Here is a 111,737-nt window from a genome sequence, read left to right as displayed (position 1 = left end):
GGCGCCAGGGGCGTGAAGGCGTCGAGCTTCGCCAGGATGTCGTCGTCCACCAGGACCGGCTCCGCCAGGTCGGGGCCGCCATGCACCACCCGGTGCCCGACCGCCAGCGGCGCTCCGCCCAGGTGGCCGCTCAGCCAGGTGCCGACCACTTCCTGGGCGTTGGGCACGTCGGGCGCATGGCTGGGCGAGATCTCGCGCTCCACCAGGGTCTGGCCTGCCGCGTCGCGCACCCGCAGCCTGGGGTGGGACGTGCCGATGCCTTCAAGCTGGCCCCCCAGGCGGGGGGCCAGTTCCTGCTCGCCGTCGATGTCGTACAGGTAGAACTTGATGCTGGAACTGCCGGCGTTGATGACGAGAATGGTGTCGGCCATGGCGCTGTGATTCCGGTTTGGGACAAATCGCGTAAGCGGGTAGGGGGACCCATGCATCAGGCGAGCGGACGGGCCTGCTCCTGGTTCAGGTGGTGCGCGTAGATGGCCGCCACCGCGCAGGAGGCCAGGCGCGATCGCGGGCTGTCGGCGCGGCTGGTCAGGATGATGGGCACGCGCGCGCCCAGCACGATGCCGGCGGCTTCCGCATTGGCCAGAAAAGTCAGGTTCTTGGCCAGCATATTGCCGGCTTCCAGGTCCGGCACCACCAGCACCTGCGCGATTCCGGCGACCGGGGAGCGGATGCCCTTGATGCGGGCGGCATCGGGGCTGATGGCGTTGTCGAGCGCCAGCGGGCCGTCCAGCAGGCCGCCGGTGATCTGGCCGCGATCGGCCATCTTGCACAGCGCGGCGGCCTCGATGGTGCCGGGAATGCTGGGCGTGACCTGCTCCACCGCCGACAGGATGGCCACGCGGGGCTCGCCCAGGCCCAGGCCGCGATGCAGGTCGATCACGTTGCGGATGATGTCGGCCTTGGTTTCCAGGTCGGGGAAGATGTTGATGGCGGCATCCGTGATGAACAGCGGCTCCGCGTAGGTCGGAACCTCCATGATGAACACGTGGCTGATGCGCCGGCCGCTGCGCAGCCCCGTGTCGCGCGCCACCACTTCGTGCATGAGTTCGTCGGTATGCAGGCTGCCTTTCATCAGCAGCGTGGCCTCTCCGCTGCGCACCAGGGCGACCGCGCTCTCGGCGGCCGCGTGGCTGTGCGGCGCGTCGACGATGCGGGCGTTGCCCAGATCCAGCCCGTGCTGGGCTGCGGTCGCGCGGATCTTGAGCTCGGGGCCCACCAGGATCGGCTGCAGCAGCCCCAGGTCCCTGGCTTGCAAGGCGGCGGAGAGCGAAGGCTCGTCGCAGGGATGGGCGATGGCGCACGAGGCGGGCGCCAGCGTCTGCGCGCGCGCAATGAGCTTGTCGTAATGCGTGGACGCGGGCAGGGTCATCAGGAGGCCGCCTTGGTGGATTTGCGCGCCGCGCGCGCGGGAGCCTTGGCGGCGCCGCCCTTGGCGCCGGAGGGCGAGGCCGCCTTCACGGGCTTGGCCGTGGCGGCGGGTGGTTTGCTCTTGGCGGCGGCTGCCCGCGCGGGCCTGCGAGCCGTTGTCGCGGCAGGCGCCGGCGCCAGCGCCTGCTCGCGCTTCTGCGCGCGGCGTTCGGCGGATTCGAAGATCCGTTCCATTTCGCCCAGGCTTTCGCGCGCCGCCTCGCTCAGCGGTTCGGCGGCTTCCAGCACGCGCTTCATGGTGTCCAGCGTTTCGCGGATGGCAGCGGACGGCGAGTCGTCGAGCAGGCGCGGCATGGCCTGGATGGCGGCGGCCGAATCCAGCGTCATCATCAGGGCCTGGTCGCGGGTGACGTCCTTGAATTCCTGCAGGGTCAAGGCATTGTCGGACTCCGCCCGCATCTTGCGGATCAGCGCGAAGCTGCGCTCGTCCAGGCCGCCTTCAGCGCCGGATACATACAGCAGCATGCGGATCGCGGCGACACGCAGGCCGCCTTCCTGCAGCAGCGAACGCAGTTCGGCCGCGCGCTCTTCCATGAAGCGATGGTGTTCGGGCGATACGCCTGGATGCTTGCGCGGCGGGCCGGAACGCGCGCCCAGGCCAGCCATGTCCTGCACCACGGGCGAACCATACACGCCCATGAAGGTGCGCTCGTCGGCCGAATCGCGCAGTTCCTGCCAGATGTTCAGGCTGGTCTCGATCAGGTTCGAGAACATTTCCTGCGCCAGCAGGAACGGGTTGGAGGGCGAGACGGGCTGGCGGTGCTCGCGCACCTGTTCGGCCACCTGGGCGATCGGCGCGATCACGGGGTTGCGGTCCGAGATCAGCTCATAGGGCAGGCGCAGCGGATGCAGGCGCTGCGCCCATTCCGCGGATTGCGGCGTCACCATGGCGCGGACCCAGGGCTGCACGAAGCTGCGGTACATGCCCAGGTTGATATCGGAGATCCGGGCCACGGCGGCGAAGCGGCGGTCGTCTTCTTCCCTGCGGTCCACGATGGCGCGCACGTCGTCGAGCCTGCGCTGTTCGAACGACAGCACGTAGTTGCCATAGGCCAGGTCGGCGTTCTGCGTGTCGGGCGTCTTGTCGGCGATCTCGGCCTGGTAGATGCCCGGCGGCAGCACGTCGATCATGTCGATGTTCGACGTGAATTCCTGGTGCTCCTTGCGGGCCACGCTGCCGGACACGAAGATGCCCAGGTGGCCGATGCTCTCGTGCACGGCATAGACGATGGTCTGGCCGTGGGCCAGCACTTCGGCTTCGTCCTGGTAGAGGTCGGGAATCCAGCCCAGCGCCTGCGGCGGAGGCGTGATGTTGTCGCCCTTGGAGCAGAACACCACGATGGGCGAACGGATGTTGCGCAGGTCGATGCGGATGCCGTCGGACGTCACCAGGCCGGCCGTCGCCAGACGGTTGCCGACGAACAGATTGTCGACGATGTACTGGATCTCGGGGCCGTTCAGGAAGACGTGGCCACCCCACCATTTCTCGAAGCTCAGGTAGCGGGCGGACTCCGTGTCCACCTTGGAGTACAGGTTGTACTGCTTGGACCACAGCGTATTCGCCGGATTCAGGTTTTCGAAGTTCTGCACCAGCCAGGCGCCGTCGAATTTACCGTCGCCCAGGTCGCTGGTCATCGCCGTGAGCCAGCTGCCGCCCAGCAGGCCGCCGGCATAGCGCATGGGATTCATGCCGCGCCAGCCGGCCCAGTACGAGAGGGGCGCGCCGGCGACGATGATCGGGCCGAAGAGCTCGGGGCGGACCGCGGCCGTCATCATGATCTGCCAGCCCGCCTGGCAATTGGCGACCACCACCGGCTTGCCTTCGGCGTTGGGGTGCAGCGCGATGATTTCTTCCAGGAACCGGGCCTCGGCCATCATCACGTCTTCGACGGTCTGCGTGGGCATGGGTTGCGGCAGGAAGGTCGCGAAGTAGCAGGGATGGCCGGCGCGCACCGCCACGCCGATTTCGCTTTCGGGCTTGAAACCGCCAATGCCCGGGCCGTGCCCGGCGCGCGGGTCCACGACGAGGAAGGGGCGCTTGATCGGATCCGTTTCCACGCCCGCGGGCGGCTTGATGCGCAGCAGGCCATAGTTGACGGGGCGAGGCAGGCAGCGGCCGTCCAGCACCAGCTCGAATTCCATGCTCAGCACGTTGGGCGCGCGCTTGGCCATGTGCTCGTGATATTGGTTGCCGCGCTGGCGCATTACATCGGCGTAAAGCACGCCGCGCTGCCAGGCGTCCACTGCATATTCGTAGGCGGCCGTCCAGGGGTTGAAGGACGGGGCGGGGACGCGATCGTTGCCGGATCCGGCCATGGCGATCTCCTTGTAGTAGCTTCCGGCGGCGGTAGCCGCCAAGCCGATCCCGAGTGGAACCGGCCAGGTTGACCCCACCATTACACCGCAACTGATGTTGCGCTGCAACATCGGAGGGGCTGATCTCCGTCAAGCTTGTCGGATTCGCCCGTCCCTTTTTTTGTTTCCGGCTTTGCCCGCGGCTTCAGGCCGGACCGTGGAAGACGGCTTCGATCCGGTTGCCGGCAGGGTCCAGCAGGAACGCGGCGTAGTACTGCGGATGGTAGTGCTCGCGCAGGCCAGGCGCGCCCTCGTCGCGCCCGCCGTGCGCCAGGCCGGCGGCATGGAAGGCGTCCACCGCGGCGCGGTTGGGCGCCTTGAAGCACCAGTGGCGGCGCGCGCCGGCGGCGTCGACGGCGCCGCCGCTGGCGAACACGGAAAGATAGCTGTGCTGGCCGCTGCCGGGGCCGCAGCGTTCGCCGTAGCCGAGCGCATCGGGGCGGTCATAGACCTTGCCGGCGCCCAGCGCTCGCATGACGGCATCGTAGAAGGGCCGGGCCGGGCCCAGATCGGGCACGGTGATGGAAACGTGATCCAGCAGTTGCATCGGGCCCTCCGCGGAATCGAGCCGGTCAGGGCCGCGCGGCGGCGTTGTGCTCCAGCCATTTCTGGACCGAGGACCGCTGCCACTGGCCTTCGGCGTAGGCGCGCAAGGTCTCGGGCAGGTCGTCCTGGGACAGGCGCTTGAGCATGACCGCCAGGTCCGTGTCCGCGATGCACCATTCGTCGAACAGACAGGCGCGGCCCGCGCCCACCAGGCTCTCCGCGACCCGGACGAGCTTGGCGGCGGCGGCATGGGCGGCGTCGGACAGCGGTTGCCCGGCGGCGCCGTAGAACACGGTTTCGGTGGGGCGCTCCTGGCGCAGGGCGGCCAGGTCGCTGCGAAGCCAGGCCTGCAGTTGGCGGGCCCGGGCGCGCGCGCGGAGATCGCGCGGGTACAGGGCCGCGTGCTCGGGCGCGGGAAAGGCCTCGTCCAGGTATTCGGCGATGGCGCTGGATTCGGTCAGGTGGAAATCCTGGTGCGTCAAGGCGGGCACCCTGGAAGTCAGCGCGCGCGCCTGGTAAGGCTGCATGCGTTGTTCGCCGACTTCGAGGTCGATCGGGCGCACCTCGAACGGCAGCTGCTTTTCGGTCAGAGCCACGTAGGCCGACATGGCGTAGGGGCTGAGGAACAGGGAATCGACGAATAGCGTAAGCGGGGCGCCCAAGTGTGGTCTCCGGTCAGGCGGGTGATAGGCGGCGGGGCGTCGCGGCGCGAGGCCCCGCATGGGCCAAGCGTAACGCAACTGCCGCCCGCCTGTCGCGTGGGGGCGTCAATCCACGATGAAGAGCTTGGCGCCCGTGGCGGTGGAGGATCGGTGGGGCTCGGCCTGGTCCGCGACCTGGTAGCTCATTCCGGGTGTCAGGACGAACTGGCGCCCGTCCTCGAGTTCGGTGTGGAGCTCGCCTTCCAGGCAGAAAAGAATGTGCCCCTTGCTGCACCAGTGATCCGCCAGGTAGCCGGGGGTGTATTCCACCATCCGCACCCGCAGGTCGCCGAACTTCCGGGTCCGCCAGTAGGCCATGCCGGTCTCTCCGGCGTGCTCGGTGCGTTCCACTTCAGCCCAGTCGGTGGTGCCGAAAGGGATATTGCTCATCTTCATGGTCGATCCTGCATCGTGGTCCGGGCGGAGGCGCCCGGCAAAGAATGGATACTACGCTACTCAGGCAGGCAGCTTCTTCTGCCAGAACATGGCGCGGCCGGTGGCGTCGTCCAGCGCATAGCCCTCGAAGCCGAGCTTGCGGTACAGGCCTTGGGCGACGGCATTGCCTTCCAGCACTTCCAGCGTGATCTTGCAGCAGCCGAGCTGGCGCGCCCGGTCTTCCAGCGCGGACAGCAGCGCCTTGCCCACGCCCGATCCCTGGAAGCGGGGCGACACGCCCAGGTCATGCAGGTTGAGCAGCGGGCGGCACGCGAAGGTGGAGAAGCCTTCGAGGTAGATCGCCACGCCCGCGGGTTCGCCGTCGACCCGGGCCAGCAAGGCGTGAGCCGTGGGGCGGCGGGCCAGCTCTGCGATGAGGTGCTGCCGCGCGTAGCCGGACAGCGGGGCGCCGCCGCCCATGGGGCCGCTGGCGTATTCGTCCAGCATGGCCAGCACCTGGCGGCCATGCTCGGCGTTGTTGAAGTCGGCGTCGATGATTTCCAGCACGAGATCGTTCCTGTTTGTTCGTATTCGTTCCGCGCGGCGCGCCAGGACAGGCCGCCGCCGCGGCTGCAACCGGACATTATGCGCGATGCGTCCGGCTTGGCAATGCGCATTGAAAAAACGGTCCGCAACCCCTATCTTCTTGATATTCAAGGCCGAATCCCGGCGCGATCCCGGGCGGCCGCAACCCTTGCAAAGGGCGGAACATGGAGTTCAAGGACTATTACGGCATTCTAGGGGTGGAGCGGGGCGCTTCCGAAGACGAGATCCGGCGCGCCTACCGTAAGCTCGCCCGCAAATATCACCCCGACGTCAGCAAGGAAAAAGACGCCGAAACACGCATGCGCGACGTCAACGAAGCCTATGACGTGCTGCGCGACCAGGAAAAGCGCCTGGCCTACGACAATCTGGCCGAGGGCGTGTCGCCCGGGGGCGGCTTCCAGCCGCCGCCAGGCTGGGACGAAGGCTTCGAATTCCATCGCGGCGCGGCTCCGGGCGAGGAGGCGCAGTTCAGCGAGTTCTTCTCGTCGCTGTTCGGCGGCCGCGGCCGCCACGGCCGGGCGCAGCAGCAGGAATTCCGCGCGCGCGGCGAAGACCATCACGCCGCGATCGAGGTGGACCTGGAAGACGCGCTCAAGGGCGCCACGCGCGACATCAGCCTGCGTTCGATGAAGATCGACGACCAGGGCCGTCCGCAGATGCAGACCCGCACGCTCAGCGTGAAGATTCCCGCCGGCGTGCGGGAAGGCCAATTCATCCGCTTGGCGGGCCAGGGCATGCCCGGGTACGGCGGGGGCGAGAACGGCGACCTCTATCTGGAAATCCGTTTCAAGCCGCACCCGCAGTACAAGGTGGACGGCCGCGACCTCTACATGACGCTGCCCGTGGCGCCCTGGGAGGCCGCGCTGGGCGCCAGCGTCAAGTCGCCCACCCCGGGCGGCATCGTCGAGGTCGCCATCCCCCCTGGGTCCGGCAATGGCCGCAAGCTGCGGCTGCGCGGGCGCGGAATTCCGGGCGACCCGGCGGGCGACCTGTACCTGGTGCTGGATCTTGTGCTGCCGCCGGCCGACAGTGAGGCCGCCAAGGCCGCCTACCGGCAGCTGCAACAGGACCTGCCCTTCAATCCGCGGCGCCACATGGGGGTCTGATCATGAAGAAGCTTGTCATTACCAGCGCCACCGTCGTGGGCAAGACGCAGCCCCTGAGCGCCGACGACCTCGCCCGCGCCTGCGGCCAGGAAGTGGAGTGGATCGTGCGGCTGGTCGAAGTGGGCATCGTCAACGCCAGCGGGCGCCGGCCCGCGGATTGGCGTTTCTACAGCGTGGACCTGCAGCGCGCGCTGGACGCGCGGCGCCTGGAGCGGGATTTCGGCGCCAGCCTGGACGCGGCGGCGCTGATCCTGGACCTGAGCCAGGAAGTTCGGCGCCTGAAGGCGCAACTGCGCGTGCTGGGGGCCGACGAGACCTAGCCGCGCGCGGCGGATGAGTAAACTAGGCGCTTGCCGCAACACCGAACAAGCGAAAGAACCTTGGAGTCCTCATCCGCCCCGGCGCCCGCTCTTGCTGGCGCCCGCATCGACGGCCTGAAGTCCTGCCTGCCCGTCATGATCGGCTACTTCCCGGTGGCCGTGACCTTCGGCATCGCCGGCATGGCGGCCGGCCTGGCTCCCCTGCAGGTCATCCTGATCTCCGTGCTGGTCTACGCCGGCGCCAGCCAGTTCCTGTTGCTGGCCTCCATCAAGGCGGGCACGCCATGGCTGTGGGTGGTGGCGCTCTGCTCGCTGCTCAACGCCCGCCACCTGCTGTATGGTCCGCTGCTGTCCCGTTTCCTGCCCGCCGGGCTGCGCGGCCGCCTGAAGATCGCATTCCTCCTGACCGACGAAGTATTCGCCACGGCGTTCAACCGCCTGCAGGCGGTGGACCCCGCGCGCCGGCAGGGCTGGATGACCGCGCTGGGGCTTGGCGCCTGGCTGACCTGGATCGCCGGCACCGCGGTCGGCGTCTATGCCGGAGACGGGCTGGAACGCCACTATCCGATGCTGTCGCAGGTGATGCGCTTTGCGCTGCCGGCGCTGTTCATGGCCCTGGTCTGCCAGAGCGCCAAGCGCGGCATGGGCCTGCCCATCGTGGCCGCGGTGGCGGGGGCGGGCGCCGTGGCCGCCATGGGACACACCAGCGCGGCCATCCTGGCCGGCGCCGTCATCGGCTGCGCCGCTTACCGCTTGAGGAGGTCCGCATGAATACCGACGGACTGGGTTTCTGGGGCGCGGTGGTCGCCATGGCCGTGATCACCTATCTGACGCGCGCGCTGCCTTTCATGCTGTCCGAGCGCAGCCGCCTGCTGCGCCATCTGTCGCGCGAAGGGTCGGCGCTGGCCGCGCTCGGGCCCTCCCTGCTGGCGGGGATCGCCGCTGCGGTCATCGTGCCCGACCTGTTGGAGGCCAGTGAGCAGGCGGCCCGGATCGGGCCGTATGCGGGCGGCCTCGTCGTGACCGCCGTGGCGGCGCGGCTGGTCAGCAACACGGGTGTCGCCGTGCTGCTGGGCATGGCCGGTTATGGGGTGCTGCTGGCCCTGGCTGCCTAGGCGCCGATGCGGGCCCGCAGGTCCGCTTGCCATTGTTCGGGGCGGCCCAGGTAGCGGGACGGCTCCAGCAGTTCATAGGCGCCGCCGCGTTCCAGCGCCAGGGTCGGGAAGCCGGTGCCGCCCAGCCGGGCCAGCAGTTGCCGGCTGCCCGCGATGTGCGACGCGGTTTCGGCGCCGCGGGCCGCCGCGTAGGCGGCGTCGAAGGCCGCGCCGTCCAACCCGATATCGGCCGCCAGCGCCGACAGCACGGCCGGGTCCGCAATGCGCAGGCCTTGCACGTAGTGCGCGCGCTGGATGCGCTGGAGCAGTTCCGGCCCGCGGCCGTCCAGCGCCTGCGCGGCGAGGATGGCCGTAATGGGCGGTTCGGAATCGAACACTGCGCCGGTATCGCGCAGCAGCCCGTCGAAATAGTCCTCGCCGAAAGGCTGGCCCGTCAGGCTGGCGATGCGTTCGTCGTGCGGCATGACGTAGCGGCGCAGCGCTTCGGTCACGGGCTGGCGATTGCCGCCCGCCATCATGCCGCCGCCGTGGAGCGCAATGTCCAGGCAGGCAATGGCGCGCGCGGACTGCAGCAGCGGCGCGGCGCCGTAGCACCAGCCGCAGAGCGGATCGAAAATGTAATGCAGGGTGGGATTGGGAGTAGCCATGGCGCCATGGTAGACGCAGGCCGCTTCCGGTGTAAGGCTGGCGCGGTAGCCAGAGTGTTGCGCCGGCCGTGCGGATCGCCCGCACGGCCAGGGGGCGGACGTCAGCCCGCGATCTGCACGCCGATCCAGAACAGGCCGGCGGCCAGCAGCATCGAAGCGGGCAGGGTCAGCACCCAGGCCATCAGGATGTTGCGCACCGTGCCGCCATGCAGGCCGGTCTTGTTGGCCACCATCGTTCCGGCCACGCCCGAGGACAGGACGTGGGTGGTAGACACCGGCAGGCTGAATACGTTGGCCAGCCCGATGGCGCCCATGGCGGTCACCTGGGCGGACATGCCTTGGGCGTACGTCATGCCCTGCTTGCCGATTTTTTCGCCCACCGTCAGCACCACGCGGCGCCAGCCGACCATGGTGCCCGCGCCCAGGGCCAGGGCGACCGCCACGATCACCCAGAAGGGCGCGTATTCGGTGGTGGCGGTCAGGTCGGCGCGCAGGCGCTGGAGGTCCGCGCGTTCGCGGGCCGGCAGCCCTTCGACGCGGGCCACCTTCTTGGCCGTGTCGTCCAGGCAGAGCAGGTAGCGGCGCACCGAGATGCGCTTCTCGGCCGGCAGGTCGGCGTAGTTGGACACGCCGTGCAGATCGACCTGCAGCGCCGCGATGGTCGGCATGGTCAGCTCGGGGTCGCAGCGGAAGTTGCGGGGCAGCTCGGTGGTCGAGTCGTGGCGCTTGAGCGCCAGGTAGTCGCCCAGCATCGCCTCGTTGCGCTGGTAGAACACGTTCAGGTGATTGGCGGCGTCGCGGGTGCGCTCGATCTGGTACGTGGTGCTGTTGGTGTCGAGCACGAAGTTGGCGGGCACGATGCCGATCAGCACGAGCATGATCAGGCCGATGCCTTTCTGGCCGTCGTTGGAGCCGTGGACGAAGCTCACGCCCATCGCGGACAGGACTAGGATCAGCCGGTTCCAGAACGGCGGATGCTTCTTGTTGTCGAGGGCGCGGCGCTGTTCGGGCGTCTTGTGCATTTTCGACAGCGGCAGCCAGCGCCGCAGCACCAGGAGCAGGCCGCCCGCCACCAGGAAGCCGGCCACGGGCGACACCACCAGGGACAGGCCGATGTCGATGGCCTTGCCCCAGTTGACGCCGTCCGCCAGAGGCAGGTCGGTGATCAGGGCATTGGCCAGGCCCACGCCAAGGATCGAGCCGATCAGCGTGTGCGAACTGGAAGCGGGGATGCCGAAGTACCAGGTGCCCAGGTTCCAGGCGATGGCCGCCGCCAGCATGGCGAACACCATGGCCAGCCCTCGGCCCGTGTCCACGTTGATCAGCAGTTCCACCGGCAGGAGGTGGACGATGGCGTAGGCCACGCCGACGCCGCCGAGCAGCACGCCCAGGAAATTGAATATGCCGGACAGCACGACCGCCAGGTGCGGCGGCATGGCCTTGGTGTAAATGACCGTTGCCACGGCGTTGGCCGTGTCATGGAATCCGTTGATGAATTCAAAGGCCAGGACGAACGTCAAGGCCAAGACAAGACTGAGGCCTACCCAAAGGTCTAGGCCGTGGAAGAGGTCGAACATGGAGGCGGGGAGAGGTTCCGGCGAGACGCTGATTATTGCAGATTTGTGACCTGTCACTGGTTGCGTGCGGCTACCAAATGAGGGCCCCTCAGGTCTCAGAACTTCGAATACTGGAACTCGATCTCCATCGGTTTGCCCAGGTTGGCCGACGTGTCGGCCTGGATCAGCATGACCGCCAGCAGGCCGAGATACAGCAGGCAAAGCCACAAGGTTTTTTTCATTGGATCCGTCCCTTTATGGCCGAAACACTTCGGCGATCCGCTGGTTGACGCGCAGCCAGCCCAGTTCGCCCAGGTGCTGGACGTCGCGCAGCATGCCCACTTCGAAGGGCGCGCCGTACATGTCCATGCAGCGCATGGCGTAGCGCCTGCACAGCGCCGCGACTTCGCGCTGCACCGGCGTGAAACGGTCCAGGTCCTTGAACACCAGGGGATGCAGCGGCTGCATGACGAACAGCGCCTCCACGCCGTGCCGGCGCAGCAGCGCCATCAGGGCGGTCAGTTCGCGCAATTCGTCGCGGCCGGTCAGCGGCTGGGGCAGATAGGCCGTCTTGCCGCCTTCGGGAACGGTCCGCAGGTATTTCTGGAAGAAATCGTCCCGCACCGCGTAGGGGTTGCCCGCCATCAGCGCCTGTTCCGCGCCTTGGGCCTGGTTGGCCAGGGCGTCCCAGTCCACTACACGGGCGGCGGCTGCCGGTCCCTCGCGCTCCCGTTCCGGGGCGGGCGCCGCGTGGGCTGGCGCCCACAGGTCGACCAGGCGCTGGCGGAAGACGTAGGCCTGTTCGGCCGCCATCGACCAGGCGACACCCGCGTCGCCCTTGGCTTGCAGCCAGCGCAGCACCTCGGCCCGGCCTTCGGGCTGCCTGAGCAGCCGGGGCAGCAGCGGATTGGCGTGCTCCTTGAATTCGTCCGGGCCCAGCCCGCCATCGCCATCGAACCAGCCCGGCGACAGCATGACGACCACGCGGGAGGCCGGCGAGAGATCGTCTGCCAGCGCCGCCAATACGAGCTGCATGCCCAGGGACTGGAAACCGGAATGGCCATAGGCCAGCACCGGCATCTGCAGTTCGTCGGCCAGGTAGCGGTAGGGCACGAAGCGCAGGTCGTTGCTGGTCAGCTCCGACGAGCCCAGGATGACCAGGCGGTCTCCCGTGCGCAGGGCCTGGCTCAGGCGGGACAGGTTGCGGGTCTGCTCATGCAGCGTGTTGCCCAGGTTGGGGATGTAGATGCCGGGCGCGGCGACGGGCACAGGTTCGGTCTTCAGGGCCAGCGAATGCAGGGCGCCCCATCCGGCGGCCGCGGCGGCGGCCAGGGCCAGCGCCGCCGCCAGCGCGTGCTGCCGGAGAGTGCGTTTGTTCATTCGGGAGAACCAAAAAAGCGCGGACGCCTTGCGCGTGGATGGGATTGTTAGCGGATGTTAGCGAGCGGCCATGGCCCGAACAAGCGCGGAAATGCGGGGCCATGGCCGATTCGCTTTTTCGCCACAGGGCGGGATCGTGCCGACGGCGGAGGCGGCCGCCATTTCCCCGGGGAAAGAATGCGATAGCATCGTCCCTGCGGGCTTCTTCTGGATTTCCATGATTGACCGCGCCACACGCCGTGCTCGCGGCGCCCCACAGTCCCATTCAATGATTGCGCAACCATGACCTCCACACGTATCGTCCGCAGCCATCCCGATAAACTGATCGTAGGCCTGGTGTCCGTTTCCGATCGCGCTTCCAGCGGCGCCTACCAGGACCAGGGGCTGCCCGCGCTGCGGGAATGGCTGGGCGGCGCGCTGGCTTCGCCCTGGCAGGGGGTCGACCGGCTGATCCCCGACGAATCCGCCCGCATTTCCGAGGCGCTGATCGAGCTGGTGGACGGTTGCGGATGCGACCTGGTGCTGACCACCGGCGGCACGGGCCCCGCGCGGCGCGACGTCACGCCCGAGGCGACCCTTGCCGTCGCCACCAAGGAAATGCCGGGCTTCGGCGAGCAGATGCGCCAGATCAGCCTGCGCTTCGTGCCCACCGCCATTCTGTCGCGGCAGGTCGCCGTCATCCGGGAAACCGCGGACCATGCCGCGCTCATCGTGAACCTGCCCGGCCAGCCGAAATCCATCCGGGAAACGCTGGAAGGGCTGAAGACGGAAGACGGCGCCGTTTTGGTGCCGGGCCTGTTCGCCGCCATTCCCTATTGCATCGACCTGATCGGCGGGCCCTACGCCGAAACCCGCCCGGAGGTCATCGAGGCGTTCCGGCCCAAATCGGCCCGCCGCGCTCCCCGGGCCTAACGGCCGCGGGTCCAGCCTCATGCGCTGCGCTATAGTTGGCCGCGCGTTTTCAATTTCCACCCGATCGAGAGTTCCATCGCCATGAAGGTCCGTACCGTCCTGTCCCTCACCGTCCTGGCCGCGTTGACGGCTTGCGCCAACGTCAAAGACGTGCGCGACCGCGACCCCGTCTTCTACGGTTCCAGCCAGCGTTCGGCCGAGGATTACACGAACTGCGTGGCGGAATCCTGGAAGAACCTGGGCGTGGATTTCCAGCGGAAGGAGGTGCGCAACGGTTTCGAGCTTATCGTGCAGGGCAGCATGGGCGTGGAAGCCGTGCTGACCACCACCCACTGGAAGGGCAAGACGGAAACGCGCCTGTCGACGCGCATCGCGCGCCGCGACCAGACCATTATCGAGCCGGCGAACCTGTGCCTGTAAGCGCCATGTTCCGCCGCCGCGACGTGTTGCGGCTCGGCCTGGCTGCCGCGGCCGCCAGCCTGGGCCTGCCTGCCCTTGCGCAGCAGGAAGGCTATATCACGCGCAAGCTCAGCTTTCCCGTTCCGGGCGGCGTCGCTGTCCTGGGGCTCGGCGACGCCGAGCGCGCCCCGGAAGTCACCTTCCTGGGGCGGCGTGTCCTGGTCGTGCGCGAAGAGGGCAGGCAGTGGATCGCCGTGGTCGGCATTCCGCTGAGCGTGAAGCCGGGCGAGCAGCAGGTGTCGGTCACCGATGCGCAAGGCCAGCGCAAGCTGTCCTTCAAGGTCGGCGCCAAGGAATACGCGGCCCAGCGCATTACGCTGAAGAACCAGCGCCAGGTCGAGCCGAATCCGGACGACCTGAAGCGCATCGAGCGCGAAATGGCCGAGCAAAGCGCGGCCAACCGCGGCTACCGAGCCGGGGTCACGCCCAGCAACCTGCTGCTGGACCGGCCGGTGAGCGGCGGGCGGCTGTCGAGCCCGTTCGGATTGCGGCGCTTCTTCAACGGCCAGGAGCGCAATCCGCACTCGGGGCTGGACTTCGCCGTGCCCGCGGGCACGCCGATCAAGGCGCCGGCCGCCGGAGTGGTCGTGCTGGTGGGGGATTACTTCTTCAATGGCAAGACGGTGTTCCTGGACCACGGCCAGGGCTTCGTCAGCATGTTCTGCCACATGTCGGCCATCGACGTGAAAGTCGGCGACGAACTGCCGCGCGGCGGCCTGGTGGGCAAGGTGGGGGCTACGGGGCGGGCAACCGGCCCGCATCTGCACTGGAACGTCAGCCTGAACGACGCCCGCGTGGATCCCGCCATTTTTATCGGGGCCTTCAAGCCCTGAGTCCCCGGCGGCCGCGCCTCAGGCGGGCGCGGCCTGCAGCGCGATCCGCTGCAGCACGTGCTGGTGCACGCGTTCGGCGTACTCCATCTGCTGCCGCACGTGCAGCTGCTGGGCTTCCTGTTCGTCCAGGCAGTTGTCGTATTTGGTCTTGGCCTCGGCGTACGTCAGGCCGGTATTGCGCAGGCTGTTGATGAACGCCTCGCGCGATTGGTGGAGCAGGCGCAGCCCTTCCTCGCCCTTCGCGAATCGCCTCCGCGCCAGGGCAAGCTCGTCAGCGGCCGCTTGCAACTCTTGTGTCAGGTCCATCTTGCATCGTGCGCGTCCCGCGGGATCTCGCGCGTGGCGGGGGCGCCATTCGTCCAGGTGCGGGCGCTTCACGCATAACGGCATATTGCCGTGCGGCTTAAGGCCCGCGAGCGGGGCAGGGAGCCGGCAAGGCGCCGGCCCTGGAGCCCTGGCTCAGCGGCGGTACTGCTGGGGACGCGGCGTGGAGGGCGCGCGCTCGTCCTTGTGGCGGAAGTTGATGCGGCCCTTGGTCAGGTCGTACGGCGACATTTCCAGGGTGACGCGATCGCCGGCCAGGATGCGGATGCGGTGCTTGCGGATGCGGCCGGAGGCGTAGGCGCCGACTTCGATGCCGTTGTCCAGCTTCACGCGGTAGCGGCTATCGGGCAGCACTTCGTCAACGATGCCATCCAATTCGATGAGTTCTTCTTTAGCCATTTTCTACTCCTATCAATACGCGCAGCCATGCCGGCGGCATGGCTCGCCGCGGAGCGGCAAGCGCGTTGGACTCAAATAACCAGGTCCAGCGGTTTGAACGTAAAACGTCCGGGCAGGCGCGGGTAATGGGCCACGGCATCCCAAGCGGATGTCTGAAATGACGGATACTCGCGCCGCGAGGGCAATGTGCGCGCGATGCGCGGCTTGGTCGCGGCGGCGCGCTATGCGCGAGTCGCCGGAAGAAGCGGGTTGGAGCGTTATTGCAGTGCCGGATGGCGCTGCGCTTGGTGCGGCGACGCCTCTTGCGGCGGCAGGCTTCGTCCTGGAATGCCGGACACGTCCTGAAGGGGCCTCACAGTATTGCCCTGAGGCGTTACAGGTTGGCGACGCAGAATGACCGAAGCCCGGTTTTCGCGGAGAAATCACGGACTTATGTTACTGCAAAGCGCAGTGATTAGCCAGTATTTATGCGCCGCCACGCCATGATAGTTGCTGCTGGACGACTCTAGCGCCTGGGAATCCGCGACTGGTATTCGCCTTCCACCCGGCCCAGGACGGACCAGAACGGCCCGGGCGCGCGCCCGGCCAGGCGGGCCTCCAGCACGCCCAGGTGCACATGCCAGCCGCCGGCCACGTCCACCATGCCATCGCGCGAGGCGAGCTTGCGGTGCGTCAGCACCAGGCGGGTCTCCTGGCCTTGCGGAGAGAGCTCGAACGTGACTTCGGAAGGATGGCCGGGCGAGCCGCCCCACGTGAATGCGAGCAGGCGCGGGGGCTCGCAGCGGGTGATCACGCCTTGCGTGGTGACGCCGCCTTCATAGGGCTTGTAGGCGTCGGGGACGGGCTCATCCACCGAGGAAAGCTCGGCATGCACGAAACGCAGCGTGACGCCGCCGCCTTCGCGCAGGTCCATGTCGCCGGAAGCCAGCCAGCGGCCTCGCTTCTCCGATTCGGTCAGGAAGGCCCAGACCTCCTCGACGCTGGCGGGCAGTATGCGGGTGAAGCGGATGGAGGTGGGGTCGAGGACGACGCCATGATCAGTCATGCTGTTCTCCTGGGGACGCGGCCGGGGACCGGCTGGCGGCGAGCGCGGCTTCCAGCGCGCCCAGCCTGCCCGACCAGAATTGCTCATAGAAACGCAGCCATTGCATGGCCTCGGCCATGGGTTCGGGATTGAGGCTGCATACATGCGTGCGGCCACGGATGGAGCGCCGGACGAGGCCGGCGCGTTCCAGGGCCTGCACATGCTTGGAGGCGCCCGCGAAGCTCATGCTGTGGGGCGCGGCCAGTTCGCCGATGGTCTGATCGCCCTGCGCCAGGCTGCGCAGCATGTCGCGCCGCGTGGGATCGGCCAGCGCGCGAAAAACGGCATCGAGGACGGGGGAGGGCATTGATTCAACCATGGGGTTGAATATAGGCCTGCCCTCGTTGAAATTCAACCGAGCGGTTGAGTTTTTATGTAACGGCCTGCGAATGGTGCTCTTCCACGGCCCCGTATGCGTCCGGGTATTGCGGCAGATCGTCGGTGATGTCGAACCACGGAGCCTTGCTGGCCACGTGGCAATGGGCGGCCGGCTTCACGCCCGGGTCGTCGTCCAGGGCGCCCAGCGGCAGGCCGTAGACGTCGGGGGTCTGGTCGAAACGGCTCAGCAGCGGCGTGCCGCAAGCCTCGCAGAAGCCGCGATAGCTGCCCGGGGACGAGCAATACCAGGTGACGTGGTTTTCCCCCCGAGTCCAGGCGAAGTCCTTGGATTGGACCGTGGCGCGGCTGCGGAAGGCAGCGCCGTGCGATTTGCGGCACATCGTGCAGTGGCAGTTGAGGGCGTTGGTGAGCGGGCCGGTGATCTCGTACGCAATGCGGCCGCACAGGCAGGAACCTTTGATCATGATGAACGCCTGGCTGTTGGGGAATAGCTTCAATATACCCGCGGCGCGCGCGGCGGGGTGCCCGTCTTTATGACGAATGTCTTTCAGTGCATTGCGGCGTCCCTGATTTCCGCCGGATCATTCGGCCACCCGGGTCATCGTGCTGTCATGCCGTGAAAACAGAATGCGGCAATGATCAAACCCTCGGGGATTCGACTATGACTTACGCCATCGAAGTGCAAGGGCTGAGCAAAAGCTTCCATGCGGGCGCCAAGGCGCTGGACGGCGTGGACCTGCAAGTGGCCGACGGCGAGATGGTCGCCTTGCTGGGCGCCTCGGGCTCGGGCAAGTCCACCCTGCTGCGCCATCTGGCGGGCTTCGTCGCCGGCGACGTGGGCAGCGTGGCCGTCAATGGCCGCCTGATCCAGCGCAATGGCCGCCTGAGCCGCGACGTGCGCAGCGCGCGCGCCGGCATCGGCTTCGTTTTCCAGCAGTTCAACCTGGTGGGGCGCCTGCCCGTCATCACCAACGTTCTGACCGGCCTGCTTCCGCGCGTGCCGCTGTGGCGCAGCCTGACGCGCTGGTTCCTGCGCGCCGAGGTGCGCCAGGGCCTGGACGCGCTTGCCCAGGTTGGTATAGACGACTACGCATTTCAGCGGGCTTCCACGCTGTCCGGCGGGCAGCAGCAGCGCGCGGCCATCGCCCGCACGCTGGTGCAGAACGCCCGCGTCATCCTGGCCGACGAGCCCATCGCATCGCTGGATCCGGAGTCGTCGCGCCGCGTGATGGACACGCTGGCCCATATCAACCGCAGCCGCAAGGTGGCGGTGGTGGTGTCGCTGCACCAGGTCGACGTCGCGCTGCGCTACTGCCCGCGCGTGGTGGCGCTGCGCCATGGCAAGGTGGTTTACGACGGTCCGTCGGCGGCCCTGACCCCGCCAATGCTGCGCGAACTGTATGGCGCCGACCTGGGCGAACTGCTCCCCGAATACGAGACGCAGGCGCCAGCAGCGCCGGGCGTCGCGTCCCTGTCCCAACTGGCGCATGCCGCCTGATTTTCCGCCCCTTTCCTCCCCGGAGCCCTTCCATGCTACGCAGAACCTTTTTCACCCTGATCGCCGCCGCGGCCCTGTCCACTCAGGCCTACGCCCAGGAAGCCAAGACGCTGAACTTCGGCATCATCTCGACGGAATCGTCGACCAACCTGAAGTCGGTGTGGCAGCCCGTCATCGATGACCTGAGCCGCGCCATCGGCGCGCCGGTCAAGCCGTTCTTCGCGTCCGACTACGCCGGCATCATCGAGGGCATGCGCTTCAACAAGGTGCAGCTGGGCTGGTTCGGCAACAAGTCCGCGATCGAGGCGGTGGACCGCGCGCAGGGCGAAGTGTTCGCGTCCGTCATCGACAAGGACGGCAATCCGGGCTATTGGTCGCTGCTGATCGTCAACAAGGACAGCGACCTGAAGACCCTGGACGACGTGCTCAAGCGCGGCGGCAAGCTGAGCTATGGCGCCGGCGACCCCAACTCCACTTCGGGCACCGCCGTTCCCGGCTACTACCTGTGGGCCGCCAACAAGATCGAGCCCAAGACCTTCTTCAAGACGGTGCGCGCCAGCAACCACGAAACCAATCTGCTGTCGGTCATCAACAAGCAGGTGGATGTCGCCGTCAACAACACCGAGGCGCTGGAGCGCTATCGCCTGAACACGGGCAAGGACGCCAACGACAGCGTGCGCGTGCTGTGGAAGTCGCCCCTGATCCCGGCGGATCCGCTCGTCATGCGCACCGACCTGCCCGCCGACCTGAAGGTCCGAATCCGCGACTTCTTCGTGAACTACGGCAAGGGCAAGGACGCCGAGCGCGAACTGGCCAACCTGAAGGCGCTGACCTACCAGGGCTTCCGCGCCTCGGACAACCAGCAACTGGTTCCCATCCGCCAGATCGAGCTGGCGCGCGAGAAGGCCAAGGTTGAAGCCGACTCCACCCTGGGCCAGGCCGAAAAGCAGAAGCAGCTGGCCGATCTCGACAGCAAGCTGGCCAGCCTGGGCAAGCCGTCCGCCAAGCAGTAGGCACGGCTTGCGCCGGCGCGTCGCCCGACGCGCCGGCGTCCGCGCAATCGCAACCTTCCACCCCTATCGTCCGTCTCTATGAACCCAGCCATGCAGACCTCCCGCCTTCCCTCCGCGCCGCGCTCGTCGCTGCCGGTCCTCCTCGTCTGGGCCGTCGTGCTGGCGTTGCTCGTCATGTCGTGGAAGGGCGCGGACATGCGGCCTTTGGACCTGCTGCGCGACTCGGGCAACATGGCCCAGTTCGCGGCGGACTTCTTCCCGCCGAACTTCCGCGATTGGCGCATGTACCTCGACGAGATGGTCGTGACCGTGCAGATCGCCGTTTGGGGCACGTTTCTTGCCATCGTGGTCGCGGTGCCCTTGGGCTTGCTGTGCTCGTCGAACATGGTGCCGGCCTGGGTCTACCAGCCCATGCGCCGGCTGATGGACGCCTGCCGCGCCATCAACGAGATGGTGTTCGCCATGTTGTTCATCGTGGCGGTGGGCCTGGGGCCCTTCGCCGGCGTGCTGGCGCTGTGGGTGCATACGACCGGCGTGCTCGCCAAGCTGTTCTCGGAAGCGGTCGAGGCGATCGACCCGCGCCCGGTCGAAGGGGTGCGCGCAACCGGCGCGAACGCGCTGGAGGAAATCGTCTACGGCGTGATCCCGCAGGTGCTGCCGTTGTGGATTTCGTACTCGCTGTACCGCTTCGAGTCGAATGTGCGCTCGGCCTCCGTCGTCGGCATCGTGGGCGCAGGCGGGATCGGAACCGTGCTGTGGGAGATCATCCGCAGCTTCCGCTACGCGGAGACCTGCGCCGTCATGATCATCATCGTCGCCTTCGTCGTGGTGATCGACATGATGTCCTCGCGGATCCGCAGCGCGCTTATCTGAGCGCGAAGGCGCCGGGGCTTGGGGCCCCGGCGGCATCATTGTTGCCGCAGCAGTTCCTGGAAGGCCGGCAGCGCCAGCAGCCCCGCCAGGCGCGCGGCATGGACGTCGGCGTCCGAAACCTCGGCGCGCGGCATCAGGAAATTGACGGTGCCCAGGCAGGCCTCGCCATAGACCACCGGCACGTTGATGACGGACCGCAGCCCCAGTTCGCGGATCGCGCCGTGGTCGTCGAAGAATTCACGGATCGCGTCCTCGCCTTCGCCCACGAACACGCGCCGTTCCTGCAGGACGTGGCGGCCCCAGGCCGTGCCGGCCTTGTCCTTGCTGCCGCCGGGCGGGTAGGCCTCGGGATTGGAGCTGTACAGCCGCACGACCCGCATGGCGCCGGCGTCATAGCGGTTGATCGTGCACAAGGCATGCGCCAGCGAGGCGTGCGCGTAGCCGTCTATGGCGCGGAAGGCGGCGGCCGGGTCGGCGGCGGCGTAGGCCAGGGCGATGGCCTGCACCGCGCCCAGCGCCGCGGCCGGGGAGGAAGCTGCATTCATTCGGCCGTGATTCCCAGTTCTTTGATCAGCTTGCCGTATTTGTCGGCGTCGCGCGCCAGGATCTGGTCGAACTGCTCGGGCGTGGTCTCGGTCAGCAGCACGCCCATGTCGGCCATTTTCTTGATGACCTCGGGACGCTTGAGGATAAGGTTGATCTCGCGATTCAGCCGGGCGGTCAGTTCCGGCGGCATGCCGGCCGGGCCGAACGCGCCATACCAGACCGACAATTCATAGCCGGGCAGGGTTTCCGCCACGGTGGGCACGTCGGGCAGCAGGGGCGAGCGCGCCTCTTCGGTGACGGCCAGCAGCTTGAGCTTGCCCGTCTGCACGTGCGGCAGCGTTTGCGTGCCGGCGCTGAACAGCACCTGCGTGCGGCCGGCCACCGTGTCCATGACCGCCGGCGCGCCGCCGCGGTAGGGGATGTGGGTCATCTTCACGCCGGCGGCTTTTTCGAAGAGCACGGCGCTGAGATGGTTGGTCGAGCCCTGGCCCGCCGACGCATAGGTCACGGTGTCCGGATGCTCCTTCAGGTAGGCGATGAATTCCTTGACGTTGGCGGCGGGCACGGACGGGTGCACCACCATGGTGTTGGTGACCAGCGCGAGTTCGGCGATGGGCGTGAAGTCCTTCACGCCGTCGAACGGCATGTTGGAATAGAGCGCCTGGTTCATCGTGTGCGTGCTCATGGAGCCCACGAGCAGCGTATAGCCGTCGGGCTTGGCGCGGGCGACGAAGGTGGTGCCGATGTTGCCGGACGCGCCTGAACGGTTCTCGACGATGACGGACTGGCCGAGAGACTGGGTAAGTCCTTCGGACAGCACGCGCGCCAGGATGTCCGTGGAACCTCCCGCGGCCCAGGGCACGATCAGCGTGATGGGCTTCTCGGGCCAGGCGGCGTGGGAGGCGGCGGGCGCGGCCAGCGCCAGGCCCAGGGCGCATGCGCGCAGCAGTCGTTTGAATCGCAGTGTCATGGTTGGTACCCCTTGTGCAAATGCCGGTCTGTACGCCGGCTGGAACGAAACAGGTTTATCTGCCGACGGCATACCCTTGCATACCGCGCGGATTGGCTCCGGCGCGCAGCAGCAGGCCGCCGCCGGCGGCGGGTTCCCGCGTGCAGGCGCTGATGCGGCCTTCCGACCAGTCGGGCCCCACCTTGACCTCGTGGCCGGCGGCGCGCAGCGCGTCCAGCGTGGCCGCGGGCATGCGCGACTCCACCGTCAGCCGGTTCAGGGTTTGCGCGCGGGGCCAGAACGATCCTGGGAAGTGATCGATGTGCCAGGAGGGCGCGTCGATGGCTTCCTGCAGGTTCATCCCCATGGCGTGGCGCAGGAAGAACGCCACCGTCCACTGGTCCTGCTGGTCGCCGCCGGGCGTGCCGAAGGCCATGTAAGGCTGGCCGTCGCGCAAGGCCAGACCTGGAGACAGCGTCGTGCACGGCCGCTTCCCGGGCTGCAGCTGCCCTGGCACGCCGTCGTCCAGCCAGGTCATCTGCAGGCGGGTGGTGAGCGGGAAGCCGAGCCCCGGCACGACGGGGCTGGACGACAGCCAGCCGCCCGATGGCGTCGCGGCCACCATGTTGCCGTCGCGGTCGATGACGTCGATCTGGCAGGTGTCTCCCACGAATAGTTCGCGCGCGGCCCATTCCGAGACCGGCGGCAGCGCCGCGAAGGTCGGTTCGCCGACGCCGAAGCGGGTGTCGGAAGCCGCCAGGGTGCGGACCGCGGCGTCCAGGTCCGGCAGCAGGGGAGCGCGGCCGCCCGGGCTGCCGGGCTGCAGCACGCGCGAGGCGAGTTCGCCGATGCCGGCCGCGCGCGAGCGGGCGTAGGCGTCGCTCAGCAATTCCGCCAGCGGCACCTGCACGAAGTCGGGGTCGCCGTACCAGGCGCAGCGATCGGCGAACGCCAGCTTGGCGGCTTCGGCGACGCGATGCACGAAGGCCGGGGACAACGGGTCCAGCCCGTCCAGGCCCAGGTGGCGCAGCATGGCCAGCTGTTGCAGATGGACCGGGCCTTGCGACCAGACGCCGCATTTGGCCACCGTGTAGCGGCCGTAATCCACGGTCAGGGGATCGTCGTAGGTGGCGCGCCAGTCCGCCAGGTCCGATTTGCGCAGCAGGCCGCGGTTGCGTTGGCCGGTAGTGTCGCGCACCGCCTCGCCGCTGTAGTAGGCGTCGATCCGGTCGGCGACGAAGCCGCGGTACCAGGCGTCCAGCGCGGCGTCGATGCGGCCGCGGCGGTCGGTGCTGGCGGCATGGGCTTCGTCCAGCAGGCGGGTATAGGTGGCTGCGATCGCGGGTGTGCGGAACAGGGTGTCGGGGGCCGGCACTCGGCCGCCGGGCAGCCAGACATCGCGCGAACTGGTCCATTCGTCGCGGAACAGCGCCTGCACGGCAAGAATGGCCTGGGAGACGCGCGGCACCAGCGGAAAGCCATTGCGCGCATAGTCGATGGCCGGGCGCAGCACGTCGGACAGCTCCCAGGTGCCATAGTCGCGCAGCAGGGTCAGCCAGGCGCCGAAGGCGCCGGGCACGGTGGCGGGCAACAAGCCGATGCCGGGCACCAGGTCCACGCCCAGGCTGCGGAAATAGGCTGGCGTGGCCAGGGCGGGCGCGGGGCCCTGGCCACACAGGGCGCGCATGCGCTGCTCGCGTTCGCTCCAGAACAGGATGGGCACTTCGCCGCCGGGGCCGTTCAGGTGGGGTTCCACGATCTGCAGCGTGAATCCGCCGGCCACGGCCGCGTCATAGGCATTGCCGCCGCGCTCCAGCACGCTCATGGCGACTTGCGAGGCGAGCCAGTGGGTGGAGGAAACCACGCCGAACGTGCCGCGTATTTCGGGGCGGGTGGTGAAGGAGGCGCTCATGGTGCGATACCGGGCAGGGGGATGCCTGCAGTATAGGATCGTGAAATAACTGGTTTTATGTTTGTTGGCATAATTCAATAACCAACTGGTTATGGAGAAGTTCGTGAACTGGGATGCGGCCCGCCTTGCCAATCGCTTGAAGCATCGCCACCTGGCGCTGCTGCTCAATATCGCCAGGCACGGATCGCTGACGCGCGTGGCCGCCGCCACCGGCATCAGCCAGCCGGCGGTCACGAAGGCCCTGGCGGAGCTCGAGGACATCTTCGGAGCCCCGCTGTTCATGCGCACGGGGCGGGGCCTGCAGCCCACTTCCCTGGGCAGCCTGGCGCTGGTGCGCGCGCGCCATATGCTGAGCGACCTGGACCTGTGGGCCCGTGAGGTCGAGGCCCTGCATGCGGGCCGTTCGGCGCACCTGCACGTGGGCGTGGTGCCGTACGTATCCAGCGCCTTGCTGACGGCGGCGATCAGCCGGCTGCACCAGCGCCACGGCGTGACGCTGAGCCTGCACCGCGCCACGACCGACCACCTCGTTCCGATGCTGCGCCAGCATGAGCTGGACTGCATCATCAGCCGCGCCACGCCGATGGCGGCGCAAGAGGACCTCATCCACCGCGCGCTGTACCGCCAGCGGCCGCGATTGATCGCGCACGGCAGGCTGGCCCAGCGGCTGGCGAGGCGCCGGCCGGACTGGGCGGCGGTGGCGGCGATGGACTGGGTGCTGCCGGCGGCCAATACCCCCACGCGGCAGCTGATCGTGGAGCATTTCATCCGCGAAGAGCTCAGCCCTCCGTCTCCCGTGCTGGAGGCCTACTCCACGGACGTGATCGAAGGAATGCTGACCATGAACGAGACCTTCGTGTCCGTGGTGCCCGAGGAAATCGCGCGCGAACTGTGCCAGCGGGGCAAGCTGGGAATGGTGCCGTGGGACTTCGGCTGGGAGCTGCCGCCGATCAACCTGATCCGCCGCAAGCGCGAGCAGCCGCTGGCGGCCGAGGCATATTTTTCCGACATCCTGCTGGACCTTTGCGGCGACGCGGCCGCGCCGTGGGGCGATGGCGCGGCCGGACCGGATTGAATCGCGTTAGGCGGCGAGTTTCGCGCGCGCGATGTCCAGCAGCGCGGCGGCGGCCGTTTCGGGCGCGGCGTCGTTGCTGACCCGCATCAGCCGGCACCGTTGCGGCACCGGGAAGGCCTGCGTCGCGCGCGAGAGCCGTTGCGCGATCTGCTCCGCGTTTTCGCGGCCGCGTCCCGCAAGCCTGCGGGCGAGCAGGGCGGGGTCGACGGTGATCTCCACCGCGGTCAGGTCCGGATAGCGGGCATGGGCCTGTTCCAGGTGCGCGCGCGATCCATTGATGATGACCGCCGCGCCGCAGGATAGCCAGGCGTCTATCTCGATGCCGATGCCATAGTGCAGGCCATGGCTGCTCCAGCGCAGCGCGAAGCAGCCCAGCGCTGCGCGGCGGCCGAATTCGTCATCGGTCAGGCGCAGCGCGTCTTCGCTGGCGCCGCTGTCGCGGGTGATGTAGCGATGCGCCACCAGCACGGGCTCGTCGCCGCGCAGGTGGGTGCGCAGCAGGCGCAGCAGCGTGTCCTTGCCGCTGCCAGAGGCGCCCATCAGATAGATCAGGCGCGCGCCGCCGGCGGGAGCGTAGGCGTTCATGCGGCGTCAGGCCCTTGCAGGTAGGCTGCGCCGGCGGCGTCCGCCACCGTGCCGTCGAAACGGTAGTGCCGCGCCGCCACGAAGTCGGCGCCAGGCGTGGCCTGCACGTAGACGCTGACGCCCGGAACTTCCATCGCCTGTCCGCGCAGCGGATCGGCGAAGGCCGCGATGCCGGCCCGCGCCTGCGCCAATGCCTCGCCTTCGAGCCTGCCCGTCAGCGTGATGTGGAACGTGTACGTATCGAACACATAGGGATAGCCCCAGCGCGCCAGCATGGCCTGCTGCGCGGGCGTGAGGGATTGCGGCTGGCGGCGCGCGGTTTCCTCGGGCGTGGGAGGGGCGCGCAGGGGATCCAGTCCGCGCACGGCCGCGTCGGCCAGGGCCTGGATGCGGGCCTGGCCGGCCGTGTCGGCGTCCGCGATGCGCCAGGCCAGGAAACCCCGCAGCGTCTCGCATTCCAGCTCCACCTTGAACGGGCTGCCGCCTGCGGCCAGCCGGCGCGCGGCAGCGTCCACCTCCAGAGGGCTCGCGCCGGGACGCAGGCGGAAGGGCGGCTTCAGGGTCGCATGCAGGCCATAGTGGCGGGGCGCCTGCGTCCATTCGCGGGGGAATTCAGCCCGGCCGGGCAACGGGGCCAGCGCCTGGCCGGTATCGGCGCAGCGGCCCAGCCAGCGGCTGCCGTGTTCGCGCCATGGGCCGGTGGGCGCCAGGTACAGGGCGTAGCGATGGGCAAGAGCCATGGTCAGGCCGCCATGAGCTGGTCGAGGCTGTCGCCGAACGCGCGGCTGGCGTAGCGCAACTCGCCGCCGACGATGGCCGCGCACACCCGGGGCAGCCCGGGCACCTGGTCGTCCACCACGATCGCGTCGGCGATCAGGCCTGGCGCCAGGGCGCCGCGATCCTTGAGGCCGGCGGCTCGCGCGGGATTCAGCGACACCAGGTTCCAGGCCTGCGCCAGAGGCAGCACGCCGTCGGCGGCGAGTTTCAGGGCGGCGGCGAGCGGGGCGGGATAGTAGTAGTCGGAGGTCAGGACGTCGCACAGGCCGGCGCGGACCATCTCCGTGGCGCTGGGGGCGCCGGTGTGGCTGCCGCCGCGCACGACGTTGGGCGCGCCGAATACCACGGAATTGCCCAGGTCGCGCGCAACGCCGGCGGCGTCGCGGGTCAAGGGGAACTCCGCCACGCCGCAGCCCAGCTGGTGGTAGTACCGGCGCGTGGCCGCATCCGGATCGTCGTGCGACGCCACCCGCAGGCCGGCATCCCGCGCGCAGGCGGTCAGCTCGCGCATGGCATCGGCCACCGAATCCGCCGCGGCCATGGCGGCGCGGATGCGGTCCTGGAACACGTCCAGATCGCATTCCGCGCGGTTGGCGTACTGCATGAGCTTGCGGTCGTCGCCCAGGCGGCGGGCCATGCTGGGCAGGTGGTCGTTGAGCGCCAGGAAGCGGACGCGCCCGTTGCGTATCCATTGCTGGGCGATGTCCAGGCCGCCCACGTGGTGCGTCTCGAAGCGCAGGTGCACGTAATGCCGCGCGCCCATGATGGGATGCATTTTCTCCAGGGCGTCGAACATGCGCTCGGCGTAGCCTTCACCGCGCAATCCGCCCTCCCAGGAGAGCGTGACGCCATGGAACTCCGTGGTGATGCCGTTGGCCAGCAACTGGCGGTCCACGTCGAACAGGGCGCCCTCGTAGGGGAAGGTCACGCTGGGCCGGGGCATGATGGCGCGTTCGAAGGCATCGCCGTGCAGGTCCACGATGCCGGGCAGCACCAGCAGGTCTCCGGCGTCGAACCACGATGCGCCCCGCGGCGTGGCGGCGGCGGAGTCATCTATCAGCCCTCCGTGGAAGCGCAGGCTGGCGTGTTGGACGCCGCGCGGCGTCAGGATGCGCTGGCCTGTGACACCGGCCAGGGGCGAGGGGGCTTGTGTGCGTGTGTTCATGGTGCGACGTTAGCGGGATTGCATTACAACCAGATGTCTAGATGAGTTGGCGCAGCCTGGGACGGTCTTGCAACGCCGCCGAGCCGGAACGCGGGTGGCGACGCGTTTTCCGCTCAGCTTTCGTCCGTCACCATCAACTGCACCAGATCGCCCACGAAGCGGGCGATGCTGTACTGCAGGGGGGCGCCGTCCTGGTCCACGTTCAGCGCCTCGACCTGGAGGATGGGCCGGGTCTTGGGCTGGCCCAGCATGCGGGCGATCTCGGGCGAGGGCAGGACGGCGGTGATGCGCGACCACTTGCGCGTGTAGTCGCCGATGCCATAGTGCGCGTAGACCTTGGATATGGAACGCATGGCCGTCAGCCGCTCGGCGAAATCGGGGAAACGCTTTTCGTCGAAGTAGTGCTCCGACGTGCTGATGGGGCGGTTCTCGGCTTTGCCGACGATCTGCACGCGCAGCAGGGCGGCGCTGCGGGCCAGCCCCAGATGCTTGGCGATTTCGGCCGCGCGCAGAGACTGGCTGCCCAGCACCTCCTGGTGGCCCAGCATGCCCTGGCTGCGCAGGTTTTCGGAAAAACGCGTGCGCTTGCCGATGGCATAGTCGATGGCGTGTTCCTGGACGAAGGTGCCGCGCCCCTGTTCGATCCTGACCAGGCCGCTTTGCTCGAGCTCGCCCATGGCGCGCCGTATCGTGTGGCGGTTGACCGAGAACTTGGCGGCAAGCTCGGGTTCGGACGGCAGTTGTTCTCCCGCCGCGTAGAGCTTGTTGCGGATGTCGTCCGCAAGCGATTCGCCGATCTGCCGCCAGACGGCGATTCCTGAACCTCTTTCAACCATGGGGTGCGCTCGTGCTGTCATATCCGCTCATCAAGAATGGCCCCGATTGTGCCCGATGCCGCGCCTGCCGGAAAGACGCCCGTGGCTGTCATCAAAAATTCACGCCAGGCTGTTGAACTTGCATTTCGAAGCGATCATACTCCATCCGGTCGTCTAGACGTTTAGAGGAAAAAATGGATCACCCACAGGCAGGACAGGCAGCAGCCGGCGCCCGGCGCGCGGCCTGGATGCGCGTGCTGGCGCTGGCGGAGCCGGGCGAGCTGGATGGCGCGTTCTGCGCATTGGCCGGCGTCCCCGCGCATCAGACAGTGCGGCCGGCCCAGACCGGCATGGCCATGGTGCGGGCCCGCAGCGGCGGCACCGGCGCCCGGTTCAACCTGGGCGAAATGACCGTGACACGTTGCGCGGTGACGATGGGCGAAGGCGTGGTCGGCGTGGCCTATGTGCAGGGCCGCTCGCTGCGCCACGCGGAGCAGGCGGCCGTGGCCGACGCCTTGCTGCAGCTGCCGGAATGGCATGAGACGGTGCAGACGCGGCTCATCGAGCCGCTGGCGCGTCTGCATGCCGAAAAGGTCGAGCGCCAGGCCCGGGTGGCGGCGCAGACCAAGGTGGAGTTTTTCACGATGGTGCGAGGCGAGGACTGATATGGAACCGCAAATCATCGCCGCCGCGGCCTCGGGCCGGGCGCTGCTTCCCGGCTTCGCGGACCCCGTCGACGACGCGCAGGCCACGTTCAGGGCCGCGCTGAATGCGCTGGCCCATCCGGGCCGGGTATACGAGATATTGGCCGGCAGCGGCGTGCCGGCAGGCCTGTCGCCGGCCATGACCGCCCTGTTGCTGACGTTGGTGGACGTGGACACCCCGCTTTGGCTGCCGGACTCGGTAGGCGCGGACACGCTCGCCTTCCTGCGCTTTCACTGCGGCTGCCCCATCGTGCCTTCGCCTTCGCTGGCCCGCTTCGCAGCGACGCCCGCCGGCTTCGCCGCGCCCGCGCTGTCGTCCTGCCACCAGGGCGATCCCGCCTATCCAGACCAATCGACCACGTTGCTGATCGAGGTCGAATCCCTGGACTCCGGCCCCCAGGCCGTCCTGAGCGGCCCGGGCATCCAGACGCGGCAGACGCTGGCCGCGGCCGGGCTGCCGGAGGGGTTCTGGCGCGAATGGCGCATCAATCACCAACGGTTCCCGCTTGGAGTCGACGTCTTCCTGACGCACGGCCGGCGGATTTGCGGGCTGCCGCGCAGCACGCGACTGGAGAGCTGATATGTACGTAGCCGTAAAAGGAGGCGAGCGCGCCATCCTCAATTCCTACCGCATGCTGGACGACTACCGGCGCGGCGACCGCGAGATTCCCGAACTGAGCCTGGACCAGATCCGCGAACAGATGCCGCTGGCCGTGTCCCGCGTCATGGCCGAAGGCTCGCTCTACGATCCGCAGCTGGCGGCGCTTGCCCTCAAGCAGGCGGCCGGCGATGTGATCGAGGCCGTGTTTCTGCTGCGCGCCTACCGCACGACCTTGTCGCGCTATGGCTACACGCAGCCGATCGACACGGGCCGCATGCGCCTGCAGCGCCGGATCTCCTCGACGTTCAAGGACGTGCCCGGTGGCCAGATCCTGGGTCCGACCTACGATTACACCCAGCGCCTGCTGGACTTTTCGTTGCTGGCGCAGCGCGAGGCCGACGCGCTGCCCGCGGGCGAGGAGGCGCTGGACAGCGCCATGCCGCGCGTCACGGACCTGCTGGCGCAAGACGAGCTGATCGACGCCGAGCCGGTTCCCGAAGGCGATCCCGAACCTTTCGACCTGACTCGCCAGCCGTTGGATTTTCCTGCGTCGCGCGCCGCTCGCCTGCAGAACCTCGCGCGCGCCGACGAGGGCTTCCTGCTGTCGATGGGCTATTCCACGCAACGCGGTTACGGCAACACGCACCCGTTCGCGGCCGAGATCCGTTACGGCTCGCTGGAAGTGGAGATGCATATCGAGGAGCTGGGCTTCGCCGTTACGGTGGGCGAGATCGAGGTCACCGAATGCCAGATGGTGAGCCAGTTCGCGGGCAACGCCAAGGAAGGCCCGAAGTTCACCCGCGGCTACGGGCTGACGTTCGGCTATGGCGAACGCAAGTCCATGTCGATGGCATTGGTAGACCGCGCCCTGAAGGCCGATGAACTGGGCGAACGCGCCGACTCCCCGGCCAACGACCACGAGTTCGTGCTGTACCACAGCGACAACGTCGAGGCATCGGGCTTCGTGCAGCACTTGAAGCTGCCGCATTACGTGGACTTCCAGGCCAACCTGGAACTGCTGCGCCGCATGCGCGCCGAGCGGCGCGCGCCCGAGGCGGCCCGCAACGAACTGATGGACGAGGCGGTTTCCCCATGACGACGCAACACGCAACGGTCGAACGCGACAACCACTACAACTTCGCCTACCTGGACGAATCCACCAAGCGCATGCTGCGCCGCGCTCTGCTCAAGGCGGTGGCCATTCCCGGCTACCAGGTGCCGTTCGGCAGCCGCGAAATGCCGCTGCCCTATGGCTGGGGCACGGGCGGGATCCAGGTCACCGCCTCCATCATCGGGCGCGACGACGTGCTCAAGGTAATCGACCAGGGCTCCGACGACACGACCAACGCCATCAACATCCGCCGCTTCTTCGGTCGCGTCACGGGCGTGGCGACGACGGAATCCACGCGCGCCGCCACGATCGTGCAGACGCGCCACCGCGTGCCCGAGACGCCGCTCTCGGAAGGGCAGGTCATGGTGTTCCAGGTGCCGATACCGGAACCGCTGCGCTGGCTTGAGCCCAGCGAAACCGAAACGCGCACCATGCACGCGCTGGCCGAGTACGGCGGCATGCACGTCAAGCTGTACGAAGACATCGCGCAGCACGGCCATATCGCCACCACGTACGACTATCCCGTCATCGTGAACGACCGCTACATGATGCGGCCCTCGCCGATCCCGAAGTTCGACAACCCCAAACTGGACGGCAGCCCCGCGCTGATGCTGTTCGGCGCGGGCCGCGAGAAGCGCGTCTATGCGGTGCCGCCCTACACCCGCGTGAAGAGCCTGGATTTCGAAGACCATCCTTTCCGGGTAGAGACCTGGACCGAGTGCTGCGATCTGTGCGGATCGCGCGACAGCTACCTGGACGAAATCATCCTGGACGACGCGGGCTCGCGCCGCTACGTCTGCTCGGACACCGAATACTGCAACGATCGCCAGGCGCGGCAGCGCCCCGGCCAATCCCCGAACGAGGCCGCAGCATGAACGCCCAACCCTTGCTTTCCGTGCGGAACATGACGCGCACCTGGGACGGCGTGCATGGCTGCCGCAACGTCAGCTTCGATCTCTATCCCGGCGAAGTGCTATGCGTGGTCGGCGAGTCCGGCTCCGGCAAGAGCACGCTGCTGTCGGCGGTGTCCTACCAGACCCGGCCGGACGCGGGCAGCGTGTGGTACGACACGCGTGACCAGGGCTTCACGGACCTGGCGGCGCTGCAGGGCGCGCGCCTGCGCCTGCTGTCTCGCACCGATTGGGGCTTCGTGCGGCAGAACGCCCGGGATGGCCTGCGCATGCAGGTCAGCGCCGGCGCCAACATCGCGGAGCGCCTCATGGCGGTGGGGGACCGCCACTACGGCGACCTGCGCCGGGTGGCGGGGAACTGGCTGCAGAAGATGGAGATCGACGCCGGTCGCCTGGACGACACGCCCGTATCGTTCTCAGGCGGCATGCAGCAGCGCCTGCAGATCGCCCGCAACCTCGTGACGCATCCTCGCCTGGTATTCATGGACGAACCCACCGCGTCGCTCGACGTATCGGTGCAGGCGCGCCTGCTGGACCTGCTGCGCCAGCTGGTGACAGACCTGGGCCTGGCCGCCATCGTCGTGACCCACGACCTGGCCGTGGCGCGCCTGCTGGCGCACCGGACCCTGGTCATGCGCGGCGGCGAGGTCGTGGAAAGCGGGCTGACCGACCAGATCCTCGACGATCCGCAACACCCCTACACCCAATTGCTGGTGTCCTCCATTTTGCAGAGCTGACCATGCGCGCAACGATTCCCATGATCGAGGTGCGGGGCCTCGGAAAAATGTTCACCCTGCATAACCAGGGCGGCATGCGGCTGCCGGTGCTGGAGGCGGTCGACTTCGACGCCTCGGCCGGAGACTGCCTGGTGCTGGCGGGGCCGTCCGGCACCGGCAAGAGCACGCTGCTGCGCTGCCTCTACGGCAATTACCTCGCGACCGAAGGCAGCATCCGCGTGCGCGCCGGGGACGAATGGATCGAGCTGGTGGGCGCGCCGGAGCAGCGCGTCCTGGCCTTGCGGCGCGACGTGATCGGCTATGTCAGCCAGTTCCTGCGGGTGATTCCGCGCGTGGCGGCGTTGGACGTGGTGGCGGAGCCGCTGCGGGCGTCCGGCCTGGATGCGGAGGAGGCCCGCGCCCGGGCCGCCGCGCTGCTGCAGCGTCTGAACGTGCCGGCCCGTCTCTGGGGCCTGGCCCCGGCCACCTTCTCCGGCGGCGAACAGCAGCGCGTGAACATCGCGCGCGGCTTCATCGCCCGCCATCCCATCCTGCTGCTGGATGAGCCCACGGCTTCGCTGGATGCCGACAACCGCAAGGTGGTGATCGAGCTGATCCACGAGGCCCGCGCCCAGGGCCGCTGCCTGCTGGGAATCTTCCACGATGAGGAAGTGCGCGACGCCGTCGCCACCCAGACCCTCACGCTGCGCCCCGCGCTGGCGGCCACGGCCGATATGGAGACCTGATCATGCAAAGCACCTACCTCACCCATGCCCGCGTGGTGATGCCCGATCGCGTCCTGGAGGACAGCGCCGTGCTGATCGACGACGGCCGCATCGTCGCGATCGAGCCGGCCGGCGCGAGCGCCGACCGCGAAATCGACCTTGGCGGCCAGACCCTGCTGCCAGGCCTGATCGACCTGCATAGCGATGCAATCGAGAAAGAAGCCGAGCCGCGCTCCCGCGTGCTGTTTCCGCTGGACTTCGCCGTGGCGCAGGTGGACCGCCGCAACGCCGCGGCGGGTATCACCACTCCTTATCACGCGCTGTCGTTCGCCAATAGCGAGTGGGGCGTGCGCAACAACCAGACGGCGGCGGAAGTGGTGCGCACGGTGCGCGCGTTCCGCCGGCACAGCCTGGTCGACAACCGCGTGCACTGCCGGTATGAAGTCACCGACGCGACGTCCGTGGACGTGCTGCGCGCCTTGATGGACGAGGGCGCGGTGGACTTGCTGTCCGTGATGGATCATTCGCCGGGCCAGGGGCAGTTCAAGACCCTGGAGTCCTATCTGCAATACATGATGGGCAACCACGCGATGAGCCGCGAACAGGCGGAGGAGGCCGCGGAGGCCAAGACCCGCGCGAAGGACGGCGCTGTGGAGCGGGTGGAGGCGCTGCTGTCGCACGCGCGGGCGCTGGGCATCCCGACGGCCAGCCATGACGACGATTCGATCCACCGCATCGCCACCATGCGCAACCTGGGCGTGGCGATGAGCGAATTCCCCATCACGCTGGATACCGCGCGCGCCGCCGTGTCCTGCGGCCTGCCCACCATCCTGGGCGCGCCCAATGTGCTGCGCGGCCAGAGCCAGAGCGGCTCCATGCGCGCGATCGATGCCGTCCGCGCGGGCGTGGCGAGCTGCCTTTGCTCCGATTACCAGCCATCCACGCTGATCGCCGCCGCCTTCGCGGTGGCGGCGCAGACCGACCTGACGCTGTCGCAGGCCGCCGCGCTGGTCACGCTGAACCCGGCGCAGGCCTGCGGCCTGGCGGACCGCGGCCGCATCGCGCCGGGCATGCGCGCGGACCTGGTGGCGGTGGCGCAAGTGGGCGGCCAGCCCTTGATCAGCCACACCTGGTCGGCGGGCCGCCTGGTATTCTCGGCGCACTACCCGCCCCTGCGCGTGGCCGAAGCCCGGATGGCCGAGCCGCAGGGCCTGGCGGCCTGAGGCGATTCCAGGAGAACCGTGATGCATCCCATCGTGACCGCCGTGGCGCGCAGCGCGGCCCACTCGTTCAGTAAACCGGTCGTGCCGGCGATCTGGCTGCTGGAGGGGCTGGGCGTCGAGGGCGACGCCCACCTCGGCGTGACCGTCAAGCACCGCTCCCGCGTCAAGGCGGATCCGACGCAGCCCAATCTGCGGCAGGTGCACCTGATCCAGGGCGAGCTGCACGACGAGCTTCAGCTCGCCGGCTTCAACGTGGCGGAAGGCACGATGGGCGAAAACATCACTACCCGAGGCATCGACCTGCTGGGCCTGCCCCGGGGCGCGCGGCTGCACATCGGCGCGGCCGCGGTCGTGGAGATCACCGGCCTGCGCAATCCCTGCGCGCAGCTGGACAACTATCAGAAGGGCCTGACCGCCGCCGTGCTCGGCCGCCACCCCGACGGCAGCCTGATGCGCCGGGCGGGCGTCATGGGCATCGTGATCGAAGGCGGCGAGGTGCGGGCGGGCGATTCCATCCGCATCGCGCTGCCCGCGCTTCCGCACCTGCCGCTGGAGCGTGTCTGAAATATCCCGGCCACGCGCGGACGCCGCGCCGCGCATCTGGTTAAATGGCGGCAAGAGCGCTGCCGCGATTTCCCGCGGGCGGCGCCCCTTTTTCCGGAGCGCGTAATGGCACGAATCAACTTCACCCAGGATCTCGAAGAACCCGATCTGTGGGCGGCCGAAAATGTCGCCGCCGGCGAGGGGCGTCCCCCCATCCACGTCATGGTCCAGACCGACGGCGAGGAACCGGGCGGCGGCGCCTCCAAGGTGGTCAAGGCCATTATCGACAACCTTGACGAGCAGATCCTCGCCGCCGCGGATTTCCTGCTCGACAACTATTCCTACGAACACTACAAAAAGCTCGGTCTGGACGACAACCAGCTGCTGCAAGAGGAAACCGCCGAAGCCATGGCGGAAAAGGCCGTGCTGCGCGCCTTGTGGCTGTTCGACGAGGACGGCGACGGCTACGAACTCTGGTTCACGCTGCCCTGGGATCCGGTGCACACCTACGACGTCGAGTTCGAGGACGGCGCGCCGGTGTCCTGCTCAGTGAACGACTGACGCCGGCCAGGCTGCCCGGAGCGCGGGCAGGCCCTAGCGGGCCAGCTCGAAGCGGGTGGCCCGGGCCTGGCCCAATGAATCGTCATAGCGGTACCGCAGCTTCAGGGCCTGGCCCTTGTGCACGGCCCCGGCGCCGGCATTGGCCAGCGTCACGTCGATCTCGCGGTCGATGAATTCGGTGCAATCGGTATCGGCGCGGGCGCCGTCGGGGATGTCCGCGTTGCGGACCCTGAGCCTGAACATGAGCTGGGTGATTTCCGTGCCGTCGATGCGGTATTGCCGCAACTGTATCGGCAGGTTGGCCACTGTGCCGCCGAGGTCGCAGGAAATGCGAGTCCAGGCGTGCGAGGCGGGCGCGGCGGCGGTCAATGCGATGGCCGCCAGGGTGCAGCGCAGGCGTTTGGAGATCATGGCTTGCGGGCGGCGCGCGGAGCGCTGGCAGGGCGCGCCGGTAAGTCGGGCAAAGGGCTTATATGTTGCTCCCGGCGATTTCACCGGTCAAGGCGGAGCACCCCCAATGAAAACGGGCCTTGCGGCCCGTTTTTTTTACGCGCGCTGGTTGGCGGGCTGGCCCGCCGGGCCCTCGTCCGGCGCATCGCCAACCGGCTCGCCGGCGGGAATTTCCTGTTCGCCTTCCAGCTTCGAGATGACGGCGGTGGCCAGGCTGTTGCCCACGACGTTGGTGGCCGTGCGGCCCATGTCGAAGAACTGGTCGATGCCCATGATCAGCAGCAGGCCGCCTTCTGGCAGATGGAACATCGGCAGCGTCGCCGCCACGACGACCAGCGAGGCGCGAGCCACGCCGGCCATGCCCTTGCTGGTCACCATCAGCACCAGCAGCAGCGTCAGCTGCTGCGTGAGGCTCATCTGGATGTTGTAGGCCTGGGCGATGAACAGCACCGCGAAGGACTGGTACATCATCGAGCCGTCCAGGTTGAAGGAATAGCCCAGGGGCAGGACGAAGCCCGAGATGCGCTTGGGCACGCCGAAGCGCGTAAGCGCCTCGATCGTCTTGGGATAGGCTGATTCGCTGCTGGCCGTCGAGAAGGCGAGCAGCGTGGGTTCCTTGATCAGGCCGCCCAGGCGGAAAGTGGACTTGCCCAGGAACAGGTACCCGACCATGAACAGGACCGCCCACAGCAGCGCCAGCCCCAGGTAGAACTCGCCGATCAGCTTGCCATAGCTGACCAGCACGCCCAGCCCTTCGGTCGTGATCGCGGCGGCCATGGCGGCGAAAACGCCGACCGGCGCGAAGCGCATGACGTAATCGGTCACCCGGAACATGATCTTTGCCAGTTCGTCGATCAGGTTGTAGAGGGTGTGGTGGCCCTTGCCGCGGATGAACGACAGCGCGGCGCCGAAGAACAGCGAGAACACCAGGATCTGTAGTATCTCGTTGTTGGACATGGCCTCCGCGATGCTCTGGGGGAACACGTGCGTGATAAAGGCCTTCAGCGTGAAATCGCCCGTCTTCAGTCCGGAAGAGGCGTTGATGTCCGGCAGCGCCATGTTCATGTGCGCGCCCGGCTGGAAGAGGTTGACCAGCGCCAGGCCCAGCAGGAGCGAGATGGCCGAGGCGGCGATGAACCAGATCATCGCCCGCATGCCGATGCGGCCCACGGCGCTGGCGTCGCTCATGCTGGCCAGGCCGGTCACCAGGGTGGCGAAGACCAGCGGCGCGATGATCATCTTGATCATGCGCAGGAAGATGTGGGTGAGGAGGCTGAAGTACGAGGCGATATGCGCCGCCTCCTGTTCATTCTGCGCGTACTTGTTGCAGAAATAGCCCACCACGATGCCCAGCACCATGGCGATGCCGATATAACGCGTCAGCTTCTTAGTGTTCATGATCAAAACGGAAAAACGGCGACCCTTTGCCTGGCCCCGCGGGGGCCGGGTCCGCCGGCACGGGGCGGGCAAGCGGGTCCAATGACAGACATGCCAGGGCGGTCCCGAAAATTGCGGGTTTACCCTTGGGGCGCGATGTTAACGCCGCGAACCTGACAGGCAGTTGTCAGCAAGGCGCGCATGGGGGGCGCGTCGGGGCCGATGCCCGGCGGACAGGCCGCTGGCGCGTTTGTATCAATTTGGAACTGCGGCGCAGCCGCGCTCCGCATGCCAGAATTGGCCGCCGGAGACAAAAAAAGGAGACCAGGCAATGCTGAAACGCGAATTGTCCGTGCTGGCGTCCGGATACACCTATCTGGAGGGGCTGCGCTGGCACGAGGACCGCCTGTGGGCGTCGGACTTCTATACCGAACAGGTCATCGCCGTGGACCTGGACGGCAAGGTCGAGCAAATCTGCCAGGTGCCGCAGCAGCCCTCCGGGCTGGGTTGGCTGCCGGACGGCCGCTTGCTCATTGCCTCAATGAAAGACCGCAGGCTGCTGCGCCGGGAGCCGGACGGCACGCTGGCCACGCACGCGGACCTGTCCGCCCTGGCGGGCGGCCACGTCAACGACATGGTGGTCGATGCACAGGGCCGGGCCTACGTGGGCAACTTCGGCTTCGACATCATGGCCGGCGCGCCGGTACGCAATACGGGGATCGTGCGGGTGGACCCCGACGGCTCTGCCCGGGTCGTGGCCGACGGGCTGTGTTTTCCCAACGGTTCCTTCATTACGCCGGACGGCAAGACCATGATCGTCAACGAAACCTTCGCCAACCGCATTTCCCAATTCGACATCCTGGCCGACGGCGGCCTGGGTCCGCGCCGGGACTGGGCCAATTTCGGCGCACTGCCGGACAGCGACGACCTGGGCGTCCTGATCGCGGCGTCCGCCATCGGGCCCGACGGCGGCGCGCTGGACGCGGAAGGGGCGCTGTGGGTGGCCGACGCCATCGGCAAGCGCATCGTCCGCGTGGCGCGCGGCGGCAAGATACTTGAGCAGATCGACACTGGCGAATTCGGGATTTTCGCGGCCGCCCTGGGCGGGCCGGACGGCCGCAGCCTGTTCATGGCGGCGGCGCCGGACTTCATCGAAGCGAACCGCCGGGCCAGGCCCGAGGGCCGGATCCTGATGACGCGGGTGGACGTGCCCCACGCGGGCAGGCCTTAGGTCTACGGAGCGCCGCGCGCGGCGCCCACGGCCGGGTCGCGCTACTTGGATTCCATCCAGGCGTCGGCGTATGTGTCCACGGCGCCCAGGCCCGTGGTGATGGCGCCGTGCACACGCTTGTCCAGGAAAGTGGAATAGTTGGTATCGTCGATCCACGCCAGCGGCACCTCTTCCGCCAGGATCTGCTGCACTTCCGTGTACAGGCGCTGGCGCTCCTCGTCGGTGGGAGCGGTGGCTGCCTGGTCGAACAGCTCGTCCACCTTGGGGTTGCGGTACTGCGAGGTATTGGTGAACGCCAGGCCCTTCTTTATGTTGCTGCTGACGTAGGTGCGCGACACGCCTATAGCCGGGTCGCCGTACTGGAACACGCCGTTGTAGGCCATGTCGAAATCCCAGTTGCCCATGCGCGTCGTCCAGCCTCCGACGTCGGTGTTTTCGATGTCGATGGCGATGCCGACCTTGCCCAGGCTTTGCTTGGTGTATTCCGCGATGCGGCGCTGCATTTCGCCATAGGGGTTGGGGATAAGGCCCAGCTTCACGCGCACGCCTTTCGCATCGGGCTTCAGGCCCATCTCGTCCAGCAGGGCGATGGCCTTCTTGGGGTCATACGGATACTGCTTGATGTTGGCGTCGTAGAAACGCGTATTGCGGTGGAACGGTCCGGTGGAGACCGTGCCCATGCCGAACATGATGCGCTTGGCGATGAACTCGCGGTCGATGGCGTACATCACGGCCTGGCGGAACCGCTTGTCGTCCATCGGCTTGCGCGCTTCGTTCATTTCGATCCAGTGCAGCGTGGACCAGTATTCGTAGCCTTTCTGCGTGACGTTGATGTGAGCCAGCTTGGAGACGCGCGGGATATCGAAGGGTTCGATGTCCTGCAGCCAGGCTTGCTGTACCGTGCGTTGCTCCAGCGCCAGCCGGCGCGAAGCGGCGTCCGGGATCACCCGGTAGGTGATGCCATCCAGGTAGGGGCGGCCTTCCTTCCAGTAGTGCTCGTTCTTGACCAGCTCGATGTACGAGCCGCGTTCCCAGCGCTTGAACTTGAACGGGCCCGTGCCGATCGGCGCGTTGTTGTGCGGATTCTGCGCCAGGGGCGTGTCCACGTCGTACAGGTGCTTGGGCAGGATGACGCCGCCGCCGATATCGAAGGCATACAGAAAGGCCGAATAGCGCTCCTTCAGGCGGAAGACAACCGTGTGTTCGTCGGGCGCGGTGATGTTCTGGATATAGCGCATGAGCGAACGCGTGCGCGGCGTGTTGGCCAGGATCTTGGTGTAGGAGAACACGACGTCCGCCGACGTGAAGGGCTTGCCGTCATGCCATTGCGCATTGGGTTGCAGGTGGAACGTGTAGGTGAGCTGGTCGGGGGACACGTCCCAGGACTTCGCCAGGCTGGGCTGTGGCTTCAGGTCGAAGGAATAGGTCAGCAGGCTTTCATAGATTTTGCCGGCCACCATTTGCGTGGTGCCTACTTGCTGCATCGCCACGTTCAAGTTGGGTGGCTCGGGATTCAGGATGGCGGTCAGGACGCCGCCGTACTGAGGCTGGGCGCCGGACGGGGATGCGGGGGCGGCAGCGCCGGCGGGAAATGCGGTGATCGCGGCGGCGGCCAGCAACCCTTGCACGAGGGCGCGGCGGACGATATTGCACTTCAAGGCAAACCTCCTTGGACGGCGGCGCTCTGGCCTGCCAGGGGCCGCCATTTGTTAAATCTTAAGTATCAAATATTGATACTTAAGAATCCAAGTGGATTATGGTGCAGCAGCGAACGCGGCTGCGCAAGGCGACCGGCGCTAGGGATTACCCCTGGGAAGAGACGGTTCAGTTGCGGTTCGGACGGCCGCTCAAGGCGCGTGCGGCTGAGATGGCCAGCGAGCTGAATCGTTGCGAAAAAGAGTCCAGCGTCCATTCGGCCAGCAGGCCGGAGATGTGGATGGCGGCCTGGGGGCGGCCGCTGTGATCGACGACCGCGCTGGCCAGCACGATCTCCCCCACCATGCTTTCTTCCAGGCAGATGGCGTAGCCCTGTATGCGGGCTTCCCGCACGCGCTCGCGTATCCGTTCCGGATCGGTGATGGTTTTGGGCGTCAGGGGCCGCAGATCGCTGCGCGCCAGGATGTCGTCGACCTCCGCGTCCGGCAGGTGCGACATGATGGCGCGGCCGCCCGAGGAGGAGAACGTGGGCATGCGCCGGCCGACCAGCGTGGCGTAGAAGGTCTGGCGCTTGGTCTGTCGCCGCAGCGCATAGACGATGCTCAGATCGTCGAACAGGCTCAGGTCGACGCGTTCCCCGCATTCCTGCTGCAGCTGTTCCAGGATCGGCGTCGCGCGCTCCAGCAAGGGATGGCCGCGCAGGAAGTCGAAGGTCCGGTCCAGGATCTTCTTGCCCAGCACGTAGCCGCGCTGGTTGCTGCCCCGTTCCAGGTAACCCAGCGCCACGAGGGTATGCAGCATCCGCTGGGTCGAGCTGCGATCCAGCCCCGACAGTTCCGTTAGTTCGTTCAGGCTGAGCGGCCCGGGGTGGTTGGAGAAAGCCTCCAGGATGCCGAAGCCTTTCGCCAGGGATTGGTTGAACCGGGTCTCGGTCGTGGCCATCTTGATTACTCCAATTTTTCTTGGTCTTTGCGGCGCGCGGCGGTTTGCGCCGGCCAGGCGGATACGCAATGTAGCGGCAAGCGATTTTCCGCAGGCCTAGGGAAATCACTCATGGCGGTTGCCTTGTCCCGCGTATTCGCGAACTCTATCATGGCAAATATAGATATCTAAGTATCAAATATTGATACTTATGATTTTCATAATTTCAACCTCGATAAGGAAAGCGCAATGAGTGCCGTCGCAGCAGCCAGCCTGGGCCAGGACCGTATCGCCGAAGCCGTGGGGAATCTTCGCCAGTACATGACCGACACGCTGACCGGATTCGTGCAGTGCCGCAGCCTGCCGGGCCAGGAAACTTCCGCCGCCGAGTTCCTGGAAGGCGCGCTGTCCGACCTGGGGCTGGAATCCGAGCGCATCGCGCTTCGCACCGAGGAACTCAAGAATCTGCCGCTCTACTCGCCGGCCTGCTGCCCCGACGGCGGCCGCTACAACGTCCTGGCGCGCCACGAACCGCGCGGCCAGGGCGGACGGGCCGTGCTGTTCAACGGCCACCTGGACGTCGTGCCCACCGGTCCGCACGAACTCTGGGATCCGGCGCCGTTCGACGGCGAACTGCGCGACGGCTGGCTGTATGGGAGGGGCGCGGGCGACATGAAGGCAGGCATCGTGTGCGCGCTGGCGGCATTCAAGGCGTTGCGCGACCTGGGCGTGCAGCCCGCCGGGGCGGTAGGCTTCAACGGCGTCCTGGAAGAGGAAAACACCGGCAACGGCACGCTCGCCACCGTGTCGGCGCTGCAAAGCGCCATCGCGGCGGCCAAGCTCAGCGCGTTCGACGCAGTCGTGATCCCCGAGCCCACCCATGAACGCATGATGAGCGCGCAGCTGGGCGTGTTCTGGATGTACGTGGACATCGTGGGCCGGCCCGCGCATGCGGCCTACATGACCACCGGCGTCAACCCGGTCGAAACCGGCCTGCGCATCGTAGATGCGATGAAGCAGCTGGAGCACGAATGGAACCTGCCCGAGAACCGGCACCCCGCCTATCGCGAGCACCAGCATCCGATCAATTTCAATCTGGGCCAGATCCACGCCGGCGACTGGAACTCGTCGGTGCCCAGCGTCTGCACGCTGGGCATGCGCATCGCGTGCTATCCGGATATGACCATCGACGCCGCCAAGCAACTGGTGGAAGCGCGCATCCGTGCCGTCGAAGCGGGACTGACCGACAGCGACGTGCGCATCGATATCCGCTACGAAGGATTCCATGCGCCGGGTTGCGAGTACGACCTTGACGTGCCCGCCATGCAATTGCTGGCCGACGCCCACTGCCGCGTCGCCGGCGAACCTCCCCTGCCGACCGCGCTGACGGCCACCACCGACGGACGCCATTTCCGGCTGATGATGGACGTGCCGGTGACCTGCTACGGCCCCAAGGTGCAGAACGTGCATGGCTTCAACGAATGCGTATCGGTGGACAGCATGGTGCGCGTCGCGACTTCGCTGGCGCTGTTCATCCACGACTGGTGCGGCGTCGAGCCGCTGCAGGCCTGACCCCGTCCACCGCCCAATTTTCCATACGGAAGTCCTCGCCATGAAATCCTTCAATGCCCGGCGCGCCCTGGCGCGCTGCACCTTGGCCGCCGCCAGCCTGTTCGCCCTGGCGGCGCCCGCCGCGCACGCGGAAGAAACGCCGCAGTATGGCGGCGTTCTGACCGCCATCCTGAGCCCCGAACCGCCCACGCTGAACGTCGCGGTGACGCAGGTGGCCGTCACGCAGTTGGTGGCGGGCAAGATCTTCGAAAGCCTGCTGACCTATTCCTTCGATCTGAAGCCGCAGCCCAGCCTGGCGAAGTCCTGGGAGGTGTCTCCCGATCAGCTGACCTACACGTTCCATCTGCAGCCCAAGGTGCAGTGGCACGACGGCAAGCCGTTTTCCGCTGACGACGTGGTGTTCACCTACACGAAGATCCTGGCCAACACGCCGCGCACGCGGACCTTGATGACCAACGTGCAGGAAGTCTCGGCGCCGGATCCGCAGACGGTCGTCTTCAAGCTGAAGCAGCCGTATTCCGCGTTCCTGTACGCCCTGGACATCGGCGGCGGCGCGATTCTGCCCAAGCACCTGTACGACGTGGATACGCCCCTGGCGCAGAACCCGCACAACAATGCGCCGATCGGCACGGGCCCGTTCAAGTTCAAGCACTGGGAACGCGGCTCCTATGTGGAACTGGTCAAGAACGAGCATTACTGGAAGGAAGGTCGCCCTTACCTGGATGGCATCACCTACCGGGTGATTCCCGATTCCGCCTCGCGCCGTGTGGCGCTGGAGCAGGGCACGGTATTGCAGGCCTGGCTGCAAGATATCGAGCCGGTGGACGTTCCGCGCGTGGCCAAGTTGCCCACGATCACCCAGACCCACAAGGGGTACGAGTACTGGTCGACCATGCAGTGGATAGAACTGAATGGCGGGCGCCAGCCTTTCTCGGACAAGCGTTTCCGCCAGGCCCTGATGTACGGCATCAACCGCCAGTTCATCGTTGACAAGATCATGTTCGGTTCGGGCACGGTGGCCACCGGGCCGATCCATCACAACACGCGTTTCTACGACGCCAACGTAAAACCCTATCCGTACGATCCGAAGAAGGCTGTCGCGCTGCTGGACGAAATGGGCCTGAAGCCCGACGCCAAGGGCGTGCGCGCCACCGTCGGCCTGATTCCCTTGCCCTACGGCGAAATGCCGCGCCGCGTCGCCGAGTACATCAAGCAGAACCTGGCCAAGATCGGCGTGGCGGTCACGCTGGAGAACACGGACGTGGGCGGCTGGACCAGCCGCGTGGGCAACTGGGATTTCGATATGGGTGCCAACGGCGTGTTCCAGTACGGCGACCCCGCGATCGGCGTATCGCGCACCTATCTGGGCAGCAACATCAAGAAGGGGCTGATGTTCAGCAACACCTCGCAGTACAACAATCCGAAGGTGGACGAGTTGTTCAATGCCGCCGCCGTGGCTCCCACCGATGAAGCGCGCCAGAAGCTGTACAGCGAAGCGCAGCAGATCCTGGTGGAGGACGTGCCGGTGCTGTGGCTGGCCGACACCAATTATTCGACCCTGCTGAACAAGCGCGTGCATAACGCGGTGACGACGGCGCTGGGTGTGGTGGATACGCAAAGCGAAACCTGGCTGTCCAAAGAATGAAGAAGATCGCCAAGTTCCTGGCGAACCGGGTGGTCAAGAGCGTCCTGGTTCTGCTGATGATCGCGCTCTTCAATTTCTTCCTGGTGCGGGCGGCGCCTGGCGACCCGGCGGAAATCCTGGCTGGGCAGTCCGGCGCGGTGGATGCCGAATTCATCGCCAAGCTGCGGCAGGAATTCGGCCTGGACAAGCCGATTTCCACGCAGCTCGGGCAGTACCTCAAGAACGTGGCGACGTTCGACCTCGGGTATTCCTACCGCCAGCAGGCGCCGGTGTCCACTCTGATCCTCCAGCACCTGCCGGCGACCCTGCTCCTGACTCTGTCCGCCTTTGCCTTCGCGCTGCTGGCCGGCGTCAGCCTGGGCACGCAGGCCGCGCTGCGGGTGGGGAAATGGGGGGATACCGTTATCACCACGCTGTCCATGCTGGCCTACGCCACGCCGTTGTTCTGGGTGGGGCTGATGCTGGTGCTGCTGTTCTCAGTGAACCTGGAGTGGCTGCCCGCCTTCGGCTATGAGAGCGTGGGCGCCAACTTGACCGGGCTGGCGCGCGTGGCCGACGTGGCCAAGCACCTGCTGTTGCCGGCGCTGACCCTGGGCATGTTCTATATGGCGGTCTATGCGCGGCTGACGCGCGCCTCGATCCTGGAAATCAGCCAGCTGGACTTCGTGAAGACAGCCCGCGCCAAGGGGTTGTCCGAGCGCACGGTGATCGTCCGTCACGTGTTGCGCAATGCGCTGCTGCCCGTCATCACCTATGCCGGCATCCAGGCGGGAGGACTGATCGGCGGATCGCTGCTGGTGGAAACGGTGTTCGCCTGGCCGGGCATCGGGCGGCTGGCCTTCGACGCGCTCATCCAGCGCGACTACAGCGTCCTGCTCGGCGTGTTCTTCATGGCCTCCCTGATCGTGGTCGTGGTCAACCTCATCACCGACATTCTGTACACGGTGGCGGATCCCAGGATCGAACTCAAATGAAAGCGTTCATGCAATCGTTCAGCCGTAACAAGGGCGGCATCATGGGCCTGATCGTGCTGGGCCTGGTGACGCTGATGGCCGTCACCGCCAGCTGGGTCTTCCCGGACAGCCCCTGGGACATCATCAACGGTCCGTTCATGCCGCCGCTGTCGGAAGGGGCCTTGCTGGGCACCGATACGCTGGGCCGCGATATCGCGACCGGCATCGCGTATGGCTCGCGCATCACGCTGGTGCTGGCGGCGGTGTCGACCGCGGTGTCGATCCTGCTTGGCATTACGGTCGGCGCGCTGGCCGGCTTCTACGGCGGGCGCGTGGACCAGGCCATCGTGGGTTTCATCGAACTGTTCCAGACCATTCCCAGCTTCTTCCTGGCGGTGGTGCTGGTGGCCATTCTGACGCCCAACATGGGCACGGTGATCTTCGCGATCGCCGTCGTCTCGTGGCCGCCGCTGGCGCGTTTGGTGCGCGCCGAATTCATGAGCCTGAAGAACCGGGAGTTCGTGCAGGCCGCGATGCTGGCGGGGCAGTCCAACCTGCGCATCATCCTTACGCAGATCCTGCCCAACAGCCTGTCGCCCGTCATCGTGTCGGGTTCGCTGATGATCGCGAGCTCGATCCTGCTGGAATCGGCGCTGAGCTTCCTGGGCCTGGGCGATCCCAACGCCATGACCTGGGGCTACATCATCGGCGCGTCGCGCAGTGTGCTGCGCGATGCCTGGTGGATGAGCGTGTTCCCCGGCGTGGCGATCCTGCTGACGGTGCTGTCGCTGAACCTCATCGGCGAGGCCCTGAACGACGCGCTCAATCCCAAACTGGCCCGCAGGAGGACGACGTAATGAGCGCACTGCTTGAAATCCGTGACCTGAGCGTGACTGCGGCGCACGGCGGGCCGACCGTGGTGCAGGGCGTTTCCTATACCGTGAACCGCAACGAAATCCTTTGCGTGGTGGGGGAGTCGGGGTCCGGGAAGTCGGTGACGGCGCATTCCATCATGGGCCTGCTGCCCGTCGACCAGTTGAGCGTCACGCAGGGACAGATCCTGTACGGCGGGCGCGACCTGGTCGGCCTGGCGGCGGCGGACTGGTGCGAGCTGCGGGGCAAGAGTTTCGGCATGGTGTTCCAGGAGCCCATGACGGCCTTGAACCCCATCATGCGCGTAGGCCGGCAGGTGGACGAGGTCCTGGAACGCCATACGGACCTGGGCGCCGCCGCCCGCAGGCAGCGGGTGCTGGACTTGTTCGGCCAGGTGCTGCTGCCGGATCCGCAGGCCATGTACGACGCCTATCCGTTCCAGCTGTCAGGCGGCCAGCGCCAGCGGGTGGTGATTGCCATGGCGCTGGCGCTGGAGCCGGACGTGCTGATCGCCGACGAGCCCACGACCGCGCTGGACGTCACGACGCAGGCGCAGATACTGAGCCTGATCAAGGACATACAGCAGCGCATGGGCATCGGCGTCATTTTCATCACGCACGATTTCGGCGTGGTGGCTGACATCGCCGACCGCATCGTGGTGATGCGCAAGGGCGAGGTGGTGGAAGCGGGCCCGGCGGACGACATCCTGAACCGCCCGCAGCATCCCTATACGCGCCAGTTGATCGCGGCCGTCCCGCACAAACCCGAGGGCAAGGACGAGGCCGCGCCGGCGGCGGCGCTGATGGTGGTGCAAAGGCTGTGCAAGACGTTCGCCACCGGCGGCCGCCGCGTGGATGCCCTGCGCGACATTTCGCTCGAGATACACCAGGGCGAGACCCTGGGCCTCGTCGGCGAATCCGGCTCGGGCAAATCGACGCTGGGCCGCGCCCTGATTGGACTGGTCCCGCCCGACAGCGGCAGCGTGCGCATGGAAGGCCGCGAGCTCCTGGGCATGAAGCCGCGCGAGTTTCGCCCCTACCGGCGCCAGATCCAGATGGTGTTCCAGGATCCGTACGCCTCGTTGAACCCGCGCCATCGCGTCATCGAGGCCGTGGCCCAGGGGCCCATCGCCTTTGGCGAAAGCCGCAAGACCGCCTTGCGCGAAGCGCGCGAACTGCTGGAGCTGGTCGGCCTGGGCGGAGACTCCGGCGACCGCTATCCCCACCAGTTCTCGGGCGGGCAGCGCCAGCGGATCGGCATCGCGCGCGCGCTGGCGCTCAAGCCTCGGCTATTGGTGGCCGACGAGGCCGTCTCGGCGCTGGACGTTTCCATCCAGGCTCAGGTGCTGGATCTGCTCAAGACGGTCAGCGGGCAGTTCGACCTGTCGGTGCTGTTCATCACCCACGACCTGCGGGTCGCCGCCCAGATTTGCGACCGCATCGCGGTGATGCGGCAAGGGCAATTGGTGGAGCTGGACCGTGCGGCCACGATTTTCTACCACCCACAACATGAATACACGCGTCGTCTGATCGATTCGGTGCCGGGAAAGTCCTGGACCAAGCCCGACCTGGACGCGCAGGACGACCCCTCTAGGAGCAAGCAGTATGCATGACACCGAGTATCAGGCGCTGGACGGACTGGCGCTGGCCGATCTGCTGGCGCGGCGCGAAGTCAGTCCCGAAAGCCTGATGGCCTGCGCGATCCGGCTGGCGCAGCAGCGCGCGCCGGCGCTCAACGCCCTGTGCTATGAGCGTTTCGAAGAATCGCTGGACGTGGCGCGCGGGTGGCGGCCCAGGGGAGCGTTCGGCGGCATTCCGTTCCTGCTCAAGGATTCCGGGCTGGCGCACACGCGGTTCCCATCCAGCGTGGGATCGCGCTTGCTCGAGGGCACGGGTTACGCGCGCAACGCCACGCTGGCGGACCGATTCGAGGATGCCGGCCTGATTTCCTTCGCGCGCACGACCGTGCCCGAATTCTGCATGGCCCCCACCACGGAAGCCGCCCGCAACGGCGGGCCGACGCGCAACCCTTGGGACCTGACTCGCTCCTCCGGGGGATCGAGCGGCGGCGCGGCGGCGGCGGTGGCCGCGGGCATCGTCCCTCTGGCCCATGGCAGCGACGGGGGCGGGTCAATCCGGATCCCGGCGGCCTGTTGCGGCGTGTACGGCCTGAAGGTGTCGCGCGGACGCGTGCCGATGGGACCATTCCGGGGCGAAGGGTGGGGCGGTCTGGCGACCGACGGCGTGCTCTCGCGGTCCGTGCGCGACACGGCGGCCGCGCTGGACGCCATCGCCGGCTATGAGCCTGGCGCGCCCTACGCGGCGCCGCCGGCGCCAGCCTCCTACCTCAAGAGCCTGGATGAGCCGCGGCGGCGGTTGCGCATCGCCCTGTGGCGCGAGGCCTGGAACGGCGTTTCGGTGGCCCCCGAGTGCGTGGCGGCCGTCGAGCGCGCCGCCGCCCTGTGCCGGGACCTCGGACACGAAGTGGTCGACAGCGCGCCGCCCGACATCGAGTACGAGGCGTTCGTGCTGGCCCACGCCAACGTGCTCGCGGGCAATATCGTGGTGACGGTCGATACCCGCCTTGGTATGACGGGGCAGTCGGCCCTGCGTGACGACGACCTGGAGCCCGCTTTGCGCCAGGGCTATGAATACGGAAAGACGCTGCCCGCGGCCCAATATATCGGCAGCGTGAACCGCTTCCATGCCATCGGACGCATTCTGGAAGGTTATATGGAGGGCTACGACGCAATCCTGTCCCCCTCGTTGACCCAGCTGCCCTTGAAGCTGGGCGAACTTTCCACTGCAAAGGGATCCTTCCTGGACTTCCGCCGCCAGGTGGGAGCCTATGGCACCTTCTCCGCCGCGTTCAATGCTTCCGGCCAGCCCGCCGCCAGCCTGCCGCTGGCCTGGACGGACGCCGGCTTGCCCGTTGGCGTGCAGGTGGTCGGCCGCTACGGCCGCGAAGACCTGGTGCTGGCCCTGTCGGCCCAGCTGGAGGCAGCCCAGCCCTGGGCTGGCCGGATCGCCGTTCCCGGCCAGCGCTGAGGGCGCTGGCCGCTGGCCGCGCCACCCTGCCGCCCCGCCGCCATCCCCCGTCCAGGGGAGGCGCCGGGGCGGTTTAGCGCTTTCGGTGCAACCCGAATGGCCTGGATACCGCCGGTTGCAAGACCTTTCGGCGAATCCCCCGTAAAATCACCCCATTCAGCAAGACTTCAACCATCTTTCAATAGACAGTACCTAAGGAGGACCACTCATGGCCCTAGTCTCCATGCGCCAGTTGCTCGACCACGCCGCCGAGCACGGCTACGGCATTCCCGCTTTCAACGTCAACAACCTGGAACAGGTCCAGGCCATCATGGAAGCCGCTGCGGAGACCGACAGCCCGGTGATCATGCAAGCCTCGGCCGGCGCGCGCAAGTACGCGGGCGAAGGCTTCCTGAAGTACCTGATCCAGGCCGCCGTGGAATCCTATCCGCACATCCCCGTGGTCATGCACCAGGATCACGGCCAGTCGCCCAAGATCTGCCAAGGCGCCATCGACCTGGGCTTCTCCAGCGTCATGATGGACGGCTCGCTCAAGGAAGACGGCAAGACCATCGCCGACTACGACTACAACGTGGACGTGACCAAGAAGGTCGTGGACATCGCCCACAAGCTGGGCGTGACGGTCGAAGGCGAACTGGGCTGCCTGGGCTCGCTGGAAACCATGCAGGGCGACAAGGAAGACGGCCACGGCGCCGACGGCAAGCTCACCATGGACCAGTTGCTGACCGATCCTGAGCAGGCCGCCGACTTCGTGCGCAAGACCCAGCTCGACGCGCTGGCCATCGCCATCGGCACCAGCCACGGCGCCTACAAGTTCACGCGCAAGCCCACCGGCGACATCCTGTCGATCTCCCGCATCAAGGAAATCCACGCCCGCCTGCCCAACACCCACCTGGTGATGCACGGCAGCTCCAGCGTGCCGCAGGAACTGCTGGCCGAGATCCGCGAATTCGGCGGCAACATGAAGGAAACCTACGGCGTGCCCGTCGAGGAAATCCAGGAAGCCATCAAGTACGGCGTGCGCAAGATAAATATCGACACCGATATCCGCCTTGCCATGACGGGCGCGATCCGCCGCTTCTTCGCCGAAAACCCGGAGAAGTTCGACCCGCGCGAATACCTGAAGCCGGCCCGCGCCGCCGCCAAGGCCATCTGTGTCGCCCGCTACACGCAGTTCGGCACCGCCGGCAACGCCAGCAAGATCAAGGCGCTGCCGCTGACCGAAATCGCCGCCCAGTACGCCTCGGGCAAGCTGGCCCAGGTGGTCCAGTAAGCATCGTCCAGGCCCCGGCTGCCGGGGCCACGGATTGAAAAGGGCGGGTCCTCGCGGACCCGCTCTTTTTTTGCGATTTTTCTCGCTAGGGGGCCGGGGCGTTGCGGGGGAAGTGCGGCACGCTGCGGTCCACGTGATGCCAGGACGGGGCCGAGCCGGTCCAGAGGCTGACTCGGGCGTGGAAGGCTTCGGGATCGTCCAGCGAGCCTGCCCGCAGCACCTCATAGCCCATGCCCGCCGAGCTTCCGAACAGCGGCGTGCCGCAGTCCGCGCAGAAGCTGCGCATGACGGTGTGGCCCGAATCCCCGCGGTAGCGGTGTTCCTTGGGCTGGCCGCGCAATAGGGTGATGGAGCCGGCGGAGAAGATCAATGCGTGGGCCGGGGCGCCGCCGCTGGAATACTGGCAGTCCCGGCAATGACAGGTGGCGGCCGAGATAGGCTCGTCGGTGACGGCATAGCGGATGGCGCCGCACTGGCAGCCGCCGGTCAAGTGCACCTGCGCGTCGGCGTGGGCGCTGCGTTTGAGGGAAGCATCCTGCATACGGCTTTGTCTCCGGCTTGCGGCCTGCGCACAGGCACTGGATCAGCGCCGTAACGCCAGCGGCGGTCGGCGCGCATTGTGGGAGACCACAGCCTAACCCGGGCGCCGGGCGGCGTCGAGGGGAGGGCGGGCCGGCTCCGGCTTGTCCGGGGGGCCGGCAAAACCGGCCCATTTGCAGTAACCTATGCGCTTTGCAGGACCGCGCCCCGCGCCGGCCCTGCCCGCGGTTCCCGGATTCCGTTCTATTTCCCGCCCTGGCGCCTGCCCGAGGCGGGAATCTTCATTATTGCCATAGGCCATTTCCCGTGACTTCTGCTTTGCATCAATCCAGCATCAAGTCCTTGCCGCTGCTGGGCCGCGGTAAGGTGCGCGATATGTACGCGGTGGGCGACGACAAGTTGCTGATCGTCGCGTCGGATCGCATCTCCGCCTTCGACGTGATCCTCGACGACCCCATCCCCGGCAAAGGGCAGGTCCTGACCGAGTTGACCGAGTTCTGGCTGCAGAAGCTGGCCCACATCCTGCCGAACCACTCCACGGGCGTGAAGCCCGAAGACGTGGTGGCGCCGGATGAAGTCGACCAGGTGCGCGGCCGCGCCGTCGTGGTCAAGCGGCTCAAGCCCATCCTGGTGGAAGCGGTCGCCCGCGGCTACCTGATCGGTTCGGGTTGGAAGGACTACCAGGCCACGGGCTCGGTCTGCGGCATCGAACTGCCCGCCGGCCTGCAGCAGGCCAGCCAGCTGCCGGAACCCATTTTCACGCCGGCGGCCAAGGCCGAATTCGGCATGCACGACGAAAACGTGGACTTCGCGCACGTGGTCAAGGAAGTCGGCCAGGAAATGGCCGAGCGCATCCGCGAAGTGACGCTCAAGCTCTACACCGAGGCGTCGAAGTTCGCGGCCACCAAGGGCATCATCATTGCCGACACCAAGTTCGAGTTCGGCCTGGATGACGACGGCACGCTGTACCTGATGGACGAAGTTCTGACGCCCGATTCCTCGCGCTTCTGGCCCGCCGACGGCTACCGCGTGGGCATCAGCCCCCCGTCGTTCGACAAGCAGTTCGTGCGCGACTGGCTGGAAACCCAGACCTGGGACAAGACGCCGCCCGCGCCGCGCCTGCCCAAGGACGTCCTGGAAAAAACGGCCGCCAAGTACCGCGAAGCCCTGGACCGCCTGATCGCCTGACCGGGGCGCTTCCCCAAGGCAAAAAGGAAACCGCTCGGCGCCGAGCGGTTTTTTTTCGCCCGTGAGACGCGGATACGGGCTTGTTTCGGGTATTCGATAACATTTATTGCGTATTGTTACGTTATACTTTTCGGCTGCTTGTATCGGGACGACCCAGAAAGGAGCGCTACGCATGGTAATGATGTTGCCTTTCCTGACCGGCCTGGTCGCCGTGTGGTTCGGGATGCTTGGAAAGCGCCGCCCCTGCGTGACCTTCTGGCTGCTCACCCTGGCGATCTTCGCCGCCTGGTGCCAATACCACATGACCAGCCCGCTGGCGCTGTCGTTCTAAGGGCCGGGCGATGATCTTCTCCCGCAATCCCGCGCGCGGCTCGCGCATCCTGAATGGCCTGGCGCTGCTGGGCGTCACCACGGCGCTGGCCATGGCGTTCTTCTGGCAGTTCGCCTATGGCGAGCTGCCATGCCCCCTGTGCCTGCTGCAACGCGTGGCCCTGATCCTGGCGGGCGTGGGTTTTCTGCTGAACCTGCGATTGGGTCCGTCGCCCATGCACTACGCCATGAGCATCGCGGCCGCGCTGGGCGGCATGCTGGCCTCGGGCCGGCAGGTGCTTCTGCACATCGCGCCGGGGGACCCCGGCTACGGCGCCCCGTTTCTCGGCCTGCACTTCTATACCTGGGCGTTCGTCGCCTTCGTGGCCATCATCGCGTTCTGCGCGATCATGCTGTCGGCCGACCGGAAGTGGGGCGACAGCATGCTGAAAAAGCCGGTGTCGGTGCTGGGCGTCCTGGTCATGGCCCTGTTTTTCATCGCCACGCTGGCCAACGTCGGCAGCACCACGCTGGAATGCGGCTTCGGGCCCTGCCCGGACGATCCCACCAGCTATCTGTGGCTGGATTCCAGCGCCGCGCGGTAGCCGCGCGTCCTCCCGGTTAAAATACCCGGTTTCGCGGCCTGGTTCCGCGGTTCTCCGACTCTCCGCGGCCTTGCGCCGCGGTCTCAACTTCAGACACCGGTTATGACAGCCAAGACTTCCGCAGCGGCCGAGGCCACCCCAGTGGTGGGCGTGATTATGGGTTCTTCCAGCGACTGGGAGGTCATGAAGAACGCCGTCACCATGCTGGAGGACTTCGGCGTGCCTTACGAGGCGCGCGTGATCTCCGCGCATCGCATGCCGCAGGACATGGCGGAGTACGGCGCCGCCGCGCATGGGCGCGGGCTGCGCGGCATCATCGCCGGCGCCGGCGGCGCGGCGCATCTGCCGGGCATGATGGCGGCGCTGACCGAAGTGCCGGTGTTCGGCGTGCCGGTGCCGTCCAAGTACCTGCGCGGCGAAGACTCGCTGCTGTCCATCGTGCAGATGCCCAAGGGCGTGCCGGTGGCCACCTTCGCAATCGGCGAAGCCGGGGCCGCCAACGCGGCGCTGCACGTGATCGCCACCCTGGCGGGCACGGACGCCGGCCTGCACAAGAAGCTGGTGGCCTTCCGCGCCCGTCAGACGCAGGCCGCGCGCGACATGAAGGTTCCGCCCGAGGCCTGATAAGAATGACTCAATCCACTGCTTTCATGATTGCGCCCGGCGGCTGGCTGGGCATGCTGGGGGGCGGCCAACTGGGCCGCATGTTCTGCCACGCGGCGCAAAGCCTGGGCTATAAGGTCGCGGTGCTGGATCCGGCGGCCGAGTGCCCGGCGGGCATGGTGGCCGACCTGCATATCCAGGCCGCCTACGACGACGAGGACGGGCTGGCCCGCCTCGCGCAGACCTGCCAGGCCGTGACCACCGAATTCGAGAACGTGCCCGCGGACAGCCTGCGCACGCTCGCCACGCGCTGCCGCGTGAGCCCCGCGGGCGACGCCGTGGCCATCGTGCAGGACCGCATCGCCGAAAAGACCTTCATCGCCTCGCAGGGCATTCCGGTGGCGCCGCATGCGGCCATCCGCAGCGAGGCCGACCTGCGCGCCGCGCCGGACAGCCTGTTTCCCGGCATCCTGAAAGTGGCCCGCCTGGGCTACGACGGCAAGGGCCAGGCCCGCATCTCCACGCGCGACGAGGCGCTGGCCGCTTTCGCTGAATTCGGCGGCGTGGCCTGCGTGCTGGAAGCGCTGATGCCGCTGGACTACGAGATCTCGGTCGTTCTCGCGCGCGGCTTCGACGGCGCCAGCGTGGTGTTCCCCGTGGCGCGCAACGTGCATCGCGACGGTATTCTGGCGGTTTCCACGGCCGCGCCGGTCCAGCAGGACGCGGCCCATGCCGAACGCCAGGCCCGCGCCACGCAGGCGGCTCAGTCCATCGCGCAGGGCCTGGGTTACCACGGCGTGCTGTGCGTGGAGTTCTTCGTGCTGAAGGACGGCAGCCTGATCGTCAACGAAATCGCGCCGCGCCCGCACAACAGCGGCCACTACACGATGGACGCCTGCCTTTCCAGCCAGTTCGAGCAGCAGGCGCGCGCCATGGCAGGCCTGCCGCTGGGCGGCACGGACCTGCTGGCGCCCGCGGTCATGCTGAACATCCTGGGCGACATCTGGTACCCGTCGGCCACCGCTACGGCGCAGCGCGAACCCGATTGGGCCGCGGCGCTGGCGGTGCCCACGGCCAAGCTCCACCTGTACGGCAAGCGCGAGGCGCGCCGCGGCCGCAAGATGGGCCACATCACCATCGTGGCTCCCACCTTGCAGCAGGCCCGTGACGACGCCGCCCGCGTGGCGGCGGCGCTGGGCATGCTGGCTCCCGAGTAAGCGCGGCTCCGATGAACTCCCAGCCCCCATCGGATTCCGCCAGCGCGGCCGAGATCGCCCAAGCCGTCCAGCGCCTGCTGGACGGCGAACTGGCCGCTTTTCCCACCGAGACCGTCTACGGCCTGGGCGCGGACGCGGAAAACCCGCAAGCGGTGGCGCGGATCTACTCGGCCAAGGGCCGCCCTTCCAACCATCCCGTCATCGTGCACATCGCCCCGCAAGGCGACCTGTCGTACTGGGCGGCGGAAGTGCCGCCGGAGGCGCGCCTGCTGATCGACGCCTTCTGGCCCGGCCCCCTCACCCTGATTCTCAAGCGCGCGCCGCACATCGCCGACACGGTAAGCGGCGGCCAGGACAGCATCGGCATCCGCTGTCCTTCGCATCCGGTGGCGCAGGCTCTGCTGGCGGCCTTCGCGGCCGGCAAGCCGAACGGGCAGGGCGGCGTGGCCGCGCCGTCCGCCAACAAATTCGGCCAGGTGTCGCCCACGCGGGCCGAGCACGTGCGCAGTGAATTCCCCGAGGAAGTCGCGGCCGGCATGCCGGTGCTGGAAGGGGGCGCCTCGGAGGTCGGCATCGAATCCACCATCCTGGACCTGTCGCGCCTGGACCGCGGCGCGGGCCCGGTGCTGCTGCGTCCCGGCCACATCAGCGCCGCGCAGATCGAAGCCGTGCTGGGCGTGCAGGTGTTCGCCCCGGACGCGGCGGCGCCGCGCGCCTCGGGCACGCTGAAGGCGCACTACGCGCCGCGCACCGCGTTGGAGCTGGCCACGGATGAGCGGCTGCACGCCGTGGAGCAGGGCCGCGACCTGCCGCTAGGCCGGGTGGTCGTGGTGGCCTACGGAGACGCGCCGGCCGTGCTGGACCCGCGCGTGCAATGGCAGCCCGTGCCCGCAGACCCGGCGCGCTACGCGCAGGCGCTGTACGGACTGCTGCGCGACCTGGACAAACAGGGCTACGCGCGCATCATCGTGCAGGCGCCGCCCGCCACCGACGACTGGCACGCCGTCAACGACCGCATCGGCCGCGCCGCCGCCGCCTTCACTCTGGATACGACAGACCTGTAGGATGGGTAAAGCGCGAGAGTTCTTAAGCTAGAACTCTGCTCTTCAGCGCGCGAAACCCATGCGGCCGTGGAAGACTGTTTTCAAGCCGCTGCCAGGCGCCGTCCGCTCACGGCAGCATGGGTTTCGCGCGCTGGAGGGCGGTATTCTTGTGCAGAGTATCTCGCGCTTCACCCATCCTACCGGTCACGCCGCCAGGAATTCCCCTATCCGTTCCACGGCCTGCCGCAGGGGCGGCAGGAATTCCTCGGTCAGCCGGCTCAACGGCACCCTGGCGGCCTTCACGCTGACGTTCACCGCTCCGCAGGCCTTGCCGCTGGCCGAGCGCACGGCCACCGAGATGGCGCGCACATTCAATTCCAGCTCCTGGTCGACGACCGCGTAGCCCTGCTCCCGGATGCGAGCGAGCTCGGCGCGCAGCTTGTCTTCGGCGATCACGGTGAATTCGGTGTAGGGCTGCAGTTCCGTTGCGGCGAAGTAGCGGGCGAGGGCGGGTTCGGGCAATTCCGCCAGCAGCACGCGCCCGATGGAGGTGCAGTAGGCCGGCAGCCTGCTACCCAGGCCCATCGAGGTGGCGAGCAGGCGGTTGACCTCGGAGCGCGCCAGGTACAGCATTTCGTGGCCTTCCATGATGGCCAGCGCGCAGGTCTCGTTCACCGTGGCGCTGAGCTCTTCCAGCACGGGCTGCGCCAGCGACACGAATGGCGTCGACGAAAAGTACGCATAGCCCAGGCTCAGGATGCGGGGCGTCAGCACATACAGCCGGCCGTGCTGCTCGGCCATGCCCAGCAGGATGAGCGTGTGCAGGCAGCGCTGCACGACGGCGCGGGGCAGGCCCGCGCGGCGGCTCAGCTCGGCGGCGGTCTGCGGCTGGCGGCGCGTGCCGAACGCGCGGATCACGTGCAGGCCGCGGGCCAGCGTGAGCATGTAGTCCGGATCGCCGCGCAACTGGTCGGGATGGTCTTCCGCCGCCGGCGGCGCGGCGTAGCCGGGAGGGGGAAGATTGGGCCGCATCAGTCCGCGCGCAGGGGCGCGCCGGTGCGCGCCTGCAGTTCTTTCAGGGTCATGCCGTCGATCATATCCCGGACCCGCAATCCGTCGGGCGTCACGTCGATGACGGCCAGGTCGGTATAGATGCGGTCGACCACGCCCGCGCCCGTCAGCGGGTAGGCGCAGCGCCCGACGATCTTCGGATCGCCGTTCTTGGCGTTGTGCTCCATCATGATGTAGACGCTGCGCGCGCCCACGGCCAGGTCCATCGCGCCGCCCACGGCCGGCGCCTCGCCGGCACGGCCGAGCGACCAGTTGGCCAGGTCGCCGTTGGCGGCCACCTGCATGCCGCCCATGACGCAGATGTCCAGATGGCCGCCGCGCATCATCGCGAACGAATCCGCATGGTGGAAGTACGAACCGCCCTCCAGCAGGGTCACTGGCTGCTTGCCGGCGTTGATCAGGTCCAGGTCGAGGCCGGCCTCCGGCGGCGGAGGACCCATGCCCAAGATGCCGTTTTCGCTGTGCAGCACGATCTCGCGGCCCGGCGGCAGGTGCGCGGCTACCAGCACGGGCATGCCGATGCCCAGGTTGACGTAGCTGCCGTCGGGGATGTCCAGCGCCAGGCGGCGCGCCATGGCCTCGCGGGTCAAGGGTTGGAACATATGGGCTTCCTCAGCTGGAGAAGGCGGCGTCGGCCACCTGGGTGACGCGCTTGACGAAGATGCCGGGCGTGACGATGGCCTCGGGCGGCAATGCGCCGAGTTCGACCTTGGCCCGCACCTGCGCGATCGCGACCTTGGCCGCCATGCACATGATGGGTCCGAAGTTGCGCGCGCTCTTGTTGTAGGTGAGGTTGCCCCAGCGGTCTGCCTGATCCGCCTTCACCAGCGCGAAGTCGCCGTGCAGGGGCCGCTCGAAGACATGGCCGCGGCCGTCGATGATGCGGGTCTCCTTGCCCTGCGCCAGCTCCGTGCCGTAGGCGGTGGGCGTGAAGAAGCCGCCCAGCCCGGCGCCGGCCGCCCGCAGGCGTTCGGCGATCGTGCCCTGGGGCACGCATTCGAGTTCGATGCGGCCCTCGCGGTACAGGCCGTCGAACACCCAGGAGTGCGACGCCTTGGGAAACGAGCAGATCACCTTGCGCACGCGTCCGGCCTTGATCAGCGCGGCCAGGCCGGTTTCGTGGTTGCCCGCGTTGTTGCTGACGACGGTGAGCTCGCGCGCGCCCTGTTCGATCAGGGCGTGGATCAGCTCCGTGGGCATGCCCGCGCCGCCGAAACCGCCGACCAGCACGGTGGCGCCGTCGTGGATGTCCGAGACGGCCGCCTCGGGGGTATCGAAAAACTTGTCGATCATGGTGGGTCCCGTCCGGGACGGGCGCGGCGGGCGCGCCCGCCGCATTCAGTTCACGGTGATGTGCGCCTGTTTGATGATCTCGGCGTACCGCTCCGAGTCCTTTTTCATCAGCGCCGCGAATTGCTCGGTGGTGCCGCCCGCGGGCAGGAAGCCGGCGTCCAGGAATTTCTGCCTGACGTCGGGCTCCTTGACGATCTCGCTGATCTCGCGCGCCATGCGTTCGATGATGGGCTTGGGCGTGTTCGCGGGCGCCATCAGCCCTGCCCAGGAGCCGGTGACGAAGCCGGGCAGGCCGGCTTCCTCCATGGTGGGAATATCGGGCTCGGTAGGCCACCGTTCCTTGCCGGTGAACGCCAGCGCCTTCAGGCGGTTCTGCTTCACGTATTGCATCGGCACCAGGATGGGGTCGAACACCATGGATACGCGCCCGCCCAGCAGGTCGGTCAGGATGGGGGCGCTGCCCTTGTAGGCCACGTGCGTCATCGTGATCTTGCTTTGCAGGGCGAAGTCGGCGCCGGTCAGGTGCGCGCTGGATCCGTTGCCGCTGGAGGCGTAGGTCAGTTTGTCCGGATTCTTGCGGGCATAGGCGACCAGGTCCGCCACGGTTTTCACAGGCAGGTCATCGGCAACGAACAGGAACAGCGGCAGGTCGGCCATCTGCACCACCGGCGTCAGGTCGGCCGGGCTGTAGGTCAGCTTGTACAGGTGGAAGTTGATGATGTAGGCCGGCAGCATGGAGAGGAAGGTGTAGCCGTCGGGTTCCGCCTTGGCGGCCATGGCCGAACCCACGCTGCTGTTGGCGCCGGGCCGGTTCTCCACGACGATGGTCTGTTTCAGGCGCGGGCCCAGTTTCTCCATCACGATGCGGGTGACGATGTCGGTCGATCCGCCGGGCGTGTAGGGCACGATGATCTTGATGGGTTTGCTCGGCCAGTCGTCCGCCGCGTGGGCGGAGCCGGCGGCCAGTCCCGAGGCGGTCAGGACAACGCACAACAGGGTCTTCAGGGTGCGGCGGCGAAGCCGCGGTTTGCTTGCATATGCCATGGAATCTGTCTCCTCCATGAATCGGCCGACTATGGATGCGCGTCCGGGTCCAGGCTGGCGCGCCCTGTTTTTAGCGGTGGCGGCAGTGACGGCTAACCGCCAAAGCGCAAAAAAAGTATGGCACGCAGGCCAAGACGCGCGAGCCGCTCGGCCGGGCAATAAAGTTCGATCACCGGACAGTTGGAAAACCCGCCCGCAAGCCGGCATTTCCCTCGGGTTTCCACTAGGCCGCGTCGCGTTGTTCACGCCGTGGACATGGCTTAATCTGGCGGCCGGCCCTGTAAAGCTGGGCCTGGTTTCAACCGCGGCCGGCTTACAAGCCGGCGCGGCATCCATCTCAGGAGAGACAATAATGAAGCGGTCCATCTTGTTTGCAGCCAGCGCCCTTGCCCTGGCTTGCGCATCCCAGGCGGCGGTGGCGGGTCCCACCCTGGATGCGGTGAAGAAAAAGGGATTCGTCCAATGCGGCCTGACCGACGGGGTCTCGGGCTTCTCGGCGACGAACAGCAAGGGCGAATGGGAAGGCATGGACGTGGACATCTGCCGCGCGGTCGCCGCGGCCGTGTTCGGTGATCCGAGCAAATTCAAGGGGACTGCCCTGTCCACCCAGCAGCGCTTCACCGCGCTGCAATCGGGCGAAGTGGACGTGCTGCTGCGCACCGTCACGCTGACGCAGACGCGCGACACCTCGCTGGGCCTGTCGGCCGTCGCCGCCAGCTTCTATGACGGCCAAGGCATCCTGGTGAGCAAGAAGCTGGGCGTAAAGAGCGCGAAGGAGCTCAACGGCGCCACGGTCTGCGTCCAGCCGGGCACCACCACCGAACTCAATCTGGCGGACTGGTTCCGCGCGAACAACATCGAGTTCAAGCCGGTCGTGATCGACAAGGTGACGGAGGTCGTGCGGGCCTTCGAATCCGGGCGCTGCGATGCATTCACCGACGACTCTTCCCAGCTCGCCGCCGTGCGCGCCACGCAGGTCGCCAATCCTGACGACTACGAAATCCTGCCCGAACGCTTCTCCAAGGAGCCGCTCGGACCGATGGTCCGGCAGGGCGACGAAAACTGGCTGGGCATCGTGCGCTGGACGTTGTTCGCGCTGATGGAGGCCGAAGAATACGGCATCACGCAAAAGAACGTCGACGAGATGCTCAAGAGCAAAAACCCGAACGTTTCGCGCATTCTGGGCGTGACGCCGGGCGCCGGCAAGAACATGGGCCTGGATGAAAAGTGGGCCTATAACGCGATCAAGGCCGTGGGCAACTACGGTGAAGTCTTCGAGCGCAACGTCGGCAAGGACAGCAAGCTGGGCCTGCAACGCGGCACGAACGCGCTGTGGAGCAAGGGCGGCGCCATGTATCCGTGGCCGATCCGTTGACGCGCCTGCTGGCGTGACGCGCGGCCCAGGCATGCGCCTGGGCTTTTTTTTGCATGGAACCCGGGCAAGCGGACGCTGCCGCGTTTTACGGTGCCCATGATTCGCAGTGCGATATGCACACACCGTAATACGGTACGCTATGCGCTTTCCCACCGGACGCGCTGCGCCATGATACCGACCCGAAACGCCGAGGACTCCCCCCTGTTCATCACCGCACTTGCACGCGGCGTTTCCGTCCTGCGCGCGTTCAGCGAGGGGCAGCCGGCCATGACCTTGCCAGAGCTGGCCGACGCGACCGGCCTGAGCAAGAGTTCGGTCCAGCGGTTCGCCCATACGCTCTGGACGCTGGGCTATTTGCGCAAGGATCCGGTCAGCAAGAAGTTCTCGCTGGCGCCGTGGTCCCTGGAGCTGGGCATGAAGTATGTGCAGACCAGCCCGCTGGTGCTGGGAGGCAATCCCTTTCTGCACATGCTGAACCGCAATAGCCAGGAGACCTGCAGCCTGGCCGAGCCCGATGGGCTGGACATGGTGTACGTGGCGCGTTTCGCGACTCACAAGGAAATGTTCGTGAACATGCCGGTCGGCATGCGGCTGCCCTTGTATTGCACGGCGGCGGGCCGCGCGGTGCTGGCCAGGCTGGACGAGCCCGTGGCGCGCGGGCTGCTGGAACGCTGCGATCGCAAGGCATACACGGTGGGCACGATCACGGACATGGATGCGTTGCTGGCCGAACTGGAATTCGCGCGACGCCACGGCTATGCGCGCTCCAACGGCGAGTTTTATCCGGGCGACATTACGGTCAGCGCCGCCGTGCTGGACGCCGGGGGCACGCCGGTGGGAGCGGTGAACGTTTCGGTGCCGTCCAGCCGCTGGTCGTTCGAACAGGCGCAAGCCGTATTCGGTCCGCAGGTCATGGAAACCGCACACGCCATCAGCGCATCGCGCACCCTGGGCCGCACGCGTCCGTTCTACGAAATGGAGCCTCCGGGAGGCGCCTCGCGCGGCGCGCCGCTGGAAGCCGACGGACTCTAATCCCGATATTTTCAGTCAACTAATTTTCCGACCATTAGGGGAAACTCCCTAATTGGCGGCTCCCGTTCGGACTTGATACTCTTATTTCGACATAATCGTATCGCATAGCGATTCAGTTGAATCTAAATAGTCCGGTCTTCACCGCCCGGACGCCGCACGGGAGCCGCGTTGTGCAGCAGTCAGCCGAAGTCTGTTTCCATCCCGTCTCGGGATTCATGGGCCTGCCGTCCGCCCGCGCCGCCGGAACGGGCGAGGCGCGAGCCTGCGTGGTGGGCATCCCCTTCGATTGCGGCACGCATCCGTTCCGCGTGGGGTCGCGCCAGGGGCCCGACGCCATCCGCGAGCAATCGAGGCTATTGCGCCCCGTCGACATCTTTCGACGCAACGGCATCGACAATCCGCCCGAATTCCTGCGCGCCATCGACGTGGGCAACGTGGCCTGCCATCCGGGCGACCCCGACGCCTCCTATCCGCTGATCGAGGCCGGCATCGGCGCCATCCTCGACCGGGGCGCGATTCCCATTTCGATGGGCGGCGACGGCGCGGTGACGTTGCCGCAACTGCGCGCGGTGGGACGGCGCCATCCGGATCTCGTGGTGCTGCATTTCGATTCGCACACCGACACCTATCCCATCCCCGGCTACAACACCGCCACCACGTTCACGCGGGCGGCGGAAGAGGGCCTGCTGGACGTGGCCTCCAGTTTCCACGTGGGCACGCGGGGCAGTTCGTTCATGCCGGGCGTGCTGGAGTTCGGCCGCGAGGTCGGCTACACGATCCTGCCCTACGAGGATTTCGACCGGGACCAGCAGGCCGCGCTTGCCGACATCAAGCGGCGCATCGGCCAGCGGCCGGTCTACCTGTGTTTCGACATGGATATTTTCGATCCCTCCTGCGCGCCGGGCGTCTGCACGCCGGAGTGGGGAGGGCTGTCGCCCAAGGAAGGGCTGGCGCTGCTGCGCCAGCTCGCGGGCCTGAACTTCGTGGCGTTCGACGTCAACACCGTATCGCCTCCACAGGACGTGCAGGGCGCCACGGCCTTCCTGGCGGCCACCGTCATGCAGGAATTCTGCGCGTTGGCGGCGGCAGCAGTGCAGCAGTACCCGCAGGGGCGTCCGGCCTGAGCCGGCAAGGCCTTGCCATCCAATTTCATCCAAGGGGAAAAACGATGAAGCTCAAATCCATCCTGCTGGGCCTGGCGGCTGCCGGCCTGCTCATCCAGTCCGGCGCGCAGGCGCGCACGCTGGACGAAGTCCGCGCGGACAAGACCCTCAATGTCGTTACGACCGCATCGGCGCCGCCGCATGGCTTCAAGAACCCGAAGTCCAACCAGCTCGAAGGCATCATGGTGGACGTGTCGGCGGCCGTGGCCAAGCACCTGAAGGTTGCGGACGAACTCTCCGATGTGCCGTTCTCCGGACTGATCCCCACACTGACCTCCGGCCGCGCCGATGTCATGTCCGCGCCGCTTTTCATTACGGAGGAGCGCGCCAAGGCCATCGACTTTTCCGCGCCGGTCTATGAATGGGGCGAGGGCGTCGTGGTCAGCGACAAGGCCGACAGGAAGTACGGCAAGTTCGAGGACATGAAGGGCAGGCGCGTCGGCGTACTGGTGGATTCGGTGCAGTTCAACATGATCAAGGACATGCCCGGCACCAAGGTCTCCACCTACCAGGATTACTCCACGCTGCTGGCCGACGTGCGCGCCGGCCGCATCGACCTGGGCATCGTGGATCCGCCCAGCATCATCTATCAGATCAAGACCAAGAACATTCCTGGCGTGAAGCTCGACACGGGCTATCAGCCCCAGCGCAAATGGCAGGTGGGCATGGCCGTGCAGAAGGGCAATGCGGCGCTGCTGGAAGCCGTGAACTCGGCGCTGGCCGAGATGAAGAAGAACGGCGAACTGGCCGCGATCGGACAGAAGTGGGGCGTGTCGGACCTGATCAGCAAGTAAGCCCGCAACCGCACGGACAAGGAGCACGTCTTGGATCTCGCTACCCTGCGCATGTACCTGACTCCCCTGGCCGAGGGCACGGTCTGGACCCTGGCGCTGTTTTTCACTTCGGCTTTCCTGGCGGTGGCGCTGGGCCTGGTCGTCTGTCTTTGCCGTCTTTCGCCCTCTCCGGTGCTGAGCCGGGTCGCGCGGTTCTACATCGACGTGATACGGGGCACGCCGCTGCTGTTGCAGCTGTTCTACATCTACTACGGCCTGCCGGAAATGGGCGTGGTGATCAACGGCTTCGTCGCCGGCGTGCTGGGCCTGACCCTCAATTTCGGCGCCTATCTGGCGGAACTCTTCAGAAGCGGCATCCAGTCGGTGGACACCGGCCAGTACGAAGCGGCCCGCGCGCTGGGGCTGCGCAAGGTGCAGCGTTTGCGCCGCATCGTCCTGCCGCAGGCGCTGCGCACGGTGTTCCCGGCCCTGGGCAACTATGCGCTGGTGCTGATCAAGGAAACCTCGCTGGTCGCCGTCATCAGCGTCTATGAACTGATGCGGGCGGGCGAAATGCTGGCCGGCGCCACGTTCCAGGCGCTGACGGTCTACACGATGGTGGGCGTCATCTACTTCGCGATGTGCAGCGTCCTGTCGTATCTGTTCCGCCGTTCCGAAAAGCGCCTGACCGTGCCGGGCTACTGGAGCGGCGCCGGCGAAAACCACGACATTTCGAAGGCCTGACGCGATGGATGGATTGAACGTTCCCGCCCCTATCATCACGATGCAGGGCGTATGCAAATGGTATGGCGACTTCCAGGTGCTGGACGAACTGGAGCTGGATGTGCTGCCTGGGGAAAAACTGATCCTCTGCGGCCCGTCCGGCTCCGGAAAATCCACCACCATACGGCTCCTGAACCGGCTGGAGGAACATCAGAAGGGCCGCATCGTCGTCGACGGCATCGAGCTGAACGAAGACGTGAAGAACATCGAGCGCATCCGCGCCGAGGTCGGAATGGTGTTCCAGCATTTCAACCTGTTCCCGCACCTGACCGTGCTCGAGAACTGCACGCTGGCGCCGATGCTGGTCAAGGGCGTGCCGCAGGCGCAGGCCGAATCCTGCGCGATGGACTATCTGGAACGCGTCAAGATCCCGCAGCACGCGGCCAAGTACCCGGGCCAGTTGTCGGGCGGCCAGAAGCAGCGCGTGGCGATCGCGCGCGCCCTCTGCATGCAGCCCAAGATCATGCTGTTCGACGAACCGACTTCCGCGCTGGATCCGGAGATGGTCAAGGAAGTGCTGGACACCATGGTCGCCTTGGCGCGGGACGGCATGACCATGGTGTGCGTGACGCACGAAATGGGTTTCGCGCGCGAAGTGGGCGACCGAGTCGTGTTCATGGACCAGGGCGCGATCGTGGAGGCGGATACGCCGGACAATTTCTTCCGCGCGCCGCGTTCCGAGCGGGCGCAGGCGTTCCTGGGCCAGATACTGGCTTGAGGGCGGCGGCCGTCCCCTGCGGGCGGCTTTCGCGCGGGCATTCCGCCGGTTTGTTCCGGCTGGCGGAATGTGGCGGGAATGGTTCCATGCGGGCGGGCTGAAATGGTTCCATCCCGCCCCGTCCGGGCTACCTATGATGTCCATCACGCGGCCGCGACGGCGCGCCCGCAAGCCATTGATAACGAATAGGGAAACACGATGAACGGCGCAGACAGCCTTTGCGACACCTTGCTTGCCAACGATGTGGACGTTTGCTTTGCGAATCCCGGCACCTCGGAAATGCACTTTGTGGCGGCCCTGGATCGCAAGCCCAAAATGCGTTGCGTGCTGGGCCTGTTCGAAGGCGTGGTGACGGGCGCCGCCGACGGCTACGCGCGCATGGCAGACAAGCCGGCCGCCACGTTGCTGCACCTGGGGCCGGGGCTGGGCAACGGCCTGGCCAACCTGCACAACGCCAAGCGCGCGCGCACGCCTATGGTGAACATCGTGGGCGACCACGCCACCTATCACGTCCAGTACGACGCGCCGCTGACCAGCGATGTCGAAGGCGTGGCGCGCCCGATGTCGCACTGGGTCAAGCGCACGATGACGGCCGCCGCGCTGTCCGCCGACGCGGCCGAGGCCGTCGGCGTGGCGCGGCAATCGCCGGGCAATGTCGCCACGCTGATCCTGCCGGCCGATACCGCCTGGACCGAGCTGCCCGATAGCGCGGCCCAGCCGGTGCTGGCCCTGACCGCGCCGTTGATCCAGACCACCGCGGAAGCGGTGCGAGCCGCGGCGGCCGCGATCCGTTCCGGCGAAGTCGTGACGCTGATGCTGGGCGGCGCCGCGCTGCGCGAGCGCGCGCTCAATGCCGCAGGCCGCATCGCGCGCGCCACTGGTGCGCGCCTGGTGTCCGAAACTTCTAACCGCCGCGTCGAGCGCGGCGGCTCCCGCACGCCGGTCGACCGTCTGCCCTATCCGATCGACCTGGCCGTGGCCAAGCTGAAGGACGTCCGGCATCTGGTGCTGGTGGGCGCGAAGTCGCCAGTCGGCTTCTTCGCCTATCCGGGCAAGCCCAGCCTGTTGGCCCCCGCTGACTGCAACCAGGTCGTTCTGGCCACCGCCGACCAGGACCTCGCGCACGCGCTGGAATGGCTGGCCGACGAACTGGGCATCGCGGCGGACGCGCCGCGCCTGGCGGCGCCGGCTGCCAGCTACGAGGTGCCCCAATCCGGAAAGCTGACCGGCGCGGCCGTGAACATCCTGGTCGCGCACATGCTGCCCGAGCAGGCCATCGTGTGCGACGAGTCCATCACGCAGGGCCGTGAATTCCCCATCTACAGCGTCAGCAGCGCGCCGCACGATTGGCTGATGCTGACGGGCGGCGCCATCGGCATCGGCCTGCCGCTGGCGACCGGCGCCGCGGTGGCTTGCCCGGACCGCAAGGTCGTCACGCTGCAGGCCGACGGCAGCGGCATGTACACCCTGCAGGCGCTGTGGACGCAGGCGCGCGAGAGCCTGGACTGCCTCACGGTGATCCTGGCCAACCGTTCGTACGCCACGCTGCACGGCGAAATGAAGAACGTGGGCGTGAAAGAGCCGGGCCGCAACGCCCGCCGCATGCTGGACCTGCAGGAGCCCCATCTGGACTGGACGCATCTTGCGCGCGGCATGGGCGTGGAAGCCGTCAGCGTGGACACGGTGGAAGGATTCGCGCGCGCCTTGCAGGAAGGGCTGAAGCGCCGCGGGCCTTTCCTGATCGAAGCGGTGATTTGAACGGCTCCGCGCCTCAGGCCAGGAAATACTCGGGCTGGGGCGCGGTGACGACGGCGCGGTATTCCTCAAGCAGCAATTCCGCGTGGCGCGTCAGCGGCCGTATCCGCGAGCGCACGATGCGCGAGTGAATGAGCAGGCTGGGGCGAAAGGGCCTGATCACGAACTGATCCAGCGGAAAAGGAGCGATCGCCGCGGGTTCCACCAGGCCGACCCCTACGCCGGCCCGTATCAGCGCCAGCAGCGCCGCCGACGAGGTGACCTCCACCGATACCGGCATGTGCAGGCCCGCCTCGGTGAATGCGATTTCCAGGAAGCTTCCGAAATTCGTTTGCGGCCCGTAGGACAGGAAAGTCTCGGACTTGAGGTCCTGCGCGGTGACGTGCTCGTGGCCGGCAAAGCGGTGGCCGCGGGCCGCCACGCAGACCAGGTGCTGAGGCCCGAGGTCTTCATTGTGGGTGTCGGGCGACGCGGTGAGGTCATGCACCAGGCCGAAATCCGCCTGCCCGTTCAGCACGCGCTCGACGATGGGCTGGTTGGCAAGGATCTCCAGCGTGACGGTGATGCCGGGATGCCGTGCGCGCAGCCGCTTCACGGCTTCGGGAAGAAAGGTCGCGGCCTGCGTGGGAATGGCCGCCACGGTCACGTTGCCATGGTCGGGGTTGGCGAGGCTGCCGATCAGCCGCTGGACCACGCCGTACGAGCCGTAGAGGTGTTCGACGCTTTCGTGCAGTTGCAGCGCCTGCGGAGTGGGAACGAGGCGCTGGTGGGTGCGTTCGAACAGCACCAGGCCAGTGTCGTCCTCCAGTTGGCGCAGCATCTTGCTCGCGGCCGATTGCGTCATGCCCAGCAGCTTTGCCGCGCGCGATACGGAGCCTGAAATCATGATTGCATTGAAGACGCCCAGCTGCGCGAAACTGGGTTCGCGCAATTCGTGGGATCTGCTCAGGCCGAGATGCGCGCGAGGGCTCATGAGGGAAGGCGCCTAGGGGAAGTCCGGATAGGTGCAAAACTCATATATTGCATGAAAGAAACCGCGTCGTCATCATGCCTGCTCCTTCGATTCCTTCCGGAGCCAGCAGATGAAGATGCCCACGCAAGATCCTTGCATGACCGATGCGGCGCGCCTTGCGCTGAGCGATCCCACGCTGTCTTCCGCGCGCAGGCGCCAGCTCCTGGCCTTGTTGGGCGCCGCGGGCGTATCCGCCATGCTGCCGCTGCGCCGCGCGCATGCGGACGCAGGGAAGATCGTGGTCTGCAATTGGGGCGGAGACGCCATCAAGCACCAGCCCACCGTCTGGGGAAAGCCGTTTGAAAAGGCCACGGGCACCAAGGTGGAGTTCGACGGAACCGGGCCTTCTTTCGGCAAGATCCGCACCATGGTGGAATCCAGGAACGTGGTGTGGGACGTATGCGACGCCAATCTCGCGGCGGCGCATTCGCTGGGCAAGCGGGGCTATCTGGAGCCGATCGATTATTCGATCGTGGACCGGAACAAGGTCCGCCCGGGATTCAGCAGCGAGTACGGGGTTTCGCATTTCATCTACAGCTTCGTCCTGGCCTACGATAAGAAAGCCTTTGGCGACCGCGTTCCCAAGACCTGGGCCGACTTCTGGAACACCAAGGATTTTCCCGGAACGCGCATTTTGCCGGACCGCGTGCTGGCCTCGCTCGAGGCCGCGTTGATGGCGGACGGCGTGCCCGCGGACGCCAGCAAGATCTACCCCATCGATGAAAAGCGCGCGCTGGACAAGATCGCCGCGATCAAGGAACACGCCATTTTCTGGAAGACCGGGGCGGAGAGCCAGCAACTGTTGCGGCAGGGCGAGGCCACGATGGGCCTGATGTGGCACACCCGTGCGGTGGTGATGCGCCGGGAGCCCGGCTCCAGCATCGATTTCACCTGGAACCAGGGCATCCTGATCCCGGCGGGCTGGCTGGTGCCCAAGGGCAACCCCGCGGGACGCAAGGTATTCGACTTCATCGCGTCCACCCAGTCCCCGGAGAGCCAGATCGAGTTGCTCCGGCTCATGGGCAATGGCCCTGCCAATCCCGCGGCCAGCGCGCTGGTGCCGCCCGAATTGCGCAAGGACAATCCCACGGACGACGAGAATTTCAAGCAGCAGATCGTGGCCAACGCGACCTGGCATGGCGACAACCAGGACCGCATCTATAACGAGTACGTCAAAGTGATCACCGGTTGAGCGGGCAGCATGAGCGCATACGCGGATATGGTATTGCATGGCGGCCGTATCGCCACGCTGGATGCTTCCCTGGGCGTGGTGCAGGCGCTGGCGATACGCGGCGGCCGGATCATCGGAGCAGGGACCGACGCTGATTGCCTGGCGCTGGCCGGCCCCGGCACCGCCCGAGTCGGACTGGCGGGAGCGTTCGCCATGCCGGGCATCAACGACAGCCACTGCCATCCGGACGGGCAGGCGGTGAAGGCGGGGCGCTGGGACGACCTGTCGGGAATCTCCGCCCAGGCCGTTCTGCTCGAACGCATTGCGGCGTTTCATCGCAAGGCGCCCGCGGGCGCCTGGTACCTGGGCTTCCGCCTCGACGAAAACGATATCGGCGGCTATCCCCTGCGCTCGGCGCTGGATGCCGCGGCGCCCGGGCGCGCGGTATTCCTGCTGCGGCGCGACGCGCAGGTCGGCGTGGGCAGCCTGGCCGCATTCGAGGCTCTGAAGGCCAGCGGCCTCACGCGCTCGGTGCCCGATCGCTGCCTGAACGAGCAGGCGGGCATGGCTCGCGGCCGGGGCGTGTTTGCGTTCACCACGCATATCGCGGCGGGCGACCGGATCGAAGATTATCTGGGCGGCTATCCGGCGATCTTCGGGGAGATGGCCAGGCTGGGCATCACCAGCGTGCACAACGCGCTGACCAGCGGCCTGGCCATGCAGGCCTATCGGCGCCTGCATGCCGCGGGCGGCTTGCGGGTGCGCGTGGGCATGATGCTCAACGGGCGCGACGAGGCGCTGGTCGACGAAGTCCTGCATTCCGGCGCCCGCTTCGGCGATGGCGACGAGTACCTGCGCCTGCTGGGCGTCGAGTACGGATCGGACGGCAGCACCAGCGGCCGCACAGCCGCGTACTACGAGCCTTATGCGGCGCATGCCGGCGCCGGGAGGGAACCGCCCGAGTTCGGCGATGTGAATTTCTCGGCCGACGAGCTCGCATTCAAGGTCGGCCGGGTCATGGGTGCGGGCCTGCAGGCGGCCGCAACCGGAAACGGCGACCGCGGCATCGATTTCGCGCTGGATGCGTTCGAGAAGGCCATGGCCGCGCATCCCGGCGCCGTCCCCCCGCGCATCGAGCATTGCTGCTGCGCGCCGCCCTCCATCCAGCAACGCATGGCGAAGCTGGGCGTGATCGACTCTTCGGCGGCCGGTTTCGCCTACAACCTGGGCGATGCCTATTTGCGCAATCGGCCCGCTTCCGATTGGCCGTGGCTCTGGCCCCATCGCGACATGCTGGACAGGGGCGTGCTGGTCTGCGGGCATTCGGACGCCCCGGTCTGCGACCGCAATCCGTTTCTCGGCATGTGGTCCATGGTCACGCGCAAGACCGCGTCGGGCGCCGAGATCGGCGCCGCACAGGCGATCTCGGTGGACGAAGCCATGCGTTGCTATACCGTCAATCCCGCCATCGCCGAACGGCAGGCGGGATCCAAGGGCTCGCTGGCCCCGGGCAAGCTGGCCGATCTGATCGTGCTGGACCGGGACCTGTACGGCATCCCCGCCGACGCGATCCGCGAAACGGAGGTGCGCGCGACGGTGGTCGGCGGGCGCGTCGCCTTCCGGTCGCCGCTTGCGTCCTGGGCGGACGAACTTCCCGAGGAGGACTGAATCATGCAGCGTTCGCTACCCGTCGCGCTGGTCTTGCCCGTGGTGTTGCTGGTTGGGGGGCTTTTCCTGTTGCCGGTCTTGCGCATCCTGGCGATCAGCTTCACGGAGCCCGTGCCCGGCATCGGCAATTACGTGGCGCTGTTCACGCAGCCGCTCTATCTCAAGATCATGGCGACCACCGCCAGGATATGCATCTGGACGACCTTGATCGCCCTGGTGCTGGGCTACGTCGTGGCCTACGTCATGGCCAACGTGCCTGCGCACGTGCGCAGCTGGATGACGATCTGCCTGCTGGTGCCGTTCTGGCTGTCGGTGCTGGTCCGGGCATTCGCCTGGGTATTGCTGTTGTCCAGGGAAGGCGTGGTCAACGCGACGCTCATGGCGCTGGGAATGGTCGACCGGCCTCTGGCTCTCCTGCGCAACGAAACCGGCGTGCTGATCGGCATGGTGCATTACATGATCCCATACGCGGTGCTGCCGATGCTGACCAATATGCTGGGCATGGACCGTTCCCTGATGGCGGCGTCCCGGGCGCTGGGAGCCGGACCCGTGCGCACGTTCCTGCGCGTGTACCTCCCGCTGTCCCTGCCGGGCGTGCTGGCGGCGGCAGTGCTCGTCTTCATTTTCTGCCTCGGCTTCTTCATTACTCCGGCCCTGCTGGGCGGCGGCAAGACCGTGATGGTGGCCCAATACATCGAGTTCGGCATCAGCGAAACCATGAACTGGGGGATTTCCACGGCATTCGCAAGCGCCTTGCTCGCCGCGGTGGTGCTGAGCCTGGTCCTGATGTCGCGCTGTGTGCGCGTTCCTTCCCTGTTCGGTGCGCCATGAGCATACGTCCATCCTGGTGGTTCGCAGGCGCGGCGGTGTGCGCGGTGCTGGTGCTGGCGTATCTGTTCCTGCCGGCGCTGGTGGTGATACCCGTGTCGTTCACCGACCGTAGCTATCTTTCGTTTCCGGCGGATTCATGGTCGTTGCAGCATTACCGGCAACTGGTGGAAAGTCCGGTCTGGCGCGACAGCCTGCTGCAAAGCATCGCCGTGTCGGCGGTGTCCACGCTGGCCGCTACCAGCCTGGGCTGCGCCGCCGCCATCGGCGCCTGGAAGCTGGGCGCGCGGCTGGGCGGCCTGGTGCGCATGCTGGCCTTGCTGCCCCTCATCGTTCCCACCATCGTGGGAGCGCTGGCGTACTACCGCCTGTATATCGACTTGGGGCTGCTCGACACGTACACGGGCGTGGTGCTCGCCCATGTGGTCGCGGCCACGCCTTTCGTCTTCGTGTCGGTGGGATCCGCGCTGGCCAATTTCGATCCGCGGCTGGAGCAGGCCGCGCGTTCGATGGGCGCGCGGCCCTTGCAGGTGCTGTCACGAATCACGCTGCCGGGCATCCGTCCGGGCATTGTTTCGGGCGCCATCTTCGCGTTCATCGTGTCGTGGGATGAACTGGTCGTCCTGCTGTTCATCACGACGCGCAACGTCTATCTGTTGCCGCGGGCGATGTGGGACGGAATCAACGAAAACGTGGATCCCACGATCGCTGCCGTGGCCACCCTGATGATCTTGATCACCTTCATTTGCCTGTGCGTGGAGCGCCTGCTCGCGCACCGGAAAGAAAAGCGGGAGTCCTCATGAATTCAGCTCATTCTTCGGTTGCGCCGCTCTTGCGGGTGCAGGGACTGCGCAAGCTGTTCGGTTCGACGGCGGCGCTGGACGGCATCGATTTTTCGCTGGCCCCGGGTGAATTCCTGACGCTGCTGGGCCCTTCGGGGTCCGGCAAGACGACGACCTTGATGTCGATCGCTGGCTTCGTCACGCCGAGCGCGGGCGAGATCTACCACCGTGGCGCTCCGATCACCCGCCGCCCGCCCGAAGACCGGGGCTTCGGCATGGTGTTCCAGGGCTATGCGCTGTTTCCCCACATGACCGTGGAGCAGAACGTCAGGTTTCCGCTGTCCATACGCGGGGTGGCGGGCAGCGAGGCGCGCGCCCGCGCGCGGGCGGCATTGGAGCAGGTGCAGCTGGGCGCATATGCCGGACGTTATCCCAGGCAGCTTTCCGGGGGGCAGCAGCAGCGCGTGGCGTTGGCCCGCGCCCTGGTCTACCGGCCCGACGCATTGCTGCTGGACGAACCTCTTTCGGCGCTGGACAAGAAACTGCGCGCCGATCTGCAATGGGAGCTTCGCAAGCTGAACAAGGAATCGGGCGCGTCGTTCCTGTATGTCACGCACGATCAGGAAGAGGCGCTGTCGATGTCCGACCGCATCGTCATCTTCAACCAGGGCCGCATCGCGCAGATCGGTTCGCCGTCGGAGCTCTATGAACGGCCCGCAAGCCTGTTCGTGGCCGAGTTCCTGGGCCGCAGCAACGTGCTGCAGGGCACCGTCCGCGCCGTGGGGCAGGAGGAAGTGGCGGTGGACTATGAGGGAGGAGTCATCCGGATTCCCGGCCCGGTGCCGGCCTGCGCCGCGGGAGACAACGTGAGCCTCGTGGTGCGGCCGCACAAGCTGCGGCTGGCGCCGGCGGGGCAGCCAGGCCTGCAGGCGAGGGTGGAAGCCGTCGGCTACGGAGGCAACCTGCTGAACTATCTGCTGCGCACGCCTCGGGGCACGCCGCTGTACCTGGAGTGCGTTGCCGGCGCGGGGCGCGATCCGGGCCTGCGCCAGGGCGCCGACGTGTGCGTCGCCCTGGACGGCGAAACCGTGAGCGTGCTGGAGGGAGCCCGCCGCTGAGCTAAGGCGCGCCCTGGGCTGAACGCCCACCCTGGGCTGAATGCCCATCCTGGGCTAAACGCCCACCCTGGGCTAAACGCCCACCCTGGGCTAAACGCCCAGGTGCCTGGTCAATTGTTCGGGGTGGCGGGCCAGCGAGGCGCTGTCGCCGTCCTGCACGATCAGGCCTTTTTCCATGACCAGGCAGCGGTCGGTATGCTCCAGGACCGCGCGGTAGTTGCGGTCGACGATCAGGGTGGACATGCCTCCTGCGCGGATCTGGCGGATGATCCGCCATATCTCCGCCACGATCAGCGGCGCCAGGCCCTCGGTGGCCTCGTCCAGGATCAGCAGTTCCGGATTGGTCATCAGCGCCCGGCCGATGGCCAGCATCTGCTGCTCACCGCCCGAAAGCTGCTGCCCGCCGTGCCCCAGCCGTTCCTGCAAGCGCGGGAACGTATCCAGCACGCGTTCGTAGGTCCAGTCCTTGCGGCCGAGCCTGCCGGGACGCGCCGCCACCAGCAGGTTTTCGCGCACGTTCAGGTTGGGGAAGATCCCGCGGCCCTCGGGGACGTAGGCCACGCCCAGCCGGGCGATCGCATGCGGCCGCGCGCGCGTGCAGTCGCGGCCGTCGACGCGCACGCTGCCCCGCGCGCTTTTCACCTGCCCGACCAGGCTGCGTATCAAGGTGGTCTTGCCCATGCCGTTGCGGCCCACCAGCCCGACGGATTCGCCGGGGGCGATATGCATGTCGACGCCGCGCAGCACGTGGCTGGCTCCGTAGTACACATGCAGGCCGCCGGCTTCGATCAGCGTGTTCATCTGGGGTCTCCCCGCATCTCTTCGCCCAGGTAGGCGGTCCGTACCTCGGCGTTGGCGCGGATTTCCCGGGGGGCGCCGCTGGCGATGGCGGTGCCGTTGACCATGACGGTGATGGTTTCCGCCACGCGGAAGACGGCGTCCATGTCGTGCTCGACCAGCAGGATGGCGTGGCCGGATTTCAGCGCCTGCAAAAGCGCGAGGATGCGGTCGGTTTCCTCCGGGCCCATCCCGGCCAGCGGTTCGTCCAGCAGCAACACCTGAGGTTCGCCCGCCAGGCACATGGCGATTTCAAGCTGGCGCTTGCGGCCATGGGACAGCAGCCCGGCCTCGCGCGCCGCATCGCCGGCCAGCCCGGTGCAGTCCAGCGCATGCCGCGCCAGTTCCGCGCTGCGGCGGCAGTCCGAGGCGGGCCGCCACCAGTGCCAGAACCGCTGGCGCCGCGCCTGGGCGGCCAGCCTGCAGTTCTCGAACACGCTCAATTCGGGAAAGATGGTCGACCGCTGGTAGCTGCGGCCCAGGCCGGCGCGGGCCCGCTCGGGCTGGCGCCACGCGGTGACGTCGCGCCCGTCCAGCATGACTTGGCCGCTGCTGGGCGCCAGCTCGCCCGACAGGATGTTGATCAGGGTGGACTTGCCCGCGCCGTTGGTGCCGATGACGGCATGCACCTGGCCCCGCCGCAGGTCCAGCGACACGCCGTTGACGGCCGTCAGGCCGCCGAAGCGGCGCGTGACCGCGCTGGCGGCAAGCAGGACTTCAGACATGGTGCTCTCCTTGGATGGGCAGGCGCGCGGGGGCGGGCTTGAGGCTGGCTGCCGCGGCGTCGGGCGCCGAGGCGGCGCGGGCGGTCCGGCGCCGGCGCAACTGCGCGGGCAGCCCGGCCAGGCCGTTGGGCAGCAGGGCCACGAGCGCAATGATGGCGATGCCCAGCGGCAGGTGCCAGTGGCGCGCATAATCGCCCATCAGCGCCTGCGATTGGAACAGCTCTTGCAGCAGCACCAGCGCCACGGTGCCCAGCACCGCCCCGCCCAGGCTGCCCATGCCGCCCAGGATCACCATCAGCAGGACCAGCCCGGATTGCTCCCAGGCCAGCAGCTCGGGCGTGACGAAGCCGTCCTTCAGCGCGAACAGGAAGCCGGCGATGCTGGCCAGCGCGGCGCCGATGACGTAGGCGGCGAGCTTATAGGGATAGGTCGAGTAGCCGGCGGCGCGCATGCGCTGTTCGTTGATGCGGATGCCGGCCAGCGCCGCGCCGAACGGAGAGCGCCGCAACAGGGCCAGGAAGCCCCAGGCCGCCGCCAGCCAGGCCAGCACGAAGAAATAGAAACTGCGTGCGTTCCCCAGGTCGAAGGGCAGCCAGCCGCCCAGCGACAATTCGGGCCGGAAATACAGGTAGATGCCGTCGCTGCCGCCGCCGATATCGGTGTCGTGGAACACGTAGTACGCCATCTGCGAAAAGGCCAGCGTGACCATGATGAAATACACGCCGCGCGTGCGCAGCGCCAGCGCGCCTGTCACGGCGGCATAGGCCGCCGCAGCCAGCACCGCGGCCGGCAGCAGCAGCCACAGGCTGGCCGCCTCCGATTCGGGCGACAGCAGCGCCGCGGCATAGGCGCCGATGCCGAAGAAGGCGGCATGGCCCAGGCTGACCAGCCCCGCGCCGCCCACCAGCAATTGCAGGCTCAGCGCGAAGATCGCGTAGATCATGAGTTTGATTGCCAGGCCCGTGTAGTAGTCGCTGCCGCTCCAGGAAAACGCGGCCAGGGCCAGCAGCGCCGCGACGGGAAGTAGTCGGTTCAACATTTTCAGCCCTGCTTGAACAGCCCTTCGGGCTTGCAAAGAAGAATGAACGCCATCAGCAGGTACACCAGCACCCCCGCCGCGGCCGGGAACAGCACCTGGCCGAAGGTCTCGACCACGCCCACCAGCATTGCGGCCAGAAATGCGCCGCGGACCGAGCCGATCCCGCCGATCACGACGACCACGAAGCAGATGATGAGCACGCTGTTGCCCATGCCGGGATAGACGGACGAGACGGGCGCCGCGATGCTGCCGGCCAGCGCCGCCAGCGCCACGCCCGCGGCGAACACCAGGCGATAGAGCTTGTTGACGTCGATGCCGAGGGAGGCTGTCATTTCGCGGTTGCTGGAGCCCGCCCGCAGCATCATGCCCAGCCGGGTGCGCGAGATGACCCAGTACAGCAGCAGCGCCACCGCGATGCCGACCGCCGAGATGAACAGCCGGTACACCGGATAGGTCATGACGCCGCCCAGCGAAATGCTGCCCTGCAGCCATGAAGGCAGCGGCACGCCATGCACGTCGTTGCCCACCAGGATGCTGCGCAGCTCCTCGAAGACCAGGATCAGGCCGTAGGTCATCAGCACCTGTTGCAGGTGGTTGCGCCGGTACAGGTAGCTGAAGAAGGCCGCCTCCAGCAGGTAGCCCAGCACGGCGGCGGCCGCCACGCACACGGCCAGCGTGGCCAGGAAGCCGCCGCCCAGCCATCGGTCCACCGCCGGCCCCAGCGCGAAGGCCATGTAGGCGCCGATCATGTAGAAGCTGCCGTGGGCAAGATTGATGATGCCCATGATGCCGAAGATCAGCGTCAGGCCGCTGGCCACCAGGAACAGCAGCAAGCCGTACTGGAAGGCGTTCAGGCTCTGGATGAGCAGGATGCTGAAGTCCATGGGACCTCCCTGTGGCGGAGTGCGGTCAGCGTCAGAGCTTGCAGCCGCGGGCGGGGTCGGCCAGCTTCTTCACGGCGACATCGACGACTTTGTTCTCCAGGCCGTCGACGCGGCGCAGATAGATGTCCTGCACGGGGTTGCCGGCGGCCGACAGCGTGAAGGGGCCTCGCGGGCTGTCCACGGTGGCGCCGCGCATGGCCTTGCGGAAATCGTCCTTCTTGCCGAAGTCGCCCTTGACCGCGGCCAGGCCCGATTGCATCAGTTGCGCAGCGTCATAGCCCTGCACGGCATAGACGTCCGGCTGCGCCTTGTAGGCCTTGGCGTAATCGGCGCGGAAGGCGTTGTCGCGAGGCGTGTTCAAGCCGTCCGCATAGTGCAGGGTGGTGAGCAGGCCCTGGGCGGATTCACCCTGGGCCTGCAGCGTGCCGTCGGTGAGAAAGCCCGAGCCGTACAGCGGAATGCTCTTGTCCAGGCCGGCGGCATGGTAGTCCTGCACGAACTTCACGGCGCCGCCGCCGGCGAAGAAAGTGAACACCATGTCGGGCTTGAGCGCGGCGATCTCGGTCAGGAGCGGCTGGAATTCCACGTTGGGGAAGGGCAGGCTCAATTCCTTCACGACCTTGCCGCCGGCCTTCTCGAAACCTTCCTTGAAGCCGCCGATGGCTTCGTCGCCCGCGGCGTACTTCCACGTGATGGTGACGGCCGTCTTGTGGCCCTTGCCGTACGCCACCGGCCCCATGGCATAGGCGGGCTGCCAGTTGGTGAACGAGGTGCGGAAGATGCCGGGGCCGCAAAGCGGGCCGGTGATGGCATTGGCGCCGGCATTCGTGACGATCAGGGTGGTGTCGGCATCCTTGGCGGCCTTCGCCAGCGCCATCGCCACGCCCGAGTGCACCGTGCCGATCAGCACGTCGACCTGGTCGCGCTTGATCAGGCGGTTGGCGTTCTCGGCGGCCTTGGCGGGATTGGACTCGTCGTCCACCTTGAAGTACTCGATCTCGCGTCCGCCCAGCTTGCCGCCCTGTTCGGCGACGTACAGCTTGAAACCGTTCTCGATGGCGTTGCCCAGCGCGGCGTAGGTGCCGCTGTAGGGCAGCATGAAGCCGACCTTGAGCTTGTCGGCCGCCTGCGCGCCGCCAGCGGCGATCATCAGGGCCGCGGCGAGCGCGGTCCGGGTCAGGGCGTGGTTCATGGTTTGTCTCCGTGCTTGTTATGGGCCGACGCGAGGTCAGCGGTGGGATTCCAGTCCACCGACGAAAGCGGCGACGGCCTGGATGACGCGGGCGGGCTGGTCCTTGTGCGGCGAATGACGGCAGTCCGAGATCTCGAGCAATTCGGTCTGGGGGGCGAGGCGGCGTATGCCGCGTATCTGGGCGAGCGTGCCGTATTCATCGTCCACGCCCTGGATGGCCAGCACGGGACAGGCGATCCGGGGCAGGTATTCCTCGATGTTCCAGGCGCGGAACGCGGGATCGAGCCAGACGTCGTTCCAGCCCCAGAAGGCGGAATCCGCATCCGCGTGGTGGCGTCCCAGCCGGGCGCGCAGGTCCGTTTCCTGGTAGGCCCGCCGCGCCTCTTCGATGCTGGATACCGTCACGTCCTCGATGAGGATGTGCGGAGCGGCGACCACGATGCCGGAGACGGCGTCCGGATGCATCGCCGCGTACAGCAGGGCGATCGAGCCGCCGTCGCTGTGGCCGAAGAGCACCGGCTTGTCTTGCCGGGCGTCCACGCCCAGCGCCCGGAGCAGGGCTGGCAGCACTTCGCGCGCCTGGCCGTGCATGAAGTCCACCGGCCATTTTTCCTGCGGCGGCCGCGGCGTCGACTGGCCATACCCGTAGCGCGAATACACCAGCCCGCGGCATCCGGCCGCCTCGCACAGCTGCCGCGGCCAGTCTTTCCACATGGATACCGATCCCAGTCCTTCGTGCAGGAAGACCAGCAGCGGGGCCCCGGGGCGCGGGGAATCTATCCATAGGCATTCCAGGCGCATGTCGCGCCCCAGCGCATGGACGTCGGCGTAGACGGTCCCGGCCGCGGAGCGGCGGTTCATAGCGAGGCCTCTTCCAGCTGCCTGAGCCGGAAGCGCTGGATCTTCCCGGTGGCGGTCTTGGGCAGTTCGTCGGTGAAGTCGATCTGGCGCGGATACTTGAAAGGAGCCAGGTGTTGCTTTACGTAGGTCTGGAGCGCGGCGCCTGTCCGGGCATCGGGCTCGAAGCCCGGACGCAGCACCACGTAGGCCTTGGTCTTCACCAGCCCGTCGTGGTCCGGCACACCGATCACCGCGGCTTCCAGCACCGCTTCGTGCTGCACCAGGATGTTCTCGACCTCCACGGGCGAAACATACTGCCCGCTGACCTTGATCATGTCGTCGCTGCGCCCCGCGTAGGTGTAGTAGCCGTCGGCGTCGCAGGTGTATTTGTCGCCGCTCTTGAGCCAGTCGCCCAGGAAGCACTGGCGCGTCTTGTCGCGGTTGTTCCAGTACATCAGGGCCGCGCTCGGCCCCTTGATATAGAGGTCGCCGATGGCGCCAGGCTGCACGGGCGCGCCGTTCTCATCGCGTAGCTGCACTTCGTATCCGGGCACCGGCTTGCCGGTGGTGCCGTAGCGCAGTTGCCCGGCCTGGTTGGAAATGAAGATGTGCAGCATTTCGGTGGATCCGATTCCGTCCAGGATGTCGCAACCGAAATGCCGCGTGAAGCGTTCGCCGATGTCTCGGGGCAGGGCTTCGCCGGCCGACGTACAGACGCGCAAGCCGACCTGGTCGCGCGGCGGCAGCTCGGGCGAGGCCAGCATGCTGGCGTAGAGCGTGGGCACGCCATAGAACACCGTCGGCCGGTGCCGGGTGAGGCGCTGGAAGACGGCTTGCGGGGTTGGGCGTTCGCTCATCAGCACGACGGTTGCGCCGACCGACAGGGGGAAGGTCAGGCCGTTGCCCAGGCCGTAGGCGAAGAAGAGCTTGGCGGCCGAGAACACGACGTCGTCCTCGCGGATGCCGAGCACCGGCTTGGCATAGAGTTCGGCGGTGTGCCACAGGTTGCCGTGGGTGTGGACCACCCCCTTCGGCTTGCCGGTGGAACCGGAGGAATACAGCCAGAAGGCGATCTCGTCGGACAGCGTGCGCGCGGCGGGCGCAATCGGCGCGGACGCCAGCAGGGCTTCGAACTCGAACGCGCCGGCGGGCAGGGGGCCGGCGGGCTGGGATACGACCAGGTGTTCCACGTCGGCGCCTGCCTGCTTCAGCGCGGCCTGCACGGTGGGCAGCAGCGCGCCCGAGACGAACACCGCCCGCACGCGGCTGTGCCCGATGATGTAGGCGTAGTCATCGGCGGTCAGCAGGGTGTTGACGGCGACGGGGACCACGCCGGCGTGCAGCGCGCCCAGGAACACGACGGGCCAGTCGGCCGTGTCCTGCATCAGCAGCAGGATGCGCTCTTCGCGCCGCAGGCCCAGGTCGCGCAGGACGCCGCCCAGCCGGGCCACCCGCTCCGCCAGCTCGCCATAGGTGAGCTGGCGCGTATCGTCGATATAGGCGGGCTTGGCGGCGCGCGGGGCATTGAGCGCCGCCAGGTGGCTGGCGAAGTTGAGTTCGGCGGGACAGATGTTCACGGTTGTCTCCTGGTGTCCTGGTGTCCTGGTGGGCGGATGCCGCGCCCGTATTTTTCTGGAAAGCGGGGGCGTCGGCGGGCGCTAGGGACGAGCGAAATCGATGGCGCCGCCGGGCAGCAGGTACAGCACCAGGGCGCGGCCGCCGGTCACGGTCGGGCGGTGCGCGCTGCCCGGGCCGTAGACCAGCCAGCCGGCGCCGTGGCCGTCGAAGCGGGCGCCTTCGGTCAGCGGCATGATCATGTCGATCTCGCCATTGGGATGCGCATGCTGCGGGCCGGCGAGGCTGTCCATGTCCACGACGTCCACCGAGCAGTCGGCCAGGTCGGGCGCGGGCTTGATGACGCGGCCATAGCGGATGCCGCCGCCTTCGCGGCTGCACATCCAGCCATCGGCCACGCCCTGCCTACAGGCGGCGAAGATGTCCTGGAACAGCGCGCTGCCCGGGCCGGCCTCCAGATTCAGCTTGGCCTGCAGGCCGGCGTCCAGGCCGTGGCCGGCCGTCAGTCGCGCGACGTCGCGCATCAGGGCATGGAATCGATCTGGCGTGCTCACCGGGGCTCCTCCTTTACACTTGTCGGCGCTTTTGAAGCGAAATGCACTCCACTGCTGTTTTCGTGCATCTGACCGGCAGTTGAATTCATTTAAGGAAAAATAGTGCTTCCATTGATTTGGGTCAAGCACTATAGTGCATAAATCAACGACTATCAGGGTTTTTGCGGAGTCAGCCAGAACATGAATCAAGCGCTAGACGCGGCGCCAACCGAACCTCGGCGGGAAGCTTTTCTCGTGGCATTGGGCGAGCGGGTGCGCCGCCTGCGGGCCATACGCGGCATGACCCGCAAGAGCCTGTCGCAGGTGACCGGCGTGTCGGAGCGCCACCTGGCGAATCTTGAGCATGGGGTGGGCAATGCGTCGATCCTCGTGCTGTTGCAGATCGCCAAGGCATTCAACTGCGCGCTGGCCGAGCTGGTCGGCGACGTCACCACGGAATCGCCGGATTGGCTGCTGATCAGGGAGTTGCTCAGCGGCCGGACCGAGTCCGACCTGCAGCGCGCGCGCGAGGCGCTGACCCAGCTGTTCGGAGTGGGGGCAGGCGCCCAGCGGCCCAACCGCACCCAGCGCGTGGCCTTGATCGGCCTGCGCGGCGCGGGCAAGTCCACGTTGGGGCAGATGCTGGCGGACGACCTGGGCTACCCCTTTGTGGAGCTGAACCGCGAGATCGAGCGTGTGGCGGGGTGCAGCATCCTGGAGATCCACAATCTGTACGGCCCCAATGCCTACCGCCGCTACGAACGGCGGGCGCTGGAAGAGGCCGTGCAGATCTACCCGGAAATGGTCCTGGCCACCCCGGGCGGCCTGGTGTCCGAGCCGGCGACCCTGAATCTGCTGCTGGCGCATTGCTACACGGTATGGCTGCGCGCCACTCCCGAAGAGCACATGGGCCGCGTCATGGCGCAGGGCGACTTCCGTCCCATGTCGGGCAACAACGAGGCGATGGCCGATCTGAAGCGCATCCTGGCGGGGCGCGAAGCCTTCTACGCCAAGGCCGACCTGACCTGGGTCACCAGCAACCTGGACGTGAAGGAGAGCTTCGCGGGCCTGCGCACGCAGGTGCGCAAGGCTTGCGGCCTTCCGCTGTAGCCGGGTGCGGCGCGGGCCTGGCGCCGCCGACAGGAAGTTTTTTGCATGTCCCCGCTTGACGGGGATTTTTTTCGCCAGTAATCTGCATAATAATTCATGTTATGCAGTATTTTTCCTGTTTAGGCGTGCAAGGAGACACAGATGAGCAGCACTCTCAACCGGGTGGATTTCCGGACCGACCCCGGGCAGTACCGCCATTGGCGCCTGACGTTCGACGGCGCGGTCGCCACCCTGGCGATGGATGTCGCCGAGGACGGCGGATTGCGCCCCGGCTACAAACTGAAGCTGAATTCCTACGACCTGGGCGTCGATATCGAATTGCACGACGCCTTGCAGCGCATCCGCTTCGAGCATCCCGAAGTGCGCACGGTGGTGGTGACCAGCATGAAGGAACGCATCTTCTGTTCGGGCGCCAATATCTTCATGCTGGGACTGTCCTCGCACGCCTGGAAGGTGAACTTCTGCAAGTTCACCAACGAGACCCGCAACGGCATCGAGGATTCCAGCCGCCACAGCGGCCTGAAATTCGTCGCCGCGCTCAACGGCGCCTGCGCCGGGGGCGGCTACGAGCTGGCGCTGGCCTGCGACGAGATCGTGCTGATCGACGACCGCTCCTCTTCCGTGGCGCTGCCCGAGGTGCCGCTCCTGGGGGTGCTGCCGGGCACCGGCGGCCTGACCCGAGTGACCGACAAGCGCCGCGTGCGCCACGACCACGCCGACATCTTCTGCACCTTGGTGGAAGGCGTGCGCGGCCAGCGGGCCAAGGACTGGCGGCTGGTGGACGAGGTGGTCAAGCCGGCCCGCTTCGAGGAGGCCGTGCGCGAACGCGCTCAGGCGCTGGCGCAAGGCAGCGACCGGCCGGCGGGCGAGCGGGGCATCGCGCTGACGCCGGTGCAGCGCGCGGAAAGCGCCGACGGCCTGTCCTACCGCTACGTTGACATCCGGATCGACCGCGAAAAACGCCAAGCCGTCTGGACGCTGCGCGCGCCCGACGGCGACGTGCCAACCGAGCTCGCGGAAATCCTGGCGGCCGGAGCGGCCTGGTGGCCGCTGCAGATGGCGCGCGAACTGGATGACGCGATCCTGTCCATGCGCACCAACGAATTGGATATCGGCACCTGGATTTTCAAGACCGAAGGCGAGGCGGACCGCGTCCTGGCCGCCGACGCCGCGCTCGAACGGCACGCGGGCCATTGGTTCGTGCGCGAAACGGCCGGCATGCTCCGCCGCACGCTGGCGCGCCTGGACGTCACGTCCCGCAGCCTGTTTGCGCTGATCGAGCCGGGGTCCTGCTTTGCCGGCACCCTGCTCGAAGTGGCGCTGGCCGCCGACCGCAGCTACATGCTGGACAGCGAAGACGAAGCGGCGCCCGCCCGGATCGTCGTGGGCGAACGCAATTTCGGCGCCTATCCAATGGTCAATGGCCAGAGCCGGCTGCAGCGCCGTTTCTACGACGAGCAACCCCCCCTGGAAGCGGTGCGCGCGCGCGCAGGCCAGCAACTGCCGGCCACCGAAGCGCTGGAACTGGGGCTGGTCACGTACGCGCCCGACAGCATCGATTGGGACGACGAGGTGCGCATGATGCTGGAAGAGCGCCGCGCCCTGTCGCCCGACGCATTGACGGGCCTGGAGGCCAACCTGCGCTTCGGCGGCAGGGAAACGATGGAGACCCGGATCTTCGGCCGCCTGACCGCCTGGCAGAACTGGATCTTCAACCGCCCGAACGCAGCTGGCGACAAGGGCGCGCTCAAGCTTTACGGCAAGGGCGAGCAGGCGGCATTCGACTGGAACCGGGTCTGACGACCCGCAACGCCGCGCCTTGCGGCCCATAAGCAACGAACAGGAGCGAGACAATGTCCGGAATCAACTACACCGACAAGATCCCCAATAACGTCAATCTTGCCGGCGACCGCACGCTGCAGCGCGCGCTGGAACATTGGCAGCCCAACTACCTGCAGTGGTGGCAGGACATGGGGCCCGACGGTTCGCATGGCTTCGACGTCTACCTGCGCACGGCGGTCAGCGTGCAGCCCGACGGCTGGGCGCATTTCGATCACGTGAAGATGCCGGACTACCGCTGGGGTATCTTCTTGGCGCCGCAGGACGGCCAGCGCAAGATCCATTTCGGCGAGAACATGGGGCGCGACGCCTGGCAGGACGTGCCGGGCGAACACCGCGCCAACCTGCGCCGCATCATCGTGACACAGGGCGATACCGAGCCGGCCTCGATCGAGCAGCAGCGTCACCTGGGCCTTACCGCGCCGTCGCAGTACGACCTGCGCAACCTGTTCCAGATCAACGTCGAGGAAGGCCGCCACCTGTGGGCCATGGTCTACCTGCTGCATCGCTACTTCGGCCGCGACGGACGCGAAGAGGCCGACGCGTTGCTGCAGCGCAGCTCGGGCGATGCCGACAATCCGCGCATCCTCGGAGCGTTCAACGAAAAAACGCCCGATTGGCTGGCGTTCTACATGTTCACCTACTTCACCGACCGCGACGGCAAGTTCCAGTTGTGCGCCTTGGCGGAGTCGGGCTTCGACCCGCTGGCGCGCACCACCAAGTTCATGCTGACCGAAGAGGCGCATCACATGTTCGTGGGCGAATCGGGCATCTCGCGCGTCATCCAGCGCACCTGCGAAGTGATGAACCAGCTGAAGACCGATGACCCGGAAAGCGTGCGCGCGGCGGGCGTTATCGACCTGCCCACCATCCAGCGCTACCTGAATTTCCACTACAGCGTCACCATCGACCTGTTCGGCGCCGACCAATCCTCCAACGCGGCGATCTTCTACAGTTCGGGCCTGAAGGGGCGCTACGAAGAAGGCAAGCGTACCGACGACCACCAATTGAAGAACGATACCTATCGCGTGTTGACGGTGGAGAACGGCAAGCTGGGCGAGGCCGAGGTGCCGATGCTGAATGCCTTGAACGAGGTCCTGCGCGACGATTTCATCCGCGATTCGGTCGCGGGCATCGGGCGCTGGAACAAGGTCATCGAAAAGAGCGGCATCCCGTTCCGGCTGCAAGTGCCGCACAAGGCGTTCAATCGCCAGATCGGCACGCTGGCGGGCATCAGGATGTCTCCAGAAGGCGACATCCTCTCCGAATCGCAGTGGCAGGCCAACCGTCACAAGTGGCTGCCCACTCCCGAGGACCGCGCCTTCGTCGCGTCGTTGATGGGTCGCGTCACAGAGCCGGGAAAGTTCGCCAACTGGATCGCGCCGCCGGTCATGGGCATCAATCGCCAGCCGGTGAATTTCGAGTACGTCCGTTTCAACTAAAGCGGGGCGGCGGCCGCGCCGGCGGCCGCCTACCGGAGCATGGGGAAGACCGCGATGAACGCTCCCTTACCAGCAGAAGTCCTGAAGCAGCATCTCATCGATCCCGAGATCTGCATCCGCTGCAACACTTGCGAAGAAACCTGTCCGATAGACGCGATCACCCACGACGCCAACAATTACGTCGTGGACCCGGAAATCTGCAATGGCTGCATGGCCTGCGTGCCGCCGTGTCCCACGGGCGCCATCGACAACTGGCGGCTGGTGGCGCGCGCCGAGGCCCATTCCGTGCACGATCAGCTGGGCTGGGAGGAGCTGCCGCCGGAGCAGGCGCCGCCCGAAGCCACCGGGGCGGAAGCGGCCGTGGCCGCGCCCGGCGCGCCGCAACTCGCGGCCGCTCCGGGCGCGGCGGTGCCGCCCTGGTCCGCCGCCCATCCCTACGTCAACCTGTATACGCACAAGACGCCCATGACGGCCACCGTCGTCGGCAACTACCGGGTAACAGGCGCCGACACCGACAGCGACATCCACCATATCGTCCTGGATTTCGGCGAGCTGCCGTTTCCCGTGCTGGAGGGGCAGTCCATCGGCGTCCTGCCGCCCGGCCTGGACGCGCAGGGCCGGCCGCATCATGCGCGCCAGTATTCGCTGGCCAGCCCGCGCGATGGCGAGCGGGCCGGCTACAACAACCTTTCGCTGACGGTCAAGCGCGTTACCGAGGACCACGCCGGCGCGGCCGCCCACGGCGTGTGCTCGAACTACCTGTGCGACCTGGTCAAGAACGACAAGGTCCAGGTGATCGGGCCGTTCGGCCACACCTTCCTGATGCCCAATCATCCCAAGGCCAACCTCATCATGATCTGCACGGGTACCGGATCGGCTCCCATGCGCGCCATGACGGAGCGTTGCCGCCGGCGCATCGAGTCCGGCGACAATGGCAAGCTCATGCTGTTCTTCGGCGCGCGCACCGAGCGCGAACTGCCGTATTTCGGCCCGTTGATGAAACTTCCCCCTGATTTCATCGACATCAACCTGGCGCTGTCGCGCGAGGCGGGCCAGCCCAAGCGCTACGTCCAGGACCTGATCCGAGACCGCGCGGCCAAGGTGCTCGAACTGTTGGCGGACCGCAATACCTGCATCTACGTCTGCGGCTTGAAGGGCATGGAAACGGGCGTGCTGGACGCATTGCGCGACGTGACGGTGCAATCGGGCCAGGATTGGTCTATCCTGCATGATGCGCTGCGCCGCGAAGGGCGCCTGCACTTCGAGACCTATTGATCCGGAACATCCGATCTGGAAACATGAGCGACGGTCGGCGCGCGGTGGCGCGCCGATCGCACTGCGGGGGGAAATCCACAACATGAAGTTCGCCGATTTCAAAGACGGCATGCTCATCAAGGCCGGTCCGGTCACCGTGACGGAAGCGGAGATCCTGGAGTTTGCACGCAAGTACGATCCCCAGTGGTTCCACACCGATCCCCAGCGCGCCTCCGAAGGCCGGTGGGGCGGGCTGATCGCCAGCGGCTGGCACACCTGCGCGCTGGCCATGCGCATGGCGGTGGAGGCGGCGCTGCACGATTCCGAATCCTTCGGCTCGCCCGGCCTGGGCGAAGTGCGCTGGCGCACCCCCGTGCGCCCCGGCGATACACTGCGCCTGGAAGCGCGGGTGCAGGGCGTGCGCACATCCTCGTCGCGCCCCGACCTGGGCATCATCACGTGGGCCTGGACGGTCTACAACCAGCACGATGAAGGCGTGCTGGAACTGGACGCGACCAGCCTCTTCGATCTATCCGGCGACAACTAAGGGGGCGGGCGCTCCCGCCTCCGGATGCCGCCGGACGGCCTAGCGCTTCTTGCCCGCCTGCTTCAGGATGGCGTCGGCCTCGGGCCCGACGGCGGCCTTCCAGGCTGCCACCGAGTCCGACGCCGCGTCCTTCAGCGCCTTGCGCACGGGCAGCGGCACGGCGGTGTTGATCGCCACGCCGTTCTTGCGCATGTTGGCGTAGTTCTGCTGCAGCCGGCCGTCGATCCGCTTCCATTGTTCGGTTTCGGTCTGCGCCGCAGCCTGGTCGATGGCGCGGCGCGTGCGCGCGTCCAGGGCCTGGTAGGCCTGCAGGTTCATCGTCGCGATCGAGATGGGCATGGCGTAGTTGATCTCGGCGAAGTTGGGCAAGTGCTCCCATAGCTTGCGGCCCGCGCCGCCGTCGCCCGACGACAGCACGGCGTTCACTTCGCCCTTGGCGATCAGCGGCATGGCGTCGGCAAAGGAAATGTTCTGGGCGCGGGCGCCCGCTTTCTGCATCACGTTCTGCGACGTGGCGTCATAGGTGCGGATGCTAAGGCTCTTCAAGGCCGCGACGCCGTCGATCTTCTGCTTGGACCAGATGCCGGAGGCCGGCCAGGGCGTGGTGTAGAGCAGCTTCTGCCCGTGCGCCGCCAGCAGCTTTTCATAGGCGGGGCGCGCGGCCTTGTTGAGATTGCGGGCCTTGGACAGCGAGTCCGCCAGGAAGGGCAGGGAGGACACGCCGAACAAGGGGTACTTCGTGGCGAGGGCGCCGGCGAAGGCGTCGCCCGCGTCCACCTTGCGGGCCTCCACCGCGTCGATCATGTCCCCGGACTTGATGCCCTTGGCGGCATCGTAGCTGGCGTCGATGAGCACCGAGCCGGCTGTCTTCGCGCGGACCAGCTCCGCGAAGGTGGATACGCCTTGGCCGGGCATGGAGGTGGCCGGATACTCGGTGGCCATCGTCAAGGTGGTGGCGGCGTAGGCGCCATGCGCCATGAAGGCCATGGCGATGCCCGCCATCAGGCGGATGGATGGATTGCCTTGCATGCGCGGCTCCTGGTCGTGTCCCGGTTGCGGTGAGGCGCGGGGCCGTCCTCGGCCGGCGCTGGATCTGCCGGCTATCGTACGGCAAGGCAACCTGCCGTCCTATAGGGATGATCTGCATTGCATTGGCGCAACGGCGGGCGTCCGCGCTGTGCGGGGACGCCGGGTAAACCCCGGGTGGGCATTCCGGCAATATTGATAGAATAAGAAAGATTCTCAATAACATTTGCTCATCGACGCGGTTCTTTCATGACCTCCAGCCTGGCTTGCGCGCAAGGCCACGAAAACGTGCGCGTACTCTATGTGGACCATCATCGTTGGCTTGTGGGATGGCTGCGCAAGAAGCTGGGTTGCGGCCACGACGCGGCGGACATCGCCCAGGACACATTCCAACGCCTTTTGGCGGCGCCGGACTGCGCCGACCAGTTGCGCGAGCCGCGCGCCTACCTGAGCACGCTGGCCCACGGGCTGGCCGTCGACCAGATACGGCGGCGCAGGCTGGAACGCGCCTATCTCGATGAGCTGGCCTGCCTGCCCGAGCCGCAGGCGCCGTCGCCTGAATCGCGCGCCATCCTGATCGAAACGCTGTGCCGGGTCGACCGCATGCTCGACGGCCTCGGCAAGCGGGCGCGGACGGCCTTTCTGATGTCCAGGCTGGATGGCATGACCTACCCCGACATCGCGCGCTCGATGGGCGTGTCGCTGAGCTCCGTCGAGAAGTACATGGCGGCGGCGATCCGCCACTGTTACGAGGTGCGCTATGGCTGAGCGGGCATCGCAGGCGGTGCTGCATGAAGCGATCTCCTGGAGCGTGCGCCTGAATTCCGGCCGCGCCGACGAGGCCATGCGCGAAGCCTGCCGGCGCTGGCGCCAGGCCAGCGCGGAACATGAGCGGGTCTGGCGCCAGCTGCAGGCCATCGAGGATGACTTGGGGGCCGTGGCGGCGCCTCCGGCGGCGGGCGCCTTGCGCGCCGCGCCCGCGCTGAGCCGGCGTAGGGTGCTGGCCATGCTGGGAGCCGGTGCGGCCGGCGCGGGCCTGGCGGGCGCGCTGCATGACGACGCCTGGCGGCGCTGGGGAGCCGATTTCCGCACGGCGGTGGGCGAGCGGCGCCAGTACGCGCTTGCCGGCGGAGCGCGGCTCTGGCTGGATACCGATACCGCGGTGAACCAGGCGGCCATGCGCGATCTGACGCTGATGGCCGGCGAAATGCTCCTGGACACCGGGGCGGCTGGCGGAGCGCCCTGGACCGTGCGTAGCCGCGAGGCCAGTTTCACTGCGCATGCCGCGCGTTTCGCCTTGCGCCAGCTCGACGGCGCCACCTCCCTGTCCGTGCAGCGCGGCAGCTTGCGGGTCGAGCCGCGGCTCGGCGCCGCCGGCGAGGCGCAGGCAGGAGGACGCTACCTGGTCAGCGACCGCGCCATGGACACGGCGCCGGCCGTTGCCGATGCGGGCGCATGGGTGGAGGGCGTGCTCGCGGTGCGAGGCATGCGCCTGGGCGACTTCGTGGCGGAACTGGCGCGCTATCAGCGCGGCTGGACCCATTGCGACCCTGTGGTCGCCGCGTTGCGGGTGTCGGGCGTGTTCCAGCTGGATGACGTGCCCGCCGCCCTGGATACGCTGGCGCATGCGCTGCCGGTGCGGGTCACGCGCTACACCCGGTATCTCACGCGGGTCGTGGCGGCCTGAAGCCGGCGTGGGCGGGAGGGAAAGTTTTTCTGGCGGCGCTTTACGGGTTTTGCCGGCCTCGTTCGACATAGGAATAAACCCCTTTCTGTCTGAACCTGGAATGCCCCGCGCCATGCCCATTCTTGCCAAGCCGTATCACCGCAGCCTGCCCGCGCGCCTTGCTTTGTGCGCCCTGTTGGGCGCAGCCCTGCCCGCGGCAGCCCATGCCCAGGCCGAAGGGCGCAGCGCCCATAGCCAGTCCGGCGCTTCGCTGGAGGCCGCGCTCAACCAGTACGCCGGCGCAAGGCGCGTCACGCTATCGTTCGATCCATCGCTGGTGGCCGGCCGCCAGGCGCCCGCGCTGGACGGCGACTATACGGTCGGGGAAGGCTTTGCCGCGCTGCTGGCCGGCTCGGGGCTGGTGGCCGATAAGATCGGCGCGCGCCACTATGCGTTGCGGCCGGCGGGCGCGGTCAGCACGCTCGCGCCCGTTACGGTGACCGGCGAATCCGAGCTGGCGGAACGCTACAACCCGGCCACCACCGTCGGCTCCAAATCGGCGCTCACGCAGCGCCAGATTCCGCAGTCCGTCAGCGTCATCACGCAGGACCGCATCGTGCAGCAAGCCATGCAGACGCTCGACGATGCGATGCAGAATACGCCGGGAGTCACGGTAGAGCGCCGCGACAACAGCCGTTCCATCTTCCATTCGCGCGGCTTCGACATCACGTCCTACCAGATCGACGGGATTCCGACGCAGTACGACTGGCGCATGCTTTCGTCCAGCGACCTGGCGGTCTACGACCGCGTCGAAGTGCTGAAGGGGCCCGCCGGCCTGTACAACGGCGCCAGCGGCCTGGGAGGCGCCATCAACCTTGTGCACAAGCGGCCGCAACGCGAGTTCGGCTTCGATGGCAGCGTCTCCGCCGGGTCCTGGGACAACTACCGCAGCCAGATCGACCTGACCGGAAGCCTGAACGACGACGGTTCGTTGCGGGGCAGGCTCGTGGGCGTCTACCAGGACCGCCGCTTCTTCTACGACAAGACCAACGAGCAGCACTCGGTGCTGTACGGCGCGCTGGCCTACGACTTCACGCCCCGCACGACGCTGACCGTCGGAGGCGGGCGCCAGGAACGGGACATCCATGCCTCCATGTGGTCGATTCCCGCCTACGTGAGCTACGGGCCGGGCGGCCAGCCGCGTTTCTCCCTTGCCGACATCAAGCGGTCGACCTTTCTGGGGGCGGACTGGAACCGGGACCAGTTCACCTCGACCGAGGTGTATGCCGATCTCGAACACCGGCTGGAGAACGGCTGGACGGCGAAACTGGCGGGCCGCTACGCGGAGAACGAACTCGATCGCGAGCAAGCGTACGCATGGGGGCCGGCGGATACCGGCAATGACCTGATCCGGCTCATGTCGGCCAAGGGGCCGACCCGCCAGCGCCAGTCTTCCTACGATGCCTACGCCGACGGGCCCGTGCGCCTGTTCGGCCGCGAACACCACGTGACGGTAGGCGCGAACTTCACCGATTCGCGCTTCCACAATGAATGGGAGTACCCCACGCCGAACTGGGCGCCCTGGATCGACATCACGCGTCCGCAATCGGATTTCGCCCGGCTCGACTACGCCTTCAACAACGGCAACGATGCGCGCACGCGGCAGTGGGGCGTCTACACCAATCTGCGGCTAAGCCTGGCGGACCCGCTCACGCTGGTTGCAGGCGGCCGGCTGAGCTGGTGGGACCTCGATTCCACGCAGCGCAACCTGGCCGGCGAGAAATCGCAGGACGCAAGCTATGACGGCAAGTTCACGCCCAATGTGGGCCTGCTCTATGACCTGAACGATAGCTACACCTTGTACGCGAGCTACTCGGAGGTGTTCGCGCCGCAGAACGGCTACACGACCGCCAGCGGCGACATGCTCGAACCCCTGACGGGCAAGCAGGTCGAAGCGGGCGTGAAGGGCGAGTTCTTCGGCGGCGCGCTCAATGCATCGCTGGCCGCGTTCCAGGTGCGCGACGAAAACCGCGCGACGCTGGCGCCCGATTCCACCACGGTGTACGTGGCCAATGGCAAGACCCGCAACCGCGGCATCGAACTGCAGCTCAGCGGCCAGGTGAGTCCGGGCTGGAACGTGTATGCCGGCTATACCTGGCTCCAGACCCGCGTGGACCAGAGCGCCACCTACGACTCCAACGTGACCGCGGTGGCGCCCCGCCATCTCCTGCGGCTGTGGACCGATTACCGCTTGCCGGGGCAATGGAACCAGTACACGGTGGGCGCAGGCGTCAACGTGCAAAGCAGCACTTACGTGGCTTTCCCGCAGTACAACGGCGCCCGGCTGCAGCAGGGCGGCTACGCCACCGTGGACCTGAAGCTGGGCTACGAGATCAACCGCCACCTGGACGCGGCCCTGAATGTGACCAATCTGTTCGACCGCAAGTTCTACCAGACCATCAGTTCGCCGCGCTCGCAGAACGTTTTTGGAGAGCCGCGGGCGTTCATGCTGACCCTGCGCGCCAAGTATTGACGCCGCGTTGCGACTCATGAGCGCCGGCCCGCGCCAGTTCTGGGTCCGCCTGCATCGCTGGGCGGGCTTGGCCACGGCCCTGTTCCTTTTCATAGCCGGCCTGACGGGCGCCGTTCTGGTGTTCGAGGAAGAGCTGGACGCGTGGCTCAATCCGGCCCTGATGCGAGCGGCGCCGCCTGCCGGCGGCGGCCCGATGATGGATCCGTACGCCTTGCGCGAGGCCGTGCAGCGGCAACTGCCCTGGGCCCGCGTCGATCAGTTGCCGCTGCGCCGCGAGCCGGGGCATTCGGTGTCGTTGCGCCTGGCGCCCAGGCTGGATGCGGCGAGCGGCCGGCCCTTGCCATTGGCCGCGACGCATGCCTATGTGGATCCCTATTCGGGCGCGGTCCTGGGCGTGCGCCAGGAAGGCAGGCTTTCCCTGGCGCGGCAGGATTTGATTCCGATGCTTTACCGCATCCATTGCGAGCTGGCGTTGCCGGGCATCTGGGGAAGGCTGCTCTTTGGCGTCATCGCCCTGGTCTGGACGCTGGATTGCTTCGCGGGCTTCTACCTGACCCTGCCCACGCGGGGCGCGCGGCGCGGCGGATTCTGGCGGGGATGGAAACCCGCCTGGCTGATCAAACGCGGGGCGGGCGCGGCGCGCATTACGCTGGACGTGCATCGGGCCTTCAGCCTGTGGCTATGGGCGCTGTTGCTGGTCTATGCCTGGTCCAGCGTCATGTTCAACCTGCGCGCCCAGGTGTACCAGCCGCTGATGTCGGCGATTCTTCCGTTCGATACGTCCTGGCGCGAGGCCCCCGTGCTGCCGCGTCCCATCGCCGAGCCGGGCCTGGACTGGCGCGAGGCCCACGCGGCCGCGCGCGCGGAAATGGCGGTCTTGGCGCGCGAACGCGGCTTCACGGTCGATGGCGAGGAAATGCTGATGCTGGATCGCCGCCGCGGGCTCTACGGTTATCTCGCGCATAGCGATGCGGACCTGCGCAGCCGGGTCGGCAACACGGGGATACTCATTGACGCGGCCAGCGGCGAGCGCCGCGGCATCTATCTGCCGACGCGCGGCGCGGCCGGCGACACGTTCAGCAATTGGCTGGGCGCGCTGCACATGGCGCACGTATTCGGCCTGCCTTATCGCCTGCTGGCCCTGGCGACGGGCCTGGCGGTGGCGGCCCTTTCGGTGACCGGCGTGATGATCTGGTGGCGCAAGCGCCGGGGAAGGCGGCGCCAACTTCCGGCGGCCTCGCGGATGCGCGTCACGCGCTAGCGCCATGGCTCCGTGGCGCGGTTCCACACGGCGCTATCCACGCAAAACGGCCCGGCAGATGCCGGGCCGTTTTCTGGCTGGCCGCGCCTGAGGGCGGCCGGCGGGGCGATCAATAGAAGGCCTGGAGGCCCGTTTGCGCGCGGCCCAGGATCAGGGCGTGCACGTCGTGGGTGCCTTCGTAGGTGTTGACCACTTCCAGGTTCACCAGGTGGCGGGCGACGCCGAACTCGTCGGAGATACCGTTGCCGCCGAGCATGTCGCGCGCCAGGCGGGCGATGTCCAGGGCCTTGCCGCAGGAGTTGCGCTTCATGATCGAGGTGATTTCCACGGCGGCGGTGCCTTCGTCCTTCATGCGGCCCAGGCGCAGGCAGCCTTGCAGGGCCAGCGTGATTTCGGTCTGCATGTCGGCCAGCTTCTTCTGGATCAGCTGGTTGGCGGCCAGCGGGCGGCCGAACTGCTTGCGGTCCAGGGTGTACTGGCGGGCGGTGTGCCAGCAGGCCTCGGCGGCGCCGACGGCGCCCCAGGCGATGCCGTAGCGGGCGGAGTTCAGGCAGGTGAACGGGCCCTTCAGGCCGGAAACGCCGGGCATCATCTGTTCATCGGACACTTCCACTTCGTCCATGACGATTTCGCCGGTGATCGAGGCGCGCAGGCCGACCTTGCCGTGGATGGCCGGGGCCGACAGGCCCTTCATGCCCTTTTCCAGGATGAATCCGCGGATCTTGCCGTCGAAGTCGCCGCCGACGCACTTGGCCCACACCACGAAGACATCGGCGATGGGGGAGTTGGTGATCCACATCTTGTTGCCGGTGAGCTTGTAGCCGTCGGCGGTCTTGACCGCGCGCGTTTCCATGCCGCCGGGGTCGGAGCCGTGGTTGGGCTCGGTCAGGCCGAAGCAGCCGATCCATTCGCCGCGGGCGAGCTTGGGCAGGTACTTCTGCTTTTGCGCTTCGCTGCCGAATTCGTTGATGGGAACCATCACCAGGGACGACTGCACGCTCATCATGGAGCGGTAGCCGGAGTCGATGCGTTCGACTTCGCGGGCGATCAGGCCGTAGCTGACGTAGTTCAGGCCGGCGCCGCCGTATTCGACGGGGATGGTGGCGCCCAGGAGGCCCAGTTCGCCCATTTCGGAGAAGATCGCCGGGTCGGTCTGTTCGTTGCGGAACGCGTTCAGCACGCGCGGAGCGAGCTTGTCCTGCGCATAGGCGTAGGCGGCGTCACGCACCATGCGTTCTTCTTCGGTCAGTTGCTGGTCCAGCAACAGGGGGTCTTGCCAGTGAAAGGAAGGATTCGAGGACATGCTGGGTCTCCGCTATGGATTTCCGTGTTCGGAATGCTAGAAAGTTTAAACCTAAAATAAATGGGACGGCAAGCCGCGGATTTCGCGGCGCGCGCCATGCGCGCCGCTGCCGCCTGCCGCGTTCCTGCCGTGTCAGTGCTGAGCCTTCAGGGCCGCGTCGCGGATCTTTTCCAGGGTCGTGGTCGGCGTGATGGTTTCCGGATCGATGAAGCAATGCAGGATCGCCGGCTTGCCGCTGGCCAGGGCGCGCTCGAAGGCCGGCCCGAACTGCTCGGTGGTCTCGACGCGTTCGCCGTGGCCGCCGAAGGCGCGCGCGTAGTCGGCGAAGTCCGGATTTTTCAGCGCGGTCGCGGAAACGCGGCCGGGGTAGTGCTTTTCCTGGTGCATGCGGATCGTGCCGTACATGCCGTTGTCCACCAGCACCACCACGATGGGCAGGTCGTACTGCACCGCCGTGGCGAATTCCTGGCCGTGCATCAGGAAGCAGCCGTCGCCGGCGAAGCACACGACCGTCTTGTCGGGCCAGACGCGCTTGGCGCCCACGGCTGCCGGCAGGCCGTAGCCCATCGAGCCCGAGGTGGGCGCCAACTGCGTGCCGTAGCGGGTGAAGCGGTGGAAGCGGTGCAGCCAGGTGGCGTAGTTGCCGGCGCCGTTGGTCATGATGGCGTCAGCGGGCAGCGTCTTTTCCAGGTAGGCCATGACCTGGCCCATCTGCAGCGCGCCGGGCGTCGTGACCGGGGCGGGATCGCTCCATTTCAGGTACGACTCGCGCATGGCCTGCGTGCCCTCGGCCCAGGCGGGCTTGGCGGGCGCCTTAAGGCCGGCAAGCGCCTGCGCGAACGCGGCGGGCGAGGTGTTGATGGCCAGCGTGGGGCGGTAGACGCGCGCCAGTTCGGCGGGGTCGGGATGCACGTGCACCAGCTTCTGCCTGGGCACGGGAATGTCCAGCAGGGTGTAGGCCTGGCTGGGGCTTTCCGACATGCGGCCGCCCACCAGCAGGACCAGGTCCGCCTCGGTGACGCGCTGGAGCAGGGCGGGATTGATGCCCAGGCCCACGTCGCCGATGAAGCAGGGGTGGTCGGCGGGGAACAGCATCTGGCGGCGGAACGACACCGCCGTGGGCAGGGCGTGGCGTTGCGCGAAATCGGCGAACTGCTGCACGGCGCGGGCGTCCCAGCGCGTGCCGCCCAGGATGGCGACCGGATTCCTGGCTTCCGCCAGCAGCTTTTCCAGGTCGGCCAGTTGCCCGGCGGAGGGGGCGGAATCGATCACTTCGTAACGGGGCGCGTCGGCGACCGCCGCCGCTTCGACCAGCATGTCTTCGGGCAGGGCGATGACGACGGGGCCCGGGCGGCCCGAGGTGGCAACGTGGAAGGCGCGGGAAATCAGTTCGGGAATCCGTTCGACCTGGTCGATCTCGGTGACCCACTTGGCCTGCGTGCCGAACACGGCGCGGTAGTCCATTTCCTGGAAGGCCTCGCGCTCGCGCATGCCGCGCTCGATCTGGCCGACGAACAGAATCAGCGGGGTGGAATCCTGCTTGGCGATATGCACGCCGGCCAGCGCGTTGGACGCGCCGGGGCCGCGGGTGACCATGCAGATGCCGGGTTCCCCGGTCAGCTTGCCGTGGGCGTCGGCCATCATGGCCGCGCCGCCTTCCTGGCGGCAGACCGTCACCTTGATGTCCGCGTCGTGCAGGCCGTCCAGCACCGCGAGGTAGCTTTCGCCGGGAACGCAGAAAACATGTTTGACGCCCTGCGCAACCAGCTGGTCGACCAGGATGTGACCGCCAAGGCGGGATTTTTGCTGGGACATGGGGGTGGTAGTCATGATGAGCCGAGGTTAGGACATCCGAGCATAATGTTCCTCGATCGCACAATGCAATTGATAAAATTGCACAATCTATTGACCCACCGGCACGACACGCCATGTTGCGCCGCGGCAAGCGCCGGGCCCTTGGGGGCACGGCGGCAAGCCTCGGCTGCGGCACGGTTCCCGCTCCATGAGAAACGGCATCCCCAATCTGAGCGCCCTGCAGGCGTTCGAAGCTTCGGCCCGCCTGGGCAGCTTTTCCCGCGCGGCCGAGGAACTGTCCCTGACGCACAGCGCGGTCTACCGGCAGGTCGCCAGCCTGGAGGCCCGCCTTGGGGTGCAGCTTTTCACCCGGGTGAGGCGGCGCATCGTGCTGACCGACCACGGGGCAGAGTACGCCGGCCGCATCCGGCACCATCTGGACCAGATCGAAAAAGACACGTTTGGCCTGGTCAGCCGGACCGGCATGGGGCGCAGCATCCATATTGCGGTGGTCCCCACCCTGGCGACGACGTGGCTGATTCCGCGCCTGGCCGATTTCCAGCGCGAGCACGGCGACATCACGGTCAGCCTGTCCGTGCGCACGCTGCCTTTCCAATTCAAGGACCAGCCCTTCGACGGCGCGCTCTACCACGGGGACGGATTGTGGCCCGGCACCCAGGGCGTGCTGCTCTTTCCCGAGCGCGAATTGGTGCCGGTATGCGCGCCCGAACTGGCCGAGCGCGCGTCCGAGCCCGGCGCCAGCGCGCTGGCAGGCATGACCCATCTGCACCTGGCCTCGCGGCCGGACGCCTGGCGCCAATGGTACGGCGCCAACGGCTGTCTGTACGGGCCCCAGGCCGCCGGAGGCCCGCGCTACGAACTCTTCACCATGGTGATGGCGGCGGTGCAAGCCGGGCTGGGCGTCGGGCTGATGCCGCGCTTCCTGGCGCAGCCGGCGCTGGACCAGGGCACGCTGGCGATGCCGGTGCCGCAGGCGCTGGCGGTCAGCCAGGGCTATTACTTCGGATATCCCCTGCGCAGCGAACGCTCCGAGGCGCTGAAGCTTTTCGAGAGCTGGCTGAAGGCCGCCGCCGCAGGCGTGGGCGGGCGTTGAGCCGTAGAATCCCTTCATCATGCCCGACACCCGATCGCCGCTGGCCTCGCAGGCCGACATCGACGCTTTCATCGACGCCGTATGGCTCGAGGACGGCCTGTCGGCCAATACCCTGGCCGCCTACCGGCGCGACCTGACCGGCTTTGCGCGCTGGCTGGAGGACCCGGAGGCCTATGCCCGTGAAATGGCCGACCGCCACGGCGATGCCGCGCACAGCCACGCGCTTCCCGCCGGGCCCGCGAAGGCCCTGCGCGAGGCCGGCAAGGGCGATATCGAGGCCTGGTTCGCCTTCCGCCATGAGGAAACGCGTGCGACCACCGCCAACCGCCGGCTTGCCGCGCTGCGCCGCTTCTATGCGTGGGCCCTGCGCGAACACCGTTGCGAGCGCGATCCCTGCCTGACCCTCGTCGCGGCCAAGCAGCCGCCGCGCATGCCCAAGACGCTCTCCGAGCAGCAGGTGGACGCGCTGCTGCGCGCGCCCGACCTGGACCAGGCCAGAGGCCTGCGCGACCGCGCCATGCTGGAAACCCTGTACGCGACCGGCTTGCGCGTATCCGAGCTGGTGGGAGTGCGCACGCTAGACGTGAGCCTGAACGAAGGCGTGGTGCGCGTGGTGTTGGGCAAGGGCGGCAAGGACAGGCTGGTGCCCCTGGGCGCGGAGGCGGCCCACTGGATCGACCGCTATCTGAAGACCGGGCGGCCGGAATTGCTGGCCGGCCGCGTCAGCGACGCGCTCTTCATCACGGGCCGGGCGGAACCGATGTCGCGCCAGGCCTTCTGGCAACTGGTCAAGAAATATGCGTTGCTGGCGGACGTCCGCGCGCCCCTGTCGCCGCACGTCTTGCGGCATGCCTTCGCCACGCACCTGCTGAACCACGGCGCGGACCTGCGCGTGGTGCAGATGCTGCTGGGCCACGCCGATATCTCCACCACGCAGATCTACACGCACGTCGCGCGCGAGCGCCTGAAGGCCTTGCACGCCGCGCATCACCCCCGCGGCTAGCCGCGCCGCGGCCATCCCCATTCATTCTTCAGCCGTACCGCATTTCCCATGAGCAAATCCCGCCACGTTTCAGAAACGCCCGCCACCCAGTTCCTCAAGCAGCACAAGGTGGCCTACACGGAACACACTTACGAATACGTCGACCACGGCGGCGCCGGCGAAGCCGCGCGCCAGCTGGGCCTGGACCCGCATGCGGTGGTCAAGACCCTGATCATGGAGGACGAGTCGGCCAAGCCCCTGATCATCGTCATGCATGGCGACCGGGAAGTCTCCACCAAGAACCTGGCCCGCCAGGCGGGCCTGAAAAAGGTCGAGCCCTGCAAGCCCGAGGTGGCGCAGCGCCATTCCGGCTACCAGGTAGGCGGCACGTCGCCATTCGGCACGCGCAAGAAGATGCCGGTCTGGGTGGAGGCGGAGATGCTGGACTATCCCGTGGTCTATATCAACGGCGGCCGGCGTGGCTACCTGATCGGGATCGATCCCAAGGTGCTGGTCGGCCTGCTGGGCGCAAAAACCGTGTCCGTCGCGCTGGAGCAGTAGCGCCGGGTCAAGCGTTTGCTGCGGTATCCCGCTACCACCTCCATGGTCCAGGGCGGCGCCACAATAGGGCTGCAAAAACCGGAACCCGGCTTCCCGGGTGCTGAACCGGTATCCCGCCATCCCTAGGAGACCCTCATGAGCAAGCGCTTGTTGATGCTGGTCGGCGACTACGCCGAAGACTACGAAACCATGGTGCCGTACCAGACCCTGCTGGCGGTCGGGCACACGGTGCATGCGGTATGCCCGGACAAGAAGGCCGGGGATACCGTGGCCACGGCCATCCATGATTTCGAAGGTGGGCAGACCTATACCGAAAAACGCGGCCACAATTTCGCGCTCAATTACGATTTCGACCGCGTCGAACCTTCCTCCTACGACGGCCTGGTCATCCCGGGCGGGCGCGCGCCGGAGTATCTGCGGCTGAACGAAAAGGTGCTGGACATCGTGCGCGCCTTCGACCAGGCCGGGAAGCCCATCGCCGCGGTGTGCCACGGAGCGCAGCTGCTGGCCGCGGCCGGGATACTGAAGGGGCGCACGTGCTCGGCGTATCCGGCGTGCGCGCCGGAGGTCCGCCTGGCCGGCGGCACCTACGCCGAGATCGGGATCGACCAGGCCTATACCGACGGCAATCTGGTGACGGCGCCCGCATGGCCCGCGCATCCGGCCTGGATGTCGCAATTCCTGGCGGTGCTGGGCACCAAGATCGTGCCCTGAGGCCGGAGGCGGGACGCGGCGGCGCTTTTGACTTGCCTGCCGCCCAGCGCGCTCAGGCGAAATCGAGCACGATGCGGCCCTCGATCTGGCCGCGGCGCATGCGGTCGAAAACGTCGTTGATGTTTTCCAGGCTTTCGGTGGCGACGGTGGCATGCACCTTGCCCTCTTCGGCGAACTGCAGGGACTCCTGCAGGTCCAGCCGTGAGCCGACGATCGAGCCGCGCACGGTGATGCCGTTGAGCACCATGTCGAAGATCGACAGCGGAAAGTCGCCCGGGGGCAGGCCGTTGAGCGCCACGGTTCCGCCGCGCCGCACCATGCCCAGCGCCTGCTCGAACGCCTTGGGCGATACCGCCGTAATCAGCGCGCCATGCGCGCCGCCGATCTCGCGCTTCAGGTAGGCGGCTGGATCCGTCGTCCTGGCGTTGACCGTGACTTCCGCGCCCAGGCGGCGGGCGAAGTCCAGCTTGCCATCGTCGATGTCCACCGCCGCGACGTTCAGGCCCATGGCCTTCGCATATTGCACGGCCATGTGGCCCAGCCCGCCGATGCCGGAGATCACCACCCAGTTGCCGGGGCGGGTGTCCGTCATCTTCAGCCCCTTGTAGACGGTGACGCCGGCGCACAGCACGGGCGCGATATCGACGAAACCGACGTTCTTGGGCAGCAGGCCCACGTAGTCCGCGGCGGCCAGCGCATATTCGGCAAAGCCGCCGTTCACGGAATAGCCCGCGTTCTGCTGCTGTTCGCACAGGGTTTCCCAGCCGCCCAGGCAATGCTCGCAGTGCCCGCAGGCGGAATAGAGCCAGGGAATGCCGACGCGGTCGCCTTCCTTCACATGGGTGACGCCGGAGCCCACCGCCACGACGTGGCCGACGCCTTCGTGCCCGGGGATGAATGGCGGATTGGGCTTGACGGGCCAGTCGCCCTCGACGGCGTGCAAATCGGTGTGGCACACGCCGCAGGCTTCGATTTTCACCAGGAGTTCGCCCGGACCCGGGCGCGGCACCGCGACTTCTTCGATTGCGAGGGGCTTGCCGAATGCTCGTGCAACCGCTGCTTTCATGGTTTTTTCCATCACTACCTCCGAAGTCAGATCACTCTTGATATCCTCGAACGCGTGCGTTTTCCCGACCATGATTTATATCAACGGGCGGGGAAAGGCGGCAGGCCGGAAACGTGTGGTTTCAGAATGGGCGGGAGGCGGCGGCGCGCGCCGCGCCGCCTTGCCGCGGCGCGGCCAAACGGCGTACAGTGAGCCGTAGGCGTCCCGGCCCGGGCAAGCGCCTTGCCCCAGAGCTCCAGGATCTCCCATGTGTGAAATCTTCATCCGCGCCAGCGAGCAGTCCTACACTCCTGAAACCCGTTCCCTGCGCCTGCATGGCGTGGCCACCAGCCTGCGGCTTGAACGGCTGTTCTGGCAGGTCCTGGAAGAGATCGCGGGCCGCGACGGGATGCGCGTGACGCAGCTGATCGAACGCCTGTACGACGAACTGGTCGAGTACCGCGGCGAGGCCGCCAATTTCACTTCTTTCCTGCGCGTGTGCTGCCTGCGCTACCAGCTATTGCAGGCCGAGGGCAGGATCCCTCTGGACGCCGCCGTGCCGATCCGCTCGCTCAATGCCCAGGCCGTGCTGGAAGGGCTGCCTCCCTCGCTGTACGACACGCAGCCGCTGCGGCCCAAGCGCCGGGCGGCGTAAAAGAAAAAAGCCCGACGTATCGGGCCTTTTTCGCAGGGGAGCAGCGTAGCGAGGCGGGCGTTCAACCGCCGGACTGGATCGACGCCAGCGCCACTTCGCTTTGCACGATGCGGCGGATGCGCACGGCATCGCCGATGCGCGAGAGCTTGCCTTGCGAATCCAGCAGCACGATGGCCAGGTCGCGGCCGTTGATGCGGGCCAGCATCACCAGGCATTCGCCGGCTTCGTTGATGTAGCCGGTCTTGGAGACCTTGATGTCCCAGTCGGGCTTGCGCACCAGCAGGTTCGTGTTGCGGAAGGTCTGTGTGCGGTTGTTGATCTCGACCTCGTACTCGGTGTCGGTGGAGTAGCGGTGGATCAGCGGGCGCTGGGAGGCGGCGCGCAGCAGGCGGGCCAGATCGTGCGGCGACGATACGTTGTCGCTGGACAGGCCGGTGGGTTCGATGAAGTGCGTGCTGGTCATGCCCAGCGCCCGCGCCTTGGCGTTCATGGCGGCCACGAAGGCGGGCAGGCCGCCCGGATAGTGGCGGCCCAGCGCATTGGCAGCGCGGTTTTCCGAAGACATCAGGGCCAGGTGCAGCATGTCGCCGCGAGACAGCTTGGTGCCCACGCGCAGGCGCGAGGTGGTGTGCTTGAGGCCGTCGACGTCGTCATCGGTGATTTCCAGCATTTCGTCCATGGGCAGGTTCGCGTCCACCACGACGACGGCGGTCATCAGCTTCGAGATGGAAGCGATGGGACGCACGACGTTTTCGTTCTTGGCGAAGATGACCGTGGAGGTTTCCAGGTCTTGCACATAGGCGGTGCTGGAGCGCAGGGCCGCGGCCTCGGCGCGCACCGACGAGGCGGGCGGCGGCATGGCCGCCGCGCTTGCCGCGGCGGCGGCGCGTTGCGCGCGCGACGGCTTGTTCGGCTTGCCGCCCTTGCCCGCGGCGCCCTTCTTGGAGGGAGTGCCCCTCGCGGCGACCTGCTTGCCGCCCTTGCCGCTCTTGGGGGCGGCGGCCTTCTTGCCGGAGGAAGATTTGGGCGGGGCCTTCTTGGCGGAGGATGGGGCGGCCTTTTTTGCGGAAGGAGCGGCCTTCTTGCCCGCCGAAGCGGTCTGTTTACCGGATGCGGCCTTGGGGGCCGGCGCCTTCTTGGCTTGCTGCGCCTTGCAGGCCGACGACTTGGCGTTGGTCTTGCAGGGATCGGAATTCTTGGCCGCTTGCGCGGCGGGGGGCAGGAGCGCGCACATCGCCAGCGCCACAGGCGCTATCGCGTTCGCAATCGCACGTTTCCAGGAAAATGCCATGGTTTGAGCAGGCTTGTCAGTCTGTGAAGAAATGTTTCTTAAGCCGGCGTTCTGTCGGGCCAGGAAAAGTCCAGATGAATTAGAGGCTTACGCGTCGAATTTAAACAGCAATTTCAAGTGATGCGCAAGACGATTCGCTATCATCGCTCAAAAAAATATCGGTGACGTATTGACGTGGCTTCAATTCGTCACAAGACGCGTCGCCAGAAGCTAACGGCCCCAGCCGCGTGAGCGTAGCCCGGATTAACCCTCATCTGGCTGAATATGGGGAGCGCGTGCCTGGAAAAACAGGGGAAGGAAGTGGGCATCGGAACCGATGCCGGAGGTGGCCTCGCCGGGTGGAATCGAACCACCAATTGACCCTTAGGAGGGGCCGGTTATATCCATTTAACTACGGCGAGGCGTTGCAAACCGACCGGGCGAGCCGCCGGGAACCTGGATTCGTCGGCGCAGCCCATGGATTTGAGACCAGGATTCTAGCATCTGGCGCAGGCTGGAATGGCCCTTCGGCCCGGCCGGGTTGGGGGGAGGCCATCGGGGACTTGTATATGATGTATGGATCCGGCCCCTGAACCGGACCGCTCCGAGGAGGGGGCGGAAACCCAAAAACAACGAGACACGGGTTCATGTCTAGCCAATCCGATACGATTTCCATGCGCACCATTGTGCTCGGCACGCTGGTCGTGCTGCTTGCCATGGGCGTGCGCGCCACCTTCGGCCTGTTCATGCAGCCTATGGGCCTGGCCCAGGGTTGGGGCCGCGAGGTTTTTTCCATGGCTTTCGCGCTGCAGAACCTGGTGTGGGGCGTGGCCTGTATCTTCATGGGCATCCTGGCCGACCGTTACGGCTCCGGCCGCACGATTGCCCTGGGCGCGGTGCTGTATATGCTGGGCATGATCGGCACCCGGTTCGCCACGGACGAAACCACGCTCTACCTGACTGCCGGCGTGCTGGTCGGCCTGGGGCAGGCGGGCACGACCTTCCCGGTGATCCTGCCCGTCGTGGCGCGTTCGGTGCCGCCCGCCTACCGCAGCACGGCCATGGGCATCGCCAGCGCTGGCGGCTCGATGGGGCAGTTCGCCATCGTGCCCACCGGCCAGATGCTGATCAGCGGCCTGGACTGGACCGGCGCCTTGTGGGTGCTGTCGCTGTTCGTCGCCTGCGGCGCTCCGCTGGCCTATTTCCTTCGCGGCCGGCCGCAGGTCCATGCGGGCCCGCAGCAGTCGCTGGCTTCCGCGGTCAAGCAGGCCGTGCGCCATCCCTCGTTCCATTTCCTGTTCTGGAGTTACTTCGTCTGCGGCTTCCACACGGCCTTCATCACGCTGCACCTGCCGGCATACGTTACCGACGGCGGCCTGACGGCGGGGCAGGGCGCCACGGCCATCGCGCTGATCGGGCTGTTCAACGTGCTGGGTTCGTTCTACGCCGGCAAGCTGGGCGGCAAGTACAGCAAGAAGCGCCTGCTTGCGGGGGTGTACGGCATGCGCGCATTCGGCATCCTGCTGTTGCTGTGGATGCCGCTGTCGCCCTGGGTGCTGTATGCCTTCGCCGCCTGGATGGGCCTGTTCTGGCTGGGCACCGTGCCGCTCACGCAGGGGCTGATCGGGCAGATCTACGGCCTGCGCTACGCGGCGACCCTCTCCGGCATCGTTTTCCTGGGCCACCAGATCGGCAGTTTCATCGGGGTCTGGCTGGGCGGATACGCCTACGCCAAGACCGGCAACTACGACCTGGTGTGGTGGCTGGGGGTGGCGCTGGCCATCATGGCCGCGCTGCTGTGCCTGCCCGTCCGGGAGCAGCCGGTGGCCCAGCCGGTTCCCGCCTGACGCCTGCAAGGAGCCGCGATGACGCCCCAGCCCTCCGCCACGCCTGCCGCCCGCCGCAGCCGCTGGCGCGTGGCCGGCGCGCTGGTCCTCGTGGCCGTGCTGGGGCTGGCGTTCTGGGGCTACACCACGCCCGAGATGCAGATCCATTGGGAAAACCTGGCGGCGCTCTGCGGCTTCTAGCGCGAACCCGCGGCCCGTCCATTTTCCGCCGCCGGCTCGCGGTATCCTACGGCGGTGTTTTTCTCCGTCATAGCCGCGCCGCCTCCGGCGGGCGTTCTGGGTGCCCATGCAGGACACATCGCCTTCCTATCCCGACCTATCGCTGCCGGATATCGGCGGCATGCCCGCCGCCGACACGCTGGTGCTGACGGTGAACAACCGTCTCTCGCGCCGGATGACGCTGGAGCTGGCCGGCCTGTTGCGCCAGGAGCGTCAGGTCAGCGAGCTGCCGCGCATCCTGCCGCTTTCCGCGTGGCTGGCCGAGTCGGCCAATGAACTCGCGTTCGAAGCGGATGACGGCGTGCCGGCCTACCGGCTCGACAGTTTCGCCACCCAACTTGTGTGGACCGAGGCGATCAGGGCGGAAGAGGCCGAGCGCGTCCTGCTGGACGCCAGTCAGGCCGCGCGCCTGGCCATGGACGCGGACCTGCTCATGGATGAATGGGACCTCCGCGTGCCTTCCGGCGCCGATACCGATGAATACCGCGGTTTCGCGAAGTGGCGCGAACGCTATCGCCGCACGCTGGAGGGCATCGACGCAGAGGACGCCAACCAAGGCTATGCGCGCGTGCTGGATGCGTTGGAACAAGGGCGCCTGGCCACTCCCCGCCAACTGGTGCTGGCGGGCTTCACGGACCTGTCGCCGCGTTTCCGGAGGCTGCTGCAGGCCTTCGAGGCGCAGGGCACCGAGGTTGCGCAGTGGCGCGACGCGCAACGGGCCGAGTCCATCGCGCGCCGGTACGTGGCGGCGGACCAGGGGGCGGAGTGGCGCGCCGCGGCCGCCTGGGCGGCCAGCTGCCTGAAGGCGCACCCTCATGGCCGCTATGCCATCGTCTCGCCCCAGCTCGAAGCCGAATCGCCTTTCGCCCGGCGGGTGTTGAGCCAGGCCCTGGCCGGCCATGGCGGCGAGCCCGCCCATGCCTTCAACGTCGCCGTCGGCCGGCCGCTGAACGAATGGCCGATGGCGCGCGCCGCCTTGGCCTGGTTGCGCGCCCTGGCCGAATGCGCGGCGGGCAAGGGCTGCGGCGTGGAGGTCCTGGGCGCGGCCCTGCTCGCCGGACACTGCGCGGGCGACGTGCGTGACCGCGCCCGCCTCGCTGCCATCGACGCGCGCTGGCGTCGGCAGGCGCGCCTGCACGTGAGTCCGCAGGAGTGGCGCAAGCTGCTGGCCGATACGCCGCTGCTGGCGCAGGCCTGGAACCAGGCGCTGGAAATCTGGACGCAGGGCGGCCGCCAGGCCACTTGCGATGTCTGGATGCTGCGCATGAAGGCCGCCTTGACGGCGCTGGGCTTCCCCGGCGAAGCCGTGCTCGACAGCGTGGGCTATCAAGTGATGGGCGCGCTGGGCGACGCGCTGGGCAGTTTTTCCGCCCTGGCGCCGGCCGCCGGCCGCCTGGGCGGACTGGCGGCCGTGAAACTGCTGGAAAGCGTGGCGCGGTCCGCGTCGTTCCAACCGCAGCGCGATCCGCTGGCCCGTCTTGACGTGCTGGGCCTGCTGGAGGCGGAGGGCGGCTACTGGGACGGTGTCTGGATCCTGGGCCTTACGGACGACGTCCTGCCCGCGTCGCCCAAGCCCAATCCGCTGCTGCCCCTGGCCGTGCTGCGCCAGGCCAAGGCGCCGCGCGCCACGCCCGAGCGCGAGCGCGAATGGGCGGAAGGCATGTACGCCGCGATGTGCCGCTGCGCGCCCGACATCATCGTCAGCCACGCGCACATGGACGGCGAACGCGAATTGCGTCCGTCTCCCCTGATCGCTTCCGCCGCGCTGGCGGAATGGGCGCCGCCCGCGGCTGCGGAGGTGGCGTCGCTGCCGCAGGAGTCGCTGGACGACACTCAAGGGCCGCCGCTGGCCGCGGGCAACCGGGGAGGCGGCGGCCTCGACGTGCTCGACACCCAAGCCCGCAACCCCTTGTGGGCGTTCGTGCGGCATCGTTTGGGCGGCCGCGAACTGGCGCCCTATGCGGACGCCGCCACGGTGAACGTGCGCGGCCAGTTCCTGCACAAGGCCCTGGAGCTGACGTGGGGCATGATGCCCGACCAGGAGGCCTTGCATGAAGTCATGGCGGAGGGGCGTTTGCCTGCCTTGCTGGAGCAGGCGGTAGCGCAGGCCGCGGACGAAGAGCTGCAGGATTACGCGCCGGCGCTGAAGGCGCTGGAATGCCAGCGCGCCCGGGCGGTGCTGGCGTCATGGCTGGACATGGAGGCGCAGCGCCTGCCGTTCGCCGTGGCCCAGGTGGAAAAGAGCCATCAGTGGCAGCGCGGCGCGCTCACCCTGAAGTTGAGGCTGGACCGCATCGACAGCCTGGACGATGGCCGCAACGTGATCGTGGATTACAAGACCGGCGTCGCCGCGGCCAAGCCCGAGCCGGACTGGTCGCGCAGCCGCCCCGTGAACGTGCAGTTGCCGTTCTATGCCTCGGTGCTGGCGGATGCCGCCGGCGGCGACGTGGCGGGGCTGGTCCTGGCGCAGGTCCATGCACGGCAGGTCGCCGCGCAAGGCCTGGCCGACGAGGACCTCGGCATGCCTGGCGTCACCCTGGCCAGCGAGAGCAAGTATTTCGACGGCCTGTCGTGGCCGCAGATACGCGAGCGCTGGCGCGTGGCGATCGAGGCGCTGGCCGACGAATACGTCGCGGGATATGCGGCCAACGTGGCCTATCGCCGGGACGACCTGAAATACTGCGATGCATTGCCGTTCCTGCGTTTGCATCTGGACGACGAGGACGCATGAGCCATGGCTGAACAAGAGCGCTTGCCGCACGATCACGCCGCGCGCGCCGCCGCGCTGGACCCGACACGCTCGTTCCTGGTGCAGGCGCCGGCAGGGTCGGGCAAGACCGAATTGCTGACGGACCGGATACTGGCGCTATTGGCCACGGTGAACCGCCCGGAAGAAATCGTCGCCATCACCTTTACGCGGAAGGCCGCCTCCGAGATGCACGCGCGCGTGCTCAGCAAGCTGCGCCGCGGCCTGGAGGGGCCGCCCGAGGCCATGCACGAGCGCCGCAGCTGGGAGCTTGCCCGCGCCGCGCTCGCGCGCAACGCGGAGCAGGGCTGGCACCTGCTTGAACATCCGGCGCGCCTGGCGATCCGCACCATCGACTCCTTCTGCGCGGGGTTGGTGCGCAGTATGCCCTGGCTGTCGGAGCTGGGCGGCATGCCCGAGATCACCGACGATGCGCGCGCCCACTACGAGGCCGCCGCGCGCGCCACGCTGGAGCTGGCTGACGACTACGAGGCCGTGCGCATCCTGCTCAAGCACCTGGACGTGGACGTGCAGGCGGCCAAGGAGGCCATTGCCGACATGCTGGGGCAACGCGACCAGTGGCTGCCGCTGCTGCGCCACGGATCCGACCGCGAAGCGATGGAAGCCACGCTGGCCGAGGCCATCGGCGAAGACCTGGACGCGCTCTGCGCGGCCATGCCCCATGGCTGGGCCGACGCGCTCTGCGGTCCGGCCCGGCTCGCCGCCGCCCATCTGCAGGACGGCGAAGATGAGAACAAGCTGCTGGCGCTGCTGGACTGGACCGAGGAGCTGCTGCCCGATGCCGGGATGCTTGAGCAATGGCAGGCCGTGGCGCACCTGCTGCTGACCGGCACCGGCACCTTGCGCAAGACCGTCAACAAGAACCTGGGCTTCCCGGCCAAGTGCGCGCACAAGGAACCCTTCGTGGCCTGGCTGGAAGCCGCCGACGCCGAGGCGCCCTGGGTGCGCCGCCTTCATGCTGCGCGCGACATTCCCGCGCCGCATTTCACCGACGCGCAATGGGAAGTGCTGGGGGCGCAGCTCATGACCCTGGCGTTGGCGGTGGCGCAGTTGCGGCTGCGTTTCGCCGATACCGGCGAAGTGGATTTCATCGAGATCGCCCAGCGCGCCGCGGCCGCCCTGGGCAGCGCCGACGATCCGGGCGAGCTCCTCCTGAAGCTGGACGCATCGATCCGCCACCTGCTCATCGACGAGTTCCAGGACACCAGCCAGACCCAGCTGGACCTGTTGCGCACGCTGACCTCCGGCTGGCAGGCCGGCGACGGCCGCAGCCTGTTCCTGGTGGGCGATCCCATGCAATCCATCTACCGTTTCCGCAAGGCGGAGGTGGGGCTGTTCCTTGAAGTGGCCGAGATCGGCGTGGGCGAATTGCAGCCCGATTTCCTCAACCTGACCGACAACTTCCGTTCGCAGGCCGGCATCGTGGATTGGGTGAACCGCTCGTTCGCGGAATTGCTGCCCAGGCGCAGCGACGCCGCGGCGGGCGCCATCGCCTACAGCCCCTCCACCGCCTTTCACGATGCGCTGCCGGAACCGGCCGTGCGATTCCACCCCGCCTGGTCGCGCGAGGGCTCGGCGCCGGCGGAAGAGCAAGCCGAGGATATCGCGGTAGGCCTGGTGCGCCAGGCGCTGATCGACCACAAGGGCGCCAGGCATCCGGTCGCGGTGCTGGTGCGGGCGCGTAGCCATCTGGGCAGCCTGACTCGCAGGCTGGCGCAGGAAGGGATCCGCTGCCGCGCGGTGGACCTGGTGCCGCTGGCGTTGCGGCCGGTGGTCGCGGATCTGGTGCAATTGGTGCGGGCCCTGTCGCATCCCGGCGACCGCCTGGCCTGGCTTTCTGTGTTGCGCGCGCCGTATTGCGGCCTGACGCTGACGTCCCTGCAGCGCCTGTTCGGCGACGATCACATCACCCCGGTGCCGGTCCTGCTGGAACGCGCCTTGCGCATCGCGCCGCGGGCCCTGGCGCCCGCGGCCGGCTCCGGGCCGCAGGGCAGCCTGTTCGATTCGGCGTCCGACGAACCCGATGCGCACGAGGCGCCGTCCGCGCACGAGGCGCCGTCCGCGCAGGATGCGCTTGGCGCGGACGAGTTCGCGCGCCTGCGCCAGGTGGCGGCCATCCTGCTGGACAAGCGCAACGTCTCGGGCGCGATGCCGTTCGCGGCCTGGGTGGAGTCGCTGTGGCGCCGCCTGGGCGGGCCGGCCCTGTATTCCGGCGTATCGGTGTCCAACGACGCGGAAAGCCTGTTCCAGCTGGTGGAGCGCCTGGCCCCGCACGGCGCCATCGATCCGGCCGCGCTGGACGCCGGAATCGCGCGCCTTTTCGCGGCGCCGGACGCTGCGGACGAGGACGAGGGCGCGGTCGAGATCATGACCATGCACAAGTCCAAGGGCCTGCAATTCGAAACGGTCATTCTGTACGGTCTGCACCGCGCGCCGCGCGGAGACCAGGCGCCGCTCGTGCGCTTCGAGCAAAGCGGGGGGCGCGTGCTGTTCGGTCCGGTCAAGCCGCGCGCGGAAACCGAGGCCGACCCGGTGTCGCGTTACCTGGGCGCGCGCGAGGCGCGGCGGGCCTCGTACGAGGTCGACCGGCTGCTTTACGTCGCGGCGACGCGGGCGCGCAAGCGCCTGCACCTCGTGGGCCACCTGTCGGTGGACGAGGCAAGCGGCCAGGTCAAGGCGCCGCCATCGGCCAGCCTGCTGGGACGGCTGTGGCCGTGCCTCGATGTGCCCGTCCCGCCAGCGCTGGACGGCGAGGCCGCGCCCGAGGCCGACGACGGCCCTGAATGGCAGGGCGAGCCCCTGCGACGCGTGGACGGCGCCGGGCTGGCGCAGTTGTCGCGCCTGGCGGACGAAATCGCCAGCCCCGGCTTCGCCACCGCGTCGCGCGGCGTGTGGGGCGAGGGCGGCGAGCACCCCGCCTGGCAATTGGAAGCCGGCTACGACGCGGCCATCGGCACCCTGGCCCACGCCTGGCTGGCCCGTATCGGCCAGGACGGTGTGGACACCTGGCCGGCGGCGGTCCTGGCGGAACGCCTGCCCGCCATCCGCCGCCAGCTGACCCGGGCCGGCATCCCGGCAAGCCAGGCGGATGCGGCATCGGAAGCCGTGCTGGAAACGCTGCAAGCCACCCTGGCCGACGAGCGCGGCCTATGGCTGCTGTCGCAGTCCGGCGCGCGCCGCGAGTGGCCCTTGATCGACGCCGCGGGCAAGGTGTCCGTGATCGACTTGGCGCTCAGCACCGAAGACGGCTGGCTCATCGTCGACTACAAAACCGGCCGCCCGCACCCAGGCGAATCGCCGGAAGCCTTCGCCCAACGCATGCGTCAACGGCACGGCGAGCAACTGCTGCGCTATTGCACCCAAGTCACCGCCCTGGACGGCCGCAAGGCGAGGGCGGCGCTGTACTTCCCGAGGGCCAGGGCCTGGATCGATTTGAGGTAGCGAGGGGAGGGGGGAGTAAGCGCCAGATACCCCTACGAGACGGTGGCGCGAGTGGAGGGCTGCCTGGCCGGGTGTCTGACACCCGCACCCCGTGTCTGACACCCGGCGAGAGCTGTGTGGGTTTGGAAGTGCGTCTCGTAGGGGTGTCAGACACTAGCAATGCCGAGTGTCAGACACCCGTACGAGACGGCGGCGCGAGCCGAAGGCTGCCTGGCCGGGTGTCTGACACCCGCACCCCGTGCCTGACACCCGGCGAGAGTTGTGTGGGTTTGGAAGGGCATCTCGTAGGGGTGTCAGACACTAGCAATGCCGAGTGTCAGACACCCCTACGAGACGGCGGCGCGAGCCGAAGGCTGCCTGGCGGGGTGTCTGACACCCACACCCCGTGTCTGACACCCCGCGAGAGCTGTGTTGGTTTGGAAGTGCGTCGCGTAGGGGTGTCAGACACTAGCAATGCCGAGTGCCAGACACCCGTACGAGACGGTGGCGCGAGTGGAGGCTGCCTGGCCGGGTGTCTGACACCCGCACCCCGTGTCTGACACCCGGCGAGAGCTGTGTGGGTTTGGAAGTGCGTCTCGTAGGGGTGTCAGACACTAGCAATGCCGAGTGTCAGACACCCGTACGAGACGGCGGCGCGAGCCGAAGGCTGCCTGGCCGGGTGTCTGACACCCGCACCCCGTGCCTGACACCCGGCGAGAGCTGTGTGGGTTTGGAAGTGCGTCTCGTAGGGGTGTCAGACACTAGCAATGCCGAGTGTCAGACACCCGTACGAGACGGCGGCGCGAGTGGAAGGCTGCCTGGCCGGGTGTCTGACACCCGCACCCCGTGCCTGACACCCGGCG

110 protein-coding genes and 1 tRNA gene (1 of these 111 running past the window's edge) are annotated in these 111,737 nt (G+C 67.3%); 64 read left to right on the top strand and 47 right to left on the bottom strand.

What is annotated here, in order from left to right; translation table 11 throughout:
• The 7 genes from JL37_RS18205 to JL37_RS18175 form a co-directional block, all read right to left on the bottom strand.
• Positions 1–371: the 5' portion of an acetate/propionate family kinase gene (locus JL37_RS18205; protein ID WP_043545994.1), read on the bottom strand. It extends 814 nt beyond the left edge of the window; 371 of the gene's 1,185 nt are visible here — the first part of the coding sequence; its start codon is at positions 369–371; its stop codon lies beyond the left edge, outside the window.
• Between the two features lie 56 nt (positions 372–427).
• Complete coding sequence (locus JL37_RS18200) at positions 428–1,372, bottom strand: phosphate acetyltransferase (RefSeq protein WP_043545993.1); 945 nt, start codon at positions 1,370–1,372, stop codon at positions 428–430.
• Positions 1,372–3,747, bottom strand: coding sequence for a DUF3141 domain-containing protein (locus JL37_RS18195; protein WP_043545992.1), 2,376 nt, complete (start codon positions 3,745–3,747; stop codon positions 1,372–1,374). The genes JL37_RS18200 and JL37_RS18195 overlap by 1 nt, the downstream gene beginning before the upstream one ends.
• A 184-nt stretch (positions 3,748–3,931) precedes the next feature.
• Positions 3,932–4,333 (bottom strand): VOC family protein, encoded by a 402-nt coding sequence (locus JL37_RS18190; protein ID WP_043545991.1) that lies wholly within the window; start codon positions 4,331–4,333, stop codon positions 3,932–3,934.
• Between the two features lie 25 nt (positions 4,334–4,358).
• Positions 4,359–4,994, bottom strand: coding sequence for a glutathione transferase (yfcF, locus tag JL37_RS18185; RefSeq protein WP_043545990.1), 636 nt, complete (start codon positions 4,992–4,994; stop codon positions 4,359–4,361).
• A 105-nt stretch (positions 4,995–5,099) separates the two neighbouring features.
• On the bottom strand, positions 5,100–5,429 hold the full coding sequence (locus JL37_RS18180) for a DHCW motif cupin fold protein (RefSeq protein ID WP_043545989.1): 330 nt from the start codon (positions 5,427–5,429) through the stop codon (positions 5,100–5,102).
• 60 nt (positions 5,430–5,489) lie between these two features.
• Complete coding sequence (locus JL37_RS18175; protein WP_043545988.1) at positions 5,490–5,975, bottom strand: GNAT family N-acetyltransferase; 486 nt, start codon at positions 5,973–5,975, stop codon at positions 5,490–5,492.
• 203 nt (positions 5,976–6,178) lie between these two features.
• Here JL37_RS18175 and JL37_RS18170 point away from each other — a divergent pair, with 203 nt between their 5' ends.
• From JL37_RS18170 to JL37_RS18155, 4 genes are read left to right on the top strand one after another with little or no spacing between them, the layout of a single operon-like run.
• Complete coding sequence (locus JL37_RS18170) at positions 6,179–7,120, top strand: DnaJ C-terminal domain-containing protein (RefSeq protein ID WP_043545987.1); 942 nt, start codon at positions 6,179–6,181, stop codon at positions 7,118–7,120.
• A 2-nt stretch (positions 7,121–7,122) separates the two neighbouring features.
• Positions 7,123–7,440, top strand: a complete 318-nt coding sequence (locus JL37_RS18165; protein ID WP_043545986.1) for a chaperone modulator CbpM — start codon at positions 7,123–7,125, stop codon at positions 7,438–7,440.
• A 60-nt stretch (positions 7,441–7,500) separates the two neighbouring features.
• Complete coding sequence (locus JL37_RS18160; protein WP_043545985.1) at positions 7,501–8,211, top strand: AzlC family ABC transporter permease; 711 nt, start codon at positions 7,501–7,503, stop codon at positions 8,209–8,211.
• Positions 8,208–8,555 carry an AzlD domain-containing protein gene (locus JL37_RS18155; protein WP_043545984.1) on the top strand — a complete coding sequence of 116 codons (348 nt, stop codon included), beginning with the start codon at positions 8,208–8,210 and terminating at the stop codon, positions 8,553–8,555. The genes JL37_RS18160 and JL37_RS18155 overlap by 4 nt, the downstream gene beginning before the upstream one ends.
• Here the strand turns inward: JL37_RS18155 and JL37_RS18150 are convergent.
• The 4 genes from JL37_RS18150 to JL37_RS18140 form a co-directional block, all read right to left on the bottom strand.
• Positions 8,552–9,202: a DsbA family protein gene (locus JL37_RS18150; RefSeq protein ID WP_043545983.1), complete on the bottom strand. Its 651-nt coding sequence runs from the start codon at positions 9,200–9,202 to the stop codon at positions 8,552–8,554. The genes JL37_RS18155 and JL37_RS18150 overlap by 4 nt on opposite strands.
• A 101-nt stretch (positions 9,203–9,303) precedes the next feature.
• Positions 9,304–10,779 (bottom strand): inorganic phosphate transporter, encoded by a 1,476-nt coding sequence (locus JL37_RS18145; RefSeq protein ID WP_043545981.1) that lies wholly within the window; start codon positions 10,777–10,779, stop codon positions 9,304–9,306.
• A 95-nt stretch (positions 10,780–10,874) separates the two neighbouring features.
• Positions 10,875–11,000 (bottom strand): hypothetical protein, encoded by a 126-nt coding sequence (locus JL37_RS30990; RefSeq protein WP_255352919.1) that lies wholly within the window; start codon positions 10,998–11,000, stop codon positions 10,875–10,877.
• A 13-nt stretch (positions 11,001–11,013) separates the two neighbouring features.
• The gene (locus tag JL37_RS18140) at positions 11,014–12,138 is read right to left on the bottom strand and encodes a D-alanyl-lipoteichoic acid biosynthesis protein DltD (protein WP_043545980.1); all 1,125 of its coding nucleotides are present in this window, start codon (positions 12,136–12,138) and stop codon (positions 11,014–11,016) included.
• A gap of 282 nt (positions 12,139–12,420) precedes the next feature.
• Between JL37_RS18140 and mog the strand changes: the two genes are divergently transcribed.
• The 3 genes from mog to JL37_RS18125 all read left to right on the top strand — a co-directional run bounded on the left by mog (position 12,421) and on the right by JL37_RS18125 (position 14,342).
• Positions 12,421–13,050, top strand: a complete 630-nt coding sequence (gene mog / locus JL37_RS18135; protein ID WP_043545979.1) for a molybdopterin adenylyltransferase — start codon at positions 12,421–12,423, stop codon at positions 13,048–13,050.
• A gap of 81 nt (positions 13,051–13,131) precedes the next feature.
• The gene (locus tag JL37_RS18130) at positions 13,132–13,470 is read left to right on the top strand and encodes a hypothetical protein (RefSeq protein ID WP_043545978.1); all 339 of its coding nucleotides are present in this window, start codon (positions 13,132–13,134) and stop codon (positions 13,468–13,470) included.
• A gap of 5 nt (positions 13,471–13,475) precedes the next feature.
• On the top strand, positions 13,476–14,342 hold the full coding sequence (locus JL37_RS18125; RefSeq protein ID WP_052097347.1) for a peptidoglycan DD-metalloendopeptidase family protein: 867 nt from the start codon (positions 13,476–13,478) through the stop codon (positions 14,340–14,342).
• A gap of 18 nt (positions 14,343–14,360) precedes the next feature.
• On the opposite strand, the gene JL37_RS18120 is transcribed toward JL37_RS18125, so the two are convergent.
• From JL37_RS18120 to JL37_RS18100, 5 genes are all read right to left on the bottom strand, one after another.
• Positions 14,361–14,648: a hypothetical protein gene (locus JL37_RS18120; RefSeq protein WP_043545977.1), complete on the bottom strand. Its 288-nt coding sequence runs from the start codon at positions 14,646–14,648 to the stop codon at positions 14,361–14,363.
• 153 nt (positions 14,649–14,801) lie between these two features.
• Positions 14,802–15,065 carry a translation initiation factor IF-1 gene (gene infA, locus JL37_RS18115; protein WP_043545975.1) on the bottom strand — a complete coding sequence of 88 codons (264 nt, stop codon included), beginning with the start codon at positions 15,063–15,065 and terminating at the stop codon, positions 14,802–14,804.
• 505 nt (positions 15,066–15,570) lie between these two features.
• Positions 15,571–16,110, bottom strand: coding sequence for an SRPBCC family protein (locus tag JL37_RS18110; RefSeq protein WP_043545974.1), 540 nt, complete (start codon positions 16,108–16,110; stop codon positions 15,571–15,573).
• The gene (locus tag JL37_RS18105; RefSeq protein WP_043545973.1) at positions 16,103–16,468 is read right to left on the bottom strand and encodes a helix-turn-helix transcriptional regulator; all 366 of its coding nucleotides are present in this window, start codon (positions 16,466–16,468) and stop codon (positions 16,103–16,105) included. The genes JL37_RS18110 and JL37_RS18105 overlap by 8 nt, the downstream gene beginning before the upstream one ends.
• 52 nt (positions 16,469–16,520) lie before the next feature.
• Positions 16,521–16,952, bottom strand: coding sequence for a GFA family protein (locus tag JL37_RS18100; RefSeq protein ID WP_043546975.1), 432 nt, complete (start codon positions 16,950–16,952; stop codon positions 16,521–16,523).
• A gap of 197 nt (positions 16,953–17,149) precedes the next feature.
• Between JL37_RS18100 and phnC the strand changes: the two genes are divergently transcribed.
• The 3 genes from phnC to phnE all read left to right on the top strand — a co-directional run bounded on the left by phnC (position 17,150) and on the right by phnE (position 19,872).
• Positions 17,150–17,986 (top strand): phosphonate ABC transporter ATP-binding protein, encoded by an 837-nt coding sequence (gene phnC / locus JL37_RS18095; protein WP_043545972.1) that lies wholly within the window; start codon positions 17,150–17,152, stop codon positions 17,984–17,986.
• 32 nt (positions 17,987–18,018) lie between these two features.
• Positions 18,019–18,999 (top strand): phosphonate ABC transporter substrate-binding protein, encoded by a 981-nt coding sequence (gene phnD, locus JL37_RS18090; protein ID WP_043545971.1) that lies wholly within the window; start codon positions 18,019–18,021, stop codon positions 18,997–18,999.
• 78 nt (positions 19,000–19,077) lie between these two features.
• Positions 19,078–19,872 carry a phosphonate ABC transporter, permease protein PhnE gene (phnE, locus tag JL37_RS18085; RefSeq protein WP_052097345.1) on the top strand — a complete coding sequence of 265 codons (795 nt, stop codon included), beginning with the start codon at positions 19,078–19,080 and terminating at the stop codon, positions 19,870–19,872.
• 35 nt (positions 19,873–19,907) lie between these two features.
• On the opposite strand, the gene JL37_RS18080 is transcribed toward phnE, so the two are convergent.
• From JL37_RS18080 to JL37_RS18070, 3 genes are read right to left on the bottom strand one after another with little or no spacing between them, the layout of a single operon-like run.
• Positions 19,908–20,417 (bottom strand): GAF domain-containing protein, encoded by a 510-nt coding sequence (locus JL37_RS18080; protein ID WP_052097343.1) that lies wholly within the window; start codon positions 20,415–20,417, stop codon positions 19,908–19,910.
• Positions 20,414–21,388 carry a tripartite tricarboxylate transporter substrate binding protein gene (locus JL37_RS18075; protein ID WP_043545968.1) on the bottom strand — a complete coding sequence of 325 codons (975 nt, stop codon included), beginning with the start codon at positions 21,386–21,388 and terminating at the stop codon, positions 20,414–20,416. The genes JL37_RS18080 and JL37_RS18075 overlap by 4 nt, the downstream gene beginning before the upstream one ends.
• A gap of 55 nt (positions 21,389–21,443) precedes the next feature.
• Positions 21,444–23,279, bottom strand: a complete 1,836-nt coding sequence (locus JL37_RS18070; RefSeq protein WP_043545967.1) for a gamma-glutamyltransferase family protein — start codon at positions 23,277–23,279, stop codon at positions 21,444–21,446.
• A gap of 103 nt (positions 23,280–23,382) precedes the next feature.
• Here JL37_RS18070 and JL37_RS18065 point away from each other — a divergent pair, with 103 nt between their 5' ends.
• Entirely contained in the window at positions 23,383–24,354 is a 972-nt protein-coding gene (locus JL37_RS18065) for a LysR family transcriptional regulator (protein WP_052097549.1), read from the top strand.
• A 6-nt stretch (positions 24,355–24,360) separates the two neighbouring features.
• Here JL37_RS18065 and phnN read toward each other — a convergent pair whose 3' ends face one another.
• The 4 genes from phnN to phnF all read right to left on the bottom strand — a co-directional run bounded on the left by phnN (position 24,361) and on the right by phnF (position 27,717).
• A complete protein-coding gene (gene phnN / locus JL37_RS18060) occupies positions 24,361–24,939 on the bottom strand; it encodes a phosphonate metabolism protein/1,5-bisphosphokinase (PRPP-forming) PhnN (RefSeq protein ID WP_043545966.1) in 579 nt (192 codons plus the stop codon).
• A complete protein-coding gene (locus JL37_RS18055) occupies positions 24,936–25,679 on the bottom strand; it encodes a DUF1045 domain-containing protein (protein WP_043545963.1) in 744 nt (247 codons plus the stop codon). The genes phnN and JL37_RS18055 overlap by 4 nt, the downstream gene beginning before the upstream one ends.
• A 2-nt stretch (positions 25,680–25,681) precedes the next feature.
• Positions 25,682–26,881, bottom strand: coding sequence for an alpha-D-ribose 1-methylphosphonate 5-triphosphate diphosphatase (locus JL37_RS18050; RefSeq protein ID WP_043545962.1), 1,200 nt, complete (start codon positions 26,879–26,881; stop codon positions 25,682–25,684).
• Positions 26,882–26,994: 113 nt separating this feature from the next.
• Positions 26,995–27,717, bottom strand: a complete 723-nt coding sequence (phnF, locus tag JL37_RS18045) for a phosphonate metabolism transcriptional regulator PhnF (RefSeq protein ID WP_043545961.1) — start codon at positions 27,715–27,717, stop codon at positions 26,995–26,997.
• A gap of 173 nt (positions 27,718–27,890) precedes the next feature.
• On the opposite strand from phnF, the gene phnG reads away from it, so the two are divergent.
• From phnG to JL37_RS18000, 9 genes are all read left to right on the top strand, one after another.
• Positions 27,891–28,361 carry a phosphonate C-P lyase system protein PhnG gene (phnG, locus tag JL37_RS18040; protein WP_043545960.1) on the top strand — a complete coding sequence of 157 codons (471 nt, stop codon included), beginning with the start codon at positions 27,891–27,893 and terminating at the stop codon, positions 28,359–28,361.
• Position 28,362: 1 nt separating this feature from the next.
• Positions 28,363–28,980: a phosphonate C-P lyase system protein PhnH gene (gene phnH, locus JL37_RS18035; RefSeq protein ID WP_043545959.1), complete on the top strand. Its 618-nt coding sequence runs from the start codon at positions 28,363–28,365 to the stop codon at positions 28,978–28,980.
• Between the two features lies 1 nt (position 28,981).
• Positions 28,982–30,097: a carbon-phosphorus lyase complex subunit PhnI gene (locus JL37_RS18030; protein WP_043545958.1), complete on the top strand. Its 1,116-nt coding sequence runs from the start codon at positions 28,982–28,984 to the stop codon at positions 30,095–30,097.
• Positions 30,094–30,987 (top strand): alpha-D-ribose 1-methylphosphonate 5-phosphate C-P-lyase PhnJ, encoded by an 894-nt coding sequence (locus JL37_RS18025; RefSeq protein WP_043545956.1) that lies wholly within the window; start codon positions 30,094–30,096, stop codon positions 30,985–30,987. The genes JL37_RS18030 and JL37_RS18025 overlap by 4 nt, the downstream gene beginning before the upstream one ends.
• Positions 30,984–31,760, top strand: a complete 777-nt coding sequence (gene phnK / locus JL37_RS18020) for a phosphonate C-P lyase system protein PhnK (RefSeq protein WP_043545955.1) — start codon at positions 30,984–30,986, stop codon at positions 31,758–31,760. Before JL37_RS18025 ends, phnK begins: the two co-directional genes overlap by 4 nt.
• Before the next feature lie 2 nt (positions 31,761–31,762).
• Positions 31,763–32,485: a phosphonate C-P lyase system protein PhnL gene (gene phnL, locus JL37_RS18015; protein ID WP_043545954.1), complete on the top strand. Its 723-nt coding sequence runs from the start codon at positions 31,763–31,765 to the stop codon at positions 32,483–32,485.
• 2 nt (positions 32,486–32,487) lie between these two features.
• Positions 32,488–33,687, top strand: a complete 1,200-nt coding sequence (locus JL37_RS18010; protein ID WP_043545953.1) for an alpha-D-ribose 1-methylphosphonate 5-triphosphate diphosphatase — start codon at positions 32,488–32,490, stop codon at positions 33,685–33,687.
• A 21-nt stretch (positions 33,688–33,708) separates the two neighbouring features.
• Complete coding sequence (locus JL37_RS18005) at positions 33,709–34,251, top strand: MOSC domain-containing protein (RefSeq protein ID WP_043545952.1); 543 nt, start codon at positions 33,709–33,711, stop codon at positions 34,249–34,251.
• Positions 34,252–34,356: 105 nt separating this feature from the next.
• Positions 34,357–34,791, top strand: coding sequence for a hypothetical protein (locus tag JL37_RS18000; RefSeq protein ID WP_043545951.1), 435 nt, complete (start codon positions 34,357–34,359; stop codon positions 34,789–34,791).
• Between the two features lie 33 nt (positions 34,792–34,824).
• Here JL37_RS18000 and JL37_RS17995 read toward each other — a convergent pair whose 3' ends face one another.
• The gene (locus JL37_RS17995) at positions 34,825–35,202 is read right to left on the bottom strand and encodes a hypothetical protein (RefSeq protein WP_043545950.1); all 378 of its coding nucleotides are present in this window, start codon (positions 35,200–35,202) and stop codon (positions 34,825–34,827) included.
• A 135-nt stretch (positions 35,203–35,337) separates the two neighbouring features.
• Positions 35,338–36,639 (bottom strand): dicarboxylate/amino acid:cation symporter, encoded by a 1,302-nt coding sequence (locus tag JL37_RS17990; RefSeq protein WP_052097532.1) that lies wholly within the window; start codon positions 36,637–36,639, stop codon positions 35,338–35,340.
• Between the two features lie 310 nt (positions 36,640–36,949).
• Here JL37_RS17990 and JL37_RS17985 point away from each other — a divergent pair, with 310 nt between their 5' ends.
• A complete protein-coding gene (locus JL37_RS17985) occupies positions 36,950–37,849 on the top strand; it encodes an SMP-30/gluconolactonase/LRE family protein (protein ID WP_043545947.1) in 900 nt (299 codons plus the stop codon).
• 41 nt (positions 37,850–37,890) lie between these two features.
• Here JL37_RS17985 and JL37_RS17980 read toward each other — a convergent pair whose 3' ends face one another.
• Both JL37_RS17980 and JL37_RS17975 read right to left on the bottom strand, forming a co-directional pair.
• Positions 37,891–39,507 (bottom strand): ABC transporter substrate-binding protein, encoded by a 1,617-nt coding sequence (locus JL37_RS17980; protein WP_043545946.1) that lies wholly within the window; start codon positions 39,505–39,507, stop codon positions 37,891–37,893.
• 166 nt (positions 39,508–39,673) lie between these two features.
• Entirely contained in the window at positions 39,674–40,447 is a 774-nt protein-coding gene (locus JL37_RS17975) for an IclR family transcriptional regulator (protein WP_043545945.1), read from the bottom strand.
• 228 nt (positions 40,448–40,675) lie between these two features.
• Here JL37_RS17975 and JL37_RS17970 point away from each other — a divergent pair, with 228 nt between their 5' ends.
• The 7 genes from JL37_RS17970 to fba all read left to right on the top strand — a co-directional run bounded on the left by JL37_RS17970 (position 40,676) and on the right by fba (position 49,789).
• A complete protein-coding gene (locus JL37_RS17970) occupies positions 40,676–41,998 on the top strand; it encodes an ArgE/DapE family deacylase (protein ID WP_043545943.1) in 1,323 nt (440 codons plus the stop codon).
• 40 nt (positions 41,999–42,038) lie between these two features.
• Positions 42,039–43,643 carry an ABC transporter substrate-binding protein gene (locus tag JL37_RS17965; RefSeq protein ID WP_043545940.1) on the top strand — a complete coding sequence of 535 codons (1,605 nt, stop codon included), beginning with the start codon at positions 42,039–42,041 and terminating at the stop codon, positions 43,641–43,643.
• Positions 43,640–44,617, top strand: a complete 978-nt coding sequence (locus tag JL37_RS17960; RefSeq protein WP_081955109.1) for an ABC transporter permease — start codon at positions 43,640–43,642, stop codon at positions 44,615–44,617. The genes JL37_RS17965 and JL37_RS17960 overlap by 4 nt, the downstream gene beginning before the upstream one ends.
• On the top strand, positions 44,614–45,453 hold the full coding sequence (locus tag JL37_RS17955) for an ABC transporter permease (RefSeq protein ID WP_043545938.1): 840 nt from the start codon (positions 44,614–44,616) through the stop codon (positions 45,451–45,453). The genes JL37_RS17960 and JL37_RS17955 overlap by 4 nt, the downstream gene beginning before the upstream one ends.
• Positions 45,453–47,081, top strand: a complete 1,629-nt coding sequence (locus JL37_RS17950; RefSeq protein WP_043545937.1) for an ABC transporter ATP-binding protein — start codon at positions 45,453–45,455, stop codon at positions 47,079–47,081. The genes JL37_RS17955 and JL37_RS17950 overlap by 1 nt, the downstream gene beginning before the upstream one ends.
• Positions 47,074–48,516 carry an amidase gene (locus JL37_RS17945; RefSeq protein WP_043545936.1) on the top strand — a complete coding sequence of 481 codons (1,443 nt, stop codon included), beginning with the start codon at positions 47,074–47,076 and terminating at the stop codon, positions 48,514–48,516. Before JL37_RS17950 ends, JL37_RS17945 begins: the two co-directional genes overlap by 8 nt.
• A gap of 208 nt (positions 48,517–48,724) precedes the next feature.
• Entirely contained in the window at positions 48,725–49,789 is a 1,065-nt protein-coding gene (gene fba / locus JL37_RS17940) for a class II fructose-bisphosphate aldolase (protein WP_043545934.1), read from the top strand.
• Between the two features lie 85 nt (positions 49,790–49,874).
• Here the strand turns inward: fba and JL37_RS17935 are convergent, their stop codons facing one another.
• The gene (locus tag JL37_RS17935) at positions 49,875–50,330 is read right to left on the bottom strand and encodes a GFA family protein (protein WP_043545933.1); all 456 of its coding nucleotides are present in this window, start codon (positions 50,328–50,330) and stop codon (positions 49,875–49,877) included.
• A 305-nt stretch (positions 50,331–50,635) separates the two neighbouring features.
• Between JL37_RS17935 and JL37_RS17930 the strand changes: the two genes are divergently transcribed.
• The 6 genes from JL37_RS17930 (at position 50,636) to JL37_RS17905 (ending at position 55,315) form a co-directional block, all read left to right on the top strand.
• A complete protein-coding gene (locus tag JL37_RS17930; protein WP_043545932.1) occupies positions 50,636–51,517 on the top strand; it encodes a phosphoribosylaminoimidazolesuccinocarboxamide synthase in 882 nt (293 codons plus the stop codon).
• Between the two features lie 172 nt (positions 51,518–51,689).
• Positions 51,690–51,848, top strand: a complete 159-nt coding sequence (locus JL37_RS30725) for a DUF5993 family protein (protein WP_043545931.1) — start codon at positions 51,690–51,692, stop codon at positions 51,846–51,848.
• 10 nt (positions 51,849–51,858) lie between these two features.
• Positions 51,859–52,431 carry a disulfide bond formation protein B gene (locus JL37_RS17920; RefSeq protein ID WP_043545930.1) on the top strand — a complete coding sequence of 191 codons (573 nt, stop codon included), beginning with the start codon at positions 51,859–51,861 and terminating at the stop codon, positions 52,429–52,431.
• A 102-nt stretch (positions 52,432–52,533) separates the two neighbouring features.
• Entirely contained in the window at positions 52,534–53,055 is a 522-nt protein-coding gene (purE, locus tag JL37_RS17915) for a 5-(carboxyamino)imidazole ribonucleotide mutase (RefSeq protein ID WP_043545929.1), read from the top strand.
• A 5-nt stretch (positions 53,056–53,060) separates the two neighbouring features.
• The gene (locus JL37_RS17910) at positions 53,061–54,251 is read left to right on the top strand and encodes a 5-(carboxyamino)imidazole ribonucleotide synthase (protein WP_043545927.1); all 1,191 of its coding nucleotides are present in this window, start codon (positions 53,061–53,063) and stop codon (positions 54,249–54,251) included.
• 11 nt (positions 54,252–54,262) lie between these two features.
• Complete coding sequence (locus tag JL37_RS17905; RefSeq protein WP_043545926.1) at positions 54,263–55,315, top strand: L-threonylcarbamoyladenylate synthase; 1,053 nt, start codon at positions 54,263–54,265, stop codon at positions 55,313–55,315.
• Between the two features lie 183 nt (positions 55,316–55,498).
• Here JL37_RS17905 and JL37_RS17900 read toward each other — a convergent pair whose 3' ends face one another.
• Genes JL37_RS17900 through JL37_RS17885 form a run of 4 tightly spaced genes read right to left on the bottom strand, consistent with a single transcriptional unit; the run spans position 55,499 to position 58,702 of the window.
• Positions 55,499–56,326 carry an IclR family transcriptional regulator C-terminal domain-containing protein gene (locus JL37_RS17900; protein ID WP_043545925.1) on the bottom strand — a complete coding sequence of 276 codons (828 nt, stop codon included), beginning with the start codon at positions 56,324–56,326 and terminating at the stop codon, positions 55,499–55,501.
• On the bottom strand, positions 56,326–56,967 hold the full coding sequence (locus JL37_RS17895) for a 3-oxoacid CoA-transferase subunit B (RefSeq protein ID WP_043545924.1): 642 nt from the start codon (positions 56,965–56,967) through the stop codon (positions 56,326–56,328). Before JL37_RS17895 ends, JL37_RS17900 begins: the two co-directional genes overlap by 1 nt.
• A 10-nt stretch (positions 56,968–56,977) precedes the next feature.
• The gene (locus tag JL37_RS17890; RefSeq protein ID WP_043545922.1) at positions 56,978–57,658 is read right to left on the bottom strand and encodes a 3-oxoacid CoA-transferase subunit A; all 681 of its coding nucleotides are present in this window, start codon (positions 57,656–57,658) and stop codon (positions 56,978–56,980) included.
• A 45-nt stretch (positions 57,659–57,703) separates the two neighbouring features.
• Complete coding sequence (locus tag JL37_RS17885; protein WP_043545921.1) at positions 57,704–58,702, bottom strand: tripartite tricarboxylate transporter substrate binding protein; 999 nt, start codon at positions 58,700–58,702, stop codon at positions 57,704–57,706.
• A gap of 352 nt (positions 58,703–59,054) precedes the next feature.
• Between JL37_RS17885 and JL37_RS17880 the strand changes: the two genes are divergently transcribed.
• From JL37_RS17880 to JL37_RS17850, 7 genes are all read left to right on the top strand, one after another.
• Complete coding sequence (locus JL37_RS17880) at positions 59,055–60,077, top strand: amino acid ABC transporter substrate-binding protein (RefSeq protein WP_043545920.1); 1,023 nt, start codon at positions 59,055–59,057, stop codon at positions 60,075–60,077.
• A gap of 171 nt (positions 60,078–60,248) precedes the next feature.
• Positions 60,249–61,109 carry an IclR family transcriptional regulator gene (locus JL37_RS17875; protein ID WP_369798620.1) on the top strand — a complete coding sequence of 287 codons (861 nt, stop codon included), beginning with the start codon at positions 60,249–60,251 and terminating at the stop codon, positions 61,107–61,109.
• Positions 61,110–61,324: 215 nt separating this feature from the next.
• A complete protein-coding gene (locus JL37_RS17870) occupies positions 61,325–62,233 on the top strand; it encodes an arginase family protein (RefSeq protein WP_043546971.1) in 909 nt (302 codons plus the stop codon).
• 44 nt (positions 62,234–62,277) lie between these two features.
• The gene (locus tag JL37_RS17865) at positions 62,278–63,066 is read left to right on the top strand and encodes an ABC transporter substrate-binding protein (protein WP_043545917.1); all 789 of its coding nucleotides are present in this window, start codon (positions 62,278–62,280) and stop codon (positions 63,064–63,066) included.
• A 30-nt stretch (positions 63,067–63,096) separates the two neighbouring features.
• Complete coding sequence (locus JL37_RS17860; protein ID WP_043545915.1) at positions 63,097–63,789, top strand: amino acid ABC transporter permease; 693 nt, start codon at positions 63,097–63,099, stop codon at positions 63,787–63,789.
• 4 nt (positions 63,790–63,793) lie between these two features.
• Complete coding sequence (locus JL37_RS17855; RefSeq protein ID WP_043545913.1) at positions 63,794–64,546, top strand: amino acid ABC transporter ATP-binding protein; 753 nt, start codon at positions 63,794–63,796, stop codon at positions 64,544–64,546.
• A gap of 198 nt (positions 64,547–64,744) precedes the next feature.
• On the top strand, positions 64,745–66,304 hold the full coding sequence (locus tag JL37_RS17850) for an acetolactate synthase large subunit (RefSeq protein ID WP_043545912.1): 1,560 nt from the start codon (positions 64,745–64,747) through the stop codon (positions 66,302–66,304).
• Between the two features lie 13 nt (positions 66,305–66,317).
• Here the strand turns inward: JL37_RS17850 and JL37_RS17845 are convergent, their stop codons facing one another.
• Complete coding sequence (locus JL37_RS17845; RefSeq protein ID WP_043545910.1) at positions 66,318–67,274, bottom strand: LysR family transcriptional regulator; 957 nt, start codon at positions 67,272–67,274, stop codon at positions 66,318–66,320.
• Between the two features lie 109 nt (positions 67,275–67,383).
• Between JL37_RS17845 and JL37_RS17840 the strand changes: the two genes are divergently transcribed.
• Genes JL37_RS17840 through JL37_RS17820 form a run of 5 tightly spaced genes read left to right on the top strand, consistent with a single transcriptional unit; the run spans position 67,384 to position 72,880 of the window.
• Positions 67,384–68,505, top strand: coding sequence for an ABC transporter substrate-binding protein (locus JL37_RS17840; protein ID WP_043545909.1), 1,122 nt, complete (start codon positions 67,384–67,386; stop codon positions 68,503–68,505).
• Between the two features lie 9 nt (positions 68,506–68,514).
• Positions 68,515–70,152: an amidohydrolase gene (locus JL37_RS17835; RefSeq protein ID WP_043545906.1), complete on the top strand. Its 1,638-nt coding sequence runs from the start codon at positions 68,515–68,517 to the stop codon at positions 70,150–70,152.
• A 3-nt stretch (positions 70,153–70,155) separates the two neighbouring features.
• Positions 70,156–70,983 (top strand): ABC transporter permease, encoded by an 828-nt coding sequence (locus JL37_RS17830; protein WP_043545905.1) that lies wholly within the window; start codon positions 70,156–70,158, stop codon positions 70,981–70,983.
• The gene (locus JL37_RS17825) at positions 70,980–71,783 is read left to right on the top strand and encodes an ABC transporter permease (RefSeq protein ID WP_043545904.1); all 804 of its coding nucleotides are present in this window, start codon (positions 70,980–70,982) and stop codon (positions 71,781–71,783) included. The genes JL37_RS17830 and JL37_RS17825 overlap by 4 nt, the downstream gene beginning before the upstream one ends.
• A complete protein-coding gene (locus tag JL37_RS17820; protein ID WP_043545903.1) occupies positions 71,780–72,880 on the top strand; it encodes an ABC transporter ATP-binding protein in 1,101 nt (366 codons plus the stop codon). Before JL37_RS17825 ends, JL37_RS17820 begins: the two co-directional genes overlap by 4 nt.
• 90 nt (positions 72,881–72,970) lie before the next feature.
• Here the strand turns inward: JL37_RS17820 and JL37_RS17815 are convergent, their stop codons facing one another.
• The 8 genes from JL37_RS17815 to JL37_RS17780 all read right to left on the bottom strand — a co-directional run bounded on the left by JL37_RS17815 (position 72,971) and on the right by JL37_RS17780 (position 80,526).
• Complete coding sequence (locus JL37_RS17815) at positions 72,971–73,681, bottom strand: ABC transporter ATP-binding protein (protein ID WP_043545901.1); 711 nt, start codon at positions 73,679–73,681, stop codon at positions 72,971–72,973.
• Entirely contained in the window at positions 73,678–74,442 is a 765-nt protein-coding gene (locus tag JL37_RS17810; RefSeq protein WP_043545900.1) for an ABC transporter ATP-binding protein, read from the bottom strand. Before JL37_RS17810 ends, JL37_RS17815 begins: the two co-directional genes overlap by 4 nt.
• Positions 74,435–75,481: a branched-chain amino acid ABC transporter permease gene (locus JL37_RS17805; RefSeq protein ID WP_052097340.1), complete on the bottom strand. Its 1,047-nt coding sequence runs from the start codon at positions 75,479–75,481 to the stop codon at positions 74,435–74,437. The genes JL37_RS17810 and JL37_RS17805 overlap by 8 nt, the downstream gene beginning before the upstream one ends.
• Before the next feature lie 2 nt (positions 75,482–75,483).
• Entirely contained in the window at positions 75,484–76,365 is an 882-nt protein-coding gene (locus JL37_RS17800; protein WP_043545898.1) for a branched-chain amino acid ABC transporter permease, read from the bottom strand.
• A gap of 31 nt (positions 76,366–76,396) precedes the next feature.
• Positions 76,397–77,557, bottom strand: a complete 1,161-nt coding sequence (locus JL37_RS17795; protein WP_043545895.1) for an ABC transporter substrate-binding protein — start codon at positions 77,555–77,557, stop codon at positions 76,397–76,399.
• A 36-nt stretch (positions 77,558–77,593) separates the two neighbouring features.
• Complete coding sequence (locus JL37_RS17790) at positions 77,594–78,418, bottom strand: alpha/beta fold hydrolase (RefSeq protein ID WP_043545894.1); 825 nt, start codon at positions 78,416–78,418, stop codon at positions 77,594–77,596.
• Positions 78,415–79,974, bottom strand: coding sequence for a benzoate-CoA ligase family protein (locus JL37_RS17785; protein ID WP_043545893.1), 1,560 nt, complete (start codon positions 79,972–79,974; stop codon positions 78,415–78,417). The genes JL37_RS17790 and JL37_RS17785 overlap by 4 nt, the downstream gene beginning before the upstream one ends.
• 81 nt (positions 79,975–80,055) lie before the next feature.
• Positions 80,056–80,526 (bottom strand): DUF4863 family protein, encoded by a 471-nt coding sequence (locus JL37_RS17780; protein ID WP_043545892.1) that lies wholly within the window; start codon positions 80,524–80,526, stop codon positions 80,056–80,058.
• 180 nt (positions 80,527–80,706) lie between these two features.
• On the opposite strand from JL37_RS17780, the gene JL37_RS17775 reads away from it, so the two are divergent.
• From JL37_RS17775 to JL37_RS17755, 5 genes are all read left to right on the top strand, one after another.
• On the top strand, positions 80,707–81,615 hold the full coding sequence (locus JL37_RS17775) for a helix-turn-helix transcriptional regulator (RefSeq protein WP_043545890.1): 909 nt from the start codon (positions 80,707–80,709) through the stop codon (positions 81,613–81,615).
• Between the two features lie 141 nt (positions 81,616–81,756).
• A complete protein-coding gene (boxC, locus tag JL37_RS17770; protein ID WP_043545888.1) occupies positions 81,757–83,415 on the top strand; it encodes a 2,3-epoxybenzoyl-CoA dihydrolase in 1,659 nt (552 codons plus the stop codon).
• Positions 83,416–83,468: 53 nt separating this feature from the next.
• Complete coding sequence (boxB, locus tag JL37_RS17765; protein WP_043545887.1) at positions 83,469–84,896, top strand: benzoyl-CoA 2,3-epoxidase subunit BoxB; 1,428 nt, start codon at positions 83,469–83,471, stop codon at positions 84,894–84,896.
• 54 nt (positions 84,897–84,950) lie between these two features.
• The gene (gene boxA / locus JL37_RS17760; protein WP_043545885.1) at positions 84,951–86,171 is read left to right on the top strand and encodes a benzoyl-CoA 2,3-epoxidase subunit BoxA; all 1,221 of its coding nucleotides are present in this window, start codon (positions 84,951–84,953) and stop codon (positions 86,169–86,171) included.
• A gap of 82 nt (positions 86,172–86,253) precedes the next feature.
• Positions 86,254–86,697 (top strand): MaoC family dehydratase, encoded by a 444-nt coding sequence (locus JL37_RS17755; RefSeq protein WP_043545884.1) that lies wholly within the window; start codon positions 86,254–86,256, stop codon positions 86,695–86,697.
• A gap of 39 nt (positions 86,698–86,736) precedes the next feature.
• On the opposite strand, the gene JL37_RS17750 is transcribed toward JL37_RS17755, so the two are convergent.
• Positions 86,737–87,726, bottom strand: a complete 990-nt coding sequence (locus tag JL37_RS17750) for a TRAP transporter substrate-binding protein (protein WP_043545883.1) — start codon at positions 87,724–87,726, stop codon at positions 86,737–86,739.
• A 246-nt stretch (positions 87,727–87,972) separates the two neighbouring features.
• On the opposite strand from JL37_RS17750, the gene JL37_RS17745 reads away from it, so the two are divergent.
• The 4 genes from JL37_RS17745 (at position 87,973) to JL37_RS17730 (ending at position 93,183) form a co-directional block, all read left to right on the top strand.
• On the top strand, positions 87,973–88,491 hold the full coding sequence (locus JL37_RS17745) for a sigma-70 family RNA polymerase sigma factor (RefSeq protein ID WP_081955108.1): 519 nt from the start codon (positions 87,973–87,975) through the stop codon (positions 88,489–88,491).
• Entirely contained in the window at positions 88,484–89,410 is a 927-nt protein-coding gene (locus tag JL37_RS17740) for a FecR domain-containing protein (protein ID WP_043545882.1), read from the top strand. The genes JL37_RS17745 and JL37_RS17740 overlap by 8 nt, the downstream gene beginning before the upstream one ends.
• A gap of 112 nt (positions 89,411–89,522) precedes the next feature.
• Positions 89,523–91,922 (top strand): TonB-dependent receptor, encoded by a 2,400-nt coding sequence (locus JL37_RS17735; RefSeq protein ID WP_043546967.1) that lies wholly within the window; start codon positions 89,523–89,525, stop codon positions 91,920–91,922.
• A gap of 16 nt (positions 91,923–91,938) precedes the next feature.
• Positions 91,939–93,183 (top strand): PepSY domain-containing protein, encoded by a 1,245-nt coding sequence (locus tag JL37_RS17730; RefSeq protein WP_043545881.1) that lies wholly within the window; start codon positions 91,939–91,941, stop codon positions 93,181–93,183.
• A 109-nt stretch (positions 93,184–93,292) separates the two neighbouring features.
• On the opposite strand, the gene JL37_RS17725 is transcribed toward JL37_RS17730, so the two are convergent.
• Both JL37_RS17725 and JL37_RS17720 read right to left on the bottom strand, forming a co-directional pair.
• Positions 93,293–94,486: an acyl-CoA dehydrogenase gene (locus JL37_RS17725; protein ID WP_043545880.1), complete on the bottom strand. Its 1,194-nt coding sequence runs from the start codon at positions 94,484–94,486 to the stop codon at positions 93,293–93,295.
• A gap of 132 nt (positions 94,487–94,618) precedes the next feature.
• Complete coding sequence (locus JL37_RS17720; protein ID WP_043546966.1) at positions 94,619–96,301, bottom strand: thiamine pyrophosphate-binding protein; 1,683 nt, start codon at positions 96,299–96,301, stop codon at positions 94,619–94,621.
• A gap of 187 nt (positions 96,302–96,488) precedes the next feature.
• Between JL37_RS17720 and JL37_RS17715 the strand changes: the two genes are divergently transcribed.
• The 4 genes from JL37_RS17715 (at position 96,489) to JL37_RS17700 (ending at position 99,651) form a co-directional block, all read left to right on the top strand.
• A complete protein-coding gene (locus JL37_RS17715; RefSeq protein WP_043545878.1) occupies positions 96,489–97,394 on the top strand; it encodes a LysR substrate-binding domain-containing protein in 906 nt (301 codons plus the stop codon).
• 19 nt (positions 97,395–97,413) lie between these two features.
• Entirely contained in the window at positions 97,414–98,397 is a 984-nt protein-coding gene (xerD, locus tag JL37_RS17710; protein ID WP_043545877.1) for a site-specific tyrosine recombinase XerD, read from the top strand.
• A 48-nt stretch (positions 98,398–98,445) separates the two neighbouring features.
• Positions 98,446–98,937 (top strand): Cys-tRNA(Pro) deacylase, encoded by a 492-nt coding sequence (gene ybaK, locus JL37_RS17705; RefSeq protein ID WP_043545876.1) that lies wholly within the window; start codon positions 98,446–98,448, stop codon positions 98,935–98,937.
• 135 nt (positions 98,938–99,072) lie between these two features.
• The gene (locus tag JL37_RS17700; protein ID WP_043545875.1) at positions 99,073–99,651 is read left to right on the top strand and encodes a DJ-1/PfpI family protein; all 579 of its coding nucleotides are present in this window, start codon (positions 99,073–99,075) and stop codon (positions 99,649–99,651) included.
• 52 nt (positions 99,652–99,703) lie between these two features.
• On the opposite strand, the gene adhP is transcribed toward JL37_RS17700, so the two are convergent.
• A complete protein-coding gene (gene adhP / locus JL37_RS17695) occupies positions 99,704–100,729 on the bottom strand; it encodes an alcohol dehydrogenase AdhP (RefSeq protein WP_043546965.1) in 1,026 nt (341 codons plus the stop codon).
• Between the two features lie 235 nt (positions 100,730–100,964).
• Here adhP and JL37_RS17690 point away from each other — a divergent pair, with 235 nt between their 5' ends.
• Positions 100,965–101,351, top strand: coding sequence for a ribbon-helix-helix domain-containing protein (locus JL37_RS17690; protein WP_043545874.1), 387 nt, complete (start codon positions 100,965–100,967; stop codon positions 101,349–101,351).
• Between the two features lie 61 nt (positions 101,352–101,412).
• Here JL37_RS17690 and pbpG read toward each other — a convergent pair whose 3' ends face one another.
• Both pbpG and JL37_RS17680 read right to left on the bottom strand, forming a co-directional pair.
• Positions 101,413–102,642, bottom strand: a complete 1,230-nt coding sequence (pbpG, locus tag JL37_RS30900) for a D-alanyl-D-alanine endopeptidase (protein WP_043545872.1) — start codon at positions 102,640–102,642, stop codon at positions 101,413–101,415.
• Between the two features lie 326 nt (positions 102,643–102,968).
• Positions 102,969–103,043: transfer RNA gene (locus JL37_RS17680), tRNA-Arg, on the bottom strand.
• A 225-nt stretch (positions 103,044–103,268) separates the two neighbouring features.
• Here JL37_RS17680 and JL37_RS17675 point away from each other — a divergent pair.
• From JL37_RS17675 to JL37_RS17665, 4 genes are all read left to right on the top strand, one after another.
• Complete coding sequence (locus JL37_RS17675; RefSeq protein ID WP_043545870.1) at positions 103,269–104,468, top strand: MFS transporter; 1,200 nt, start codon at positions 103,269–103,271, stop codon at positions 104,466–104,468.
• Positions 104,469–104,486: 18 nt separating this feature from the next.
• Positions 104,487–104,648: a hypothetical protein gene (locus JL37_RS30720; RefSeq protein WP_197064627.1), complete on the top strand. Its 162-nt coding sequence runs from the start codon at positions 104,487–104,489 to the stop codon at positions 104,646–104,648.
• Positions 104,649–104,754: 106 nt separating this feature from the next.
• Entirely contained in the window at positions 104,755–107,418 is a 2,664-nt protein-coding gene (locus tag JL37_RS17670; RefSeq protein WP_043545868.1) for a PD-(D/E)XK nuclease family protein, read from the top strand.
• Between the two features lie 3 nt (positions 107,419–107,421).
• Entirely contained in the window at positions 107,422–110,895 is a 3,474-nt protein-coding gene (locus tag JL37_RS17665) for an exodeoxyribonuclease V subunit beta (RefSeq protein ID WP_043545867.1), read from the top strand.
• Positions 110,896–111,737 lie beyond the last annotated feature (842 nt).

The sequence above is a fragment of the Achromobacter sp. RTa genome, assembly GCF_000757485.1.
In the GTDB taxonomy this organism is placed as follows: Bacteria; Pseudomonadota; Gammaproteobacteria; order Burkholderiales; family Burkholderiaceae_B; genus Achromobacter.
The sequence above is the reverse complement of the archived record's forward strand: the minus strand, read 5'-3'. Positions and strand labels throughout refer to the sequence as shown.

Coding starts and splice junctions, on each gene's coding strand:
- JL37_RS17855 (WP_043545913.1), top strand. CDS start 63,794: ATGGATGGATTGAACGTTCCCGCCCCTATCATCACGATGCAGGGCGTA.
- JL37_RS17755 (WP_043545884.1), top strand. CDS start 86,254: ATGAAGTTCGCCGATTTCAAAGACGGCATGCTCATCAAGGCCGGTCCG.
- JL37_RS30990 (WP_255352919.1), bottom strand. CDS start 11,000: ATGAAAAAAACCTTGTGGCTTTGCCTGCTGTATCTCGGCCTGCTGGCG.
- JL37_RS18140 (WP_043545980.1), bottom strand. CDS start 12,138: ATGAACAAACGCACTCTCCGGCAGCACGCGCTGGCGGCGGCGCTGGCC.
- JL37_RS17850 (WP_043545912.1), top strand. CDS start 64,745: ATGAACGGCGCAGACAGCCTTTGCGACACCTTGCTTGCCAACGATGTG.
- JL37_RS18105 (WP_043545973.1), bottom strand. CDS start 16,468: ATGGTTGAATCAATGCCCTCCCCCGTCCTCGATGCCGTTTTTCGCGCG.
- JL37_RS17910 (WP_043545927.1), top strand. CDS start 53,061: ATGACTCAATCCACTGCTTTCATGATTGCGCCCGGCGGCTGGCTGGGC.
- JL37_RS17675 (WP_043545870.1), top strand. CDS start 103,269: ATGTCTAGCCAATCCGATACGATTTCCATGCGCACCATTGTGCTCGGC.
- JL37_RS17995 (WP_043545950.1), bottom strand. CDS start 35,202: ATGATCTCCAAACGCCTGCGCTGCACCCTGGCGGCCATCGCATTGACC.
- phnF (WP_043545961.1), bottom strand. CDS start 27,717: ATGGTTGAAAGAGGTTCAGGAATCGCCGTCTGGCGGCAGATCGGCGAA.
- JL37_RS30725 (WP_043545931.1), top strand. CDS start 51,690: ATGGTAATGATGTTGCCTTTCCTGACCGGCCTGGTCGCCGTGTGGTTC.
- JL37_RS18000 (WP_043545951.1), top strand. CDS start 34,357: ATGGCACGAATCAACTTCACCCAGGATCTCGAAGAACCCGATCTGTGG.
- phnH (WP_043545959.1), top strand. CDS start 28,363: ATGGAACCGCAAATCATCGCCGCCGCGGCCTCGGGCCGGGCGCTGCTT.
- JL37_RS17815 (WP_043545901.1), bottom strand. CDS start 73,681: ATGAACACGCTGATCGAAGCCGGCGGCCTGCATGTGTACTACGGAGCC.
- JL37_RS18080 (WP_052097343.1), bottom strand. CDS start 20,417: ATGAATGCAGCTTCCTCCCCGGCCGCGGCGCTGGGCGCGGTGCAGGCC.
- boxA (WP_043545885.1), top strand. CDS start 84,951: ATGAACGCTCCCTTACCAGCAGAAGTCCTGAAGCAGCATCTCATCGAT.
- JL37_RS17720 (WP_043546966.1), bottom strand. CDS start 96,301: ATGTCCCAGCAAAAATCCCGCCTTGGCGGTCACATCCTGGTCGACCAG.
- JL37_RS17945 (WP_043545936.1), top strand. CDS start 47,074: ATGCATGACACCGAGTATCAGGCGCTGGACGGACTGGCGCTGGCCGAT.
- JL37_RS17975 (WP_043545945.1), bottom strand. CDS start 40,447: ATGGCCACGACCGAGACCCGGTTCAACCAATCCCTGGCGAAAGGCTTC.
- JL37_RS17985 (WP_043545947.1), top strand. CDS start 36,950: ATGCTGAAACGCGAATTGTCCGTGCTGGCGTCCGGATACACCTATCTG.
- JL37_RS18200 (WP_043545993.1), bottom strand. CDS start 1,372: ATGACCCTGCCCGCGTCCACGCATTACGACAAGCTCATTGCGCGCGCG.
- JL37_RS17955 (WP_043545938.1), top strand. CDS start 44,614: ATGAAAGCGTTCATGCAATCGTTCAGCCGTAACAAGGGCGGCATCATG.
- JL37_RS18025 (WP_043545956.1), top strand. CDS start 30,094: ATGACGACGCAACACGCAACGGTCGAACGCGACAACCACTACAACTTC.
- JL37_RS17820 (WP_043545903.1), top strand. CDS start 71,780: ATGAATTCAGCTCATTCTTCGGTTGCGCCGCTCTTGCGGGTGCAGGGA.
- phnE (WP_052097345.1), top strand. CDS start 19,078: ATGAACCCAGCCATGCAGACCTCCCGCCTTCCCTCCGCGCCGCGCTCG.
- boxC (WP_043545888.1), top strand. CDS start 81,757: ATGAGCAGCACTCTCAACCGGGTGGATTTCCGGACCGACCCCGGGCAG.
- JL37_RS17920 (WP_043545930.1), top strand. CDS start 51,859: ATGATCTTCTCCCGCAATCCCGCGCGCGGCTCGCGCATCCTGAATGGC.
- adhP (WP_043546965.1), bottom strand. CDS start 100,729: ATGGAAAAAACCATGAAAGCAGCGGTTGCACGAGCATTCGGCAAGCCC.
- JL37_RS17790 (WP_043545894.1), bottom strand. CDS start 78,418: ATGAACCGCCGCTCCGCGGCCGGGACCGTCTACGCCGACGTCCATGCG.
- JL37_RS18030 (WP_043545958.1), top strand. CDS start 28,982: ATGTACGTAGCCGTAAAAGGAGGCGAGCGCGCCATCCTCAATTCCTAC.
- JL37_RS17715 (WP_043545878.1), top strand. CDS start 96,489: ATGAGAAACGGCATCCCCAATCTGAGCGCCCTGCAGGCGTTCGAAGCT.
- JL37_RS18145 (WP_043545981.1), bottom strand. CDS start 10,779: ATGTTCGACCTCTTCCACGGCCTAGACCTTTGGGTAGGCCTCAGTCTT.
- boxB (WP_043545887.1), top strand. CDS start 83,469: ATGTCCGGAATCAACTACACCGACAAGATCCCCAATAACGTCAATCTT.
- JL37_RS17895 (WP_043545924.1), bottom strand. CDS start 56,967: ATGTTCCAACCCTTGACCCGCGAGGCCATGGCGCGCCGCCTGGCGCTG.
- JL37_RS18130 (WP_043545978.1), top strand. CDS start 13,132: ATGAAGGTCCGTACCGTCCTGTCCCTCACCGTCCTGGCCGCGTTGACG.
- JL37_RS17795 (WP_043545895.1), bottom strand. CDS start 77,557: ATGAACCACGCCCTGACCCGGACCGCGCTCGCCGCGGCCCTGATGATC.
- JL37_RS17845 (WP_043545910.1), bottom strand. CDS start 67,274: ATGAGCCCTCGCGCGCATCTCGGCCTGAGCAGATCCCACGAATTGCGC.
- JL37_RS17960 (WP_081955109.1), top strand. CDS start 43,640: ATGAAGAAGATCGCCAAGTTCCTGGCGAACCGGGTGGTCAAGAGCGTC.
- JL37_RS18170 (WP_043545987.1), top strand. CDS start 6,179: ATGGAGTTCAAGGACTATTACGGCATTCTAGGGGTGGAGCGGGGCGCT.
- phnD (WP_043545971.1), top strand. CDS start 18,019: ATGCTACGCAGAACCTTTTTCACCCTGATCGCCGCCGCGGCCCTGTCC.
- JL37_RS18055 (WP_043545963.1), bottom strand. CDS start 25,679: ATGGCTCTTGCCCATCGCTACGCCCTGTACCTGGCGCCCACCGGCCCA.
- JL37_RS17950 (WP_043545937.1), top strand. CDS start 45,453: ATGAGCGCACTGCTTGAAATCCGTGACCTGAGCGTGACTGCGGCGCAC.
- JL37_RS17750 (WP_043545883.1), bottom strand. CDS start 87,726: ATGCAAGGCAATCCATCCATCCGCCTGATGGCGGGCATCGCCATGGCC.
- phnG (WP_043545960.1), top strand. CDS start 27,891: ATGGATCACCCACAGGCAGGACAGGCAGCAGCCGGCGCCCGGCGCGCG.
- JL37_RS17905 (WP_043545926.1), top strand. CDS start 54,263: ATGAACTCCCAGCCCCCATCGGATTCCGCCAGCGCGGCCGAGATCGCC.
- JL37_RS17700 (WP_043545875.1), top strand. CDS start 99,073: ATGAGCAAGCGCTTGTTGATGCTGGTCGGCGACTACGCCGAAGACTAC.
- JL37_RS17810 (WP_043545900.1), bottom strand. CDS start 74,442: ATGTCTGAAGTCCTGCTTGCCGCCAGCGCGGTCACGCGCCGCTTCGGC.
- JL37_RS17935 (WP_043545933.1), bottom strand. CDS start 50,330: ATGCAGGATGCTTCCCTCAAACGCAGCGCCCACGCCGACGCGCAGGTG.
- JL37_RS17665 (WP_043545867.1), top strand. CDS start 107,422: ATGGCTGAACAAGAGCGCTTGCCGCACGATCACGCCGCGCGCGCCGCC.
- JL37_RS18005 (WP_043545952.1), top strand. CDS start 33,709: ATGCATCCCATCGTGACCGCCGTGGCGCGCAGCGCGGCCCACTCGTTC.
- JL37_RS17775 (WP_043545890.1), top strand. CDS start 80,707: ATGAATCAAGCGCTAGACGCGGCGCCAACCGAACCTCGGCGGGAAGCT.
- JL37_RS18180 (WP_043545989.1), bottom strand. CDS start 5,429: ATGAAGATGAGCAATATCCCTTTCGGCACCACCGACTGGGCTGAAGTG.
- JL37_RS17900 (WP_043545925.1), bottom strand. CDS start 56,326: ATGCGGCCCAATCTTCCCCCTCCCGGCTACGCCGCGCCGCCGGCGGCG.
- JL37_RS18155 (WP_043545984.1), top strand. CDS start 8,208: ATGAATACCGACGGACTGGGTTTCTGGGGCGCGGTGGTCGCCATGGCC.
- JL37_RS17830 (WP_043545905.1), top strand. CDS start 70,156: ATGCAGCGTTCGCTACCCGTCGCGCTGGTCTTGCCCGTGGTGTTGCTG.
- phnC (WP_043545972.1), top strand. CDS start 17,150: ATGACTTACGCCATCGAAGTGCAAGGGCTGAGCAAAAGCTTCCATGCG.
- phnN (WP_043545966.1), bottom strand. CDS start 24,939: ATGAACGCCTACGCTCCCGCCGGCGGCGCGCGCCTGATCTATCTGATG.
- JL37_RS18075 (WP_043545968.1), bottom strand. CDS start 21,388: ATGACACTGCGATTCAAACGACTGCTGCGCGCATGCGCCCTGGGCCTG.
- JL37_RS18195 (WP_043545992.1), bottom strand. CDS start 3,747: ATGGCCGGATCCGGCAACGATCGCGTCCCCGCCCCGTCCTTCAACCCC.
- xerD (WP_043545877.1), top strand. CDS start 97,414: ATGCCCGACACCCGATCGCCGCTGGCCTCGCAGGCCGACATCGACGCT.
- JL37_RS17725 (WP_043545880.1), bottom strand. CDS start 94,486: ATGTCCTCGAATCCTTCCTTTCACTGGCAAGACCCCCTGTTGCTGGAC.
- JL37_RS17835 (WP_043545906.1), top strand. CDS start 68,515: ATGAGCGCATACGCGGATATGGTATTGCATGGCGGCCGTATCGCCACG.
- JL37_RS17740 (WP_043545882.1), top strand. CDS start 88,484: ATGGCTGAGCGGGCATCGCAGGCGGTGCTGCATGAAGCGATCTCCTGG.
- JL37_RS17825 (WP_043545904.1), top strand. CDS start 70,980: ATGAGCATACGTCCATCCTGGTGGTTCGCAGGCGCGGCGGTGTGCGCG.
- pbpG (WP_043545872.1), bottom strand. CDS start 102,642: ATGGCATTTTCCTGGAAACGTGCGATTGCGAACGCGATAGCGCCTGTG.
- JL37_RS18100 (WP_043546975.1), bottom strand. CDS start 16,952: ATGATCAAAGGTTCCTGCCTGTGCGGCCGCATTGCGTACGAGATCACC.
- JL37_RS17885 (WP_043545921.1), bottom strand. CDS start 58,702: ATGGCATATGCAAGCAAACCGCGGCTTCGCCGCCGCACCCTGAAGACC.
- JL37_RS17690 (WP_043545874.1), top strand. CDS start 100,965: ATGTGTGAAATCTTCATCCGCGCCAGCGAGCAGTCCTACACTCCTGAA.
- JL37_RS17745 (WP_081955108.1), top strand. CDS start 87,973: ATGACCTCCAGCCTGGCTTGCGCGCAAGGCCACGAAAACGTGCGCGTA.
- JL37_RS18125 (WP_052097347.1), top strand. CDS start 13,476: ATGTTCCGCCGCCGCGACGTGTTGCGGCTCGGCCTGGCTGCCGCGGCC.
- ybaK (WP_043545876.1), top strand. CDS start 98,446: ATGAGCAAATCCCGCCACGTTTCAGAAACGCCCGCCACCCAGTTCCTC.
- infA (WP_043545975.1), bottom strand. CDS start 15,065: ATGGCTAAAGAAGAACTCATCGAATTGGATGGCATCGTTGACGAAGTG.
- JL37_RS18110 (WP_043545974.1), bottom strand. CDS start 16,110: ATGACTGATCATGGCGTCGTCCTCGACCCCACCTCCATCCGCTTCACC.
- JL37_RS17800 (WP_043545898.1), bottom strand. CDS start 76,365: ATGGACTTCAGCATCCTGCTCATCCAGAGCCTGAACGCCTTCCAGTAC.
- JL37_RS17730 (WP_043545881.1), top strand. CDS start 91,939: ATGAGCGCCGGCCCGCGCCAGTTCTGGGTCCGCCTGCATCGCTGGGCG.
- JL37_RS17865 (WP_043545917.1), top strand. CDS start 62,278: ATGAAGCTCAAATCCATCCTGCTGGGCCTGGCGGCTGCCGGCCTGCTC.
- purE (WP_043545929.1), top strand. CDS start 52,534: ATGACAGCCAAGACTTCCGCAGCGGCCGAGGCCACCCCAGTGGTGGGC.
- JL37_RS17990 (WP_052097532.1), bottom strand. CDS start 36,639: ATGAACACTAAGAAGCTGACGCGTTATATCGGCATCGCCATGGTGCTG.
- JL37_RS17890 (WP_043545922.1), bottom strand. CDS start 57,658: ATGATCGACAAGTTTTTCGATACCCCCGAGGCGGCCGTCTCGGACATC.
- JL37_RS17670 (WP_043545868.1), top strand. CDS start 104,755: ATGCAGGACACATCGCCTTCCTATCCCGACCTATCGCTGCCGGATATC.
- JL37_RS17965 (WP_043545940.1), top strand. CDS start 42,039: ATGAAATCCTTCAATGCCCGGCGCGCCCTGGCGCGCTGCACCTTGGCC.
- JL37_RS18120 (WP_043545977.1), bottom strand. CDS start 14,648: ATGGACCTGACACAAGAGTTGCAAGCGGCCGCTGACGAGCTTGCCCTG.
- phnL (WP_043545954.1), top strand. CDS start 31,763: ATGCGCGCAACGATTCCCATGATCGAGGTGCGGGGCCTCGGAAAAATG.
- JL37_RS17840 (WP_043545909.1), top strand. CDS start 67,384: ATGAAGATGCCCACGCAAGATCCTTGCATGACCGATGCGGCGCGCCTT.
- JL37_RS17970 (WP_043545943.1), top strand. CDS start 40,676: ATGAGTGCCGTCGCAGCAGCCAGCCTGGGCCAGGACCGTATCGCCGAA.
- JL37_RS18165 (WP_043545986.1), top strand. CDS start 7,123: ATGAAGAAGCTTGTCATTACCAGCGCCACCGTCGTGGGCAAGACGCAG.
- JL37_RS30720 (WP_197064627.1), top strand. CDS start 104,487: ATGACGCCCCAGCCCTCCGCCACGCCTGCCGCCCGCCGCAGCCGCTGG.
- mog (WP_043545979.1), top strand. CDS start 12,421: ATGACCTCCACACGTATCGTCCGCAGCCATCCCGATAAACTGATCGTA.
- JL37_RS17870 (WP_043546971.1), top strand. CDS start 61,325: ATGGGCCTGCCGTCCGCCCGCGCCGCCGGAACGGGCGAGGCGCGAGCC.
- JL37_RS18190 (WP_043545991.1), bottom strand. CDS start 4,333: ATGCAACTGCTGGATCACGTTTCCATCACCGTGCCCGATCTGGGCCCG.
- JL37_RS18070 (WP_043545967.1), bottom strand. CDS start 23,279: ATGAGCGCCTCCTTCACCACCCGCCCCGAAATACGCGGCACGTTCGGC.
- JL37_RS18150 (WP_043545983.1), bottom strand. CDS start 9,202: ATGGCTACTCCCAATCCCACCCTGCATTACATTTTCGATCCGCTCTGC.
- JL37_RS17805 (WP_052097340.1), bottom strand. CDS start 75,481: ATGTTGAACCGACTACTTCCCGTCGCGGCGCTGCTGGCCCTGGCCGCG.
- JL37_RS18010 (WP_043545953.1), top strand. CDS start 32,488: ATGCAAAGCACCTACCTCACCCATGCCCGCGTGGTGATGCCCGATCGC.
- JL37_RS18050 (WP_043545962.1), bottom strand. CDS start 26,881: ATGAACACACGCACACAAGCCCCCTCGCCCCTGGCCGGTGTCACAGGC.
- phnK (WP_043545955.1), top strand. CDS start 30,984: ATGAACGCCCAACCCTTGCTTTCCGTGCGGAACATGACGCGCACCTGG.
- JL37_RS17735 (WP_043546967.1), top strand. CDS start 89,523: ATGCCCATTCTTGCCAAGCCGTATCACCGCAGCCTGCCCGCGCGCCTT.
- JL37_RS17880 (WP_043545920.1), top strand. CDS start 59,055: ATGAAGCGGTCCATCTTGTTTGCAGCCAGCGCCCTTGCCCTGGCTTGC.
- fba (WP_043545934.1), top strand. CDS start 48,725: ATGGCCCTAGTCTCCATGCGCCAGTTGCTCGACCACGCCGCCGAGCAC.